Raw genomic sequence first — 115,343 nt, forward strand, 5'->3', positions numbered from 1 at the left:
CGTTCCCATTTTGATGTTTTCATCGTTAACCCATGATGGTGCTCAAGCCACACTTGATGCGCTAGATGCTGGCGCATTAGATTTTTTACCGAAACGCTTTGAAGATATTGCGACCAATAAAGATGAGGGCATACGTCTTTTACAACAAAGAATAAAGACCATAGGGCGTCGAAGAGTGTATCGCTCTGTAACACCTCCGATTGTTAAATCAGTACCAGAATCTCACTCTAAACCCTTAAACACAACTCCTTTACCTCGTGCTAGTACTAATGTTGCGACTAAAGCTAATACGTTTAATCGGGCTTCAGGTAAAAAATATAAAATTTTGTTAATTGGTACGTCTACTGGAGGACCCGTTGCGTTACAAAAAATACTGACTCAATTTCCACAAAATTACCCTCACCCTATTTTGTTGGTCCAGCATATGCCAGCAGCTTTTACACCTGCTTTTGCCGCTCGATTAAATGGGCAGTGCAAAATAGAGGTGAAAGAGGCTGTATCAGGTGATCAACTTAAAGGAGGACATGCGTACCTTGCTCCTGGAGGAATGCAGATGATGTTAGATCGTGCTGGCACTCATGGTCGTTTAAAAGTGGTTGCGGGTAGTGAAGATATGAATTACAAACCTTCTGTTGATATCACCTTTGCTTCTGTGTCAAAAATATTAGGTAAGGATACTTTAGCCGTTATTTTGACGGGAATGGGAGCCGATGGTAGAGAAGGTGCGCGCATGCTAAAAAGCTCAGGTGCGACCATTTGGGCACAAGATGAAGCTTCGTGTACTGTATATGGTATGCCACAGGCTGTCACTACAGCTGGTATTTCAAGTCAGTCTATTGGATTAGAACAGATGGCAGAGGCTATTTTACGAGAATCATCTAATGGCTAAGCCTAAGAGGAAGTTGAATACTTTCTCTATTGTAGTGATTCTTTTACTTTCAGTTGCTGTATTCGTCTTAACGTTATTATATTTAGATGTTTGGCGTAAGAATACTTTATTAGCATTAGATATCGAACGGTTGGAAAGTAGTCAAGTACTGCTTATGGTACCAGATGAACATGCTGAAGCAGTAGCAAAATGGATGTCTGAAAACCCAGAGGCGACAAAAAAACTATTAGTTCAAGCTCAGCCTAAACAAAAAATTAAAGTAAATTTTGGTCCAGATACAGGGCTTGAAAAAGACCATGTTGGATTGTTCAATCAGGCTCAGAATTCGGACCGGTTAGCGACAGAAATAGAGATATTTGATGAACTAAAGTTGAATGCTAATGATGAGCTATTAATGAGCAATAGTGGTAATAAGGATGACATATCGATATTGCTTCAAGGTAGTGAAGCTGTTTCTAAATTATCGATTGTTAATGTTAACAATATTGATAAGAGTGTTGATGCTAAGCAAGTTATAGGGGCACATACCGTTTCAGAAAATGCCGAAGGTGTAAAAATTATCGTTTTGCCTCATGGTGGAATTAGAGTGACAACTCGAGAGAATGACTAGTTGAAAGTACTAATAATAATAGTGTTGAGGTTTTTTTGAAAATTTGGGCAATAGCGAATCAAAAAGGAGGTGTTGGTAAAACAACAACGGTAGCCAGTTTAGCAGGGACACTTGCGAAGCGTGGTTTGAAGGTGTTAATGATAGATACCGATCCTCATGCTTCTTTGGGGTACTATTTGGGTATTGATTCTGAATTGCTCACGTCTTCTCTTTACGATCTTTTTTTAGACCATAAGCAGCTTACAACAGAGCGAATTAAACAACATATTGTGTTAACAGCTGTAGAAGGAATTGATCTGCTTCCATCAACAATGGCGTTAGCAACCTTAGACAGATCATTAGGACATCAAGGAGGCATGGGGCTGATATTAAAAAAATTACTTTTGTTGGTAGAAAATCATTACGATATTGCACTAATCGATTGTCCACCGGTATTAGGTGTATTAATGGTTAATGCTTTGGCTGCGAGCGACCATATTATAGTGCCTGTCCAAACAGAGTTTCTTGCGATTAAAGGTTTAGATAGAATGATTAAAACTATGATTTTAATGGGAAGGACAAAAAAAACTCGATATCGTTTTACCATAGTACCGACGATGTACGATCGTCGTACAAAAGCGTCATCAGCCGCTTTACAGAATTTAAGCCAAAAGTATGAAGAGCAACTATGGCCAGATGTGATCCCTGTTGATACTAAGTTTAGAGATGCGAGTTTAGCTCACCTTCCCGCATCACATTTTGCAGTCAATAGCCGTGGGACTAAAGCATACGAAAGATTATTAGAATATCTACTGACAGGAGCATTACCTCATGTCAAGCTCAGTTGATGATGCTGTTTTAGATTATTTTTCTCTGTTATTAGAAGAGGAAAATAATGAGGTGGGAAATGACGCGTCATTATTTGATGTACCTCGATTTAAAAATCTACAGGGAGCGGTCCAAATCAGGACTGAAAAATCATTCAGTGTTATAGATCGAAAGGCAATATCTCATGATAAATTTGATTTGTCTCTTATTGATAGTCCTAAGCAATGTACTCAGCAACAGAGTGAGCAAAATACTTTGCTTCAGATACTAGCTAAGTCGGAAAATACTAATGTTGAAATAAAAGCACTGAATCCTCATTTAGATAAACAGGCTCTGGAGCAATTACTTGAACCCATACTTAAATCTGAACCTGTGGTCAATACGGCGACGATAAAAAAGAGTGAACGTAGTGGCATCGAGACAAAGCTGACAGAAAAAGTGCAAGTTAAGAGCCTAATTCAAGAAAGTCAGGCATCAAAACAGGCAGAGAAGAGCGATTTTGAGACAAAATTTGGTGAAATTCGACCTAAAGTGACAAAAAATCTACTTGAAACTCTCGATGATGAGTTTCAAGTACTATTCTTTAAGGTGGCAGGGTTAACATTGGCAGTGCCATTGATAAGCTTAGGGGGAATAGTAAAACTTGAGAAGCTCAATCATATTATGGGGCGGCCTTCGTGGTATAAAGGAGTCCAAACTCATAGGGATTCACAATTAAACGTTGTTGATACGTGTGCTTGGGTTATGCCAGAGAAGTATAATGATACATTAGCTGAATCCGTAAACTATCAATATGTTGTATTATTAGAGGATAGTAACTGGGGGTTAACGTGTGAGTCCTTAGTTAATTCGGTAAAAATCATGAAATCGGATGTCAATTGGCGGAATAAAGCGGGTAAACGTCCCTGGTTGGCTGGAGTTGTAAAAGAGCAGATGTGTGGCATATTGCATGTGCATTCACTCATTGAGTTATTAAATTCAGGTTTAGGTAGTCAGGATCCTGTTGGCTGAGGTAAATATGACAGACGCAAAACAAGTGGCGAAAAATAAAGATGACGAAGTGTTGCAGTGGGTAACATTTAGGCTTGATAATGAAACTTATGGCATTAATGTCATGCAAGTTCAAGAGGTATTGAGGTATACCGAAATAGCACCTGTACCTGGAGCACCTGAATATGTGTTGGGGATTATCAATCTTCGAGGCAATGTGGTCACAGTGATAGACACGCGTTCTCGTTTTGGATTAGCATCTTCAGAGTTGGATGATTCAAGTCGTATTGTTATTATAGAAGCTGAAAAGCAAGTGATAGGTATTCTTGTTGACAGCGTTGCTGAAGTTGTTTACTTACGTGGTTCTGAAATTGATAATGCGCCCAACGTAGGTACAGAAGAAAGTGCTAAGTTTATCCAAGGTGTGAGTAACCGAGATAACGAGTTACTTATTCTTGTTGATCTTGATAAGTTATTATCTGATGAAGAGTGGATGGAAGTAACGGAAGTCTAACGGTAGCAGATGCTTGGAATTTTTGCCGACAGTACTTGTTGAGTTGTCTGTAAACCTTAGTCTGTGTCGTTATTTACGTAAAAAATGACACGCTAGGGATAATTACTTGCATGGGTTTGCTTAGTGAGCCTTCGTGGCTGTGTGTTTCGCAGTTAAGTCTATTTTGCGCTGCCTTTGATTAAATGTATTGAGCTTGGGCAAAACCAAGCTCAAAAGAGGCCCGTCTCTGGTAATTCGAGACTGATTACTGTTTTAATGTAGAGTCATAAAAATATGATTGGTAATGAGATATTATTCGCTGTATTTATGTGTGTGATAGCCTATTTGGGTTTATTACTCTACCAGCATAGAGAACTCAAAAAACTAAACATTAAAATAGATGCGCTAACGCTTTTACTAAAAGAAACAGATCACCAAGGTGAAACGATGAAGCGTGAACTACAAGAGTTGAGGAGCGGCACGATTGGGATTGGCCGGCGTATGCAGGAGCTTGAAAAGAAAGCTGCTCAACAAGATGCGAGGTTGGATGAAACTAATCAACAGGATCCCCAAGCTAAGCTTTATACCCGAGCGATGAAAATGGTTGACTTAGGTGCAGGTGTTGAAGAGTTGATACATGAGTGTGAAATACCAAAAGCTGAGGCTGAATTACTCATTAGATTACACTGCAAAAGTTAACGGAATAGGTTTAATTGCATTTATTGTAACGATTAGCGGACAAACTTAAAATAGGTCCTGTCATATCTTTGATGTTAAACCTCCTCTATTATCTTATTATGGATATTGTTCCATTCTTCTGGAAACTTACCATCTAGCATATAAGCAAAAGCGATGAGTTCTGCAATCAGCAAATACAGCTCCTTAGGGATTTCATCCCCAAGTTCTAAGCGTTGAAGAAAGTCACTGAGATGGGGATTTTTGTGTATATGTATCCCCGCTTCTTCAGCTAATGCTATAATTTCATCGGCGACAATTCCAGTTCCTTTTGCTGTGACTTTGGGGGCATTTTTACCGTCAAAACCCAGTGCAATCGCTTGTTTAGTTTTTTTGTTATTCATCTATTTTCCTTAGTTGCTCCCTTATGCTTTTATCTTCACTAAGAAGTGATCACCTGGCAGTAGACTTGCTGGAAGTTTTGAATATTGTGTTGATACTTTTTCCGGTGTGAGTCCTATGTCGCTTAATTTTTTGATAAGAGGGGGAAGTAAGCTGTTTATTTTTTTTAATTGCTCCGTATTTTCAGCATTAATCGTCATATTTAGCCGTGCTTCATTGACTTGCGCTTTGATTAAAATCGGCCCCTGCAGTAAGTTAAATTTCAGTTGTAGTTTCCAGTTAACAGATTTATTGCTATTTGTCTCTTGAGTGAAGTGACCTTCAAGGTTGTCTTGATGTTGATTAAAAGAGTAAGGTAAGGTGAAATACCAGTTTGTTGACCCATTCATTTCACCACTGGCTTGAGCATATAGATTTAAGTTGCTGACTAATTTCCCTACCGCCTCAGTCGTTCCTGCTTTATCGAGCATAGAAAGCAGTGAATGATTCGTTCCTGCTTTCTGCTGAAGCTTTTGAAAATAATTTAAGGTGATCTGACTGATTGTTATCTTATTATTTTCTTGGTAGGTATTTAATGGGCTTTCTTTCACGCCAAGAAGAAGGTGAAATAGCATGGATAGAGAGCTCATATGTGATAATAATGGCTTCGCGAGTACTTTCATATCCAGTGGTGAGCTTAGTTGTAGTTGCCCTATAAGTTCACTTTGTATTTTATTAGGATTGGTTAACGAGACTAAGGTAGAAGGCGTGAGTTGAGGTATGAGTTTATTTAGTAACGTTGCTAGGTTGTGTTGTGATTCTTGCTTGTTACTCACCTCAATAGGTAAACTACCCGCTTTACCAAAAGCTTTGTTTAACGCTGCTAACATTAACGTTTGTTTCGAGTCTTGTTGGGTAGCGTTTTTTTCATTAATCACCAATTTCCTAGGATCCTGCTCTGGTTTTACATTTGATTGAATATGTAAAGAGTCAACTTGAGTTTGTGGTCGTTGCTGGTGAGAATTAGCCTCAGTGTGTAAGTGAGTGTTAATGTTTTGATGAAGGTTGGCATGTTGGTGTGCTGGAGGTGTCATAGGCTTAGATGCGTTTGGTGAGTTCATTGACGTTGATGGGTCTTTCATGGATATTTTTTCTAATGGTTTGACTAATAGAGTATAAAGTCTCGCGATTTCAGGTTTTGCTTGGAGTAATGGTATTTTTTCCAGTGTCTGTGCTGATTTTTTGCTCGATTCAGTGAAGGATAATTTGATATCGGTTTCAGTGATAATCGGCTTTAAGGTTAACTGCCATTTTTTATTGCTGAAGTGTACGCTAGGCAGAACGGATATTTGGCGCGAATTGGCCGATTGTTTACTAGGTAACATGATAGAAGAAGGCAGGTTGATTTTTAAACCGTTTGATAATATGAGATCCCTACCAATGAGTTGAGCATAAGGTAGAGGGTAACCTCCATTTCTTGAACTTAATAATTTCAGTTGATTAAGATTGAGATCACTGGCTTTTACTAACTGCTTAATCTCCAATGGCAATGCAAATGTAATCATGTTGCCTAGCGCCAACAGTTGACTTATCGACGTCGTTAATTGATGCAATGTGGTCGCAGTTGATATAGGGTCAACTGCTATTTTAAGAAGGTAATCTGCAGCGGAAAAAATATTTTTTTGGGTTTGATTTGGTAAAACATGAATATTGAAGTTAATTCCTTTAATGGAAATTTGTTGGATCGTTGATGTCATCTTGATGGTGTCAGGTTTTATCAATTGAGATTGAATAACGGGTAACGGTTTTGAACTTGGTGCGTTTATGGCGTGTGTGGATGGAGCGGATGGGAGTCTAAGGCTTGATGAAGATGCAGTATTAGTAGTATGGGCATTCGTGTTGTTGTCTGTGTTTATCTGTTTGAATTGATCTGACATTTGGTTTTTCTCACTGTTTTGCATTCGTACTTATCATTTTCTTCATTTAACAATTGATCTATTTTTTTTGCCGAGTATCCTTAGCGCACTTACAATATAACCATACTCATTAGTTTAGTTGTTTCTTTCTAGGGATGCTTTCTTATCGTTATAAACGAAGAGAACTCTTAGTTTTGATTGACTGGATGCTAAAAATGACTGAAATGAATTCAGTTGTGTGATCGAAGAGAAAAATATGAAGTTTAATAAAATCATGCTGATTATAGCATCGTTTATCCTCTCTCCTCTTTCTGTGTCAGGACAGGAAGTTTCATCTGAAAGTATGTCGAGTGTAGACAGTCGACAAATTGTCGACCCAAATCCTCAACAAACGAATGATATCGCTAGTCAGGTGGCAGGATCTAGTGTGACCGTTACTTATAACGATCCTAGAGACCCTATCGAAGGATTCAATCGGGCTATGTGGGATTTTAATTATGAATTTATGGACCGTTATTTTTATAGGCCCGTCGCTCATGGTTATAAGGACTATGTCCCTTTACCTGTAAAAACAGGAGTTAATAATTTTATAACCAATCTTGATGAGCCTAGCTCTCTTGTGAATAATACCTTACAAGGTAAATGGGGTTGGGCAGCCAATGCCGGTGGACGATTTACCATCAATACGACGATAGGTTTATTAGGTATCATTGATGTAGCTGATATGATGGGATTACCGCGTAAACAAGATGCTTTTAATGAAGTACTGGGTTATTACGGAGTACCAAATGGTCCTTATTTTATGGCTCCTTTCTTAGGACCTTATGTCACCAGAGAAATCGCATTTGACTGGGTTGACGGTTTATACTTCCCATTTGCTGATTTTACCATTTGGCAGTCTTTACTGAAATGGGGACTTGATAGTCTCCATAAACGTGCAGAAGTGATTGATCAAGAAAGATTGATTGATAATGCACTCGATCCTTATACCTTTGTGAAAGAGGCTTACTTTCAACATATGGATTATAAAGTGTATGATGGAGATGTACCTGTTGATTTAGATGAGGATGAACTTCTCGATGAGTATCTTGACGAGCTAGACTAGTTAAAAGCACTATGTCGAGAAGTGATAGTTTAATGTTGTTAATAGCTTAAGCACTAACGGCATCATCACTTACCACGATGCTCTTCATGAAATAGATGACGTCGTTATCTCATTCACCGCTTTGTTCAGCTATCCTACAGAGACGTAAACTTTCTATAAAAGGATCTTTAATGGCACTAAATGAGTTAGTTGTTTTACTTGTTGAAGATGATCCTGTCTTTCGTCGAATTGTAGCGAGTTTTCTCGATAGCCGTGGAGCGACAGTGCTTGAAGCTGACGACGGAGAACAAGGGTTAGATAAATTTAAGCAATATACTGTTGACATTGTACTGGCAGACTTGAGCATGCCGATTATGGGCGGGTTAGTGATGCTCAAAAAAATGTCTGAAATTAACCCAAGTGTGCCTTCAATTGTGATATCAGGCAACCAAGTGATGGCTGATGTTGTCGAAGCGCTGAGAATTGGTGCCTGTGATTATTTGGTTAAGCCAGTGGCTGATTTATTTCTGATTGAAAATGCCATTAAACAATGTCTCGATGATAGGCACATGAAAGATGTGCAACTTAAAGACATGGAAGAGCTTTCTTATCAGGAGTTACAAGATAATTTAGTTTTGCTAGAGCAAAATGCAGAAGCTGCGAAAAATGTACAACAACAGCTGTTTCCTCCTTCCCAGATAAACTACCCTACAGCTAAAATAGATTACAGCTTATTTAAGAACGATGAGGTGAGTGCTTACTTTATTGATACTGCCAATGTTGGCGATAAACATTTGGTAATGTATATGGCACATTTTCATCCTCAGGATAATCGTGCTGCTTTTGGTAGCGTGCTTTTGAAAAGCTTTGTGAATCAGAAACTGAAACTTTTCCGTGATGGATCAACACAAGCCATTATCGAACCCTACAATATGCTTTGTTACCTAAATGATAGGATGACTAAGTCAGGTTTAGAGATCTTTATTGATATTGTTTATGTGGTTGTTGAGCTGACTCAATATAGGGTATCAATCGCTCAAGCTGGACATGGTTTGAGGAGTTATATTCGTAATAATGAAGGGCTAACTCCCTTGGCACTACCGGATTCTCTGCAGTTAGGCATTTTAGACTGGGGACAACCTAGTGCTCAATTTAGGACCTTAATGCCCGGAGAGCAGCTTTGTATTTCATCTAGTGCGCCTGAACATAAACAGATGCTACTTGATGATCAATTTTTGGGTCTCACCTATGATATTCAGCTCCCAACGGGCGGGTATGTGCAATTGTCTTTTTAACATCTTGAATGAAAAAAACCGACTGTGACGGTTGTTTTAGCTTAGATCATTTGAGGGTATTCTTGTTTTAATCGGTATAAAAAAGCCTTACGATATTAAGTAAGGCTTATATTCATATCAAGATCCGCAAGTATTAACGTCTTATTGCTTCATGCTCTGCTGTGATAGCGATCTCTTCTTCAAGCGCTTGCTCTTCACTGCGAGGTGCTTTGTCTTCAGCGCCATGCATCCAGTCAACTAACTTGTCTGCCATGAAGTAAAGGATGATACCTGAAATGGCTGCCGTAATCGCAATACCAGAAAAAATGGACATCGCGTTGACAAGCTGTTCTTCTTTGCTTGCACCGTGGCTACCAATAAGTGAACCAACCACGCCGCCAACTTTGTTTGCAACTGCCATAAATAGGAACCATGCGCCCATCATTAATGATGCAATGCGCAGTGGAGCCAATTTAGTCACCATAGAAAGGCCAATTGGTGATAAACACAACTCACCCATGGTATGGAAGAAGTATGCGCCGACTAACCACCACATGCTTGACTTTACGCTTGCATCGCCACCCATTTCTAGGACGGCACCAATCATAAATAGGAAACCGATACCTAACAGGATTAAGCCGAGAGCAAATTTAACCGGTGAATTTGGCTCATTCTTACCTAATTTTATCCAGATGGTGGCGACTACAGGTGCGAAGATAACAATGAACATGGCGTTAAGTGATTGGAACCAAGTGGTAGGTACTTCAAATGTGCCAATGGTGCGATCGGTAAAATCATTAGTGAACAAGTTCATCAAGCCACCGGCTTGCTCAAATCCTGCCCAAAATATGACAGTAAAAAGTCCCATGACCATGATCACTTTAATGCGATCACGTTCAATTTGGGTGAGGGGTTCTTTATGTGTGTTGCCTTTAGCTGCAGCTTTTTGTATTTCAAGTTTTGCGGCAGGCACCGTGCCAATGTCACCTAATAGTTTTTGAGCGAACAAAAATTGAATGATGAGTGAGCAAACCATACCCACACCTGCACAGAAGAAGCCTGCTTGCCAGTTGTTGATAAAGACCTCAGTACCATTAATGACTTCGGCATGACCAAATTGAGTATAGGCCCAAGCAACGACAAAACCAGATAAGGCTGCACCTATATTGATGCCCATATAAAAAATGGTAAACGCACCATCACGGCGATTGTCACCTTCTTCATAGAGGTCGCCCACCATGGTTGAAATGTTTGGTTTAAAAAGACCATTTCCTAAAATTAACGTCCCTAGACCGATATAGAATGCGGTTACTTCTAATCCAGGCACCCAACTGTGTGGTGCGGCTAGGATGAACTGGCCTGCTGCCATCAAGGCGCCGCCAATATAGATGGCCTTGCGCTGGCCGAGAATATTATCGGCTAACCAGCCACCAATCAGCGGGGTTAAAAAAACTAACCCCGTGAATGTACCATAAAGAGAAATCGCTTCGGCGCCAGTCCAACCTAATCCATGTCCACCTTCACCCTGCACTTTATCGACTAAATACAGCACCAAAATGGCCCGCATTGCATAATAACTAAATCGTTCCCATAACTCTGTGGTAAACAACAGGAATAATCCCTTTGGATGCCCGAGCATCGTCCCTTGTGGTTTTGTTACGCTCATGTATTAATCCACCTTCAAATTGTGATTGCCTGCGAGACAAGTGTCGTCACAGAAAAATTGTTTTTACCCTATTTTATAGTCTTAATGTCAGATGCATATGTGATTATCTTGTTATGAACACATGGTTAATTGTGTTACTTGTAATTCACTGTAGCGAAAGTGCAATAGACTATTTTTATGTTTTTAATATCTGAAGCAATAAATTCTTCGAAACCCACCTTGTATACCCTTTTCACCTTGCTTATGTCAATTTTGCTTGTGTGAATGGTGAGTATTTAATCAGTGCGAAGAGAAGGGTAAGCAGTAAGGTTTAATGGATATGGTGTATCTAGCTGGTTAAGGTTAGAGGGATTAATCGATGGGTTTAGGTAAGTTATCTTAATGTGTAAAGAGCCAAAGTTAAGTTTTGGCTCTGTTCATTTATATTATTACCTTAAATAGTCAACTTTGCATACGACGTCTCCACGCTAAAGGTAGCAGTAGCAGAGATAACCAGCTTAATGATCCACCTTTAGTCGTGTTGTTTGTATCAGTGGTGGGGTTAGTATTCGTTTCAACTTTAGCCTCGGTGACATTAAAGCTGTAGATTTGCTCTAATTTTTTTGCCGTCGAGTTTTCAACAATATTAGATAAAATTAGACGATTATCTGTACTGGCTTTAAGGGGTAATAAATCAAATGTGACATCTTGGCTTGCCATACCCACTATCATCTCGACATGCCAACTAATGGTGTTGGCATTAAGCTTACCGTCATGGCTGATGTTTATGACCTTATGGTTTTCTGGTATCTCGGCTGTCAGTTTGTAGGAGCGGGTCTCTAGGGTGTTGTTGGCTGCTATCTTGCTGCTCACGGTTTTAGTGACACCGACAACTAAGTTTCCAGAGATTGAGTCATTTAAAGGCATGATCACATCATCGCCTTTACGCTTGAAGATAACAGGCAGAGAAACGTTTGCCACCTTCTTATTGGAGCTCATCAGCGTGACGAGGGCCATGCCTTCATCACCTGCTAGCATCTTGGTTTTGCTGTCCCAGGCTAAGTTTAACGAAAAATCTTTGCTATCTCCGGTCAACTTAAGGGATAAGTTATCTGATGATGAATCATTATCGTACAAGGTTAGCTGTTTCAGAGTAAAACTATCTTCAGCATCAGGAGCAGAAGCTTGATAGTTTTGAATTACAACACGATATATACCTGCGACAGGTTTTGAGAGCTGCACGCTTTCATTAGACCCCCCGTAGGCTGATTCTTTCACCATACTGAGTTCACTGCCGTCTTGCTTATCTAGCAGTACGTACATATCAAGATTGGGTGAATTGCTATCGTTGATCATTACTTTGAAATACAGGGCATGATCATTAACAGTAAAGTTAAATACCTGCGTGCCATCATTGAGATCATCTAGGGCGCTGAAGGGATTAGAATCTTGTTTGACTTTACCTTCAAAACTATCATTTAGCGCTAAGTTGGTGACTTGTGCGCTAAGATTGGGAAGGTCTATTGCTTTAAACCCTGAGAAGTTTTGCTCATCGGCATCACGAGATGCCTCTATGGTAAGTTGACTTGGTAAGTTACGCTTTGCTACTTTAGCCGCTATTGGCATATTTGCATTTGGGTGTGTCGCTGATGTGAGCTCAAGCTGCGCAAAAGCCCAGTTATCGCTAATATCGGCAACGTCAGCAGTCACGATAATGGTTTGACTTTCGCCCGCTTTTAAAGAAAAAGTCGTTGGTGAGACCGTGATATTGACATTTTCTGTGATGCTGTTACCTTGGGCATTCCAGAGACCATCCCCTGTTGCGGTCACCACTCGTGTCCAGCTGCAAATATCAGCGCACTGAGAGTCAGCCATGCTTGGAATGTTGAGTGTGCGGGGATCACCACCCAATAATGGGTTAGCCATTTCATAATTGAGTGCGGTTTCATCCATGATAAGCCCTGTCTGTACGGCGATATCAACACGAATACGGCCCGAGCCAACATCAAATGCATCGGCAAGGGTTTTACCGTCGGCTTTCTTCATTTTTTGAGCTGTGGTTGCCGTTAACATCAGTGCCGAGCGGATGTTATCCGGCGTCCAATGTCGATGCACAGATTTTAGTAATGCTGCAGCGCCTGCCACATGAGGGCTTGCCATCGAAGTGCCTGACATCAAAGTGAAGTCGGCAGGATTAGTGCCTGTTATATCATGACCAAATTGTTGATCAGAATAGGCGGCATAGATATCACTGCCAGGGGCTGCAAGGAAAGGAACCATGACATCATTGGTGGTGTTAGGGCCAATTAATGAGCCCGGAGACAGTACATCTGCTTCTTTTTCAGTGATGTTAAGCGTCTGATTTATGCTGACTTCGAGTGTCAGATTAGCTGTCAAGTCTGCTATCATATCTAATCCATCGAGATTGCTAATAAATACAGCAGGTACAGTACTCGCCTCTAGCCCTCCCATGCTCATTCTAGTATTACCTTCACCGTCTTTATTAAATACGATAACGGCTTTGGCGCCAGCTGCGATGGCGTGATTGACCTTAATGCTAAAGTTGCACCCCCCGCGTTTAATCAGGGCAATGGTGTTGTTGAATGCTTTGCTTGTAAAAGAGTGACAGCCTTCAATATTCGTGGCGTCAATATGGCCAGCGTAGGCTAATACTTCTGATAAAGTGGCTGTTTGAGTGAGGTAAGAGCTTGGGATATAAAAATAGTCTTTATCATTAAAAGTCACCGATTTCACAACGTCACGATTATGGGTTGAGTTGGCGACAGAGGTGTACCAAGGGGCATTTTTGATGGTTGAACCGGGTTCTTGTTTAATGTCTTGATAAGTATTACCTGCTGCAACAGCAACAAATATACCGGCATTACGTGCACTTAAAAATCCTGATTCGATTGAACTGTTCCAAGGGTTTCCGCCACTACCGATAGAAAAGTTAAGCACATCGACCCCGTCTTTAATGGCATCATCCAATGCTTTGAGTATGGCGCTTGGTGGGCAGCCTTGGTATGTGTCTTCAGGGTTTCCTGGACTACAAACTTGATAAGCGATCACATTGGCATGGGGGGCGACCCCTGAGATTTGTGTAAATTCGAGCCCAGTGTTTACGCCATCGCTTTCAAGCTTTCCTACTTCTCCATCAACTAAAGGCACATTAACTAAAATGTTACCCGCTGCGGTACTGGCGACATGAGAGCCGTGACCGGCATAATCTTCTCCGTTTTTAGCTGGAGGAGTGGTACCAAATACGGTTTCATCATCATAGTCGTTGGTGATCTCGGGGTAACTGTGTATACCAATAAGTTTATCGTTACACATGTCGATAAAATCTGTTTGGCAATCTCCAACATAAACACCTTGTCTCCATGGATTGGAGTGATCATAGCCATCTTGGCCAACATCGGCGAATGAGTCATGATCTGAGTTTATGCCAGTATCAATAATGCCGACGATGACACCTTCTCCCATAGCTTGAGTACCCGCCGCCGCTGCTCCATTCCATACCTGTGCAGAGCCTATCAGTGTTTGGCTGACATCGGTTTGCAGACGTTCTCGACGTTCACGTTCAATATGCAGAACTGCAGGCAGCTCGGACAGCTTAATGGCTTGATCTTGGGTCATGCGAGCCGAGATACCATTTATAGCATAACTAAATTGGGTTACTGCTTGAATACTGTTACCCGTTACGGCTTGTGCTTGCATTAAAAAATGACGTTGTTTTGATTTTAGGTAGCTGACATATGCTTTGACTTCAGCCTTGGAGACATTCAATTTACCTCGCTGATTGTTACTGGTGTGTGTGTCCTTTTGAGCCAAAGCTAGACTGGTGGCTGCGAGTCCTGAAATGTGTCCTTGGTAATTTGCCACCGCAGCATCTTTGAGTCGAATAATGTATACATATTCTTTATCACCTAACCCTGCTTCAGGCATCAATTTAGTATTGTTAATTGTGCCTAAAGTATTTCTAAACTGCTGAGTGATTAATGATGCTGGAATATTCAGTTCAACAGTTGCTCCATTGGCGGTTATCACTGTTTGTGCATTAATACTTGCAGACAGCAAAGCCACAGAGATGGCGACTGCGAGTTGGGTTTTCATTTAATCTTCCTTGTTATATTTACGGCGTTAGTTAATATTTTGGTGGTTATGTATTTTTATGAGGTTAAGTTGTTTTTTTACTTTAAAGGTTGCAGTTAAGGTTTTTAGGTTGGGTTTTTAGCATACCAATGTGTTAAATGAAACCTTAGTTGAACTGCATGTTAATTTTAATGTGGCTGTGGTTGTAAGATAAATAGTCTTGTCAACAAAGTTTTGATTCGATACCATACTGATATGAACATATTAATTATCCAACAACTCATTGAGCGGCTCAGTAGCCTATTGCGCAGTGAATCACGTCACCGACTCGCTGAATTTGGTTTACAGCCGATACAGTTTGATGCTCTGTGTTATTTAGTCAGTTGTAATCGATACTCTGACACACCCAAAGCGGTCACTGAGTTTTTAGGGCTTACCAAGGGAACGGTATCGCAATCAATCAAAATTTTAGAATCAAAAGGACTGGTACTGAAAACAGCAGATAAACTAGATAAACGAGTCACGCATTTGTCGGTAAGCGAACAGGGTAAAAAATTAGTAGAGAGTCTTATTCCAGCTGAGTTACTTAAGCTTGTTAGTGAGCATTCATCAAAAGATGACATGCGTGCTACTGCTGATTTATTAGGCTCCTTGTTAAGGCAAGTTCAAGATGTTAACGGCTTTAAAAGTTTCGGTCAGTGTCAAACATGCCATCATAATCACACAAAGGGAGATGGCCATTATTATTGTGGTTTGACCAAAGAGAGATTATCGAATCCTGATATCTTACTTATCTGTGTGGAACATAAAATGCAGTAAAAGCGCAGCCAGTAAGCGGCGCTTTTGCTGTTTTTGATGTTGTCACTTAATGAACAACAGATTTTTCGTCAAGTACGGATTAATTGACTACGAGTAACTGCTGCTCAAGATCAGTATCATATTGCCAGAGTTGAAATTGTGGTGATGTATCATCGTAAAACCAAATGACAGCCAGCAATTCACCATTGTGGTTAGCCACTTTTAAGTTGGTATCTAGTTTGCCATTGACCAAAGGTCCACGGTAAAGACATGACTCAAAGTTAACTGCATAGCTGTTATTATCATTACTATAATCATCGCAAAGTGAAAAATATCCTCGTTTTTGTGAGTGAATATCTAAGGCCACCATGAGTTCAAATGCTGCTTGCATTTTATTATCGGAGTTAACAACAAGATCGTCTAATGAGGTGGGGGAGATCAAGATTTCTAACTCTTGTGTTGGTGGTGTTGTCGTGACAACACTAGGTGTACTGTTATTCTCTGAGCTGTCACTGCCCCCGCCACAGGCTGAAATGATCTGGATTGTGATTGCTACTGCGAATATATGCATGAGTTTGTTAGTTATTAATCTGTTAATAAGCTTAGTTAATGTTTTCATCTCTCACTCCTTCTCTTTCGGTGTTAATCTTGAAAAATAAGTTGTAAATCTGGATTGAGGTACCAAGTTTTATTGGTGTTGCCTGTTTTGTCTGCAGCAAAATCTAGAAACTCACTATAAGCGATATCCAGCCTTTGCTTTTCTGATGGGTGCTTCCAAGTAACGGGTATTTCTAGTGCCCAACTCATGCCATTTTCATTGAGGAAATATTGACCATTATTTGGGTCTGATCTGTCTTCTCTTGCACCAAAATAAGCCGTGTCAAATTTATCTGTCGGTGCTTTATTTTTGAGGTGAATTTCGAGTTTGCGTCCAGGTAGTTCACCGACAACATTTTTTGCAGCTAAACCATGATCAGTGCCTGGAGTAGCAAAGATAAAGGGATCATATGGAAATTCAGGCATATCAGAGATTGGTATTGCGTTCTCAAATGGTACACGCATTTTCCACGTGGTACGGTAACTGGTGCCACAACCTACTTCTGTGCGGAGATAATCACATCCGGTTGCTAGTGTGATGTGATCCCAGAGATCTTGGGTGAATATAAGCACAGCGTTAGTTTGTCCAGACTCTAATGGTGAGTTGGTTTGCACTATCTCATCGATGCTCCATTGAATGGAGGACTCATTAATATTACCTCTGGCTATCCCAGGCAGTTGAACAGCAAACCCGTTGTGGTAAGCGGCTCCCATAGCGGCTAATTGACCTTCTAATTCGACACGTCTGACTTGACCATTTTTGACATATTCGGTAAATCTTAGGTGAAAAATAACATCATTCATGTCGTAATCTTCTTGATCAGGGTAGAGATCTTCATAGGCGATGGACGTAAAAGTTGAAGATGAAGGGTAATAGTTAATCGTTACGCCTGTTTCTGTGATAGTGATTTGATAGTCTTCTACTTCTCCATCACCAACCCCCCCCGTAGGGCCGATATCGGCTAAGGTACTAAAGCGGAAACGGGCCCAAGATAGTCCTTCTGTGCCCCATGTTGGCACATTTAAGTTGATGATATTACTTCCTTGATTGAGTGATTCTGCAGATATGGCATGTTCATCAGCATCGAAAATACCATTACGATTCCAATCAAACCAGCCATTGAGATATCCACCACTGCCAGTCGCTGTCACTAAGATTTGAGCTGATTCGCCAAGCTCGAATCCAGTGGGAAAACGGATCCCATCTTCGTCATCATTGGCATCACTACTGTCATCTGATAATGGTGCAGGGTAGCCACTGGATTCATTATCGACTCCTGATCCTAGGTAGAAATCATCAACAATGGAATGTCTTGCTCCATTAGAACTCATCAATGTTTTATAGCTATCTGGCGCATCACCAAAGTCGACATTGTCACCGATAGGAACCTCAGCTAAGGCGCAGCGAGCACCGTCATTACTTGATGAGGAGGGGCCATAAGCAAATAGTTCACCACTAGGCGCAGCATCACCAACATTCACGCGATAAATTTTACCATCACTATTATTACTGAGGTAGAGAATGCCATTGGGGTCAAAGAATTGCGCTCCGAAAGTAAAATTTGATCCTGATGAGACTAAAACGGCTCCTAGGTTAGTCGACGCAGCCGTCAGCGGATCTATTTGGAGTAAATTACCCGTGTTACCATTACTGACGGCATAGATATAGCCATCCGTTGGGTGAAAGGCAAAGTCAGTAATGTTATAATTGGCATTGGCTTTACTGCCATTGACTAGGCTCATTGTATAATTATCTGGGTTGTTCAACGGTATTTTGAACATGCCTTTATTACGTTTATACCCATACCAAACATTTTCATCAATGGCGATATCACCAACAAAGAAATTCCCGGCAGCAGTTGAATCAGTATCTTTGGTGATATTTAGAGGGGTAATTTGGTAGTCATTCCCTGTTTTACCTAAGGTATTGTTCTGATAATCCCAGCCATAAATGTAATTATCATGATAATTAAAACCAACACCATTATAGCTTTTAAGGATCCCCATATCCTCTGACGCGATAACATAGCTGCCCGTAGAAAGTTCAACGGAATATGTTTTCGGAACAGAAGAAGGAGTTTGAATAATGAAAGCTTCAGTGGGGCAAGTATTAAATTCTGCTGCCCAGCTACTTTGACAAAGCCAAGTTGCATTAAAAACCAGTATCAGCTTACTTATGTTTTTCATTGGTGTTCCCTCATTTATTAACCTAAGTTATTAGTAATAAGCAGAGTTTGTGCCAACTTTTTTTATATTTAAATACAGTTGATTACAGTTGATTACAGTTTTACTTGCCATGTAACGCAGCATTTTTTGCAAACTGCATATCAAGTTGCAAAAGCTCAGAGTCGTATTGAATGAGGGGCTGTGATTTTTGGTTTGAGTTGTGTTTGAAGTACAACAATCACCGCTATCATGTTTCATGTTAATTATTTTTATATTGATTAGGTAAATACTAAGGTGGAAATATGAAAAACATCCAGTCCTCGGCTAAACTCAAATTGAATAATTTGTATACTCAATGGGAATAGAACTTGGTTGTAGCCGATTTAATATAAAAATAGTTGTCATGTTGAAAAATAATAATTTTTTACTAATAAATTTAGGTGTTGAGTTTGTATGGATGAGAGTTCAATTAAGCAAGGAAAGTGTGGTAAAAAAAAATATCAATCACTTAGAATGGATCTCACATTGTGGTTTCTTGCCCTTTCACTTATTCCACTTCTTGGTGTCTCTTGGTTTAGTTACGAGCAAGCTAAACAGAGTTTGGTTAATGCGGCAGAAGACAAATTGACGCAATCATCGCTATTGACCACTCAAGTTATTCAGAATTGGTTTAATTATCGATTGCTTAATTTAAAAGTTGAAGCAAAATCTCGGGAAATTCCACAAATGTTGCTCTCATTGAGAGCTGGTTTAGTCGCCAGTGAGCAACCACTAGCACTGTATGTGAGAAGTGCTGATTGGATTGAAAAAAGGGGAGATTATCATCATCATCTTGTGACCTTAGTCAGTGAATATGATGATGTTAATGATATATACCTAATCGATACAGATGGCAATATTATTTATTCTGTGGCGAGAGAGGCAGATCTTGGGGAAAATATTTTCAGTAAAACACTTATAAGCTCACATTTTTCAGCCAGTATTGAGCACTCCTTAAATACAGGTAAGGCGAGTTTTTCAGGCATAGAGCGTTACCCGCTTTCATCAATACCTATTTCTAGTTTTATCGCATTAAGCCTCCTCGATACAGCAGGTAATATAATTGGGGTATTCGCCATCCAGTTACAGCTCGAAAATTTCCTTAGATCATTGCATTCAACCGTAGACAGCGAAAGTTCATTGACTCACTATTTGGTTGATGAAAGTGGTCTATTGTTATCACCCATTGAAAATAATTGGGATGAGGTTGCTATCAAATCGATAGATACAGCTCAATTTAGGGCATGGCTGAACACTAGAGAAAACACAAATCTTAGTGATGTTTCAGAGCAAAGGCTTTTATCTAAATTAGATGGTTTTGCATTTGAATACATGGGGCCTAATGGACGTGATGTGATCGGTTTACATCATGTTGTGAAATTGACTGGTGTTGAATGGCTATTGGTGAGTGAGGTCGATCGAGATGAAGCACTTGAGGAGATAGGTTGGCTCACAAACATGACCTTAACAATACTCATACTCATCATATTAGCGATTATTCTTTCAGCAGTTTTTGTGGCAAGAAAGATAACAAAACCCGTAAAAAAATTGGTTCAAGCCAGTTTAGATGTTGCTAAAGGCGAGAAGGTTAAACCAATAAAGATAAGCAGCAAGAATGAAATATCACAATTAGTCGATGCTTTTAATGAAATGCTACTGGCTAAAAACTCTTATGAGGAGTCACTTTATCAAGCTAATTTACAGGCTCAAACAGCATTGAATAATTTGGAAGACCAAAAATTTGCTTTAGATCAGCATGCGATTGTAGCCGTGACAGATGTAAAAGGCATGATTACGTATGTTAATCGACGTTTTTCAGAAATTAGTGGTTATCAAGAAGAGGAGTTAATAGGGAAAAATCACCGTGTGCTTAATTCTGGTCGTCATTCACGATCTTTTTTTACACACATGTACAGTGTGATTTCTAAAGGGAAGGTTTGGAATGGGGAAATCTGCAACCGTGCTAAAGATGGCCGCTTTTATTGGGTTGATACAACGGTAGCTCCTTTTAATAATGCACAAGGAAATCCGGAAAGTTACATTGCAATTAGAACTGATATTACTAAGAGAAAATTAGCTGAAATTAAAACCAAAGAAGCCCTGTCTTTGATGCACTCGATGCTTGAATCTACCAATAACGGTGTCTTGGTGACAAGTCTCGATGGTAAGGTATTACAGTATAATGAAAGCTATATGACTTTGTGGGAAAGTGAGGTGGTGAGTGGGCAAGATCATGTTGATTTTATTTTTGAAAATAAACATATATTGATTAATCCTGAGTACTTTATTGAAAAAGTTGAACAGCTTTACTGTGAACCTGAACGTGATGAATTTGATACCTTAGAATTTGTCGATGGTAGGGTGTATGAGCGAGTTTCATTACCCATGAAGTCAGATGATGGGCTCCTCGGTAGGGTATGGAATTTTCATGATATAAGCAAAAGAATGAAGACGCAAAAAGAATTAATTTTAGCCAAAGAACAAGCTGATCTAGCGGTAAAAGTGAAGAGTGAATTTTTAGCTTGCATGAGTCATGAGATCCGCACTCCGATGAATGGGGTCTTAGGAATGCTCGGCTTGTTGAATAATACAAATTTAACGGATTATCAGAAACGTAGAGTGAGTATTGCATTGTCGAGCGCCAAATCACTATTAACGCTTATTAATGACATTCTTGATTATTCGAAAATAGATGCAGGTAAGCTTGAACTGGAAAATTTAGATTTTAATTTAAGAGGGATGTTGGGTGAGTTTGCTGAAGGAATGGCATTTCAGGCGCAAAATAAGCAGCTTGAATTGATCTTAGATCTTAAGGGGATCGAATACTCTACGGTGGCAGGCGATCCAAGTCGTCTTCGCCAAGCAATGACAAATCTTGTTGGCAATGCGATTAAATTTACGACTCAAGGAGAGGTGCTAATTAAGGCTGAGTTAACAGGAAGAGATAATGGTGCAGGTTGGTTATTTAAGTGTACGATTTCTGATACAGGCATAGGTATTGCTGAGGAAAAAATTCCTTTTTTGTTTGACTCTTTTAGTCAAGTTGATGCATCGACGACTCGAAAGTATGGTGGCACTGGGCTCGGGTTGTCAATAGTGCAGAAAGTGTGTCAGCTGATGGGGGGCGAAGTGAGTTTGAGCAGCGAGGTCGGAAAAGGTACTTGTGTTGAATTTCAAGTTAATTTAGGACTAAGTGAACAAGCCCAACTTGTTGTGCCTAGCGTCAATATTGAAAAGTTACACTTGCTGGTAGTCGATGATAATGCAACCAACAGGGAAGTGATCATGGAACAGTTGCTATTCTGGGGGGGGAGTGTCGAAGGTGCGGCGAGTGCAGCTCAAGCGATAGAGATGTGTACTGCTAGGGATCAACATTCTACTTTGCCACAGTTTGATGTCGCATTTCTAGATATGCAGATGGCGGATGTTGATGGTGCAGAGTTAGGTCGTCGCTTAAAATCGGATGACCGATTTGACGCTATAAAATTGGTGATGATGACATCAATGTCTCAAATTGGTGATGCCGTATTTTTTGCAGAACTTGGCTTTAGTGCCTATTTTCCTAAACCGACGACCACGTCTGATTTATTTGATGCGTTAGCGATTATCAGTGAAGGGGGTGAAGCGTTACTTAGTGCAAAACCTCTTATTACTCATCATTATCTGCAAACGTTAAGTCATCATGAAGCTATGGCTCATCAGTTTTCTTCACAAGAGCGAATTTTACTTGTAGAAGACAATTACGTTAATCAACTTGTGGCTATCGGAGTACTGGAGGACTTTAAGATCTCGGTTAATGTTGCTGATAACGGGATACAAGCGATTAAGATGTTATGTGATGCTGATGATGTCCCTTATTCGTTAGTGTTAATGGATTGCCAAATGCCTGAAATGGATGGTTATGAAGCAACCAGACAGATACGTGCAGGTAAAGCAGGCAGTGAGAATAAAGATATTCCCATTATAGCGATGACGGCGAATGCAATGATAGGTGATAAGGAGAAGTGTCTTGAAGCAGGAATGAATGATTACCTCACGAAGCCAATTGATCCTGATAAACTTTATTTCAAATTGAATGAATGGCTTGTTGCTGATAATGCCAAGGACCATTTAGATGTTGATGATAGTGCTAAGCAAGAAAATGAACAAAATCTAAATTTTACTCCTAATATTCAAGCGGCTTCTATAATTGGTAATAAGATGACTGATAAACATAAGTTATGGGATAGAGACAGTTTAATGAAACGTGCTATGGGCAAGGAATCGCTCTTTAATTCGATAATTCATCTGTTTAATGAAGATATGCCTCCAAGAATGGAAGCACTTAAATGTGCACTTAGGGATGAGGATTTAAGTGAGATAAGGCAAGTCTCACATACGATAAAAGGTGTTGCAGCCAATGTCAGCGGAGAATTGCTCATGGAGCAAGCGACTAACATTGAGTTAGCAGCGAAAGAAGAAGACATTTCCAAAGCGCAAAGTTATTTACCGAGATTGTGTGTAGCCTATGAGGAGTTGAAATTGGCAATAGCTGAATTTCAGCAGCTATCAGGAGTGGATCATGATGTAAAAGCCCCTATGTCAAAAGAGGATACTAAGCAAAGCTTACATCGACTCGAAAAACTGCTTGTAGAAGGAAGTTATATCGATCTTGATGAATTCAGCTGTTTGGCTAATGCAACAAAGGATAAGTCACTTCAGGCAATATGTGACCATTTGCTATCTCAACTGGCTGATTATGATTATCAAGAAGCGCTTATAAGCTTAAACGACTTAAACCGTCAGTTAGCCAAAACAGCACTGAATGGGGAGAACTCAGATTTATGACAGATAAAGCGACAATTCTTTTAGTCGATGACACGCGGACTAATATTGAGTTATTGGCCGGATGTTTACAAAAGGATTACAATTTGAAAGTGGCGTTTAATGGCAAACGCTGTTTGGAATTAGCTGAAAACGATCCCATCCCAGACTTGATTTTACTTGACGTTATTATGCCTAATATGGATGGTTATGAGGTATGTAAGCAGCTTAAAGCCAATTCGGTAACGCAAAATATTCCTATCATTTTCGTGACGGGTAAAGACAGTGATGAAGAGGAAGAGTTTGGTTTACAACTCGGGGCTGTTGACTATATAACGAAACCGATCCGGCCTGCGATTGTGATTGCTCGCGTTGACACGCAAATCATATTGAAGCAGCAAAGTGATACTCTTAGAAGCATGGCTTTACATGATCAGCTCACTCATCTGTATAACCGACATTATTTGATTGAAGCTGCGACCAATAAAATTTCACATATTGTTCGTCATGGTGGATGTTTATCATTGATGATGATAGACATTGATCATTTTAAGCAAGTTAATGACAATTTTGGTCATCAGTCAGGTGATATGGTGCTCAAAGCTGTGGCTCAAGTTCTATTTGACCATAATCGCAAGGAAGATGTGGTTGCCAGATTTGGGGGCGAAGAGTTTGTCATATTACTGGATAATTGCTCACTGCTAGACACTAAGGATAAAGCAGAGCAGTTGAGGGTGAGTATCGAGCAATTAATTCCCCAAAACATATCAGTAACGGCCAGTTTTGGTATTGCAGAGCTGAAAAAAGGTGAAGAGTTTGAACAACTCCTTGCGCGTGCTGATGAAGCATTATATTCGGCTAAGGAACAAGGAAGAAATTGTATTGTTGAAGCAAAAAATACTCAGCATTTGAGCTGAAGCGATGTGATTTTTGTTTGATTCTTAAACTCTCAATATTCCATGATCAAATACCGTATGGGTATTAGTGTAGTCAAGATGTCAATTTAGCCTTTGGACACTTTACTGAAGCAGTCAGGCTTATTATCTGAAGTATATTACCATTGTTCATTGTTCATTGTTCATGAAACTACAAGTTTTAAATTAAGGGAATATTAACGATGACACAAGCAACAAAAATTTTGATTGTTGATGATGAACCAGTAAGTCGTTTAGTCATTAGAGGGATGCTTGAAGATAAACATGAGATTAGCGAAGCGGAAAGCGGTGAAGCTTGCCTTGCTATGATTAATGAGTCTATACCCGACCTCCTATTACTTGATGTCGACATGCCAGGGATTTCAGGCTTTGAAGTTTGTGTGACCTTAAAAAAGAATGCCACGACAGCAAATCTGCCTATCATTTTTATATCAGCGTTAGATACAGTGGAGCAAAGGCTTACAGGATTTGAAGCTGGTGCTGATGACTATATAATTAAGCCTGTTGTGCTTAAAGACTTACATGAAAAGGTTAATGATTGTTTAAGTCATTGTAGAGAAATGACTCTTGCAAAGCAGTCGGCTTCAGATGCAATGGCTGTCGCCATGGAGGCGATGACGGTCAGTAGTGAGCTGGGTCAAGTTGTGCAATTTATAAAAGATGTTCAGTCAATTGATCTTGCTGAAAATGTGGGTTTTGCTATTAATAATATTTTACTCAATTTCGGTATGCATGCGGTGTCTCGTGTCGATACTGGTACGGTTGTTTTCGCTGGCTGTGAACAAGGAAGCATTGAATCAGAATTACTGACTCGTTTTGCTGACCACAATGAACGCATTTTAAGCATTGGGATCAGGACCATCATCAGGGACCCTCATATTGTATTATTGATTAAAGATATGCCGCTACATGATGAAAATCGGTGTGGCAGGTTTAGAGACCATTTGGCAGTGTTGATGGACATTGCCAACGTTCAGCTAGCTAATTTGGCTAGTCGGACTAAAATGTTGGCGCAGAAACAGGAGATATTTACACAAGTTATTTCTCTGACAGAAAGACAAATACAGCAGACTTCCGAACGATTAATCGCTCATGAACAACATTCTCAAGAGATAATGAGAAGCATGTTAGCTAAGTTGGAAGGTATGCTATTTGGTTTAGGCTTAGAAGATGATCAGGAGAAAAAGTTGATGGCTTTAGCTGATGAAGCATCGATTAAGTTAGAGGAGGATCAGGCACAAAATGAAATCGTTAATACTGAGTTAGGTGAGATACTCGAGTGTCTCTATCGATTCTTTAATACGCTTAATGAGCCAGCTAAGCACACAGGTTAATCTTAAGCTATTGATTATGAATGTTGGTAGTACATGAGAGAAAGAAGCAGTGGAAAAGTAATACGATTTTACTGGTGTAAGATCCAGAAGCAAAAAACACAAATGAGTGTTTTTTGCTTTATATGATATGGATTAAATTGCAGCCTTGAAAATATGCATAAATGAAGGAGGCTGTTCAATATTAATAGGGACTTTAAGTTTACGAGCTACATCGTTAGCAGCAATTAAGCCCCTAATATGGTGCTGTTGATGATCGATGACTAAAATATGATGTAATCCATTTTCTTGTAATGACCGTACAACATCACTGACTTTTGCTGATGTAAGTTGCTCATAATCTAATGATAACAATGCTTCTCTAGGGATCATCATGTCAGTGACAAGAATTTCATCTAAGTTACTGTTGAATTTGTTGGCCATTTTAACCATTTTACGATGTAATAGCTGGTGTTTGGTTATCACACCTAAAAATTTATTACTACCATCAACCACTAATCGCATGAATGCGTGCGTTTTTTCCATGATTTCTGATGTTTTTACTGCACTGGTAGCAGAATCGATTACCATAGGTTGAGAATGATCAAAGTCGGTAAATATAGATAAAGCGGGTGAATTAAGTTGAGTTATGTCTTCATCTGTTGACCAAAGTAAATGATCGACAGTGGCTGTGCTGAAAAGTTCTAAGTTTCTCATTACTGTTGTTCCTTAAACTGCGAAGATTAAGGCATAGACCTTATAGAAGAGGTCAGTTACTTCTGTGATACGAGTGGCTAAATTGATTGTCAGTAAAATTAGCTGTTAGGTGAAAGTGCCATCGAGTATCGGGTTGCAGAAGTCGCCTGTACACCTATCAAGTTAATGCAGTTAAAGTCAGTGAGTCAATCACATTAATGACAATTAATTTATGTATAATAAAATGGAATCAAATGTTAACCATCTTTAGTGAGATGCTTTTCCCATACAGCTTGCTAATATTTTAGCAAAAAATGAACTGCCCTTTTTCTGTGTAAAAGCAATATTACGCTCAGGGATCGATTCAGGATCATCATAATTAGCTAAGGTTAATTCCATGCTCAATTCGCGAATAATGTGTAAAGTCGGGTAGGGTGAGCGGTTAGTGTAGTTAGAGGGCTCATCCATAGGCTCACCCTCGAAACAATAATCAGGATGGAAACTGGCAAGCTGATAGACCCCTTCGTAATGTTGTTCAACCAGTAAGTCATTGGCTATATCAACAAGGTCTAAATAAGAATAAAAACCTTCAAATCCTCGTGGAATAATCAATAATGTCGTCTCAACATCTTGGTTTTCATCTAAGTACTGGCATTCTTTGATGAATGCTTCGAGTACATTGTGTGTTTTAGATTCATCGGTAACGGCATAGCGAATGCTACGGCGTTCTACTTCACGGCGTGCAAAAGGGCAGATATTGTATTTCATAATTACACGTTCGACCCAGTTTTGGGTGTGAGTTGCAATGATTTGTAGCTCTGTGTTTTGCTCTTTGTGTGTCATGTGTACCAGCCTTATATCGATGCCGTTTTTCTAAATAAGATCGAAAAGTCTTGATGTAAGCAGCGATCATAAGGGGGATGTTTGTAACAAGCAAGAGTATCGTGGCCATGTTAATTGACGTTTTAATTTGACCCTGCAGTAATATTAATCAATACCATAACGTGATTGATTCAGCGTCGTTTTTGACAAACTGTTTTTATCCGTCTAAAGAATGACTGTCTAATGAGTCAGCTTAGGTTAACCTTACTTTAATTAGTATGGGGGAAATAATAAAATGGAGCGTTTGATAGTGATCAAAAAAATGTGTTTCTTACTGCTTGTTGTTACATTAAGTTCCTGTAGTACATCGAAATTGATTGAGCATAGTCAATTTCGAACGGCAATGGTTGTCACAGGTGAACTTCGTTTTATATCGGCTGATACCGCCACTTTTGCTTGGCATCCAACACTGGCTAAAGTAGTCGTAAATGATAGGATCGAGCATGATAAAGTCATTGTTAATATGCAGCAGTCTTTGAAAAAAGCAATGGAACTTAAAGGGTACCAGCTCGTATCTTATGATGACTCGCCAGATTTTATGCTAGGGTTTGGCTTAGCACTGAGCTCTGAAATGAGTGATGACGAGATTTTAAGTAAAACAGGCGTCGTCCCTGGTTTATCTACTGTGGGTATTGATATGAAGCAGTATGAGAAAGGTTCTGTGTTGGTGGCGTTGTTTAATCCTAATGATTCAAAGCCCATTTGGCGTGCATTAGCTCAAGGTTTTACTGATTTTGAAAGAGATGGAGCGGTACGTCAACAACATTTTGATGAGTTTATTTCTGCTATGTTAACTTCGGTGCCAGCGATTTGATTTTGAGCTCTTAGCACCATTAACACCAAGTGTTAACGGTCATCAAATAGAGTGGGGTTATCAATGAATACTTGTAATCGTTTACGTTCATTTTGACTAAAGTGTTGATTGCGATAATGTGTTATAAGATCTTTAATTTGTGTTTTACTCATGTGTTTATTGTTGCTCTCCATTTGAAATTTTTGGAATTTAATTACCCTGTTTCTCCACGTTAATTCATCTTTCCTTAAGTGGGTAATTCGCTCCATGACATCAGGTTTGAAATCATTGATAATACTGTTTTTATCTTCAAAACTATCGAAGATATTAAAGACGTGTAAACTAGGTTCATACACTTGCCTGTCTTGTTCGTTCATTTGACTGATTTGATGTGCAATCAGACTGTTTTTTTGAGCGCGAGAAAGCGTATTATCTTGGAGGATAGACATTCTTTCAATGGCTTGATTATCATATGTATTTTCATTTGAAAAAAAAGCATCTATTTCAATTTCAGAAAAATAATCAAACTGAGTGTGATGGGCAAGTTCTATGAAAGTCAGGACGTCATCAATATCAAGTTGATTAAGCAAGTTAGGTCCTTGTTGTTTTATCGCAACTAAGGCTATTTTGTAATCTTGATATCGATAAAAAAGATCCAATAACTGTTTATGAGAAGCAGAAGTTAATTCAAGCTGCTTAGCGAGAATGTTTAGCAGTGATAATATCGATTGTTGGGTTTCTTGATAGGCATGAATGATTTTATCAAATTGCCACCTTAGTTCGAGGTCGATATTCAGTTGTGTTAACTCAATGTCAATGATATTTTCAGGAGGTATTATGACAATATCGTTCTCGGTAGGTAAAGCAACTAGGTTGTTATTATATGGTTCATCATTTTTAAAAAATGACTGTTGCATATAGAGATCCATGGGTTCTATGACAATAATGAATATTAGGCTTAAAAGCAGTATATTCATTATTGCGAAGCGCAAATGTATTTTATTTTCCCTTTTGGGAAGCATGATTAAAAGCCATTATTTGCGAGAAGATTAATATGTTCTTTAAACAAGATTTTTGGGTTGGTTTCACTCCAGCTGACCAATCCAAACATTTGATTTATTTGATCTAGGTGATTCATATTGTAGTTGTCACTAAGTACTTTCCCTAAGTGTGAGCTACAGCTTGATACGAGACCATCGTTAGGTTCATCAAATAGTCTACTGATAACGTTAAATGCGACATCACTAGGATCCAATACGTGTGTGTTTTGGCTTGTACCTGACCAAGAGTAGTAACTCACCCCGTTGCTGGCTTTTTCCGAACCATAACCACAATAATATTCAGGTATGCCCTCAGGGTATTTTTGATTAAATATAATCGAACCTTGGGTTGTCAATGATGCGGTAGAGGCTAATGTGCCAGTGGGGTATTGGCCACCACCAGATACACGCGTGATGATTTCAGATAACGTATTAAATGCATTGTTGAGTACCCAAGCTAGCGCAGAGTCAACAGGGATCTTTTCCATGAGAAAGTCGGCAAATCGACTTCCCCAGTTAACGCCACCAATGGATGTGACTGATGCGACGATTTCGGGACTAACGCTAGCCACGTAACGTGCTGTTGGTCCTCCATGACTGTGTCCTATTAGGTTAACTTTTTCGGCCCCTGTATAAGCCAGTACAGATTGTACATATAGACGTAGCTGCTCACCCCGTATCTCAGTTGTGTTAACGGGTGACACTCGAGCTACAAAAACTTGTACACCTTGGTTGCTAAGTGCCTCAGGGATCCCATAAAAATAATCGATTCCGAATGCGTCATCAAATCCCATAAATCCATGGATAAGTATGACAGGATATTGAGTTGCTGCAGCATGAGATTGAGTAGGGTAAAATAAGCTGAGTAAAATAAGTGAAATAATATTAAGCCATGTTTTCATAAAACTCCCTAGTTCGGTGTTGTTATAGGTTGTACATCTTATTTTTGTGACATTACTATTTCATTATTGTTAACTTAATATTAATTATATCGCAATGGTTATTTTTTTTAAGCAATAGGCTGTCAATGTTTTTTAAATATGTTTTAAACATAATGCAGAGAAAAAAGTAAACAATATCAGTTATTTTAGGTTTTGTTTAATATAAGCCTTAGTGTGAAAGGTTTATTTTATGTTAATAAAAATAATGTCAGTTTATTCTTGTGTTGATGATTTAATCTCACTAATGAGATGGGATGTTTTGTGGGATTTGATTAGGGTCTGTTTATCTTTCGAGCTTACATTTTGCTCAATCTCAATGGATTTAGTGTAAAAGGGGGTTAATGGGTTAGTAAAAAGCCCGCAATACAGTCATTGAGATGAGCCCTAGGGCAAGATTTACCCTAATGATGTTCTTATGAAACTAGAAGCTGACCTTGATACCTAAATTTACCGTAGTGCCTAGTCCTTTAGTATTATAACCATCGAAAGTATAAGCTTGAGAGCGAGCAGAAAAATAGTCTTCATTGAGCAAGTTCTCAATCCCGAGTGAAAGCTGCCAGTTATTGAGCTGGTAGCTAGCGGATAGATTGATTAAGTTATAGCTATTAACGGGCCCTTGTGTGCCGATATAGTTACCATCGATGGGCTCGAAACGTTTTCTCTTACCGACATGCATATAGTTGATAGCGATATTAGCCTCATCGAGAGGTTGCCAATTGACGAAGGCGGTAAATTTAGGTGCTGATATGATTCTGTTCTCTAAATAAGTGTCTTTATCAGTGTCTTTTCCTTCCATCCAACTGTAGCTAAGTCCTGTCTTTACATTATTAAGTAGTTGATAATTAAGTTGAGCTTCATACCCCCAGATTTTTTGTGGGGCTCTTACTGGTTGATATACACCAGTTACTTCATTGTATTCGTTGCTAGTGCCTAATTCAGATGTACTGCGATAGGCTGCTATTTCGTAACCTAAATCGTTAATTTGGCCAGAGGCACCTATCTCATAATTATCGACAATAGAGGCTTCAGTACGGATTAAAGTAATGTCATTGACTGTTGCTAAACGCAATAAATCGCCTAAGTCAGATATATCTGAACCTTGAGAGAAGCTCACAAATGGGCTAAATGAATCATGTATATTGTATCTTAATCCGATGTTATAAGTGGTTGACTTATCATTGATCTCACCACCTTTCACGTCCATAGGTATCGAACATTTTACGGGGGTGCGGCACACTTTAATTGTCTGATAATCATCGACGTTTACATGGATACTGTCTTGGCGGATCCCAGCTTTGAGTATCCAATCATCATTGATGACTAATTTAGTTTGTAAATATGCCGCTAAATTACGCATATCCATCTCAGGAACCCAAATCCGACCATCAGCTAGCGGCTGTGAACTCACGTCATTAAGTGCATCGGTACCATAGATAAAGGTTGCTTCGATGTTATCCCAGTCGAATTGAGTAGTGAGGTTGGCTCTTAATCCTTTTTTTTCAGACTTGATAAATGATTGCCCACCTTGGTAACCTTCACTTGGATTTGCTAAAGCGGTTGAGAAGAAAAACATATTTTCTATTTTTTGCATATAGCCATCGATAGTGAGTTGAGTGTGACTAAATACCTCATCATCGGTATATTTTAGCATCAGATTATGGTTGCCACGAGGTCCTTGAGGTACACCTTTTTTCTCTATTCCCGTGATGTTCTTGACGGCATAGGTTTTGATACCTGAATTGACGCTGCCAACCACATCGATAAGATCAGTATCTTGTTGAGCTTCATAGTAGTTATAGGTTAATTGCAGATATTTATCATTATCAAATGTATAACCTAATTTGGTGAACAGATTTTGAGATTTCATTTCTGATAACCCATATTTTAGGCCGATAATATCTCCTTCGGCATCTCTCTCTAACCCTGTTTCAGCAGTAATGGAACTGAGCACATAACTAACATTTTTTAAAGTACCGTTTACCGAGCCATTAAATCGGTAACCTGAGCTATTATCGAATTTTACTGCACTGAATTTACTTGATGCATCAATTTGCACTTGCGCTTTATTATTGCTTGCTTGTTTGGTTATGTAGTTAATGATCCCACCAGATGCGCCATTGCCATAGATTGAGGTGGCACCTTTGATCACTTCAATACGTTCAATCACTCCTACATCGATAGAGCTAATGCCTAATTGACCATTTCTTAATGGTGTGGACTGAGGTACACCATCTATCATCACAAGGGCTTTACGGCCCCGAAGTGTCTGACCTGAGTTGCTTGAGGTGCCTGTACTCGGTGCTAAACCTGGTACTCGAAATGCGAGTAGATTCTGCAGTTCAGAAGTCATTAACCTATCTTGTTCGAGCATTTTTTTATTAATCAAGGTAACCGATGAAGGCACCCCTTCAATTCGCTCTACTGAACGACTTCCTGTGACTATCATACGCTCCAGTGATGTGTCATTGCTTGGGGGATTTTTCAAAGGATCGGCGATGGAGTAAAATGAGGGTAAAGTGGCAAAAAACAATGCGCAATGTGTTGCAATAGCAGTCTTATTTAAGTTAAGTAACATGAATGGTCCTAAAGTGTCATTAATTTAATGAGAATGATACCTATTGCCAATTCTTTTCTCAGCTTATTTACTTCTGTTTTATTTTTGTTTGTTTTGTGTTTTGTTCGTGTTAATTGCGTTGTGATTGACGGCTATTGGATTGATTTAAAGGAAGTGTTTTTTGAAGAACCACTTCCTATTGGTTATTTATTTGACAATAAAGCTGTGTTCAATGAAGACTGATTTCATAAGAGGTAAATTTCCGTAAGTTAATTACGCCAGTATCAAAGATTAAATACTGACCTTTAATGCCGAGTAATAGTCCACTCACTACAGGTTCTTTATCGAAATTATGTGAGCTGATTTTGGTTGGAAACTCAGTCACAGGGAAATGAATGTCTTGTATTTCAGCATCTAATTTCTCGATGGCATAGTCACCATGAGCCATGCAAATTTCATGTATCTTACTTTCAACTTCAGGGAGAAGTTCAGCGGCTTTTGCTTTTAGATCGATTCCTTGGGCATTACCTTTAAGCATGGTGCGCCAGTTAGTTTTATCAGCAATCATTTTAGCTAATTCAACTTCGACAAGGCCGGAAATTTGTCTGGTTGATACTTTCAACATTGGCAGACCTTGAGTAGCCCCTTGATCAATCCAACGAGTCGGTAGCTGAGTGTGACGAGTAATGCCTACTTTGAGTCCAGAAGTATTGGAAAGGTAAACATAGTGTGGAACAAAACAGTTTGCTTTTCCCCACTCAGGTTCACGACAGGTACCTTGTGCAAAGTGACAGATTTCAGGCTTCATGATGCACATATCACAGCTTGCAAGTTTCTTCATACACACGAAGCAGTGGCCTTGAGAGTAACTTTTTTTCGTGCGTTTGCCACAGTGACTACAGCAAATTTTACCTGTATGAGTTAAGGTCACCCTTGTGCCAATGAGTGGGTTCATTTCGACAAGATTATCACCAATTGGAAGTTGGTATTGTACCTGCTGGTTATCATCCAGTGTGGCACGCATTTTTTTTATCAATCCTAACATTAGGTATTCCTAGGCTGGGTTGTTAGTCAGTGCGTTTTTGCTCTAAAAGAGGGAGATAGGATCTCGGCATGACAGTGTTTTTTTGTTGTTTTAGGTAGTCTACCAGATTGTTGATGTGATTCTTGATTGATTTTAAATAAGCGATTCTGGTTGTTGATATTAAAGACCGTCACAGAGGATTTTTTTGCATAAAAAGAGAGCCGTCACTCTCTTTTTATCTCCATGTAATCAAATCCTATCTAGGACAATATCATTACCTATGGCATAGAGTGCTTGGCTGAGGAGTTCTTCTTGATCATCACTTTTCATGTCGACATTAAAAGTTGCCCGAAATAATGCGATACCAGAATGCCCTGCACTCTCATATTGAGTGCTAAAGTGTTCAATGTTAATACCCAGCGCGCTAATTTTATTTGAAATATCATGAACTAAACCAGGTCTATCATAAGCCACTAAAGAGTAGCTTTTATGTGCTGGTAGTAGAGGTTTTTTGCTGGTTTTAGCATAAGTTAAACTTAAACCTTCAATACACTCAAAATTTTCGATTAATGCATCCCAATTTGATGTTGGGACCTCAAGTAATAAGATTGCGGCAAAAATGCCATCGATATGGCGAAGCTCTGAGTCTAGCCAGTTTCCTCCATGGCGGCTCACAGTATGTGCGAGTTGTTCGACGAGGCCTTTTTTATCCGGTACTTGAAGGGTAATTAAGTATCGTAGCATGCTAATTTAACTCCTATGATTAATTATTATCTCTGGCTTAAAGCACTGTAACATTAGTGTCATCTTTGCGTCATATAATGCAACGCACCAGAATTAAAGGATTAACTATTGTTAGCATAGCAGTCGTAACAATCCCAGCGAAAAGTCTACCGATAATTAATTAACGAGGTTTTAATGGACATTCAGGCGATAAAACCTGATCCCAAGGCTAAAGATCTATGTTTAGGCAAAGGAGCTAGCCGTAGAGCAATAATGGATAAGGTCACTGAGGTGGGCGTTACTCTAGGGGGAGCGATGGTTTTTGTTGCCCTGTTATTGATCTTTTTTTATCTTTTATATGTGGTTAAACCTATTTTTGATGGTGCTGAAGTTAGTCCTGTCATGAATGTAGATGTGTTTAATGATGCTACACCAGCCTTGATGGTGGGCAGTGATGAACAAAATGAACTCATTTATCGCGTATCAGATACCGGGCAAGTGGATTTTTACAGTGTCAAAACAGGTAAAGTAATTGAGCGAAATCGATTAAGTTTGCCTGCTGGCACTCAGGTTTCAAGTAGTTCAGTGTCAGCACCGAGTGAGCAGAGGTTTGTACTTGGCCTTGATAATGGTCAGCTGTTGTTAGCAGAAATGAATTTTGGACTAACCTACCCAGACGATAAGCGTGTGATCACACCAGACATTCGTTTTCCTGCGGGTAAAAGCGCATTAACTATTGATAAAAATGGTTCTGCACTCCATCACATCGTTTTCGGTTATAGCAGTGACATGATGAGTTTTGTTTATCAAGATGATGATAATGTTTGGCATTTGACTCGCCAAGAAGGCGAGGAGAACATGATGACCGAAGAGGTCGAATGGGTTTTGTCAACGGGGATAATTTCGGAAGCCCCTTTAAATGTGCAGCAGCAATTGATGACGCCGGATCAACGTCAGCTTATTTTAAGAAGTGATGATAAGCTGTTTATTTACGATATTCGAGATGCTGAAAATACTCAGTTAATGCAAGTACTGGAACTTGAACTTGCTAAAACTCAAGTTAAAGAGGTGAATTTACTTGCTGGTGCAAGCTCGATACTGGTGAGTTATGATTCTGGATCCGTTGTGCAATACTTTCAGGTTAATGGTGAGAAGGGACGTCAGTATCAAGAGATAAGGAGCTTTGATAAGCTTGAGTCGCTCGCCAGTGTTGGCAGTGAGTTTTATCGTAAAAGCTTTGTGACAATCAGTGACAAAGGTGAACTTTCTCTATTTTATACAACGAGTCAACGTAAGCTATTTTCTGGGCAATTTAACCTGAGCAATCCCAGTCAAATAGGTTTTAGCCCCCGTGCTAACGCACTGGTTGTCGAGGCTGGGCATAAGTTACATCTTTTCAGTGTAGAAAATCAACATCCCGAGGTTTCGTGGAGTGCGATGTGGAATAAAGTCTGGTATGAAGGGTATCCAGAGCCTAAGTATGTGTGGCAGTCCACCTCGGGGTCGGATGATTTCGAAGCAAAGTTAAGTTTAATGCCATTGGCGTTCGGTACGATGAAAGCGGCCCTCTATGCCATGTTGTTTGCAACGCCTTTGTCGGTTGCAGGTGCAATATACACCGCCTACTTCATGTCACCTAAGGTGCGATCGGTGGTTAAACCAACCATTGAGATTATGGAAGCGCTGCCCACCGTTATTTTAGGCTTCTTGGCCGGATTGTGGCTGGCTCCTCTGATTGAAGACAATCTGCCGGGGATCTTACTTCTGCTGATTTTACTGCCAGTTTCGATTCTGCTGAGTGCCTTTTTATGGCACAACCTACCAGATAGGTGGAAACATTGTTTACCTGACACTTACCAAGAGCTGATGCTCATTCCTATCATTGTTTTTGTCGGTTGGTTTTCTTTTTGGATGAGTCCTGCTATCGAAAGCTTCTTTTTCAATGGTGATTCACGCATGTTTATTACCAATGAACTTGGGATCACATTTGATCAACGCAATGCCCTTGTGGTTGGAATTGCCATGGGTTTTGCTGTTATACCCACCATTTTCTCTATCGCTGAAGATGCGGTGTTCTCTGTTCCACGTCACCTTTCGAATGGCAGTTTGGCATTAGGTGCAACCAACTGGCAAACCTTGATTCGAGTGGTGCTGTTAACCGCAAGTCCAGGTATTTTCTCTGCCGTGATGATGGGATTAGGGCGAGCTGTCGGTGAAACCATGATCGTGCTTATGGCAACAGGCAATACCGCTATTATGGAATGGAGTGTATTCGAAGGTATGAGAACCTTAGCAGCGAATATTGCCGTTGAAATGCCAGAATCTGCCATTGGTAGTTCACATTATCGCGTGCTTTTTCTAGCTGCATTTGTTCTGTTTATCTTTACTTTCTTCTTTAATACTATCGCGGAGATCGTAAGACAGCGTCTTCGTGAACGTTACAGTTCGCTTTAAGATAGCGATGAATATGGGTTTAGTATGTTTTTTTCAGCATTGAGCTTTCAAAGTATAGCGTTAAAGGATAGAAGTCATGGGCATGGATAAATGCGATTTATCTTGGGTATTGAGTATGCTTGAGTGTGCTAATACTTCAGGGAGTAGAAAACATGGGTAAATGGTTTAAATCCGGTTCTCCCTGGATTTGGATGACAGGTGGAGCTGTCAGTATTAGTTTGATTGCCGTTCTTGGTTTACTACTGATGATTGCTTGGCGAGGTTTGAGTTATTTTTGGCCAGCAGAGATATACCAATGGGTGTTAAATGACCAGCATAGCGAACAATACACGCTAATTGGCGAAATTTATGATAGTGAGGAGGTGCCAACAGAACGTCTGCTTGCCGCGGGGCATAAATTTAAACTGCCGCAAGGTGAAACCGTTAAGCGCTATCTTATTAAAACGGGGAATCGAGAGTTTGTTGATTTAGATTTTCGTTGGGTGTTAGCGACAGATATCATTTCTCGCACCAAACCTGACAATATTGCCGTTATAGAACGCAGTAAAAACGGTGATTTTTATGGATATCCGCTTGCTGTTATTGAGCAAGGTGATCGTCTTGTGCTTAATGATTTTGAAACGTCGCTGCAATCCCATATTGACCGTGCAGTTGAATTAAATGATGAAGCCGTTAAGTTACAAAAAAGTGAGATTAATTCAATTAATTATGCGCTTGAAAAATTACGACTGAAAGAGCGTAGGGACGAATTGGATAATACGTTGACCGATGCTCGAAAACATGAATTAGCGTCCCAGAGAAGCAAGCTGGAGAGCGATTATCAAGTGTTAGAAAAACGGTTTTTCTTCTTAAGATCTCAAGCGGGTCGAGATACGGTTATTGTTAAAGATATGCGTGGCATTGAAGTGGCGTTAAAATTGGATTCTATTCTTGACGTTACTTATTCTAATCGCATGGGACTGATGAATAAATTGGCGCATTGGTTCGTCGCAATAGGCCGTTTTGTGAGTGATGATCCACGTGAAGCCAATACAGAAGGTGGTGTGTTCCCTGCTATTTTTGGTACTGTCTTTATGGTGATGTTGATGGCAGTGATTGTGACCCCATTTGGGGTTGTTGCGGCTGTTTATCTTCATGAATATGCAAAAAAGGGAATTGTCACTAAGATGATCCGTATTGCGGTGATCAACTTAGCGGGTGTCCCTTCCATCGTTTACGGTGTGTTTGGGCTAGGTTTCTTCGTCTATATGTTTGGTGGCACGATTGATCAGCTCTTTTACCCTGAAGCGCTCCCTGCACCGACATTTGGCTCACCAGGCGTGATTTGGTCTGCATTAACGTTAGCAATATTAACCTTACCTGTGGTGATCGTATCAACGGAAGAAGGGCTGAGTCGTATCCCAAGTGCCGTCCGTCAAGGTAGCTTGGCTTTAGGTGCAACGAAGGCGGAGACCTTATGGCGTATTGTTATTCCGATGGCAAGCCCTGCTATTATGACTGGACTCATTCTTGCGGTAGCTCGTGCAGCAGGTGAAGTCGCTCCCTTAATGCTTGTCGGTGTGGTGAAGTTAGCCCCGACTCTGCCTATAGACATGAATTTTCCCTTTGTGCATTTAGAACGTAAATTTATGCACTTAGGGTTCCATATTTATGATGTTGGCTTTCAGAGCCCCAATGTTGAGGCGGCAAGGCCCTTAGTTTACGCCACTTCTTTTTTACTGGTTTCAGTTATCGTGTCATTAAACCTGACAGCCATTGGCGTACGAAATTACCTACGTGAAAAATACCGTTCTTTAGAACATTAAACGGACAGTTATCGTGTGTTTGTTTACCTCAAATGGTCAGTATCAAGTGAGCCAATTTGACGAAGTATAGGATATGAAATGATTTCGATAGATAAATCTGCCATGAGAACGAAACAATTAGATATCAATAATTTAAGCCAAGAAGAAGTCGCACTGGAGATCCGTCATTTGGATCTTAAATACGGTGATAAACAGGCTCTCTTTGATGTCTCAATGAAGATACCTAAAAAACAGATCACCGCTTTCATTGGACCAAGTGGTTGTGGTAAATCAACCTTGCTTAGGTGCATTAACCGTATGAACGATCTGGTTGATAATTGTAAGATAAGTGGTGAAATTTTATTAAATGGTCAAAATATTTATGACAAAAAGGTGGATGTTGCAGCACTGAGACGCAATGTCGGTATGGTATTTCAACGCCCTAATCCATTTCCAAAGTCTATCTATGAGAATGTGGTTTACGGTTTGCGCTTGCAAGGTGTGAATAATCGACGAGCGTTGGATGAAGCGGCTGAGTCTTCGTTGCGTGGTGCGGCTATCTGGGATGAAGTAAAAGACAGGTTGCATGATAATGCTTTTGGTCTTTCAGGCGGCCAGCAGCAGCGTTTAGTAATAGCCAGAGCAATTGCGATTGAACCTGAGGTGTTACTACTTGATGAGCCGACCTCTGCGCTTGATCCTATTTCAACCTTAACGATTGAAGAACTCATCACCGAGTTGAAAGCTAAATATACTGTGGTTATCGTGACTCATAACATGCAACAGGCTGCTAGAGTCTCAGATCAAACCGCGTTTATGTACATGGGTGAGTTGGTCGAGTATGCCGATACCAATACTATTTTTACGACCCCGAAAAAACGTCAGACAGAAGATTACATCACCGGACGTTACGGTTAAGTATCATTTTTGCTAAAAATTAGAAAAGGTTAATCGCAATGGAAAATATGAACTTACATAAACATATTTCAGGCCAGTTTAATGCAGAACTCGATGATATTCGTAATCGCGTACTTGCGATGGGGGGACTGGTTGAGCGTCAACTTGAACAATCTCTTGATGCTTTAAGTGGATTAGATATAGAGCTGGCACAGAAGGTGATAGAGGGGGATCATGTCGTTAATGGTATGGAGGTGACTATCGATGAAGAGTGTACTCGCATTATCGCTAAACGCCAGCCTACGGCCAGTGATTTGCGTTTGGTACTTGCCATATCTAAAACGATTACGGATCTGGAAAGAATTGGTGATGCTTGTGTGAGGATCGCTAAATCTGCCATGGATAAGCGTTCTAAAAATCAACAGCCGTTGTTAGTTAGTATCGACAATATGGGCCGCCATGCGACACGTCTGTTGCATGCAACCCTCGATGCATTAGCGCGTATGGATGCGGAGGTCGCGCTAGAACTGCATAAAGAGGATGTCAAAATAGATCAAGAATACGAAGGGATCATTCGTCAGTTGATGACTTATATGATGGCAGATCCTCGCTCTATTCCTGAAGTATTGGATGTGCTTTGGGCTGCACGTGCAGTGGAGCGTGTTGGGGATCGTTGTCAAAATATCTGTGAATACATTATTTATTACGTAAAAGGTAAAGATGTTCGCCATATATCTTATGAAGAGATGGAGAAAAACCTTAATTTGTAATGAAGTATAACTTTCTATCTAATCAATACTTTACCGATGTTAAATCTATCTTTTGCTGATTTTTCATTCAAGTTAGGGAGTAGAATTAAGATCAAATACCTGTATAGTGTGTCTATCTTTGTGTATAGATAGATTGTATTCAATAGCGTCATGCCAAGTATTTTTAGGCTTGGTAATTTGGCCGTTATTTAATGGAATTTGTTGTTTTTGCTTTTTTAATTAACGTATTAGCGTAAGTGTTAGTCTTAAAGAACAAGCAATAACCTTAGTGTAAAATCTGAGTATATAGCCTTATACAGGTGTTCACAAATTATCATGTCCGGCGCAGATATAAGTATAAAAATATATTAATACAGATACTTATATGATGACTCACCGTCCAATGCAGACCGGATTATCTTGTAGTTGAGTGAGTCATACTCAAACGAAGGTCATGGGTGTTTAGCACCTAAACCTTGTTTGGTATATCAGCTATTGGTTAATTTACGAGAGTTGTATGTCGATAAAATCAAGTATAAACCCCCCTGTTTTTTTCCCTTCTGTTTCATTAATTGTGTTAATGGTCATTGTCGGTGCCATATGGCCTACACAGACACAAGACATCTTTCAATCTGCTCAATCCTGGTTTGAGCTCAAAGCGGGGTGGCTATACATTTTAGGTGTAGCAATCTTTTTGATATTTATTGTATTTATTATGATGAGCCGTTTTGGGGACATTAAATTAGGGCCTGATCATGCTGAACCAGACTACAGCTATAAAAGCTGGATAGCCATGTTATTTTCAGCGGGAATGGGCATTGGTTTGATGTTTTTCGGTGTGGCTGAGCCTGTAATGCATTATCTCGCGCCGCCAGATGCGACACCAGAGTCTATTCAAGCGGCTAAAGATGCCATGAAGATAACCTTCTTTCATTGGGGGATCCATGCTTGGGCTATCTATGCGGTGGTGGCTTTAAGTTTGGCCTATTTTTCGTATCGTCATAAGCTGCCACTTCTTCCTCGGAGTTCACTTTACCCGTTAATCGGTGAGCGTATATATGGCCCTATTGGCCATACGGTTGATACTTTTGCTGTATTAGGCACCATGTTTGGTGTTGCGACCTCTTTAGGTTTTGGCGTATTGCAGGTCAATTCTGGTCTTAATTACTTGCTTGAAGTGCCGGTTAATGCTTATGTTCAGGTTGGACTGATCATTGTTATCTCGCTCATTGCCACCTTATCCGTTTTTTCTGGTTTGGATAAAGGGGTCAAAAAATTGAGTGAACTTAATTTAGGCTTAGCGATTTTATTGCTGCTTTGCGTGTTATTTTTTGGTCCGACAGTCGAGCTGTTACAAGCATTCGTGCAAAATACAGGTGGGTATTTAAGTGATATTGTTGGTAAAACATTTAACTTATATGCCTATGAGCAGAAAAATGATTGGATTGGTGGATGGACGTTACTTTATTGGGGGTGGTGGATCTCATGGTCTCCTTTTGTCGGAACCTTTATTGCTAGAGTGTCACGTGGCCGAACAATCAGAGAGTTTCTTATTGGTGTGCTATTTGTACCTACTGCATTTACCTTTTTGTGGATGACAGTATTTGGTAACACAGCGATAGATGCGATAATGAATCATGGTGCAACCTATTTGTCTGATGCGGTATCATCGGATGTGTCAGTTGCCCTATTTGTCTTCTTTGAGCATATGCCTTTTTCAACAGTGCTGTCGACTATTGCGTTGTGTTTAGTGATCACTTTCTTTGTTACATCATCTGATTCAGGTTCTTTGGTGATAGATAACCTAACATCAGGCGGGGATCAAAATGCGCCGGTATGGCAACGTGTTTTCTGGGCATTACTTCAAGGTGTTGTCGCCTCAGTACTGCTTCTTGCTGGTGGGCTACAAGCACTACAAACCGTTGCTATTGCAAGCGCACTGCCATTTCTGTTAGTGATGCTCTTAATGTGTTTAGGTTTATATAGGGCATTAAAAGATGACTGGCTTAAGATAAATAGCGTGCAGCTGCATAATACCAGTGTGCAGTTCACCAAAACAGATGTACATTGGGAGGACCATATTGATGTGCTTGTTTCACATCCTAGTCAAAAAAATGCGCAAGACTTTATTGATAAGGTAGCCACGCCAGCTTTGACTAAATTGTGTAGCAGCTTTATTAGTAAAGGGATCCCTGCAGAGTTAATGCATTTTGAAAACCGTATTCGTTTCGTGATAGCTAACGAAGAGTATGATGACTTTGCTTATGGTTTACGTGTACGTGCCTTTACCATTACCAATCCGATTGAGAGTGAACTTGACGATGGTGACACTGAATATTATCGTGTTGAGGTATTTCTTGAGCATGGTGGGCAACATTATGATGTGATGGGGTTCAATCAAGACCAGATCTTGGCAGATGTCGTGACTCAGTATGAAAAATATTTGCATTACTTGCACCTATCCAACTCAGAATATTTAGGTGAAGAGGGAAGTTAATACCGTCTCTGTCGTATTAATATCAGATATATGAGAGGTCCTAAATCATTTTTAGGACCTTTTTTTGTTTGCCCAGCGAAGCTGGCAAACCCAGCAGGTTGAAAGAAACCTGTATCACCCTGACTAAGGGGAAGATAATCCGAATGGCAAGGGCGTTGCTGGCTAACGGCAGGGTCTGAAGGAAGCCATAGGAAGTGAGGTGTACACAACTAACCGTAACCTGTTTCGGCACTATTGGTGGGTGAGCGTGCAAAATAGCGCGAAGCCCAATACTTAGTCAGACTAATAGTGTGTTTGAGGGTGGAATACCTTATAGGGAGCCAGTGCAGTAACTGGGGAAGCCTGGCATCAGTTCCAGTGATAAGGGCTGGAGGCATTATCCCAAGAGGTGACTCAAGGGAAATGTTGGTGTGAGGTGGCAGATGAATCCGTAGTAGTGAGTAAGGCTCGGCCTGTGAAGCCCAGTAATGGTGTGGAGGATAAAACCAAGCTGACCATCAGCATCAAGTCTGGTGGAGTATTAAGTTGCCAAAAGCGCTTAATATTGCGAAGGGAGGAAGCGTGCTTTAAGTCTGTAATGAGCAGATGTTTTTTTTTCAGAGGTACACAAGTCGATTCGCTATCGAAGTCTTTTTGAACTGGTCACCTTAGGAGTAAGGCTCTGGCTTAAGAAACTGTACAAGGGAGTAGTTTTGTCACTGTTTAGTAGATTGCCATTGCGCTAGAACGCTAAGCAACAAAGTGAAATAGACCGACTTTGAGGAAGTCATATCCGTCCCCATACAGCACACATATCAGTGAGGAATATGCGAGTTTATCACAGTTTATACGGGCAACTTCTGAGTAAAGAGAAGCTGTATAAAGGATTTAGAAGAGTGTGGAAAGCCAAAGGCGCGGCCGGCATAGACAGGCAGAGCCTAAGCGACTTCGCCTCAAATCTGAGTGATAACCTCGATCAACTTCTTCATGAACTCAGCACTAAGCAATATCAAGCTCAGCCAGTCAGGCGGGTTGAGATCCCCAAAGAGGATGGCGGCGTGAGATTGCTTGGTATTCCAACTATTAGGGATAGAGTCGTTCAACAAACCCTAAACGATCTACTTAACCTCAGATCGGTTTAACGGAACACTGAAATCGTATTGAATTCAGCTGATGTAATATTGAGTTGTGGCTTATTCTCTTTGAGTTGATAGGCCACTAAACCACCTATCACATTAAGCATGAAACCATGTACACTGCGGTGTCGTGTATGTTCTATTTGTGAGATGTTTTTTAACTGATCATTGATTGTTTCGATAATAAATCGTCTAGAAAGCATGGCTCTATCCCATAGCGATAAAGCTTTTTCTTTCATATCCTTACGCACGTTATTAATGATAGTCACTCCACTCTCTAATAGGTCGCTTGCTAACGCTTTTCCAATATATCCTTTATCCGCATAAAGTTTATCCATTGATTCAACGACCATCTCTTTTACTGGTTTCGTGTCATGCACATTCGCTGGTGTTATTTTGGCTGCAACGATACCACCTTGATGGTTCACAATAAGATGAAGTTTAAAACCATAGAACCAGCCCATCGTACCTTTTCCTCGGCTAGCGAGAGCTGATAAGGTTTTATGTCTTGGAATTCGTAAATTATGACAGACTTTAATGCTCGTTGAATCAACGAACTCGATGCCTGTAGGTTCGCTTTTTAAAGAAGAAAAATAACTGCACATTGGGATAACGGCACTAGGCATGACCTCGAGAAATCGAGTGTAACTGAGTAAGTTTGGAAAGTCAGATTTGTAGAAACGAGCCAAATATCCAGTATAAAAGTTCTTGAAATCACGATGATTAGAGATATGGAAGAGTATGATAATAGTCATAATTTCACTCATAGCCATTCTGCCAGAGCGCTTACGCTTGCGAGTACCATCGGTTAGACATTGTTGTTCCCATTGAGGAATAAACACAGTACAAAAATCATCGACATCACAAAATATATCCACTAAATTATTCATATGCCCTCTGCGTGATTGATTAATCTTGGTCGAGAGCTCTGATCACAAAGAGGGTTGTTAGTTCAATTTTTTATCCCGAGTTCAGGTTACTTAGCCCCATCTTTGAAGAGCAATTTCACCCGTCAAGCTACGGCTATAGGCCAAGGCGAAGTTGTCACGATGCGATCAACAAAGCGACATTGTTTATGCGTCGGTACGAGCTTAAACATGTAGTGGATATGGACTTGTCAAAGTATTTCGATAAATTAGACCACGGGCTAATCTTATCAAGCATCGAAAAGCGAGTTAGTGATGGTAGCGTGCTAAAGCTGCTCGTTCAGTTTTTGAAAAGTGGTGTGATGGTAGATGGGCACAAGCAAGCGACAGAAGTAGGGAGTCCGCAAGGTGGTGTAATAAGCCCACTGATAGCGAATATCTATCTGGATGCGTTTGATCAAGAGATGAAAAAACGGGGTCACAGAATAGTGCGCTACGCAGACGATATCTTGATTTTATGTCGCAGCCGAGCAGGGGCAGAAAATGCACTCAAGCAGGCGAAGAAGATACTGGAAGTCGAGTTAAAGCTTGAGGTAAACTCGCGTAAAACCCACATAGCAGACAGCAATGAAGGTGTGAAGTTTTTAGGAGTGGAGATAGGTAGTCGATACACACGTATCGAGCCGAAGAAACTAGCAGGGTTTAAATCGAAGCTAAAACAGATGACAAAGCGCAATGGTGGTAAGCCATTAAGCGAAGTGATCAAAGCGGTGAATCCTATTTTAAGAGGGTTCAGTCAGTATTTTCGGATAGCGAATGCGAATAGGGAGTTCGAGAAAATAGCAAGCTGGCTAAGGCGTAGGTTGAGGAGCGTCCAACTGAAGCTGTGGAAAACGCCACAGCGACTTCACAGACGGTTGAAGCAGATGGGGTATAAGCCCCCGTTTAAATCAATCAAGATGAACAGTTGGCGTAACTCACTGATTCCGTTAGCAAACTATGCGCTGCCCAATAAATGGTTTGATAGCTCAGGGTTAGTGAATCTTGGACATGTAAAAACGGGATATGTGTTCAGCGCAAAGCTGAGTTAAGTATGCAGGAGCCGTATACGAGGTCCGTACGTACGGTTCTGTGAGAGGGATGAGGCGGTAACGCCTCACCCTACTCGATATGTGAGCAGGGTTATTTATGCTGTGAATTCTATTGTTAGCGAAGCCCTCAAACCTCTCTTATACTTAGCATATATGGACATCCTAGAATAGAGGGTTGATAGTGAAATATCGTCCGGAAATTGATGGCTTACGAGCCTTGGCCGTTATCCCCGTTATAGCATTCCACGCAGGCTTTCATCACTTTAGTGGTGGCTTTGTCGGTGTCGATGTTTTTTTTGTTATTAGTGGCTATTTAATTACCAGTATTATATTGGTAGAAATGGAGCAGGGCAGATTTAGCTTAGTTAATTTCTATGAGCGTAGGGCAAGACGGATTTTACCAGTACTGTTTTTTGTTATAGCGGCATGCTTTCCCTTCGCCTGGCTTTATCTTATGCCGTCGGACATGGAAGATTTTGTGCAAAGTATTGTAGCCGTTGCGACTTTTTCATCAAATATTTTGTTTTGGCTAGAAAGTGATTATTTTGATACAGCAGCTGAGCTGAAGCCGCTATTGCATACCTGGAGTTTGGCTGTTGAGGAACAATATTATATATTTTTCCCTTTGTTTCTGATGTTTGCGTGGCGAATGGGGAAAACTTGGATGTTAACCGTCCTTGCTTTGGTGTTTGTATTTAGTTTAGCTTTGGGTCATTGGGGGGCATATAATATGCCGACAGCCTCTTTTTATTTATTACCCACAAGAGGATGGGAGTTATTAATCGGTGTGTTTGCCGCTTTTTATCTGAGTCGCCATACACCTAAACTCTCCTACCTTGGCTTAAATAATGTTTTGAGTTTGTCTGGATTGGGTCTCATCTGCTTAGCGATATTGACGTATGATGAAACCATCCCTTTTCCCAGTTTATATGCTTTAGTGCCGACCTTGGGAACAGTGCTTATTATTGTGTTTGCCCAAGAGGGGACTTTCGTTAATCGCATATTGAGTATGAAGTTTTTTGTTGGCATTGGTTTAATCAGTTATAGTGCCTATCTTTGGCATCAACCCATTTTTACCTTCGTAAAATACCGTAGTTTTACGGATCCCTCTACTGGGTTAATGCTGACTTTATGCTTAGTCACAGTGTTACTTGCCTATGTAAGTTGGCGTTATATTGAGAAACCATTACGTAATAAACGCGCGTACAGTCGTCAGTTTATTTTTACTTTTTCTGGAGTGATCACCCTATTCTTTATTACATTTGGCAGCATGTTAAGCTTAAATGATGGCTTTAAATCGCGTGATATTTATGCAAATTTTAATATTGGTGACTATCAGCCAGATAATCGAGAGCTAGGGGCCAATAGCTGGAGTAAATTAAGGGAACTTAGCGGCGATGATAATTACGGCGTAGATCAAAATGTATTCGATAAAACCTTATGGTTTGATGCCGCTGATCCCAAAATGCGTTTGTTGCTTGTCGGTAATTCTCATTCTAAAGATCTGTTTAATGTATTAACCAGTAGTGAGCAGACGATGGCACAGTTTCAAGTTGCGCGCTTTGGCTCTGAGATCTCAAATATAGATAACACCCTTTTTGAATCACCCAATTATCGTTTAGCAGATGTGATAATGTTTGTTTCTCAGTACAAATCGATGGATTTAGATGTCTTTGGTCGGGTGATTGAGCGCGTGGCTGCAGATGGAAAGAAGACAGCTTTGGTTAAAAACATCTATGAATTTGAAGAGTTCGGTCATCGCACTTATGCCGATTTTTTATTTAACTTATTAGTGCAAAATGAGGGTGCTGAAAATATTTCAGTTAATGATATACATAAAATAAACCAAAAACATTTTCAACAGTTTCAGCATCGTGATCCCGATCAATTTAGAAAACAACTGAATAGTCAAATTGACGATATTACCACTAAATATAAAGAGATCCTGGTGCTAGATCGGATGGATTATGTATGTGATAGTACCAAAGAAGTCTGCTATGCGATCACCGAGAGTTATCAAAAGCTTTTTTATGATTATGGACACCATACCCTTGCGGGGGCGAAGTTTTTTGGCTCCCGTATTGAGCAGGTCAATTGGTTAATGGCACTTTAATTGGGGCGAGTGCTGATGCGTAATTAATTTTCTCGCTAAAGGTGAAGCTTGTTATACTATCAATCTAAGCTAAAGCACTTATTTGCGCTTAAAAAGTATTATTTATGAGGTGTTGTTGTGTCGCAGTTAGAGCGGGATATTCATTACATGAAAATGGCAATGGATATGGCAAAAAAAGCAGAAGAGAAAGGTGAAGTGCCTGTTGGCGCTGTGCTAGTTAAGGATAATGAGGTGATTAGCGCGGGATTTAATTTCTGTATTGGGCTGCATGATCCATCTGCACATGCTGAGATGCAGTGTTTACGTCAGGCAGGTAAAATTATAGAGAACTATCGTTTATTAGACACGACTTTGTATGTCACGTTAGAGCCTTGCGCAATGTGTGCAGGGGCGATGGTTCATTCACGTGTCTCTCGGTTAGTTTTTGGTACCCATGATGATAAAACAGGGGCCGCTGGAACCGTGGTGGATCTGGTGAGACACCCAGCTTTTAATCATCAACTCGAGGTCACATCGGGAATATTAGCACTTGAATGTGCAGAGCAGTTGAGTCAGTTCTTCAAACGTCGACGTAAAGAGAAAAAAGCACTCAGGCAGCAGCAAAAGTTAGCATCATTACAGGACTTATCTGAATAGTATATTCAATTTAATTTTTGGGGGATGATGACCGCTAATCTTGCTATGTATTTGATCCCTTTTTAATTAAATTAGCGGCTGAAGGAATACAAAAAACTGTTTTTGCCTATTTAATGTTCTTTGATGTTTTAACTTTAATTGTGATCGACGTCTTGCTGATACCGTGTTTATTGCTCTTCTTTTCATGAGTCATCTCGCTTAGTATTATTGTGGTTGCGCACCAGTGAGTGTGTCGTGGTCTGTGCTTAACTGCTCGGCAAGTTTAGCGTCTTCAATTAAGTCTTGTTCATCTTCTAATAATTGGTTCTGATTATCAATCCATACCAAGGTATCATAGTAACGTCTAATATTGTCGACATAATGTACGGCTTCGTTACCACGGGCATAACCGTAACGTGTTTTTGTATAATATTTTCGTTTGCGTAATAAAGGCAATACTTCTTTAATGTCTCGCCAAGCACTTGGGTTTAAGCCCATTGAACTTGCTAGTTTTCGTGCATCTTCAACATGACCATAACCTATATTATAGGAAGCTAACGCAAACCACATACGTTGATTTTCTGGGATTGATTCCGGTAAACGATTGAGAATATCACTAAGATATTTAGCGCCACCCTTAATACTTTGCTCTGCATCGAGGCGATTTTCAATGCCCATTTGTTTTGCTGTAGGTAATGTCAACATCATTAACCCTCTCACGCCTGTTGGGGAGCGAGCATTGGGATTCCAATGTGATTCTTGGTAGGCGGTAGCGGCTAATTTTCTCCAATCAAGATCACCAGCATAATATTGAAAACGTTCTTTATACTTAGGCAATTTGTTGTCTATGGCTCTTAGAAATGCGCGAGTATCGACATAATCGAAGCGTTTTACATGGGCAAAGTATTTTTCATTAAGTTGGGCTAAGCTGCCATTACGCTTCTCGTCATGCCAGAAGCTGAGCAAGGAACTCATCAGTCTGTCGCTGTTCTTTGCGGGTAGTAACCAGACGATGGCTTGTTTTTCTTTTAGCACCAGACCTGCTCTAAGTTCAGGCATGTAACGTCTGTTTATTTCGAAGGTCGTGGAGTCTGCAATCGTGTAGGGTATCTCTCCTCTGGCAATCATCGCCAACAGTTCTTCGCTGTCCTTATCTTTCTCTTGCTCCCAGGTCAGCTCAGTATAGGTATGCTGTAGTTGTGCTAGGGTTTCGACAAAGGAGGAGTCGGTGATAACCGTGATACTTTCTTTGAGCTGTGAAATGTGTTTCGGTGGATGTGTGCCTTGTTTATAGACCAAGACTTGATTAACTCGATATAAAGGAGGGCCTAATCTGAAGTTTTCTCTGCGAGTTGCTGTATCGGTAAGTCCTGCGGCAATAAGGTCAATCTCACCTTTATCCAGTGCTTGATAAAGATCTTTAATGTTAGAGTACGGTTTCATTGCTAAATCGAGATTTAAGTATTCAGCAAAACGGCTTGCCATCTCAAAATCAAATCCTGCTTCACCTTGTCCCGTTGTGATGTAAATCTGTGAACCATAGACTGTACCGACATTTAATACCGTTTTGTCTATCTCATCAGGAATTAATTTTGTATTTTCCACCGCGACTCTCTGGCAGCTAGCCAGCAATAGTAGAGTCAGAAAAATGATCAAAATTCTATTCATAGTTACCTGATGTCGCCGCCAATGGTCGAGTTGTTTCACGAAGCCAGCAGACAATTATATCATAAATTAAGATAAACCCAATTTTTGGTGAAATGTAGGGCGCTATAGTGAAAAATTAACAGGAGAAATGAAGAGCGTGTTAAATATTTAAATCCATATTTTTTATATCAATCATCTCTATTTTTGATGGCATATTGGTGTTTTTTTGTATTTGTCAGGAAATACTGTTTTCGACAAAACACTAGGCGTGATTTGTCGGCAATATTTCCCTATAATGGCGCTTGATCTGACCCTGCAATTATAATTTATAAGGTGAAATGACGTGATGGAGATCATCCGCGGAGCCCCTGCTTTATCAGCGTTTAGAGTTAAGAAGTTAACGGAAGCATTTGATAATGAATCACTTCCTGTTACTGGGATTTATGCTGAATATGTCCATTTAGCCGATTTGTCTGGTTCTCTTGATAAGAGTGAAACAGAGCAACTTGCCAAACTCCTTACTTACGGTCCCGCTATTGAAGCGCACATACCACAAGGATCACTTCATTTTGTGACTCCACGTTCAGGAACTATCTCACCTTGGTCATCTAAGGCAACCGATATTGCTCATAACTGTGGTCTCAACAAGATAAATCGTCTAGAGCGTGGTATTGCTTATTATGTTGAGTCCGATGTACTCAGTAGTCAACAGCAAAAAGTACTGCATAGCCTTATCCATGATCGTATGGTCGAAGTGATATTAACTGACTTTGATAAAGCCGATATGCTATTTCTTCATACCGAGCCAAAAGAAGTGGCTAGTGTTAATATTTTAGGTGAAGGGCGAAATGCCCTAGTGAAGGCGAATAATGAGTTAGGTCTTGCGTTAGCCAATGATGAAATTGATTATTTAGTTGAGAACTTCATCAAACTGAATCGTAACCCTAATGACATTGAATTGATGATGTTTGCGCAAGCGAACTCAGAACACTGTCGGCATAAAATATTTAATGCTGATTGGACCATCGATGGCGAAGTTCAGTCAAAATCCTTGTTTAAAATGATTAAAAATACCTTCGAAAAGACCCCTGATGGCGTGTTATCCGCTTACAGCGATAATGCGGCGGTCATGGAAGGTTATGAAGCGGGTCGTTTCTTCCCTGAAGACGATGGTGTTTATGGCTATCATACTGAGCCAATGCACATTTTGATGAAAGTTGAGACCCATAACCACCCAACAGCTATCAGCCCATATCCCGGTGCTGCAACAGGCTCAGGTGGAGAGATCCGTGATGAAGGTGCCACCGGACGTGGCTCTAAACCTAAAGCAGGATTAACGGGCTTTAGTGTGTCAAATTTAAAAATTCCAGGGTTTGTTCAACCTTGGGAAGCGGATTATGGTAAGCCTGAGCGTATCGTGACAGCTTTGGATATCATGACTGAAGGCCCATTAGGTGGCGCTGCTTTTAACAATGAATTCGGTCGTCCAGCCTTATTGGGTTATTTCCGCACCTATGAGCAAGAAGTGTGTAGCCATAATGGTGTGGAAGTACGTGGTTACCATAAACCTATCATGCTTGCTGGTGGCCTAGGTAATATACGCGCTGAACATGTTCAAAAAGGTGAGATCACCGTGGGGGCGAAATTAATCGTACTCGGTGGACCTGCAATGAATATCGGTTTAGGCGGCGGTGCTGCTTCTTCGATGGCCTCGGGTGAATCGAGTGAAGATCTTGATTTTGCCTCAGTGCAGCGTGAAAATCCAGAAATGGAACGCCGTTGTCAGGAAGTGATTGACCGTTGTTGGCAAATGGGTGATAGAAATCCGATACAGTTTATTCATGATGTGGGAGCAGGTGGACTATCCAATGCCTTTCCTGAGCTGGTGAATGACGGCGGACGTGGTGCAAACTTCGAGTTAAGAAACGTCCCTTCGGATGAACCAGGCATGAGCCCGCTTGAAATATGGTGTAACGAATCTCAAGAGCGTTATGTGATGTCTGTCGCGCCTGAAAATCTGGATGTATTTACTGCCATCTGTGAGCGTGAACGTGCTCCTTTTGCTGTTGTGGGTGTCGCGACGCAGGAACGTCATCTGACGCTTAGTGATCAACACTTTGGTGATAAGCCCATTGATCTGCCTTTAGAGGTTTTATTAGGTAAAGCGCCTAAAATGAGCCGAGATGCTGTGACGGTGAAAGCGGTTTCTCCTGAATTAGATCAAAATAAGATTGATATAAAAGAAGCTGCTCATCGTCTATTACGTCTGCCTACCATCGCTGAAAAAACATTTTTGATCACCATTGGTGATAGGAGTGTTACCGGTCTTGTGAATCGTGATCAGATGGTCGGTCCTTGGCAGATCCCTGTTGCTGATTGTGCCGTGACTGCTGCGAGCTATGATTCGTATACTGGTGAAGCCATGTCACTGGGTGAACGTACACCGTTAGCCTTATTGGACTTTGGTGCTTCAGCTCGGATGGCTGTCGCTGAATCGATCATGAATATAGCGGGTAGTGACATTGGGTCATTTAAACGGATTAAACTGTCTGCAAACTGGATGTCAGCAGCGGGTCACCCCGGTGAAGATGCTGGTCTTTATGAGGCGGTTAAAGCGATTGGTGAAGAGCTGTGCCCGCAATTGGAACTGACCATTCCAGTGGGGAAAGATTCGATGTCGATGAAGACAGCTTGGGAAGATAAAGGCGTAGATAAAGCAGTGACTTCTCCTATGTCTTTAGTTATTACAGCATTCGGTGCAGTACAAGATATTCGCAATACGGTAACGCCTGAACTGCGTAGTGATAAAGGTCAAACAGATCTTTTATTTGTCGACTTGAGTGCTGGTCACAATCGTCTTGGTGGCTCATGCCTTGCTCAAGTATATGGCCAATTAGGAGACATTGCCCCAGATCTTCAAGATGCTAGCTTACTACGTGGCTTCTTTGAAGTGATGCAGCCTCTTGTCAGTGATCGCACTGTTATTGCTTATCATGATCGCAGTGACGGTGGTTTATTTACTACGTTAGTTGAAATGGCTTTTGCGGGGCATACTGGTTTAGCAATTGATCTATCTTCTGTTTCTGGCAGCGATATTGAACGTTTATATAATGAAGAGCTAGGTGGTGTGTTACAAGTAAGTCGTTCACAAAGTGAAGACATTAAAGCTAAATTTATCGCCGCGGGTGTTGGGTGTCATGTGATTGGTTCGTTAACATCAGAAGACAGCATAACCATCTGTGATGGTCAGCGTGAGTTGTTTGCTGAATCACGTACAGCATTAAGGGCTATTTGGGCTGAAACGACGCATCAGATGCAGTCACTGCGCGATAACCCTGAGTGTGCTAATGAAGAATTTGCACTTAAGCAAGATGTGAGCGATCTTGGTTTAACCGTTGATCTTAAATTTAATCCAAGTGAAGACGTTGCTGCACCCTACATTTTAAAAGGCATCGCGCCTAAAATCGCTATCTTGCGTGAGCAGGGGGTTAATTCACATTTAGAAATGGCAGCGGCATTTAATCGTGCAGGCTTTGAAAGTACTGATGTCCATATGAGTGACATTCTCAGCGGCCGTGTGACCTTAGATAGCTTCCAAGGCTTAGCCGCTTGTGGTGGCTTCTCTTATGGCGATGTACTGGGCGCTGGTGAAGGTTGGGCTAAGTCTATTTTGTTTAACAGTCATGCTCGTGAGCAGTTTAGTCAGTTCTTTGAACGTAATGACAGCCTATCTTTAGGAGTTTGTAACGGTTGTCAGATGTTATCGACGTTAAAAGACATTATTCCGGGCACTGAACATTGGCCTAGGTTCGTACGTAATCGCTCTGAGCGTTTCGAAGCGCGCTTTACTTTGGTTGAAGTACAGAATAATCCATCACTCTTTTTACAAGGGATGCAAGGCTCTCGTATGCCAATTGCTGTTTCTCATGGTGAAGGGCGTGCTGAATTTAGCTCCTCAGCAGCGTTAGCTGTCGCAGAAGCGTCAGGGACTATTGCACTTAGGTACGTTAATGGTAACGGTGAAATAGCGACTCAGTATCCACAAAATCCTAACGGCTCTCCAAATGCTATTTCTGGGCTTTGTAGTTCTGATGGACGTGTGACAATTTTGATGCCGCATCCTGAGCGTGTATTTAGAACGGTAGCAAATTCATGGCACCCTGATGCTTGGGGAGAAGATAGCCCTTGGATGAGAATGTTCAGAAATGCACGTGTTGAAATGGGTTAAATATCCTATACTAGGGTAACGTAATAAAAAAAAGCTTCGATACTTTCGAAGCTTTTTTTATTTAACTGACTAATAAAATGAATATAACTAATCGTTTGCATTGAGTTAAATATGTTGGTGTAAGATGAATTTTAACAAAGAGTCACTTAGGCAGGTTTCATTTTGTGAGCAGTTAAGGTAATGGTATGTACAGGCCACTTCAAGATGCTCGCTTCAGAGTTCCTATTGGATGACTGAATAAGGCTGTGATTGAGACTATGGTAGTTTGATAGCACTAAGGCTGTGCTGATATTCGACGGAGGCTTCCACAGATCCCGTATCTTGAGGTTGTTTGAGTATAGGTAAAAAATAAATAGTGCGGTGAGCTACGAATATGAATTCATCTAGTGCAATTGAAAGTGGAACTATTGACTTTAAGATAACAAAAAACCACCTAGGTTAACCGAAAGGTGGTTACTTTTGCACTTATAAAACTTCAAGTAACATTGGCATGTTAAAAAGTGAAGTTATAGCTCTCTAGCGGTATAAAGTTCAACAAAAACACGCTTGTAGCTATTGACTATACGATCGAATAATTTTTTCATTTTGTCTCTCCACACAGTGGTGTAATAAATAGATGATCGGAGTTTACTTGTGCCGGGTAGCTTCACCGGATTCACGTGCTATCTCCTGAATACCAGTGCATGATATGTTGAAATACGGGGCTCATCAAACTAAAAAAATTGTATTTTATCATTATTAAAACTAATCAATATTTTTTGTGTATTTCAATTTCAAATTTATTTTTTTATGCTTTATTGTTATTTAATAATGGGTTGGGTGTAATTTTTGTCGTTAAGTCAGCATTGATAAAACTGATGATAAAAATAATTTTTTGTTCTTTATGCTGCAAGAGTTATTTGGTCTTCTTAAACTAACTGAAAATATAGGTATACCCATAACCTGTTATTGGCTTCATATTTTCCTTTTAAAGTCAAGGCTGCAGTGTATGGAACTGTGTCCTTAAGCCCAAAATCCACTTTAAACAGAGTGATTGATTGATTTTGAACAATTTTGAATGGTATAAAATAGAGGTGATATGGCGCTTAATTGAGTTAAATTACGGAACATAAGCCTCTAGTAAGTTATTCTTTATTTATGCATTGCGTATGTTTTTATTTTTTGTGAGGAGTCGTTGAACGTGTAGAGCCAGAAATTAGGGCGTAATAGTCTGAAAACATGGTTTATAAATAAAATATGCAGTGTAATCGTCGATATAATTTAACCGCATTGTAGGCGATTACCGCTAAATTCCTCAATAGGCATTAGTGATGAATGATCTGAATTGACTCATGACTAATGGATGTATCACCTAAGGAGTCACCAATGATTTTAGAAGAGGTTGTTGAGTTATCACGTTTTCAATTTGCGATGACCGCCATGTATCACTTCTTGTTTGTTCCCTTAACTTTGGGTCTAGCTTTTTTACTTGCGATAATGGAATCACTCTATGTGATGACCAGTAAGCAAATCTATAAAGACATGACTAAATTTTGGGGTAAGCTGTTCGGCATTAACTTTGCTCTGGGTGTGGCCACAGGTCTTGCTATGGAGTTCCAGTTCGGCACTAATTGGTCTTACTATTCTCATTATGTCGGCGACATATTTGGTGCGCCACTGGCTATCGAAGCCTTAATGGCTTTTTTCCTTGAGTCGACTTTAGTCGGTATGTTTTTCTTCGGTTGGGATAGGTTTAGTAAGGGGCAGCATCTTGCGATAACTTGGTTAGTCGCCTTGGGATCGAACATGTCAGCCTTGTGGATCTTGGTTGCAAATGGGTGGATGCAGCACCCCGCTGGATCAGTATTTAATTATGAAACGATGCGAATGGAGATGACTAGTTTCGCTGATGTGTTGTTTAATCCTGTTGCTCAAGTGAAGTTTGTACATACGGTTGCATCCGGTTATGTTGCTGGTGCTATGTTTGTGCTTGCTATTAGCTCTTATTATATTTTGAAGAAACGCGATCTCCCTTTTGCGCGTCGTTCATTCGCTATTGCAGCCAGTTTTGGGATGGCGTCAATTCTGTCGGTTATCGTATTGGGTGATGAATCTGGTTATAAAGTGGGTGAAGCACAACGTGTTAAGCTTGCTGCTATTGAAGCTGAGTGGCATACAGAGCCAGCACCTGCGGCTTTTACCGCAGTGGGATTCCCTAATCAAGAAACGATGCAGACTGATTATGCGATTAAAATTCCTTATGCGATGGGGATCATTGCAACTCGTTCTCTTGATGAGCAGGTGATAGGTATTCATGATTTGATTGATGAGCATGAAGTGCGGATCCGTAATGGGATGGACGCTTACGCCATGTTAACTGAGCTACGTGCAGGTAACGACACTCCTGAATTACGAGCAAGATTCGATGAGGCTAAGGTTGATTTAGGTTATGGGCTTTTATTGAAGCGCTATACGGATAAAGTCGTTGATGCAAGCGAAGAACAAATTATGGCTGCTGCTAAGGATTCTATCCCAAATGTTGCCCCCATATTTTGGTCGTTTCGTGCCATGGTAGGCTCAGGGATTATTATGCTGGTGGTATTCGCTGCGGCATTTTGGCAGAGTACGCGTCATCAAATTGAAGAAAAACCTTGGGTATTGAAAGCTGCACTGTACAGTTTACCCTTACCTTGGATTGCGATTGAGTGTGGTTGGTTTGTGTCTGAATATGGCCGTCAACCTTGGACTATCTCAGAAGTATTGCCAACATTTATGTCAGCCTCAAGTCTATCAGTAAGTGATCTTTGGTTTAGCATTATATCCATTTCTTTATTTTATATTGTGCTGCTTGTTATCGAAGCCTACTTAATGATTAAGTTTATTCGTAAAGGTCCTAGTAGTTTAAAGACTGGTCGTTATCACTTTGAAAATATAGATGCCTGAGCGAGGAGCGGATTATGTTTGATTATGAAATGTTGAGGTTGATCTGGTGGGTGCTGATTGGCGTACTCTTTATTGGCTTCGCCGTTACCGATGGTTTTGATATGGGCGTGGGTGCACTATTACCGGTGATTGGTAAAGATGATACTGAACGTCGTATTATGATTAATTCGATAGCCCCTCATTGGGATGGTAACCAAGTTTGGTTAGTTGCCTCTGGTGGGGCGTTGTTTGCTGCTTGGCCTATGGTTTATGGCGTGTCTTTTTCTGGATTCTATGTTGCCATGATGTTGGTATTGTTTGCCTTGTTTTTACGTCCTGTCGGTTTTGATTACCGTTCTAAAATAGAAGATCCAAGGTGGCGTAGGTCATGGGACTGGGCACTGTTTGTGGGTGGTTTTGTGCCGCCGTTAGTTATTGGTGTTGCATTTGGTAATTTATTGCAAGGTGTTCCCTTTAATTTTGATGAGTACTTACGTGCAACTTATCATGGTGGTTTCTTCGGTTTGTTAAATCCATTTGGATTACTGGCCGGTGTTGTCTGTGTCAGTATGTTTATGATGCAAGGTGCGACCTGGTTACAAATGAAAACTGAAGGTGAGTTGAGAGTACGGGCTGCAAATGCCTCTCAAATATTTGCCATTGTTTTATTTATCTGTTTTGCCGGCGCGGGTGTTTGGTTAGTGAATGGTATCGATGGCTATGTGATCACATCGACGATTGATACTTATGGCATATCAGATCCAACATTGAAAACGGTAGCGATAGAGGCTGGAGCATGGTTAACAAACTATGATAAATACCCGTTCACTATGTTGTTTCCAATATTGGGGTTAGCGATGCCTATCCTTGTTTTTCTATCAAGTCGTTTGAATTGGTCAGGTTGTGCTTTTTTCTTTAGTTCATTAGCGATAGCTGCTGTGATCCTAACCTGTGGTGCGGCAATGTTTCCTTTTGTTATGCCATCATCACTCGATCCTAACGTGAGCTTGACTATGTGGGATGCAACAGCAAGTGAAATGTCGTTAACAGTAATGACTTGGGCTGCGATTATCTTTATCCCTATTGTACTTAGCTACACAATTTATACTTATATGAAGATGTTTGGTCGTTTGTCTCGTGATTTTATTGATAATAATAAGACATCATTATACTGATAAGGAGCTGATATTATGTGGTACTTTGCTTGGATGTTGGGTGTATTATTGGCGTGTTCATTTGGTATTATTAATGCTTTATGGCTTGAGACAACCGAAAATATGGACAGAGACACTGAAAATAAAGATGAATGACTCGTCGTATTTTAGTGTGAAGCGATAAAAAAATCCCGTAAGAATATTTTTCTTACGGGATTTTTTATGATCCATGTGGCTAGCGGATGATTGAAGCTAAAATTATTATTCTCAGCTCTGGATTCCTGTTTCCTGCATGACTCTTGATGTATGTATACAGTTGTATATCTAAATCATTCAACCCAGTATAGAGGGCTTTGAAACTGGCTTTATAGCAGACCTTGAATTGATCATTTATTTAATGCCATTGGCATTATGAGTGGAGAGCACTGTTTTTGGGTTTCATGATTAAGTGGTACACAGCGGGGACCCAAATGAGCGATAAGAGGGTTGTTAACAGCGTTCCACCTGCAATGGCTATGGCAAAGGGGGGCCAAAAGCCACCTCCAGCGATAATTAAGGGTAAGAAGCCACCTACTGTTGTAATGGTTGTTGATCCTATATGACGGCAACAGCTGGAAACCACAGTAACGGTACTTTGTATATTTCCTTGCCTCGCATCATCTTGAGCTTCGAGTTCAGCTAAAATAACAATGGCAGCATTGATGGCCAATCCCATGAGTCCAAGTAAACCAATAATCACAGTGAACCCAAATGGATAACCAAATACAAAGACCGAAAGTAAACCAAGTCCAACAGATTGTAGAGCGCTAAAAAATATGATTGCTGTTAACCTAAAGGAGTTAAAAGATAGTACGACAGTGGCAAGTAGCAAGGTGATGACAAGGCCAAGATTGGATAATAATTTACCAATAGCTTCATTACGTTTTGCACTTTCACCCCCGACTTCTACACGGTAACCCGCAGGCAAAGTCATTGCATTGATGCGTTCTTTTGCACTATCAAGGACCTCTTGTGGGAGCACGCCACTGACAATATAGGCTTCAATTGTATTCACTCTCTGGCCATCTCTGCGTGGGATCGCGCCTCGGCTCACTTCGATGTGATTGCTTGCAAGAGCAGAAAGAGGGATCCCAGTACCGGAGGCTGACAATAAATTTATCCCTGATAGTGTTGTTTGTTGCCTTCTTGTGCTTTCCTGTAATCTGACTCTGATGGGCAGTGATTCTGTTTGCTCAAGTAAACTTCCTCCATTGATCCCTGTGGTAGCCATTCTGATTTGTTTGGCAATATCAGATAAATTCAAGCCGCTCATTAAGCTAGCATCTTCATTTATTTTAAACCAAACTTTAGGCGCGCCAGCACTTAGCGTCGATCGAGTGTGAATAACATCAGGTGTGTTACTTAAAATTCGCCTTACTTCATCTCCAAGGAGCCTAAGTTGATCTAAATTAGGCCCAAATACTCTTAACTCAACAGGGGCATTAAACGGTGGGCCTTGTTCTAACTTGCGAACCAAGATCTGAGCTTGTGGAAAGTGAGCATCGAGCTGCTGCTGAAGTTGCGGGATTAATGTGTTGGCAGTATTAAAATCTGAGACTTTAATCATGGCTTGGGCATAATGACTTGCACCTTGTTGGCGTTGAGGAAGATTGTAGTAAAAAGAAGGAATGTTACCGCCAATAAGCCAGTCAATTCGGATAATACTTGCGGTTTTGCGTAATTGAAAATCGATGGTTTCGACGTAGGACCTAGTGCTCTCGATACTGGCATGAGAGGGTAGGTAAACCTCAATTTGAAACATATCTCTATCTGACGGTGGGAAGAATTGTTCAGTCATCTGGCTGACGGTCAAGAATCCGATAACGGGAATGGTAGTGATGAGCAATATTGATAATAGGGGCCTTTTCAATGCCCTTGATAATGTAGTGTTGAACAATTGATTGGCGAAGGTAAGTTTTATTCCACGTTGATACCAATGCTGAGTTCCATCGTCACCAAAGCGTCCGGCAAGTCCTGCTATTAGTGTGTGGGAGATTAAGTAGGAACCGATGAGGGCAAACATGACCGAAATGGCGATCCCTCCGACAAACTCTCCGGCTGCACCAGGCATTAACACTATCGGAGTAAAAGCCAGCATTGTGGTAATGGTTGAGCTGGCTAAAGGTAACCAAAAATGATGTAAGGTTTTACGTACTGCTTCAAGTTGAGATAAACCTTGTTGCCGCCTTTGTGCGATAGCATCGACAATAACAATCGCATTATCAACCATGATCCCCAGTGCGACGACGAGACCTGTGATGGACATTTGGTGAATTGGTAGGCCTATCAATTTCATACAGGCTAAGGTAAACAATGCCGTTAATGGTAAAGATAGAGAAACAAGTGCAGCATTACGTAATCCCAGTGTTAACATTAGCACGATTAAAATAATGACAAAACCGAGTAAGAGACTCTGTACTAAGCTGCTGAGTCGATCACTGGTATAACCCTCTTGATCGAATAGCCATTGGATCTCTATATTGGCAGGAACGCTAGTTTGTAACTCGTCAACGACAATTCTGACTTTGTCTAGCCATAAGTCAACGCGAGTATTATCGAGCATACGGGCGGAAACCATCACACCTTGATTTTGTTCTATTAAGGCAATTGAATGAGCGGGCGTTTTAGTTTCTCTTGTTATTGTTGCCACATCTCCTAATCGAATGATCTGCCCGAGTTCATCAATTTTTAACGGGACCTGGCGGATCCGGGTGAGTGAATCCAGTTCTCCAGATATTTCGATTAATGCCCTAAACTTATTATTATTAATTTCACCAGCAGACACTTTAGTGTCGGCATTTTTTAAGATCTGTGCAATTGAAGCTGGAGTTAGGTGCAGTTGATTGACTTTGTTGCCGTCAAGTTGCACTAGAATTTCTTCGGTGGGGTTGCCATAGAGGTTAACGAAGTTAGTGCCGCTTATGAGTCGTAAGCGACTTTGTAATTCTTTAGCATAGCGGTTTAGCATATCGACACGTACTTCTCCACTCCCTTTCCATACTAGGCCTAAAATCGCAGTGCTGGCATAGCCTATTTGATCATCTAAAGTGGGGCTTTGTACGGCTGTTGGGAGCAATGGTTTGGCATCTGCAATTAAATCTCTTGCACGGGACCAAACTGGAGCGGTATCAATAACGTCATCTTTAAGTTCAAGTTGGATCACTGAAATACCTGGCCTAGAGGTAGATTGGACTAGTTTAATCTCTTCGAGTCTACGGAGCTGCTCCTCAAGGACTTCAGTGACTAAAGCTTCCACTCGCTCTGATGACGCTCCTGGATAGTGAGTGATCACTGCTGAGATACGTATTGTAGCATCAGGATCTTCCATTCTAGGCAAGCTGTATACAGCACTTAACCCCGCAACAATTAGTAGAGCAATAAAGAGGCTTGTGAGTCTACCATTTTCGACAAATGCTTTAATCATAAGCTACCTAGCTGCTACGGTAGTATTGCGTTTGACCTGTTGGCCAACAACGAGTTTATGCAATCCTTGACTGACATAATCCTCATTAATGCTTATTGCACCTTGGATATAGGCTAACTCACCTTTGGTGTAAATAATCTCAATATCACGGCGCTCAATATTAAAGGTGTTGTCTAAATCTGAAGGATTCGTGGGGATTATCACATAGAGGTTCCATAGTCCGCGTATACCATCGGTGAGTGCGGAAATGGGTACCCAATAACCGGTTTTCTGGATGTGTGTTTTATAAACTAAATGGGCTAACTCACCGTTTATCACTTGTGCATCAATGGGCAGTGATAATCTTAATGGTACCGTCCGTGTAATAGGATTAACTTCCGCTCCTATGCCAGCTATTTGGGCTAAGTATTTCTTATCCCCCACTTTTAATGACACATTTTGTTTGGCCTTGAGCTGTTGAGCAAATTTTACTGGGACACCGATGAACGCTTGGGGATTTTTATTTTGTACTAAGGTAAATATTGGCATTCCTAATGCTACGACTGCGCCCAGATTATTATGTCTTCGGCTGATAATGCCATCAAAAGGTGCAAAAAGAGAGGATTTTTCAATTCTCAGTGCATTAGCGTGCTTTGATGCAAGGAGCTTATTTTTCGCCGCAAGTAGGCTGTTGAGTTGTCTTTTTAGTTCATCAAGTTGCTGCTCTGAAATGTAACCTTTCAGTTGTAATTCTAGGCTACGATTTAGGGTACTTTTAGCGAGATTCAGATCGGCATTATTTTGTGACAAACTGGCATCTATTTCTTGTCTTTTAGCCTCTAATAGACGAGTGTCTAATTGTGCCAGTAATTTGCCTTTTTCTACTCTATCGCCACTGTCAGCAGTGATGCTTTTAAGTTTTCCGGCTAGTTCAAAGCCAATTCCTGTGGTGTTTCCAGCCCGGATAGTACCTGTAAATTGTAATGTATCTTGATAGGAGAGTGATGGGACTAAGGTGTCAGTCGTAACCGTTTGAAATTTAACTTGCTTACTGTGAGTATTAACTTCCTGCTGACACCCACTCAGAGAAAGAAGCAACAGCATACCTATGAACGTTTTATTCTGGAAAATATGGCTTAAAATTCTCATCCTGATATGTTGCCTTAGTTGATTTCCAGTATTATTATTGTTAATTTTTATAGTATAGTGTATTTCTAAAGAACGAGACTGTCTACACTACTTTAGTGGCTAACTTTGATAGTTTTTTGTTGTATATTATTAAGGGCTATCTTATTTTTAATAGGATAAATCGTGAGTAAAGCCAAGAGTAATAAGCTATCAATTATCGCTAAAGGAGTTAGCATGATCCGTCGTCCTCTATTTACAACATCATTATTATTGGTTACATCTTTCATTTCTCAGTGTTATTCCTCTGCAGCGATCGGGGCAGCTAAGACAGGCTCACTCCCTTTTAGTTTATCTGTTTCAACCATTGGTTCAGAAGAAGCCGATATTGGTGATGGTGAACAGTCACTACAAAGGGATTCATTGCAGTTTGATGCTAAAGCTCGTGTGGTTTTGGCACCGCAATGGTCGTTAGGCTTCAATTTAGGGTATGGTGAGTTGAATTATGATTGGCAACAAAACGATAGCTCACTATTTGGTGGTACGTATAATGGTTGGCAAAAAGTGCATCGCTATAAAGCAGGGATCTCGCTGAGCTATCGCATGGATGAACAGTGGATGTTTATGCTAGCCCCTCAAGTGCAATTTGCTTATGTTGACACAGCTTCATCGAACGATGCCGCTAGCTATGGGATAGTTGTTTCTGGTATGTATCGATTTGAACATGGGAGCTTATTCGGTGTTGGAGTTGCTTACCTTAATGACATTTCCGATGTTAGAATAATGCCATACCCAATTATTAGTTGGCAAATTAGCCCATCGTGGAGACTAGGTAATCCTTTTGATGCAGGTTTTACCGGCTCTGCAGGTTTAGAGCTGAGTTATCGAATGAATTCAAATATTGATTTTGGTTTTGGAGGCGCAAGACGTACTCAAAGATTCTTACTTGAAGGTGATGATACGACAGTTGAAGTGAATGAATTTGTAAGCTTTTTGAGAGCAACGTGGAGCATATCAGAATCGATACGATTAACAGGCTACACTGGGTATTATTCTGATGGTGAACTTGAGCTTAATACGCCGCAAGTACAGATTGAGAGTATAGATGGTCAAGGTGCATTAGCACTAGTGGCAGAATACCGCTTTTAAGAAAAGCAAAAAGAGGGGTAAACACCTGTTTATTCCCCTTTGAATCACTCTTGAATTTATTGTCCTAGCATGCTTCTTTTCAGACTATTTTGAGCAGGTTCATCGCCTAACCAAATTTTTAGCAGTGCTTGTCTGAAATTTTCCCCTTTAATGGTTGCTTGTGCAGTACCATTCTTATAGGCCGTCACCCCTGAAGTTTTGCTTGTGAACAACGTAAATTGATCACTTTCTTTAATTTCTTCATTAAATAGTGCCATAAAGATATTTATTTCAGGTTGGATTAGGGTCATATCACCTTCTGTAGCATCATCAAATCCTTCCCTAATGGCATCTCGCATCTTATCAGCAGTGATCATGCCTGATGTTATGTTTAAGCGGATCACAGATTTTTCAGCATCGATAATGCTTACAGCATCTGAGTTTCTCGTGGTCAGGTATAAGCTACCGATATATAAATCGATAAAAAATTTACTACGAACCCCCGCTCCATTTAATTGAAAATCTTGCTGAGATAAGGTTATTGTTTCGGGGATTTGAACCCCAGAGACTTCGATGGCGTGCACATTAGCAGTAAGTAATAATGAACCCGCTAGTGTTAATGTTGATAGTGTATCAATGAGGGACATCGTATAACCTCTTATTTGTTTATATAAATATATTTAGCCGCGTTGACCTAGCTGAAATTGACCGTTTTGATGTATAAAGGCGGTTTGCTTTTGTTTCGGTGAAATGAGCAATGGACCATCATCGAAAAATAGAAAACATTTCCAATTACGAATAAACACATCCCACTGAGTTTCTATAACTTGATACTTTTCATAGCAAAAGTAAACAGTTAGGTCATTTTTCCAATCAAAAAAATCGGCAAACATGTCTGGTAATGCTGGGTTTTCACTATCCCAAGCTGCTTGCCAATCATGGCTACCGATCCACGCATCGTCTTTAGCAGCCCAATCACCTTTAGTGAATTGTTCCGAATGGCTACTCCGATTACTGATCCACTTATTCCAAATCAGCATGGAACTTTTTTGATCTAACGGTTTTATTAATGCTTTATCTTCTTCGGTAACGGGTAGATCTTTATGGTTAAAGATCCATTTACGTTTATATTGTTCAAGCGGAATATAGGTATGTGACACAGGGCCTCGCTATTGGGATACTGTTGTTATTCGACCATGATTATACGGATTGCCAAGCAACAAAGGAAACGGCATCAGTTAATCATTTTCGCCAGATTAACGCTTATTGTTTATTTATCTGCCTTTTACTGGTGTCATGTACTTAACCAAAGTTGGGAGTGGCTCAACATCATGTGTTTGGCTTGGTGCTAGCGTAACATTTCCCCCTTCTATTGACCCATTTTTTCTCGTTGCTAGGGGATATGTTACCAATATTTGACTGTAGCCTCACTCTTTAGGCGTCCATTATTATTCCTACGCTTTCCAATTTACCGTCGTTAAGTATTTGATAGTAAGGGTTGTTTGTTTAATGTTATAATTGTTGTGATATTGAGTGGTATCGACCGTCATATAATTTACAGGACAAAATAAAATGAATAAAGCAATTTTACTATTTCTAATGATTTTTCAGTTATTGTGTGTCTCACAAGCCAATGAAGCATTAACAAGTGCTGAATTAACAAGCCGAGCATTAACAAGTGAAGAACTTATAGCAGCCTATCCGAGTATTGCAGCAGATAGCGAAAGGACAGAAAATAAAGCGGTATTATGTCCATTCATACGTATGTTAGAAAGGGCTGGTCTGTTTGATTCTGAACATCCTGAAAATAATAGTGATATTATGGTAGGACTGATTGACTTCACCACAAAAGCAAAAGAGTTTGGCTGTGGTATTCTCGGCTGTGGTACTGTTGCCACTTTAGTTTCGGCTGGACAGTTAACGTATCCGTCTGACGTCTATTACGGTAAGGCTCAAATTGGCCATGTTAATATTACCAATTTACATAAAGCCAGAGGTGTTGCTCATGAATGTGGTTTCACATTTAGCTATGGCGATACAGAAGTCAATGATGTGACTCGTAGTAATACCTTAGATAAATTACTGGCTAAAGCCGATCCTCAGGGCCGTTTAGACCAGAATGATATTATGGAAGTTAAATTAGATATTTGTGCTGAGCAAAACGTTGAGATCAGCAGTGCAGGAGGCATTGAAGCTGGACTTATTTTTAAATACTTGGGTGGTGAAGATCGTGGGTATGTAGAATATGACGATGTTGTACGTTTATTGAATGCAACCATGCCGAAGACTAAAGCGATAAACTTATTATAAATTAAAAGATAAATATTCCGGCTCTTTCTATTTTCCTCTAGATATTTAGAGGTATAGTTAATTTGCTTATCTACTTAGGGACTACATAAGGGCATTCTGATCTCATCTAACTGATGAAAAGTCAGATGCCCAGTCGTGCTTGATCAGGAATACTTGTCTACAGGATAGGTCTTTTATTCAAGTAATAATAAAATTTAATATACTCGTTTAGTCTAATAATTTAATTGTGAAGTGATGCTGGAATCTAGTATTTACTTATTATTATATTAGCATGTCGTATTACTTATGTTTGTTTAACGGTTGAATTAAGTGGTGGTCATATGAAATTGTTATATAAATATAAATATAAATATAAATATATTTATTATAATTTATTTACATATAATCATAAACGAATGATCTATACTGCTAGTATGAATTGGCTGAAACTTATTCGGCTAATTAAAGCACTTATTCATATAAATACATGTGAGGTTAATAATGACAATCAATAAAAATGTGATCCCAACCGTTATATTTCTCGTTTTATCTACTTCATCAATTACTTATGATGTTAATGCAAATGTAATTAATGAACCAGTAAAAAAAGTTGTTAAAAAAACAGTTATTAAAGAGACGGTTAAGCACCCCGTAAAGAAAAGTGTTAAGAAAAGCACCAAGAATCCGGTAAAAAAAAGCGTGAAAAAAAGTACTAAAAAACCAATCAAAAAAAGTGTTAAGAAAAAGGTTAATGACTAATTTAGTGCAACTTAAGTCATGTGTTAAGGCTTTTATCGTTAAATGAAGAGCAAAAAATGCAGGGAGTACTGTCACATAATTTAGTATTAACCATCTTAAAGAAACAGAAGGTATGCGAGTCCTGCATTGCTAGCACTCATACCGTCTAAATGATTAACATCATTGTGAAAAGTAAAAGTAATGTTCAGTGTTACTTTTACTTCCACTTCCAATGTTTGTTTGATTATCCACGTTAAAAAAGGAGTCTATTAATGGCTATGGTAAAATTTAAAAACTCAGGTTTTAAGCGTATAAAAAATATGTTTGGACTTATTATTACACTGGTAGTGATCCCTTCATGCAGTACCGAATATACTGAAAGTAAAGGAATTGGAATAAATAAAGGTGCATCTGTAAAGGTTGTCGATGGGAATGTTGAATCGTGTGCTAGTGCTCCCTCTGAATACATTGATGATATCAGTGATCGCCCTGTTGAGACTCGAACGTTAAAAGGACATGGTGTCATTCGCGCTACAGGAGTCATAGCGATAGATGGTTGCTCATCTATTGAAGGGCCGCTTGCAGCAATCAATTGGTGGACGACTAAAGATAAACAGATGCTGTCGACACAGTACGATGCTATCGTTGGTCCATTGGCTTTTAAATACTCTCGTTTGGTTTTTTCTCGCGAAGGTGCGCAGAGTATTAGGATGGGTGAGGCGCCATTACCTGATCACGATACGCTAGCAGTGGTACTATACCATTCGGCTGAATCGTTCATTAAATTAACAGGTTCTGAAACACTTCTTAAAGCTGCCCCTGTTAAGGAAGCAGCTGTGGCCGAGAATTATAGTTTTGGACTCCATCGATGTATTGTTGGCTGTGAAGACACAAATCATCCAATATTTCCTGCCCAGATACAGGGCAAAGTGCTGGTTATTCAATATTCGATGCCAAATACCAAAGTGAGTGAAATTGAGCAAATGTACTATAAAATACGAGATACATTAGCGCTTGATGGACGTGCAACACTGGCCTATGGAGGTCGATTAGTTGGACAATCATTCTATGAACTTGATGATGGGAGTAGAATACGCCAATTTAACAGTGAGGGAGTGGATGGGACGCTTATATTTGAGGTAGAGAACCTTGAGAATGTCGAACAGATTCTTGCCATCAATGAGATTGCGTCGTTTATCGATAAAACCACAGCCGATGTAGTCGTGACCTTCGCTGGTATTAAAGGAGAAAAGTAGTACAAAATATTACTTTATTGAACCTTATATAAAGGGTAGGTCTTTCATTCAAGCAATGACACAATTTAATATACTCGTTTGAGCTGCCTAATAGGGTAGCTTAATAGGGTAGCTTAATAGGGCTGTGATGTTGAGAAAGCTCTTTCTCTGATGGAACGAGTATAGTTAAGGTTTTTGTAAGGGAAGTGTTGGATAAAAGCTGTAGTTAAGCTCATTTTAGTATGGGCTAGTATAATGACTTAATAGATAAAAGTGATTTGAGGCGATTTTATATATTGATTATATTTAATTTATTTTTATATGGTCAGGGATCGTTACTATTCACTAAATCAGCTATTTGTCTATGCGGGGCATTTGACATACGTTATAAAATGGTTTTTACTTTTATTTTTGCACTTCATTTTTTATAAAAACAACATTGAAGTCTAAATAATGAGCAGGAAAAGCCTGCTTTTAGCATTTTTATTGGACAAATTAATATGAATATTCAGGTCACTTATTTATCTCTTCTCCTTGTTACATTGGCGGGGTGTTCGAGTTTAAGGCCCACAGATGAGGAGATTGCTGCGACGGATATGCCAGACAATACATTGTTACATGAAGTTGACTATGACGATGACAGAGTCGGTGTTCAGTGGGTGTCTAACACAATAAAACCTCATGATTATACGGCATTAATGGTGCCTAAGGTTGAACTCAAGCAAGATTTAACTCAGGACAAACAAATTCCCAAATCAGTATTAGATAATCTTGCGAATGTAATCACAGATCAATTACGGAAAAATATATCGATACCTATGACTGTGGTTGATAAAGCAGGGCCTCATGTGGCTAGAATCAATATTAGAATTAGTCGAGCAACAACTGAAGCAAGAGATTTAGCACTCACAGAAATGACGCCTGTAGGGGCTGTTATTGGCTCTATCAAAATGGCGGCAGGGACACGAGATAAAACGGCGCGGATTATAATAGAAGTACACATAGTAGATAGTGTGACCTCAGAGCGACTTGCGGGAAGAGTGTCTGCCATTATCGCACCGGCAGCACTTGAAAATGATGAAAGTCATTTAAATTATGAGCAAATACGTAAAGATGTTGATAACTTCGTGAATGATACAAGAATGTTTATTGAGTCAGCAGCCCATGAAGTGAAGCAAAATAATGCGGAATAATGATTTATATATTTTTACCGCCTAGTAAATGAACTTTGGTTGTAATGTATTCATACGGGGGAATATACCTTAAATTATTTTAAGATGAGGGGTTAACATGTTGAACAGTGGTATTAACGGTGAATGTGATCTGAAAAATTAATATCTTGTATTTAATTATTATTTACTAAGCTGTATTAAAGAGGAAGTATTTTTGATAAAAGGCATTGTGAATGAATCACAGCCTCTGATTTCATGTGAAGAATGCGGTTTAGTTGTTGCAATTCCTGATGTTGTTGGAGGTCAGAAAGCATGTTGTCCTCGATGTGGTCATCAATTAACTAGCGTTGTTAATCAGCCGTACCAGAGGCCCGTGGCTTATGCAATTGCTTGCCTTTTAGCGCTTATGCTCAGTGTGTCTTTTCCTTTTATGTCTTTCAGTATTGGCGAACTGTCACAGGAGATCACTCTGCTTCAAGTAGCAGGAATGTTGAAATACTTTGAAAATGCTTCGCTAGCGTTACTTCTTCTTGGTACAGTAATTGTACTACCCACTATATATGTTTCCGCTATTTTATACTTACATATAAAAGCAGGAAAGTATCAGAATCATGTGCTGACCAGTCAACAGAATACTAGGGTGAAATTACTATGCCGGATCATTTTCGCTGTTGAGCCATGGCTAATGGTCGATGTGTTTTTGATTGGTGTTCTTGTGAGCTTAATTAAAATTGCTTCGTTGGCTGATATTAATATGGGCAGTTCGTTTTGGGCGTTTTGTGTGTACACTGTTTTAGTTGTTAAATGTATTTCTATGGTAGATAAGCGTTGGCTGTGGGATCAGTTTATCCCAATAAGGCAAATTGAAGGTGTGAAAGCTGGAGATACGCATCATTCTCGTAATCATCTTAGCTGCCATGTTTGTCACCAGATTAATCCTATGTCAGCACGAAACCATAGTTATTGCATACGTTGCAACAGTCAACTTAACAATTATGTTCCACATAAAAATATTCAACATTCGTGGGCGTTACTCATCGCCTCAGCGACTTTTTATATTCCAGCTAACCTGTGTCCTATTATGTACACAGTTAGCTTAGGAGAGAGTGAAGGTTCGACCATCATTGAAGGAGTGTTGTTGCTATGGAGTATGGGATCTTATCCTATTGCAGCGATCATATTTTTCGCTAGTGTATTTATTCCTATCGCCAAAATGTTTACCTTAGGTTGGCTTTATTACAACGTGAGAAAAATGCCTGAGCTTCCTCTTGAAGAAAGTATGTTACGACTCAAGGTTTATCGTGTTGCAGAATTTATTGGACGCTGGTCTATGATTGATATTTTTGTTATCGCCATACTGGTCGCACTGGTACAGCTGAATAACCTAATGGAAATTTATCCTGGTCCTGCGGCTCTATATTTTGCCGCTGTCGTTATCTTAACTATGTTTTCAGCAGTGAGTTTCGATCCGAGATTACTTTGGAATAGTAGAGAAAACAAATGATAAGAGATGAGAAAAATATTCAAGCGGAAGTATATAACCAGCAACAGATTTCTGTCATCTGGATTATTCCTATCCTCGCTTTTGTGATCGGAGGCTGGATGCTCTATCAGCAGATAAGTGCTACAGGACCAGAAATAACCCTTAAGGTGTCAACCGCAGAGGGAATTGAGGTGGGTAAAACCGAGATAAAATCATTAAACGTTAAAGTGGGCGTCATTACAGATATTAAGTTGAGTCAAGACTATGATTACATAATCATCAAAGCTCGCATGAATAACGATGCCGAACGTATGCTGAAGGATGATTCTCAGTTCTGGATCGTTAAGCCTCGTATTGGCAAAGGTGGGGTATCTGGTCTCGAAACATTATTATCTGGCTCATATATTGAATTACAACCGGGGAAGTCTAATGTACTGAAGCTCGACTTTGACATATTAGATGTCCCTCCTGTGGCACCACCAGATACTAAAGGTCTACGTATTTTACTTACTCATGAAGAGGCTGGAAAGCTTGGTGTTGGCGATCCAATTATCTATAAAGGTTTCACTGTTGGTCGTGTCGAAAAAACCAACTTTGATATTGGAAAACAAAAAACGACTTATCAGCTGTTCATTTTCGAACCATACGATAACCTTGTTCGAAATAGCACTTATTTCTGGTTATTGTCAGGTGTGAATGTACGACTCAACGCCGAAGGATTCGATGTTGAATTAGGCTCAATAGAAAGTCTCATTAGTGGTGGAGTGACATTTGGAGTACAAAGAAATTCAGATGATGGTCGTCGTGTCACAGAAGATATGCGTAGCTTCCCACTGTTTGATTCTCAAAGAGAGGTGCGCGAAAGCATGCATGATGATTATATTGAGTTTGTTATGTTATTTGATGAATCAGTAAGGGGGCTAAAGGCCAAAGCACCAGTTGAATACCGTGGTCTTCGAATAGGTACCGTAATGAAAGTGCCACTGCAGATGCCCTCCAATAATGATACTAGTCTTACCGCTAAACAGATCCCAGTGCTTATACGGGTTGAACTTGATCGCCTGTACGAAAATTTAGAGCCATCTTCTGTAAGAGAGATTAAAAATAAACTGCATAATGATTTTGCCAGCGGTTTACGTGGAACACTTAAAACGGGTAACTTGTTGACTGGTGCATTATATATTGACACTGACTATTATGCAGATGAACCGCAATACAAAGGGTCGAATAAGTTTGAAGGTTATGACGTATATCCGACTAAAAAAGGAGGTTTCTCAGCTATTCAGATGCAAATAACTGACTTTCTTAAAAAGCTTAATAAGCTTCCTTTGGATGACACTATCAGCTCACTTAATACGACCTTAAAGACTTCAGAACGTGTAGCTGAAACTATCGACGAATTGCTTGCACATAAAGATACGAAAGAGCTACCTGCGGATATCCGTAAAAGCTTAATTCAGATCCAACAGATACTTGGAGGCTATGGTCCTGATTCTAAAATCTATCAGGAATTGGAAATTGCTTTGGGGCAATTTGAACAGGTGATGATGGAGTTTAAACCTGTACTTCGCCAAATCAACGAGAAACCCAATTCACTACTATTTGGTGAAGATAAAACCAATGATCCTGTTCCAGTGAAAGGGAAATAATAATGAAAAAGTATCTGTTTTTTGTCATTGTATTTATGATTGGCTGCAGTAGCGGAAGTCACGAGAGCCAGAGATACTTACTGCTTGCACCTTTAACTAAGTCTATTGTTAGTCAAGATGCTCCTCATATCATCGTTGCTCCGGTTAAGCTAGCCAAATATCTAGAGCAATCAGGACTTGTTTACAGAACCAGTCCTATGCAGGTTGAACTGGCAAAATATAATTTGTGGGCTCAGGATATCTCAGCACAATTGACGCAACGTCTGATTCTTGGCCTCAGAGCTAAACAGGCAGATTACTGGCCAGTACAATTGAGTTCTATTGTCGATCTTAACTCCCAGCCACTGCTTGAAGTACAATTACAAAAGTTTAATGGTTCCTATGAAGGGAATGCTGAGGTAGCTGGCGAGTGGATAATGGTAGATAAACAACGTGAAATATCGATGATACATTCTTTTAACCTATCAGTGCCGCTTAAGGAAGAAGGCTACCCAGCTTTAGTTGACGCACTTTCAAAGGGAGTTGAGCAACTTACAGACGAAATAGCTAAAGAATTATTATTAGTAACAGCTCAATAAAATTGCTTTGGGTGAGTAGGTGGTTACATATTGAGTTTATGTGTTTAAATTTAGGTAAGATGGAGGCTAGATTTAGGCATCACTAATTTATCTTCTTATCCTTGTTACATGAAGTGGTAAATATTACTTGACCACTTCAACTATACCTTTGTACTAGTTGTAATTATTAGTGGTCTTCATAGGTGCTAATAAATATGTTGCTTATAACTTATGCGTGTATAGTTACCTTTGTATGAGAAAATTTATTTCTGCTATAACATTTGTCGTTTATTTATTCATATCAATGGATGTATTTTCAGCTGATACGTTGAAGCCGTCAACAAGCTGGGGAGAATTTACGTTTGAAAATGATGCTTTTGGCGTCATTGAACCTAGTGATGATGGTTATACTAATGGTATTGCTTATGCTTGGGGTAATGCTCCTGTTGAACGTTTTGCAGACATCAGCATCCCAGATTGGTTGCGTTATGTTAGTGACTGGACTTATATCAATCATGGTGTCGAGGGACGCTACATGGCAAGTTACTCTCTCCAGCAAGCGATGTTTACCCCAACAGATATAGAAGAAGAATCATTGATTATTGATGATAGACCTTATGTTGGGGCTTTATTGTGGCAAGTTAAATTACGCCAGTTCAATGAGGGTGTAGCAACGAGTTTAACGTTTGATTTTGGGGTTGTGGGGCCAATAGCCCTTGCTGAGGAAATTCAAGCTGCTACCCATGATATTATTTCAGCGACAGAAGCCAATGGCTGGGATAATCAGATTAACAATGAACCTGTATTGCGCATTGGTTCTGAATATTTACAGCGTTTAATTGTATTGCCCTTGTCTGATAACATCACAGTTGATACCAGTATTTATATGCAAGCAGGTATTGGTAATCTTAGTAGTGATCTTGGGGCCGCATTGATATTTAGATTGGGCACTAGCTTAGGGGACACTTTTGCTATGGTCAACTCAACGGCTTCTTATAGTGCTAATCCCTATACGTTAATATCAAGTCAAATTTTCAACTGGCAAGTATTTTTGTCCTTCAATGGCCGTTATGTTTTTAACGATATTACCTTAGATGGCAATACTTTCAAATCGAGTCATTCCGTCGATATAATTCATGAACAAGGTTTGTTCAGTGTCGGTTTTGCTATGCGTTGGAGAAGTTGGGGATTACTGTTTTCAACATTACACGGCAGTCAACAATTTGAAGAGCAAAAGGATGACACAAACTTCGCGGCAGCCAGTATTAGTTATTTTTATTAAATATTTATGTGCCACGAAAATAAGATTGTTAAAAGAGGTTAAGGTAAAAAACTCAAAGAGTGTGTTGGTAGCCTAAATGAAATGTGGCGTTTATCCTGTTAGCCTTGATATGATTTGTTATTAGTCGAATAATAAAAATGATCATTCAAGGGTAATAAATATGACGCAGTCAGATGTATATTCCATTGGTATTCAAGGTCAAAAATGGGGAGAACAAGAGAAACTTGCATGGCGTGGCATGCAGACCATTAAACGTTCATATCTTAATGATGTGGTCAGTAAAATCGTGCCGCTTAACACTCATTTTGATATAGAACAGTACGGTGCCCTTTCTTATGATGTCGAAAAATATCCTCTTTTAGTGGTGAAAAGTTGTGATTGGGACAAGAGTAAGCCCACCATATTAATCACTGGTGGAGTGCACGGCTATGAGACCAGTGGTGTCCATGGAGCATTGCGCTTTTTAGAAACCAAGATATTAGACTATAACGATAAATTTAATTTCGTGGTGGTTCCTTGTGTCAGTCCTTGGGGCTATGAAACGATTAACCGCTGGAATGTTAATGCCGTTGATCCTAACCGCTCATTTTATGCCGATTCTCCTTCTGAAGAGTCCGCAGGGCTGATGGCTGTTGTTGCATCGCTTAATCTTGATTTGATGGCTCATATTGATCTTCATGAAACGACAGATACCGATAACTCAGAGTTCAGACCAGCGTTAGCAGCTAGGGATGCAGTGATCCATCAAAACTGGAATATTCCTGATGGCTTCTACTTAGTCGGTGACAGTGATAACCCAGCTGATGCTTTTCAAAGTGCAATTATTAAGGCGGTAGAAAAAATCACTCATATTGCCCCAGCTGATAAGGATGGCAAATTGATCGGCGTGCCTTTGTCACAAAAAGGGGTGATCAACTATGCGACTAAGGCTTTGGGTCTGTGTACTGGCTTTACTGATGCTTGTTATAATACCACCACTGAAGTGTACCCTGATAGCATGCAAGTTGATGATGAAAATTGTGTGCTTGCTCAAGTCGAGGCGATCATCAGTAGTCTGGATTTTATTATTCAAGATAAAAGACTATAGTGACATTGAAAACCGCCGTTGCTTTGCTGCGGTTTTTGACTGCACTTTAGCGATTTATTGCAGTTGCTTATACAAGATCACACGTTCGCCGCGGTAGTTACCTGACAGTTTTACTTGTTGAACTTCTGCAGCGGTAGTGGCATCAGTAGGTAACCATTCAATATCAATATTGTCAAATTGAATACTAACAGTATCGCTTTCGCCGTTGGCACCTAACACATGAGCAAGTGTTGTTGATTGTAGGGTTTGATTAGCGTTATTTAACCAAAGAGTCACAAGATCCCTAGAGATCATTTGATAACCGACTTTTAGCGATGATCCCACCAAATTAGTAAATTGAATGCGATCAATCGCTCCATAGCGAGAGATAATGATTTTATCTGTGAGCATGCTCATTCCATATGGATAGGACTTATCATAACGCATAGATTTAACGATTTTTCGCTGCGTGTTATTGAGTAAATAGAGTTGACTCGTGGTGAGTACTGCACTGTATTCTCCTGCGGGATCTGAAACCACACGCTTGACAATGCTATCTAAGGTCAAGCTGGCGAGTGGCTGGTATGGAGCGCTGATATCGAACCAAGATATTGTTTTAGTTCCATCACTTATCAAGAGCTCGCTATCATTATTGACGAAGCTGGCATCATTAATATCTGATTTTGGTATAGTGTGTTTAGGGAGCAGAGTCTTAGCGTCTAAGATCATGCTTTGACCATCATGCCCTTGAGTGACAAGCAATGCCGATCCTTGCTTGTTGAGAACCAGACCAGGAGTAGAGGTACTTAGGGTGTATACTTGCTGGGTTGGGATTAACGTTTTGCTGTCCAATAGCTGCAGCTCTGCCATTTTTTCTGGGCCATTAGTGAATACAGCGGCGACACGATTGTGATGATGAATAGGCGTTAACCAATTAATATGATTATTATGACATTCTGCCTCAGATGCAGGAAGAATCGGCTTTTCTATCACGACTGGCCCACCTCCAGATGCGCTGCTGTAGGTGTCAATCGTCCGATTGTCATTTGCGTTTTCAGCGGGAACGATTTTAGTGTTTTTGCCTATTTCAGACAAGTAAATACCATTATCTCCAGAGGCATTACAGGTATTGGTTATTGAGTTATCGCCATAGGTTGTTGGTTGGTAAATGAGATAGGCCTGTGTGTTATCAAGCCCCTGAGCGGCAAAAGTAAGATTGGAGGTAACTTGAGTGTTGCCCGTATCATCGCAGAGACCATATCGACACAAATCGTTATCATCATCATGATCATCGTCATGATCATCGTCATGATCATCATCTAAGTACCGGAACCGTTCTGCTTGTTGAGTTGATGGTTGTGTTGCCGAGGCCGGAAATGATGAGTATGCGCCTGTAGCCGTATTAACCTGAAGGAGTTTGTCATCAGAGGTCAATGCTAACAACAGGCCTGTATGTTCATTCATGGTGATTGACTTGGGCAATATCAGCGAGCTAAGGGGGTAGGAACCCGATAGGAGATAGCGGTTATTTAAATTAACGAAACTATTGTCAAGATCTGTTTGGCTGAGTTGCTCTCGTATATCGAAGGTTGTGTGTGTCACCATTTTATCTATGGCTGCGGCAATTTTTAAATAGTTTGAATCACCCGTTAATGAAATGGCATATTGAAATGAGGATATTAATTGTGCTGTTGCATCTTCTGGACCGTGAATAGTATCGAGTTCTGCAAAATTAAGATGATACTTTTCTCCGAAAACCTTCTGTAAATAGGCTTTTGCTTGATCTGAATTTCCCGACACTAGAGGGTTAAATAACACCTCATTTTGGATTAACGTGGTAAATGGGCTAACAAGTTTAGCTTCACTGTTGGCTGTCAAAAAAAAGCCATTTGAATTGATCAAATAAGGCCCACTTTTGCTTGCAGACACATTTTCTAATGTTGTTATTTTTTGTTCGAAACTACCACATTTCCCATCAAGATCAATATCCTGACAAACTGGAAGTGCTTTGTAGGCGTAGTGATCTTTATTTTGGACACTGATGTCGTCATCTCCGCCACCACAGGCCGTTATGAAGTGACAACTGGCGACCAACATTGCTAACTTTGATATTTTTGAACATTTAATCATATTAATTCACATTGCTATTTATTGAAATAAAAGATCGTCAACTGCTTAGGAAGTAGTCGATATCGTCATGGTTACGTAAATTAACAGAATAAAAGTCCAAATGATATTGATAATAGATCTCATTCCCATTATTATTTGTGAAAATGTAAAGTTAATGTTTATTTGGTTAATTAAAACTTGGTTCAAGGAATGTATTTAATGGTGTTCAGAAGTCAGCCATCATTTTTAATGATTATATTTGTTCTAACATCTTTTCTAGCCGCCTGTGGTGGTTCGGAGCCTGACAATAAGCTGGGATCGGTGAGTTATCCTGTGAGTGCGGCTCATTCTTTGAGCGGAGTTGCATTAGATGGTTACTTAAAAGATGCCAAAGTATGTATTGATCTCAATCAAAATTTGTATTGTGACAATGATGATGGAGTCAACGTACTGACAGGATCGAGCGGTGAATATACCTTGCCGGTTATAAGTAAAAACTTGGCGCGTTATTCTATTATCGTTGAGGCTATTCCTCACCAGACAATAGACATGGATAACCCGAATACTAAGCTTGATAGGGCATTTGTCTTATCAGCGCCTGCGAGTGATGGTGCATTGGTAACCCCCTTTACTAGTCTGATAATGACCATTGCAGATCAAAGAGGAACAGATTTTGAGACTGCTAAACAGGTTTTAGCTAACCTATTGGGGATTGATGCAGATAGCTTGATGAAAGATTATGTTGCAGGTCAACAAATATTAGATAAAGAGTTGCATCTTTTAGCTCAAGGGTTAACCAAAATTATGCAGGCAGCTGAGCAAACTTCGATTAAGGACGGAGTAAGCACAATGATTGCTCGTCAAGGCACCAGAGCCAAATTGAGTTTGTTGGATCTTGGTGGGCTGAAACATAGAACGGATAAATTGGTCGGGGTGAGTAATGCTGAGGCGATGAATGATATCGTTCGAGATTATGTATCCGCGATGAAATTGTCACGTACTGAAATATTAGCAAATCGAGTGTTCATTATCCCCAGCTCACCTAAACAAGGTGTGGTTAACGACAATGCAGATACATTTACTTGGAGTTGGGTTGGTCATTTCACTGACATAAAAGATTATGAATATTCTCTCGATACCGGTCAAAGCTGGCAAAATGTTGTTGCTATGCCCCTTTATGTTGGCACTGGTGCCTTTAGTCTCGGTTCGGTGCAAGTGCGGATCCGTGCAGATGAAAGCAGAAAGCGCCAAGCGGGCTTACCTCTTGTGTCACATAAGGCATTTACTCAGGTCCCTATCCCTTCAGCCCCTGCGAATTTAACGGTCAATGATCGAGCGAATAATTTCGATTGGCAGTTTGTGCCTGAATATATAGATTTTACTGCTTATGAATACTCTTTGAATGCGGGGCTGAGTTGGTTAACGGTCACTGCTAAACCTCAACCTATTGAGGATATTGCCATTGATTCAGGGGCTTTACAACTTAGGTTAGTTGAGCAAATAGAGAATAATACCCCTGCTGGAAACCCGATATCTTCAACTGCTCCATTTACTGTGACGCCAGCTAGTCCAGTGGCGCCAATGATCCTGTCAGTGAATGACGAGTATGACAGCTTTAGCTGGGAGCCATTAGCCGGGTTTCCCCAAGTATCAGATTATGAAGTCTATTTGGATGGCATTTGGCGTCAGGCTAAGACGAATCCGGAGTTTGTGGGGAATAGGTCTTACCCCGCAAATAGTATCAAAATTCGTGTACCGTTTAATGAAAGCAATGGCATGGAAGCGGGGATTACGGCTGTGATTTCACCAGCATTCACTCAAGATGAATCTAAACCAGCAGCAGCGAACAATGGGCTGGTTGATGACATTAATGATACGTTTGACTGGGACTATGCCGCAGGTTTTGTAGCAGTAGAGCATTATGAAATATCCACAAATGCAGGACAAACATGGGGCAATGCGATAACTAAGCCTGCTGTGGTGGGCGATGGTGATTTTGCTGTAGGTGAAGTGTATGTACGCGTTACGAAAAATACGATAGGCGTTCATGGTGCTGGAGAAATACTGCGATCACTTGCTGCGTTTACGTCAAAACCTGTTGTTCCAGATGCGCCTAGCTCGCCTATTACTGACGACACTCTTGATACATTTGCTTGGCAATGGAGTACCGGATTTGAGTTTGCTCAAGATTATGAAATCAAGACTCCTGATCACGATTGGATCACGGTAACAACAAACCCTCATCAGTTGCCAGTTGATAATACCTATCAAGTTGGTGAGGTGCAGGTACGTGTTAAGGGAGAGGTATTAACCGATCGTTTACCCAGTTTAGCACTCGTTAATGTGCAAGCTTATACCGTTATGCCGCCTCAGCCTGAGGCTCCCACTACCTCAGTCATAGTCAATGCCAGTGGTGTTGAGATCACCAATGGCCTTAAGTGGGGCTGGGTATCTGGTTTTACCGAGGCGGTGCATTATGAATATAGCCATGATGGCGGAGTGAGTTGGGCTGCTGCAAACAGTAACCCACAACACATAGGCCCGCAGGTTTATGATAAAGATCAGGTGCTGATCCGTGTGCGTGCTAATGCTAAGGAGGGAGAAACAAATTTAGCCGGTAAAACCTTAGATGCAAGTGGTGCCAATGGTGATTTTGTGGTTATGGAATTTGTGCCTATGCAAGCGATAGGACTCGTGGCGGAGATTACTGAGACCTCTTATAACAGTAATAAATATGGTTTTGACAATAAAGAGTGCTGGGCCCAGTTTGATGAAAAAGGGGAAGGGGAGCCTATTTATTGGGGAGAAAAGAGAGGTTTTAGCGATAAAGTAGAGCTTGCTAATCATGTAGTGTCAATTAACCAAAATGCTTTATGTGGCTTACAAGGTTGGGATGCGCCTCCCGATTCATTAGTGATGGCAATGACAGCTGAGGCTGGAAAGAAAGAACCTATTCTTATGTATTTAGGACATGGATCCTTCTGGGCTAAGTCAGCAACAGATTATGTCGTTTATAACAGTGGTGCTATCTGGATGACGAACGGTCAGAAAGTAAATTATTACCCTTACTGGACATTAGATAAAACCGATAAGGTGACGGCGCAATTACTGCGCATCAAAGATAAGGCTATGACTCGGGTTAATGCGTTATTGAGTCAGGAAAGCCGCTTGAATGCCCATTTGCTTGTGGAGATGAAAAAGCCTGAACCGCGATTGAATAAGATTAATAAGATAAATCAGGATATGAAGACGTTACATGCTCAAGTGTCATTACTGGTTGAGCAATTAAATACAACTTATATTAATTATCGACTTTATGTGGATTTGATTAACAAAAATCGGCCTGCTACTGACAGTTCGATTTTAGCAAATTTAGACTTATTATTAACTGAACTGCAGACCCAGAAAATGGCAATGAATAATACTGTCATAAGTTTACAGGCTTCGATTAATAGCTTAAAGCCTTTTGAGTATATGTTGATATTGAGCCAACACAGCAGTGATGTGAGTCATAAACTAGCCGCGTTATCGAGTGTAAATGGCCAAGGATTACACAGTGCAACATTAGCCTTGTATCAGGCTATTTATACGTTTGAACAGACCCTTAACGGTTTTGATAGCATTGATAGCATATTAACCGAGGCGATGGATTCCGGCGCACTCAGTGATGCTTTGCTCATTGAGTTAGATGGCTTGGCGGCGCGGTTAAGCGCACTTAAGCGTAGCGCAGGTATCATATCGGCTAAAAATACTGCGCAGCAAGCTCTAGTACGGGCTAAGAATGATGGCTACGATGTTAAAGAGAACGAATCTGAGGTAGGTACTCATTTTCGTAAGTTAGATATTAATGGTGATTATCTGCCGAGCAATACTTCTTACGCTCAAGGTTGGCGCTGTGTATCGGACATTAGGCCTGCAAGATTAGCTCGGATCTGGCGCTTACTGACAGACGGTTTACCCGAAGGAAAAGATAACTTGCCCTTTAATGATGGCACCAATACTGAAGAAAATGTGATGGGCACCACTGGGTTAGTGAAACGGCTCAATGAGGCAAACTATTGTGGTCGCGATAATTGGCAAGTGCCGAGCCTTAACCAAATAAAGACCTTAAACACTGATAATAACCATATTAATACCCGTGTTTTCCCTCATCATTTGGCATTACAAGATGAGTATAATCAATCTTCTGATCAACAATATTTCTACTATTGGCTGAATAAAGAGAATCATGATACGGCTCAGCAGCAGGCTTATAGTTTTAAAACATCTCATCTTAATGCTAGGGAGAAGTGGTTTGATAAAGCGGTTAAAAACCAAGAGAACAATGTCTTGCTTAGCCGTTTGGTGAGTGAACATTCCCCCTATGAGTTGATGGACATCAATGGTGCACGAGTGACTTCAGTGGACGAGGCTAAGTGTGCCAGAGACAAGGAAACGGGCAGTGTTTGGCAGCTATTTTCTCTCAACGATCGGTCTAGATTTCAGCGGTTTTCACAGATTGATGCAATCGTAAATGGCTTTAACGTTAATTCAAGGTGTGGTTTGACGACATGGAAAATACCCGATCTTAACCTATTGGGTAGTCTGATCCCTTTAGACGAGTCAGTATTTCCAGATAATACAGTGGATGACAACGGTGATTATTATTCTAAAAAGTGTTATGTGTCATCTGAATTAAGTCATAACAACAATATGAAATGTTTTGATTTTGATTCAAGCCTTAAAAATGTCGATGCTAGAAATCTATCCCTATATCGATTACACGCAATTAACGAGCTGCAAGTTGAACATTAATTTAACTGGATTAATACCATAGGAATACAATGATGATTAATACGATGAAAAAAAAGCAGCGCGGCGCTGCTGCCATTGAATATGCCATATTAGCCGCGGCCATGTCGCTTATCATGTTCCAATTTTTGGGCGATGAGGGCACTTTGACTAAGGCGATTAATGATGTCTATGGCAATATAGTGACCAAGCTGGAAACCATGAATAAAGAAAAATAACGTTTATCTTTAAATAGGTGGATTTGTTCCGTCTTCTCTAAATAGAAATACACATAATGACAGTAAAACGTTTAATGTATTTCTCCGTTTTTATTTCTCTGACAGGTCTTGTTGGTCTGTACTTGAGTGTTTTTGCGTCGCAAGAACAGGTAAATATAAAAATGGAGAAGGTAATACAAGAAGTGCTTGTGGCCAAGCAGGTTATTAAATCAGGTCAACCATTCGGTGCATCTTTATTTGAATGGAAAGTGATGAATGAACATGAAATGAGTAAGCTGGTGGATCATATCAGTAAACATAATTTCAATATTACTCAACTTAATGATTCGGTACTTGCACGCTCATTTATGGCGGGTCATATTATGAGTCAGTCTGATTTTCTTAAACCTGAAGAAGGTGGTTTCTTGTCAGTGTCTCTTCGGTCTGGATATCGTGCAGTGTCAGTACCTGTTGATCAAGTGACCGCAAATTCAGGGCTCGTGGGCCCAGGGGATGTTGTTGATGTGCTGCTATTAGCATCGAAGGAGCAGGAGTTGCGTACTCGAGGTAATGAAACTCAGAGTTTATATGTGAAAACCATTGCCAAAAATGTCCGAATACTGGCATTTAATGACGCCGTTAAAGTCGAGCAATATATGGAGGCGCAGAAGATGCATAAAGGTTTTATTCCTGATGATAGTGCAGTGACATTAGAAGTTCTCCCAGAGCAAGCCAATAGAATAATACTGGCCAATCAACTAGGAATATTAACCTTGATATTACGCAGTCGAGATAGTCAGGTTGATAAAAGCGCTAATCATGACCAAATCAATATCACCGATATATTTCCAGATATTAAACGTGTTCAACCCAATATAGGTTTGGTTGAATTCAGAGCCGACGAAAAACGAATACTTAATAAAACTGGGGATAAGAGTGATTAACGTAATTATTTATTTCGTGTTTGTGTTGTTATTTTGTTGGTCATCACAAGCTCAGTCATTGGATATTCAGTTAGACGTGACATTAGATAAAGCCAAATTGGTACAATTACCTACGACGGCTAAATCTATTTTTATATCTAGCAATATCATTGCTGATTATCAGGCATTGACCAATACAAAAATAATGGTATTTGGTAAACAAGCTGGCACCACATCTCTCTATGTATTAGATACGGATGAAAATGTGATTTATTCGGCCACGGTGAAGGTGAGTCATAATGTTGATGAGTTAAATGGATTGATCAAAAATGAATTTCCCGATGCCTTAGTCAGTGCCGAATCTATCGCAGGTAAGTTGTTTTTAAAAGGACAAGTACCGACACCTAGTATGGCGGAGAAGATCATTCGACTTGCTGAAGGTTATGTCTCGCAACCCATGCAAAAAGGTAAACAAGGGGGAGCAGCTTCAGGCCAGACTAAAGGAGGGAAAAAGGCCACGACAAGTAGAGCAGGAAAACAAACTTCATCTGGCACAGAACAAAAAAATGAATTGATAAATCAACTCAATATTACCATGTCAACTCAGGTCAACTTGAGGGTTAGGATCGCAGAAGTATCTCGTAATGTATCGAATAAACTCGGTATCAAATGGGGCTCTCAAGGATTCGGTACCGGTAAGCTTAGGTTCGTCGATAGTTTGGGCTGGGGCAATGTGGCGGTTATGGTCGATGCATTGTCGACCAACGGCATGATATCGGTATTGGCCGAGCCCAACCTGACAGCGATAAGTGGCGAAAGAGCATCGTTTCTTGTTGGTGGTGAAGTGCCCATTCCGCTGATTTATGGTGACACGGCTAGCATTCAGTATAAGCCCTTTGGTGTACGACTGGATTTTAAGCCTACTGTACTGAGTCCGAACCGGATAAGTTTACAAATAGAACCAGAAGTCAGCACATTATCGCAAAGTACCAATGTGATGATGGGAGACTCATCCTTTCCGATATTCACCACACGTAAGGCATCGACCACTATCGAGCTTGCCAGTGGTCAGAGTTTCGCGCTTGGTGGCTTATTACAATCTAATGACATAGAACAGCTGCAAAAGGTGCCTTGGATTGGCGACATTCCAATACTTGGCACTTTATTTCGCTCCAATGAGTTTAAGCGAGAGGAGACTGAGCTAATCATTATTGCCACCGTCTATCTGGTTGATCCAACACGTGGAGATTCATTGCCATTGCCCACCGATGGGCTCATTCCCTTAAGTGATGTTGAGCGACTGTTAGCTTGGCCTCATCAAGGGGAAATGGGGTCATCAGAGTCACAAACTACCCCTAACGATAACCGTCAGCTGCGCCTGCTCGGTGACAATGGATTTTATTACTGAGGTGACCCATGCGCTTAATTGTTTTATTGCTGCTGAGCTATTCGCTTTTAGCTTGTTCTAGCGAACCCATTAAACGTCAGCCTGAGATTGCTATTCAGTCTGTCACAGATATATTTTCTTTACAGTTACAGAGTGATGAGCTTGATATTCAAGACAGGGAAGCACTGGAAGGTTTCCTATTAGAACGCGGCGATCCTGCGACGCTCAGAGTGCGTATTGAGACATATTCTGCACGTGCAGAGAACGTATTAGCGGCAGTAAAGGCGTTGATGCATCTTAGGTTTATTTATCCCTCACAGCTTGATATTGAGGTGAAAAAGTCGGTGGATAGCTCGGTTGATTTGATTCTGGTGGTGGAGTCATATCGTCCTTTAGTGCCGCGCTGTGATGCAGGAAAAGAGCCTAAAACAGTGCTTAATGACTTTAAACGCTCGGCTAATTTTGGTTGTGCGAATGCTAATGCATTGGCACAAATGGTTTCAAATCCACGGGATTTGGTGGTGGGGCAAACGCTATCAGCAACAGAGGGGCGCAAGGCCATCTCAACATTGGAGTCTTACTATGAACAGCCGAATGTGCCATTGAGTCAGTCATCACCGATATCGGGTGCTTTATCTGGGGGCGCTGGTAATTAGCATGAATTCACATATTCACTCACTCATGGGTCGAAGGGCATATTTTAGATGACTTCAAATATTTACAACATTCAGGACACCGAGTCTCAGGCTGGCTATTCACAATATCGAGTCGCATCGAGTGGGCAGGGGAAACGCATCGTCATTGCCAGTGCCAAGGGCGGCGCAGGCTGCACCACCATTGCCGCTAACCTAGGGTGGTTGTTATCACATCAGTTTGAGGCGCGAGTTGCCTGTGCTGATTTAGATTTTGTCAGTGGCGATTTAGACCTCCATTTTAACATTACTGCCAGTAATCGGCTCACCGAAATGTTGGAATACCCTGAGCGTCTTGAGCCGATAGTGTTTGAGCGTAGCGGAGTGAAGGCAGCGGATAAATTGCATGTTTTTACCGGCTACAGTCAGCAGCTAGCCCAAGAGTTTTGGCCCGATTCAGTGTCTTTTGAAGCAACATCATTATTTTGTCAGCAACAGACTGATTACCTGATTTGGGATCTGCCTTCTTTTTGTTTACGTGACAGCGTGGGGTTTGAGGCCATGCGCAGTGCTGATATTCGTCTTGTTGTGGTAGAGCCCACATTGGCATCCATCCGCCATACCAATCAATTACTGACGCAGTTGCAGACGGATCATGATCAGCAGACGATTTTGATCCTTAACCACACAAAACCTGAGAAAGTGTCGTTGATTTCGTTAACCGATGTTAATCATGCATTGGGTAAGGCCGTGGATTTTGTGATGCCATTTAGCCCTGAAAAAATGCTATCCAGCGCAACATTAGGTTGTCAGGTTACTGATGATAAAGGGCGACTTGGCAAGGTATTTAAACAACTTGCAGCCAAGATTGCAGGACAGCCCGTAGACCGGGGTCGTGGCCTACAGCATTGGTTTAGGAGACGCTAATGTTTGGACGGAAAACACTGACTCAGCAGAGCCTGACATCTCACGTCAATACAGTACGGGGAAATAGTTCAGTAAAGGATTCAGAGCGACAACAGAGTCGATTCGAGCTTATTCACACAGAGGTGATGCTGACGATCGAGCCTGCGGTGGTGGTGCAATTATCCCGGGAAGAACTCGAGACCCGCACTTTTGAGGCCGTGGGGGACATTGCGCTGCGCCATCAACTGCCTATGGGAGGACAAGAACAAAAACAAATGATGCTTCGTTTGGTGGATGAGATGCTAGGGCTGGGGCCATTACAAGTATTGATCGATGATCCTAATATCACCGATATCATGGTCAATGGTCATAAAGAAGTGTTTATTGAACATAACGGTAAGCTCAAATCTGCCCAGATAAGCTTTCGTGATGAGGAGCATGTACTTAACTTAGCACGCCGTATTGTGAGTCGGATAGGACGAAGGATTGATGAAACCAATCCGATGGTTGATGCTCGCTTACCCGATGGGAGTCGGGTCAATGTGCTTATTCCGCCGCTTGCGCTGGATGGCACCTGTATTTCAATTCGTAAGTTTAGCCATAATAAACGGAGCTTAAGCCAGTTAGCTGAACTGGGTGCTATGTCAAGTGACATGGTTACCTTGCTTGATATCATTGCACGTTGTCGAGTCAATGTATTGATATCTGGTGGCACAGGTGCAGGTAAGACCACATTATTAAATGCCATGTCATTTGGTTTCTCACCCGATGAGCGGATCATTACCATCGAAGATGCGGCTGAATTGAAATTGGCACAACCTCATGTGATACGCATTGAAACGCGTCCCGCGAATACGGAAGGTTTGGAAGCTGTCGATCAGCGCCATTTACTAAAGAATGCTCTTCGTATGCGACCTGATCGTATTATTCTTGGTGAGGTTCGTGGTGCAGAGGCACTGGATATGATGCAAGCGATGAATACAGGCCATGATGGCTCCATGTGTACGTTGCATGCGAATTCACCGCCAGATGCGTTGATAAGATTAGAAAATATGTTATTGATGGCTGAAGTTCACTTACCTGCCACCGCATTACGCCGTCAGATCGCGGGCACTATCGACATTATTGTGCAGATAGAGCGGATGCGAGATGGTTTACGTCGAGTGACGCATATTACTGAAGTGGTTGGATTGGAAGGGGAGCAGTATCTTACTCGTGATCTCTTTAGTTTTGATTATCAAATGCAGTCTAGTCAGGGGAATGTGGTTGGGCAGTTTGTGTCCGGTAACATAGTTCCTCACTTTATCGAAAAAGCGAGATATTATCAGTTAGATACCCGTCTAAAACAAGTGATGGGAGTGAATTGATGCTGGCTCTACTTGTCATGCTTCTGGGAGGGAGTCTCATTGTGAGTGTGATGTCATGCTGGCATTACTATGGTCAATATCGCTTGAAGTGCGCTCGTTTGTTAATCGTGTCTGTGGCGAAGACTCGAGATAAATCAGTGTCTAAATCTCTCTTTGGCTTGGAGCAAGAGACCAGTCCTTGGCTACGCTGGCTAAAAAGGCTAGAGTCCCGCATTGATAATTTGTTTGGGGTTAAGGGGAAAGTATTTTTGTACGTAGGGCTCATTGTCGCAGGTGTTAGCAGTTGGCTAATGAGCGGTTTTTTACCCTATTATGTTCGCTTTATACTGGTATTGATTGTTCCTGCTGTTGCTTTTTTAGGTTTTTTTTGGTTTATGCGCACGGCACAACTGAAACAATTTGATCACGCTTTTCCTCAGGTATTAGGCCAATTGTCTCGTGCTGTTGCTGCGGGGATTTCTGTACCTCAAGCGATTGCTCAGGTGTCAGAATATCAACAGGGTTTTCTCTGCCGAGAGTTTGAGTTGATCAGTGACAGCTTGACCATTGGCATCAGCCTTAAACAAGCTTTGCAGCAGGCTTCTCATCGTTTGCCTTATGCCAGTTTTCATTTTTTTACCGTCGCATTGATTTTAAACCAAGAGAACGGTGGTCAATTACGCGAAGTGCTCTACAGACTGGGGCGAACCTTACACGATAACAGTGCCATTAAGATGAAGATAAAGAGTCTGACCGCTGAGCCTAGAATAACGGCATTGATTTTAGCCAGTTTGCCATTGGTATTAATTGGGATCATGTGTTTTAAGAATCCAAGCTCTTTCGCTATTTTAATTGATACGCCAGTGGGTCAGTATGTGTTGCTCTATGTGTTGTCTAGCATAGTCTTAGGCCTAAGTATTATTAATGTGCTGACGAAGGTGAGGCCATGATGACATTATCCTTGTGGGTGTCGTTTCTGTTATTGCTGTCTGGGGGAATATTAGCCTTGGTTTGCAATGTTAAGGCGAGTCAGAGAGATAGAGTTGTCATACGCTTGCAGGCAGTGAATAGAGGCACCATTGCTTTTGCCTCACCGCTCACTTCGATTCAGTCTCATCTCAGAGTGAGCAATGATATTAAGGCGTTGTTACTCAAAGCGGGGTTTTATTCAGATCGGGCAGCCAGTGTTTTTGTGATGGCTAAATGGCTAATGACGATAAGTTGTTTTATTGGCTGGATGAGTTATTCGGGATTTAGCTTCGATAGCATCATCATCGCCAAAGGAGTGATGTTTGCTGTTATCGGCGGAATGTCGGTGGAACATTGGCTCAAGTTTAGGGCCAGACTCGTCTCTTCACGTATCGCCGCTGCCACACCAGATGCGCTTGATCTAATGGTGATATGCATTGAATCAGGTTTGACCTTAGAAGCTGTGTTTGGCCGAGTAGGACAAGAGATGGGGAGTTTTTCTCCTGAGCTGGCCAGAGAATGGTTGATCACCGAAGCTGAGTTACGTCTGCTTGATTCTCGTGCCCAAGCGTTGAAAAACTTAGCAAGACGGACAGGTATCATAGAGGTCGAAAATATGGTTATTGCCTTGTCTCAGGCAGAAAAGTACGGCAGTTCTATGGCGAAAAGTATGCGCCTTATCGCATCCGACAGCCGCCAGCATCAATTTTTGTCGTTGGAAGAAAAGGTCGGCAAGATCCCCGCAAAAATGTCCATGCCACTGGTTGTGTTAGTGATGATCCCTGTGGTAGTACTGATTGTTGCCCCTACAATCATTGCCCTTATGACGTCGATAGGTGAATTATGAAACCGTTAATATCGTTACTTTTGATTCTTCTTATTGGCTGCAGTGCTTCCCCCATATCAGTCAGTGTTAATGATAGGCATTTGGCTGAGGTGGCGATGGTTAATGGTCGCCCACAGAGTGCTGTGGCTATCTATCAATCTTTGCTCCAAAGTGCACCGCAAGATGTAGAGCTGCTTTATTTGTTAGGCAGCGCCTATAACTTGAGTGGAGAGTATGAAATGGCATTGCATCATTTAACAGATGCCAGTCGTATTAACCATGAGGCTGGCTACGCCAGTCGAGGAGAAATTTTACGAGAAATCGGTCGTGCTAGACTCGCTTCTGGCGATATACCTGAGGCAATGAAGGCATTAAAGCAAGCCAGTTCATTATTACCTGATGATGCCATTACTTACAATACACTTGGTGTGTGTTATGCCTTGAACCAAACATACCAACAGGCTCGTGAGGCTTTTAATGCTGCGCTTGTTATCGAACCTAGTAGTCTTGAATATCGCAATAATTTAGCGCTGGCTTGGATACTTGATGATAAACCACAACAAGGTATCAATGTTATTTACCCCAGTTACCTACGGGGTAAGAGCACGGCTAAATTACGCCAAAACCTTGCACTGGCTTTTGCGATGAAAGGGGATATGGAGGCAGCCAAAACGATTGCCAAACAAGATTTAACGAAGGCGGAGTTGGCGCGCAATTTAGATTTTTACGGTCAGTGGCAGGTGAGGGCGCTGTGAAATCGAAACAAGCGGGCAGTCAAACCCTAGAATTTGCGTTGACCTTTATTCCTTTTTTCGTGCTGTTATTGTTGGTGGTTGAGCTGTGCCGATTTATGTTAACGGCAAATTTACTGGATGCGGCATTATCAACAGCGGCGAGGCAAGTGGTTAGGGTTGATGATAAGCAAGATATTTTGCAATTGTTGAGGCAAGAGATCGATGAGCAGAATTGGCCACTGTTTGACAATGGCAGAATGGAACTTGAAGGTCGCTATTATGTTGATTTTAACGCCTTAGTATTAAATCATTTTACGTCAGACTATCAGGGGCAAATGTACGGAGAGTATCAGCTTACTTATGCTTATCAGATGTTGTCCATAGAAGGTTTTGGCAATAATAGTAGTGCTATCAAGCAGTTTGAGAGGACAGTGTTGGTGGCCCATGAGAGACGTTAATGTGATGGGACAGTACCAGCAAGGCCTCAGTATTATCGCCTTACCTATTATTGTTCTCGTCATGGTCGCTTTGGGTTTATTGGTGTTTAAAATTAACCATGCATTACTCATTAAAGCCAAGTTAGATCGTTTGTCTTATTCGCTTGCGACAGTGATAAGTGTTGAAGCATTAGCGCTCCCTCTGGTCACAGAAAAGCAGGTCGTTACCCAAGTTTTAGCAGATGATTTACTTTCTTTAGTTAAGCGGCACTTAGCACTCAGGATTAAAGATAGAAATACCGAGATTGGTATTGAATTAGAGCAGCTCAAATTTATAGGCGACAAAAATCGTCAACAATGGCATGGATTTCAGTCAGGAGCTGAATGTCAGGCAAAGACGGGGTTGTCACTGCTTAGCGACTTGTCTCCTTTAGGAACTGTGGAAGGATTTAATGTAGATCGGCGTGCGGATTTATTTCAAGTAACCCTTTGTTTAGTTGGTGTTAAGTCGGTCGGTAGTGCGCTGGGGACGATGGAGCTGAGAGATTTTTTCGATGACTATTATAAGAGTTCTTCACTTTTGAATGGCAGGTATTATGACTAAATACCTCAACCGTCAGCGAGGGGACATCTCCTTGATGTTTGTGATCTGTTTGCCTTTTATGTTAAGCATCATCGCAGTTAGCATCTTATTGGCGATGTACTTGCTCACCGTGACGAGAGCAGGGCAGGCGGCTGATGCAGCATCGCTTGCATGCGGGTATGCACAGCGTGCTGATCAGGATTTAACGGTGGATTTTTTGAATTATTATCGCCCTGGATTTGTGGCTCATGATGGTGAAGTGCTGGTATCGATTGATGCAAAAAAGCGTTGTAGTATTTCGGCGAGTTACCGCTTCAATCCTGTGATGATGGCATTTCTTCCTGAATCTGTCAGTAGCGATGTGGCTCTTTCTTCTGCTAGCCATTCAATCTCACATCTCGTGGTTAATTCAAGAATTTTACCCATCGATCTTGCTTTGGTTTTAGATATCTCTGGCTCTATGTCCGGCCAGTTACCTCAATTGAAACGTATCATTACTAGTGCCATAGAAGATATTCATCAGCAAGATACGGATGAAACAGGTGCTGTGAGATTTTCATTGGTACCTTTTCAGAGTGGCGTTGGGGTGATTAATGCCCCCTGGATGCCAGAGTCAGCAGGGAAGATCACGTGTGTTGATGGCTTAAGTTATGGTCAACATTCGGTTGATTATGCTGCAACAGTAGATGATCTTGGCAAGTCTGCGGCCAGTTTGGAGATTAAAACGGTATCGCCCAGTGAATGGTTGGATGCCTGCAGTTCGGATGTGACTATTTTGCCGTTGACGGACGATCTTAAAAGAGTCACCAAAAGCGTTAATGCCTTGACCACCGATGGATCAACGTCTTCTTATCAAGGTTTGATATGGGGAGTGAGAACCTTGTTACCCCAATGGCAGGAAGAATGGCAGATCAACCCGGTTGAATCTACTGATTTAGTACAGCGGTTAATTTTGTTTACCGATGGTGCAGATCAAGGTACCTATTTGGATGATTTAATTGAACAAGGATTGTGTCGGGTTATTCAAAGCCAATTCAATATAGAGATGAGCTTTATTGGTTTTGATGTTGATGAGCGTCGTCTACAGCAGTTTAGAGAATGTGCCGGTGAGATGGGTAAGGTGTATGACGCGAAAAATACGCAAGAATTAGCCGTTTTTTTTCAGGAGGCTTTGCAGACGGAAACCAAAGCTAGCTTAGTGCTACGGGAAGAGAGTGACAATTGAGGAAATGGTGATCAGGTAAATGTCAGTCATCACTCAGGGGTACGTGGGTCGTGATGTTTTATTATTTTATAGTTGAATACAAATCATTTGTTTTATTAGAGGTGTTTATGTTTAAGAAATATATGTTCATCGTGTCTTTGCTGTTTGTTGGGCAAATGTTTTCGACACCGGCGTTGGGTTATCAGCAAGGAGAATTGCTGTCATCTAAGGCTCTGCAGAAGCTGGATCTTAACCCAAATGAGTTAACCATTATCGATTTCTTTGCTCAGTGGTGTGTGTCATGCCGTGTCGAGCTACCTGAGGTCGAGATATTATCTCGTCAGTTAATCGGTCGGGGAGTCAATATTGTTGGTGTGGATGTTGATGAGGATGTCGATGTTGGTTTGGCATTTCAGCAGGAGTTGGGACTCACTTTTCGTGTGGTAGCCGATCCGGATCAGGAATTGGTCACGGACTTTGAACCTACAGGAATGCCAGCCTTGTATTACGTCTATCAAGGCAAGGTACTTAAGGTGAGATACGGTGCCATCGATCACATCAGACAGGTGATGATTACTGACATAAAGTCTTTGGATCTTTCGGGAACAAAGGATGACAAATGAACAGGATGAATAAACTAAGCCTAATAACGGTGCTTTTTTGCATGCCATTCAGTATGACTGCGATTGCTGGATTAGATATCGATCTGAGTGATTTGGATGAGGTGCATAAATCAGTTGAGCTTGAGAATAAGCGTCAAAATCTCACTCAGGATCCACAAGAAGTACAAGATAAGGTCAGTGATAATGGACGTTATCGGGCATCCACACGAGTCTCTTCTTCGGTGTATTTAAGCCAAGGCTCAGCGACTAGCCAGAGACGTAATGTCGAGTTGGTTGTGCCTAAAAAAACAAGTTTAGGGCTGTCTGAGCCTGAATCCTTACTCAGTGGCAGTGTTTTTACTACTGAACTGTCCTCTGATCTCACACCATCAATAGACCTTGAAGAGCGAAAAGATGAGTCGATGTTGTCATTTATTGATGAGTGGTTAGGGATTGATCCTGTCAAACCGTGGGAAAAAGGCACTTTGGCTGATAAAGCAATGAAGCCTGGTGGAGTCGTGCCCGAGTTTGATCGCTTCTCCGAGAAGGTTTTTTCTTATAAACAGGGGTCGGTCGGTGGCAGTGGTGTGGGTGGGGGTGGCTGCGGTTGTAATTAACGGTTTTACATTGGTTATCTAAGTCCAGAATAACTCGCATTAATGACGAAAATAAGATGATAAAATAAATGAGTAAAAAATTAACATTAACCATGCTAAGCGGCGTAGCAGTTTCAAGTTTAGGTGCATTATCGTTACCTGTAGATGTTGAGGCGGCAGATCATATTTCAATTCATCACATGAACTTTGAGGAGTACGGCGATAAGGTTAAGGCTGGTGACAATATTATGTCTATCGAGAAAAACTTCGGCTTGGATTGGACCCTGACAGCAGAGCTCGGCTATGACACGGTATCCGGCGCCTCCCCAGCTTGGGGACCAACCACTCCCGTGTCCGGTAATCAAGATGCATTAAATCGAGCTGAAAAAACTCAATTAGCACAAGACAATACAGCAGAAGTGATCCGTGCAGGTTATGACCCATATCGAGATGGGTATGTGGTGCAGGCTTATGAACTTGAAGACACTCGCTATTCTAGCAGTGCAAATCTGACATACAGAGACGAGCAACGCGATGAATGGAGTCTTGGGCTTAATTACGGCCAAGAGGAAGATTATAAAAGCATGGGGATTAATGGTCAGGTATTGATCTATGCTGATAGTCGTAAAAATCGTTCTTACACCATAGGAACCGCCTTATTGTTTGATAAAACTTTAGCATTTCAGGAATATAAGGACTTTGGTAATGCTCAAGAGTGGCAAAATATTGTTAATGGTGATGTCGAACTTGGATTATCACAGATTTTCACGTCAAATTTCTATGCGACATTGACACTATTTGCCGGATACAAGTCGGGTTACTTGAGTAATCATTATCTGACGGTACAGCGTGAAATCGACCTAGATGATAATGGCACGATAGCAGATGATGAAGTGTTTCTGGCTCAAGATACTCGACCAGATAAACGTGTATCCGGCGGGATTAATATTCAGACTTTTTATAGTGTTAGCTCTGCAGTTGTGGTGAGGCCTAGATATAAGTATTTTAGTGATGATTGGGGGGTAAGTTCCCATCAAATTGGTGGTAAGTTAGGTATTGAACTTCTAGATTGGCTAACCTTAACGCCAGGTTATTTTTGGTACACTCAAACCGCAGCTGATTTTTTTATCGATCCTAGTGCGACAGATCCCTCATTTGCAGCAACAGGCTATGCTACGTCTGATTTACGTTTGGGTAACTTTAATACTAATGCCTATGAGCTTGGGATCAGTGTGCAGGCGAGTCAGCGACTGCGTTTCAATGCATTGGCGGCCTATTATGATAGAAGCAATGGTTATGAAAGTCAGTGGTGGGTCGTTGGGGCAACCTATGAGTTCTGATGCTGGTTATCATTATCGCTTTACTGCCATGACGGTGCCTTGTGAAATCATATTGTTCGCTGATGCTGCTCAATTGCTGGCTGTGACAATTGAAAATAATACCCGGCGTCTTGAAGCTAAATACAATTTTCACGATAAGCGTTCTTGGCTCACTCAGCAGGTTAACGATCGCCAAGTGAATAAAGTGAAGTTAGATGATGAGACCGCTGCCATTCTTGCCTGTGTGCGTCAATACTGTATCGCAACTGAAGGGGTTTTCGACATGACTATTGGTAGCCTTAAATATCAGCAGATCAGTCAGTCAACGCAGAGTCGAGAGCAGCTTTATCTCGACCTAGCACCTTATATGGGACTCGCTAACTGGTCGATTGACGGCAATTGGCTTAACTTTTGCCATTATCAGACGCGTTTTGATCTTGGTGGGGTGATTAAGGAATGCGCTGTCGATCAAGCGGTTGACTTGGCTAAGTCTGCTGGGGCGACAGGAGTATTAATTAATTTTGGTGGGGATATTCGCACCTTTGGTCACAAGCCAGATGGCAGTGCGTTTATTGTGGCAGTGGTTAATCCTAAAGATAACCAACAAGCTTTTTTTTCGTTGCCGCTGAATAACCAAGCATTGACGACCTCGGCTCATTATCAACGACGTTATCAGTTTAACGATGAGCAAACGTCACACATATTGTCTAAAGACGGTGTACATCCTCAGATCCTTTCTTCTACAGTGGTGGCCGATACGGCATTAGAGGCAGGAATATACAGCACAGCGTTAACGATAAAACCGACATTAGATGTGCCAGAGACGGTGGGCTTTGCCTTTATCGATGACACATTAACCCTTCATCAAGACGTGGAGTTTATTCAATTATGAGACGATTACTTATCTTATCTTGTTTTATGATCAGCGTGTTCAGTCAGGCACAAACTCAAAAAGAGTTTTTACCTGTGCAGCAGGCTTTTCCTTACAGTCAAACTACAGCCGACAATGTGTTGACCGTAACGTTTGATACCGCCCCAGGGTATTACCTTTATCAGCAGCGTCTGTCGTTTAAGTCTATTTCTTCCGAGCTTAGCTTGGGTGATCCTGTTTTTTCTATTGTGGCGCAGGAGAAACATGATCCCCATTTTGGTAAGGTGAGGGTTTATCGCCAGCCGCTGACGGTGCGCATTCCCTTTAAGGGGCAGGGCAAGGCGAAAGTGCGCTTTCAGGGTTGCGCTGATGAAGGGTTATGTTATATGCCTCAGAATAAACTGATAGCGTTACAGTCTAAGTAATATTGACAAGAGAGTTGGTGGGCTTTGGTGTAAGATAGCCGATTTTTCGCCTGTGCGGTGAGTTCACCCATAGTTTCTCTTCTATTTATCATTGGACTTTAGATTTTGCACACTCTTGAACAACTTAAATCAGGTCAGCTAAGCGGGGTAGCACGTTTACACTTGGCTGAAAACTTATCGGTATTCCCGACAGAAATTTTTGAACTGGCAGATACATTAGAAGTGCTGGATCTTTCTAATAATCAGCTTGATAGTTTACCGGATGATTTTGGACGTCTACATAAGCTTAATATTTTATTCCTCTCTAATAATTGTTTTACCGAGCTTCCTTCTGTCATTGCTGATTGCCCTAAGCTTGAAATGATTGGCTTTAAGGCCAATCAAATAGTATCAATTGCTGAAGATGCGCTGCCAAAGCAAACTCGTTGGTTAATACTGACTGACAACAAAATAGAACGCCTGCCTGATTCTATGGGCGATTTGTATCGTTTACAGAAATTAGCCTTAGCGGGAAATAGGCTAACCCACCTGCCAGCTTCTATGGCAAATTGTCAACGTGTAGAGTTAGCTCGTTTATCAGCAAATCGATTGACCTCACTGCCTGATTGGTTATTTCAGTTACCCAATCTTGCCTGGTTGGCCATTGCGGGTAATGGCTTAATTGACGGTAATCCCATTAAGCCAAAAAACAAGCCGACTATAGTGCATGTGAAGCTCAGTGATATTGAGTTAGGTGAGCAAATAGGTGAGGGCGCATCAGGGGTTATTTATCGGGCTAAATGGTTAGCTCAACCCACATGTCTACAAGGTCAATCACTCGACATTGCGGTTAAATTATTTAAAGGTGAGGTGACCAGTGATGGCTATCCAGATGATGAATTATCCACCTGTTTACAGGCAGGTGATCATCATAACCTTATTAAGGTCATTGCCCAAATAGACGATGAAGGACAACTTGGCTTAGTCATGGCACTGATCCCAACAAGTTTTAGTAATTTAGGCTTGCCACCTAATTTATTGACTTGTACGCGTGATACGTTTGCGGAACAGACGGAGTTTAGGTTAACGACCATGATGAATATCACTAGACAAATGGCACTCGTGATGGCACACCTACATGCTCATGGTGTTAGTCATGGAGATCTCTACGCGCACAATACCATGTTAGATAATGCGGACTCGATATTATTGGGGGATTTTGGTGCGGCGTCTGATTTATTATTATTGCCAAGACACCAAAGGGAGGCAATGGAAAGCATAGAGGTTCGTGCGTTGGGGTGTTTGTTAGATGATATGCTAAAACAGACCAAGCAAGTTAATGTGCAGCATGGCATTGTGACTGCTGAAGGCTTTGAAAAGCTAAGAAGCTTGAGCCAAGCGTGTATGCAAGGATTGCTTTCCATGCGGCCCAAGTTTACTGATATCGCTTCACAGCTCGATGCTTTATGCAGTGAAATATAAAATGGCTTGATTTTGACTTATTCTAATATGTTACAATTTGGAATAATTAATTATTAACTTTTGATAGATAAGACTGAGATGACGAAAGAATTATTAAGCCGTTGTGGCGGTAAGTGTGAATTATGCGGCGGTGAATCTACATTGGCCGCCTTTGAGTTACCAGAGTCTACAGGCTATGGTGATGCACGTATCATGATTTGTGACACTTGTACTGGTCAAATCAAAGACATATCGACTGTTGACATGAATCACTGGCGTTGTCTCAATGAGAGTATGTGGACGCCAGTGCCTGCGGTGCAGGTGATGGCATGGCGCATGCTAAAACAAATAAGTTCAGAAGCCTGGGCACGAGATCTGCTTGATATCTTGTATCTTGATGAGGATACACAAGCGTGGGCTGAAGCGGGTATTGAAGAAGTCGATGAAGATTTTGTGCCTCATAAAGACAGCAATGGTGCCTTATTAGAGGCGGGTGATAATGTGGTGATTATTAAAGATCTGAATGTTAAAGGCACCACCTTTACCGCTAAGCGTGGCACCACTGTCCGTGGGATATCGTTAACAAACAATCCTGAGCACATCGAAGGTCGTGTTAATGGTACGCGTATCGTTATTTTGACTTGCTTCGTTAAAAAAGTGCCAGTAGGTGAAGAGTAATCGTCATTATTTGTTGTGGTGATATACCGCTGCCATCTTGTCGATGGTAGCGGTTTTTTTTATGGTGTTAAATACTAGAATGACAAAAAGGAAAATAGATGAAAATTTGGGTTGATGCTGATGCTTGCCCTGGGGTGATAAAAGAGATGTTATTCAGAGTGGCCGATAGAGCAAAAGTGGACGTTGTTTTAGTGGCCAATCATTCGATACGTATACCACCATCGCGGTTTATTACTATGGTAACGGTAGCATCGGGGTTTGATGTGGCCGATGACGAAATTGTTGCGCGTTTGTCTGCAGGAGATTTAGTCATCACTGCTGATATTCCCTTAGCATCAGAGGTGATAGATAAAGGCGGGGTGGCACTCAATCCTCGTGGTGAGCTTTACACTGAGCAAAATATTAAGTCGATACTCAATATGCGTGATTTTATGGATACCATGCGCGCCAGTGGGGTACATACCGGTGGTCCTGCGGCGATTGGACCGAGTGAAAAGCAGGCGTTTGGTAATCAATTAGATCGGTTTGTGACTAAACATCACAAACCGATTGACTGCAAGCCTAGTTAACTCCCCCTACCAAAGAGGAACACTGCGACAACAATGTGATAAATGTTACTTGAATTATCTTCCTATTTGTAGGTCATTTTCATTATTTGTATATGGTTATCTACTGTTTTACTTGAATTTTATTATTCTTCAGCCTATTTTCAGGACTTTATTATACCAATGGATATTAAGCTTACTGCTAAATACTGTTTTGATGGGTAAATTGGATAATTAAGATGACGGAATATGAAAATCAGATAGTGGCGATACTTAACAAGTCCCCCCTGATAGCGGAACAAGATTTGGCAAATCGGTTAGGGCTCAGCGGCGCTAGTGTGGCTGAATATATTATCAGTCTTACCGATCGTGGTTTCATCGAGGGGAAGGACGATGTTCCCAGAGAAAATCGCTATGCAGTTGTGGTGGGGGGGGCGAACATGGATATTTTAGGCAGTCCATTATCAAGGTTACTCATAGGCGATTCTAATCCGGGTAGAGTGACTTGTTCGCCAGGAGGTGTGGGTCGAAATATCGCTGAAAATTTAGCACGCTTAGGTTCTAAGACTTGTTTGCTTAGTGCCGTTGGAAAAGACACTTATGGTCAGGCTATTGTAGAGCAGTGTGTGCAATCGGGGGTAGACATGCGAGCTTGCTTACAACTTGACGATCCAACATCGATTTATTTATCGGTACTTAACGGTGATAATGATATGCATGTAGGGATCAATGATATGGCGATACTTAACTGTCTAAATGTCGAGGTGCTACAGACCCATAAAGCGATGTTAAGTCGAGCAGATTTGATAATATTAGATACAAATCTTGCAGACTCTGCGCTTGAGTATTTATTGAGTTATTTCTCTGACAGGCCCATTTTTGTCGACACGGTATCGTGTGTCAAAGCTAAAAAGCTAATGCATTTTCTTAGTGCGATTCACACATTAAAGTCAAACCTTAAGGAAGCTGAACAATTGTCGGGGATCACTATTGCCGATTATAGTGAACTCCCCAAGTTAAGTGATTGGTTTCATGGGCAGGGGGTCCACCGTATTTTTTTAAGCTTAGGCGTTGATGGTGTTTTTTATAGTGATGGCAAAAACCAAGCGTTAATTCCAGCTGTTGAGGTTCCCATGGTGAATGCCAATGGCGCTGGCGATGCTTTTCTTGCCGGTCTTGCCCACGGCTGGTTGCAGAATTGGGAAATCGGACAGGCGACCAAGTTTGCTATGGCGGCAGCCATTGTGGCCCTTTCACATCTAGCTACGATCAATCCGAATATGTCTGAAATATCAGTTAATCGTGTTATCAAGGAGTCAATATGTTAGCGCAGTACCTGGACATAAAACCTGAAGTTGCAGCTGCTTTGACGGCAGGCGAGCCTGTTGTTGCATTAGAGTCGACCATCATTACCCATGGCATGCCTTACCCACCAAATGTTGAAACGGCATTACGTGTTGAGCAAATCATCAGAGATCATGGTGCAATACCGGCTACTATCGCCATCTTAAAGGGGAAATTAAAGGTTGGAATGACTCCTTTAGAAGTCGAGTATTTAGGCAAGGCAGGCTTAGATGTGATTAAAACCAGTCGCCGTGATATTCCTTTTATTGTTGCTAAACAAGCTGATGGTGCGACGACGGTAGCATCGACCATGATTTTAGCGTCGATGGCGGGGATTAAAGTGTTCGCTACTGGGGGAATTGGTGGAGTGCATCGAGATGCTCAGCAGACATTTGATATTTCTGCTGATTTACAGGAATTGGCGAATACTGATGTGGCTGTGGTGTGTGCTGGTGCTAAGTCTATTTTAGATATTGGTTTGACTCTTGAATATTTAGAGACTCAAGGTGTGCCTGTCATTGGTTATCAAACGGATACTTTACCAGCATTTTATACTCGAGAAAGTGATTTCAGCGTCGATTATAGGCTTGATAGTGCTGAGCAGATCGCAGCAGCATTAACGGCTAAATGGCAGATGGGTCTCAAAGGAGGCGTTGTCATTGCTAATCCTATTCCGGCAATGCATCAACTCGATCGCGGCATGATTGATGATGTTATTGTAGATGCGTTGGCTCAAATGAAACAACAAGGTATATCAGGTAAGGCTTCGACTCCTTTTTTGTTAACTAAAGTGGCTGAAAAGACACACGGTAAGAGCCTTAAGGCAAATATTGAATTGGTATTGAACAATGCTAAACTCGCAGCTGAAATCGCGATAGAATATGCGAAATAACCAGTATTAGGTTAACCCACTAATGTGGTATAAAAAAGCGTCTCATGACGCTTTTTTATTGGTGTGTTTCTTTATATGGATGAAGATGTTTTATCATCGAGTTTAATGAACATAAGGTCGCATGGTATATGACGAAGTATGGGTTCGCTGGGAGAAAGTAGCATTTGTTTGATAAAATTCGACTTGTGGTGCCCCATTATGACAAGGTCTATATTGTATTTTTCGACGCTGTCGATAATTTCATCGTCAATGTAACCACTGTGAAATATATGCTCTTTAATTTCAATATTATGTGAACTGATAAGCGTGTCCATTAAAGTCATCGATCTCTGTCTTATTTCGCGATCTCTTTGTTCAAAATCAACTACAAGCATGCCTTCGAAGGTATGAGGTATATCCAAATCGACGTGGATCACACTTAGATAAGCCTGATTTTGTTTAGCGACCATTGCAGCTTTTTTTAAAATGATATGGCTATCTTTATTTAATGCTACTGACAAAAGAATGTGTTTGTAGTTCATGATTATTCACTTATATTGGCTGAGTCAGGATTGATAACGACGATAATGTCGTGTCTTTAGCATCAGATTAAGCGATATTGGCAAAGGATAATATTGAGTAAAGTTAAGGCGAAGATTAAGAAAAATTGACTTACTGTTTGAAGAAATAGTTGGTATTACTGATGTTGAGTTAAAGTAAGGGTGTGAAATGTGAAATTAAACGATTAATTCCAGTTCTAACTCTATATTTGTGCAGTGTTTTTTGCAGAATACGCCGTATTTTTTGCCTGTGTCTTTTTCCATTGGAACGATTAACTTAAGTGGTTGTTTGCATGTTTCACACAATACACTATTGCCTTTAAAGAGACGTTTAATCAGATTTTTTTGTTCATTAAATGACTTTGCTGTGGTTTTGTTTATCATGGAAAAGTCGATTTTGTGAGTCTCTGTAGTCATGAGTATTCTTGTTTAGTTTAATAATGATAGCATTATACACTCAAATGACTTCAAGGTGCAGTATTGTGCATGTCTGAGTTGTTTGAATAAAGTCTTAAAATAGGGAAAATTTTCATGTCCGAAGAAACAGACACGAGTTCAATTGAAGGGGCTAGCGATGAGATTAAACTTGCCGTTGAGCTCATTTATTTTTTTGAGAGTCATAACATAGATTCACAAGTTGCTTTGTCTGCACTTGAAATCGTTGCGTCAGATTTGAAAAGTAAATTGTCTAACACTTAAATCTTCACAAAGTAAATATTGTTGAAAGTAAGCCGCATTTTTATGATGTACGAACACTTCTCACGATGACTCAATAACTTGGCTTTGTCAGTATCGATTTTAAGGGCTAAATGATAGTGATTGTTTATCACTGCATAAGCACAGATATCAATACAAAAAAGAGCAGATAGCGCCTTAACGTTATCGACAATCCAGCCGCGTCGATGCTGATAGCTTTTACCTGTGAGTTTATCCTCTCCGCACAAAAAAACCTTCTAACACAACGATTTATAATGTGGTAACGCGGAGTCGATTCTGCATCGATAAGGGGTCTTCGAGCTGAAGTCATCACCACCAACCTGCGCAAAACTAAGTTGAGGTAACTTAAAGGCTAGTAGGGGATGTGCTAAAGCACAAAAGATATGGCTGTCCCGACTTTATCCCGTTGGTTTGGTTAATGCTAGCAAGCAAAATAATTATGGCTGATGAGATGGACGCTCCCTAATTCGGCGTCAATGCGCCAAACTGATATTGACTATTCAGTTACATTAAGGAGCGTCCACTATGAAAGTTACCACTATTGCTATCGATCTTGCAAAGAATGTATTCCAAGTACTTGGAATGACTGCAGATGCTAAGAAAGTCTATAACAAACGGCTGAACAGAAATCAGCTTAAAGAGCTGTTATGCAACACGCCTGCTTGTACTGTGGTTATGGAGGCCTGTTATTCATCCCACTATTGGGGCCGTGTCGGTTTACAATTTGGCCATAACGTTAAGTTGATACCCGCTCAACATGTTACCCCATTTGTTCGCGGGAATAAAAATGACAGTAACGATGCATTAGCTATCTTTGAAGCAAGTTCAAGACCTAATATTCGTTTTGTGCCAATTAAGTCAGAGGCTCAGCAAGAGGTCTTGATGATGCATAGAATAAGAGACCGGTTAATCAAACAGCGTATCGCTTGCACCAATCAAATTCGAGGATTATTGGTTGATTTTGGCTTTGTTTTTCCACAAGGTTTTACCGCTTTTGAACAAAACATCTGGGATATTATCAATGACAGTGAGCAGAGACCTTTACTCAGATATCTCCTCAACCAAGTTTATGATGAATACTTGCAAATAACTAAGCAACTCAAAGACCTCAATAAGTTGATAAAACAGAAGGTAGAGCAAACCGAAACAGGACAGATACTGCTCAGCATACCGGGTATTGGTCATGTAATAGCCTCCGCTTTTGAAGCTTGTATCGACAAAGGCCAGGCTTTTAATACCCCTAAAGAACTCGCTGTCTGGCTTGGGCTAACACCGAGGCAATATGCCTCAGGAAATAAAAGCCAGATTTATGGTATTACTAAGCGTGGTGACAGCTATTTACGGAAACAACTCATCCATGGGGCGAGAACTGTTGTCAGTCATGCACACAAAAAAGATGATGCACTCAACCAATGGATAACCCAATTAAAAGCGCGAATAGGCTTTAATAAGACCGCAGTAGCGACAGCACATAAACTGGCAAGGTTGATGTGGATATTATTGAAAAAACAAACACGTTATCAAGCACAAATCGGCCAAACGGCAGAGATAATATTGTGCGTCCGATAATGTTAACGGTATCGACTATCAAGCAAAGCTCGTTCAAGACAAGGGCCTGTACTGAGCCCGAGTGGCTGTTGTGAGCGCTTGATAGTCACCTTTTAGGTAAGTGTTAAATTGATGAGAAAAGACTCAGTTCATCCTACATAAACCCGTTAGAGACAAGGGTTAATAACCCGACTGGCTGTTCAAATACTTTTAGGTGTGTAGGTACGGAATTCATCAGGCGCGCATTTTCTCTAAAAAGAGAACGTGTTAAGCCCGTATATATGTCAGCACTATCGCTTAAAGCGAAAAGAGTCAGTCAATAAACACGTAACGAGAGGTCATAGTTAACAAAGAAACTAAGGTCAAAAATACCTTGGTTAGATGAGTATTACCTTGACTAACCGGGAGCGTCCATATATGTATTGTTATTTTTTTAGCCGTTTTGTTGTTATTCTAGAATCCAGTTGTTCCATGGTTTAATTTTAGTTAAATAGCGGTCGCCAAAACCAGCTAGCTGCCCTGATTCAGGTTGCTGATAGTTGGGTAATCTTTCTTCAGGAAAGATACGATCCCATATTTGCTTTTTAACTAATAGCATTAACATTTCTACATGATGACAATCTTCGCCTCTAATTGAACACAGGTTAAATTCATCGCTAAAGTACATTTCCCAGTTTATAGCTGCAAGACCACTGTAACCTTCGCTGGAGTGATAAGGAACGCCATCTTCCATATCAAGCTCACGCCAAAAAATATTATCTTGATCAAACGCCCAGATAATATCCTGTTTTAACTGCGCTTTATCGACACTATTACAATTAGTTAAAGTGAGCAGTTCAAGCATTTCTTCTACTTGCTCGGTTAAAACCCCAAATTCTGCATCTCTATCACTTAGATCTGGATTACTCTTTCCGAAGAAACAATTTAGTACACTATGGAAATTTTTCATATGATATTATTCGCTCGGGTCATCAGGTGCTTTTTGTTGAATAAAGTAGCTGTGTGTCAGATAGAGATAAAAACCATCTTTACTCTCACATCTTAAATACTTCCTAGAAGCGAGCTGCGTCGACCGTAAATCTAAGAGTATTGTTATAGACACATCCGAACAGCAACGCTTTGATATATGAATAACATGTTACCAACTTAGCTCTGTAAAGCAAGTGACTCGCTACTATCGGTGCCTATTCTCGTGCAGTACATCAAGGTTGAATCTGCTAGAGTTACAACACCACCAATTTTAACAAAGCAACGTGACCACCCACAATTGCGTTACATTATATCTTTATAATTGTTGCTGGAGTTTATGTCATTAAATCATGGTACTAAACTTAACAATAATTAAGCTTTGATAAAGTAAGTTGGTTATATTTAATTGATTCTTCGTCAATTTTAGTTAGGCATATTTATCAGTGTTAGAAAGAGAAATAATAATCTTTGTTATCTATTAGAAAATGCTCATTATTGATGAGGTTGGAGTCCCATTCAGATAAAGGTAATTCAATAAATTTATTTACTAACTTCCTCATTGTTTCTTGTACTTTTAATTTTGTTTTCATTCCTTCCTCTTACTCCCCTAAGAAGGGGAAGATAGCGATATGGCTTTTAATAGTCGCGTATAACATTAAACTAGCTAGAAGCTAATACTTCAACAATACCATCCAGTTTTATTCGAAACTGAAAAAACGTCACGGTTAAGTGACGTTTTGATGGGTGTTTAGCTATTGAACAACTCAGATACTGATTTGAGCTTAAAACTGCTCAACATCAAAGTTAACTTCTGGGTTCACATCGGCGTCGTAATTCACACTGTCGATGCCAAAGCCAAAGAGTTTCAAAAACTCATCCTTATACTCGCGATAATCGGTGAGGTCGCTTAAGTTTTCAGTGGTGATTGACGGCCATAGGTCGCGGCTAGAGATAGGACAGGCATAACTTTATAGATTACACAAAAACCCTTCACATCTTAGCTTTTCTAAAGCAAAATATTTATTCAGCTTGATGGTCTTTTAGCCTGCAAAGCTGATAAAGGGGGCAAAAATGGGTCAGGATGTAGTGGCGACAAAATAAGCACATAGCAATCACATAGACTGCGATCGTTAATTGGCCTTTACTTGTATGCTCAACACCACACAAACGCAACCGTAAAAGTGACGTTTGTGTGGTGTTGATGTCAGTCATTTACTTAGACACTGATTAACTTAAATACCGATCCTGGCTTAAAACTGTTCGGCATCTACAATCTTCAATAGAGACAAGGTTAGTTAAAGGCATAGCCATTATTGTTATTTTTTTCCAAATCCATGCCAGTAGACAGGCCAGCTATCTTTCGCACCATAGTTGTTTATAAAATATGCGATAACAACCAGCAGCACGCTACCAACAAGAACTGGAGTAACTAAGAAGCCCAAACTGACCGCTGACTTGCCCGCAAGAATGATAAGGATTGGGTTTGCCCCAGCCGGTGGGTGCAACGCACGAAAAAATTGCATTGCCATGATTGCGACGCCGACTGCTAGTGACATGATGATATATGAATTACCCAACCCGTAGAGTGCCGCTAGACCCACAGATGCTGCAATCAAGTGACCACCGATAACATTTCTTGGTTGGGCAAGAGGTGATGTTGGTGCAGCAAACAGGATAACGCATGTGGCGCCGAATGGTGCCATTAGCCAGGGAACCCCTGAATACTGGCCAAGAAGACACAAACAAAGAATACCAAGTGTACCACCAATTAAGCCTTTTAAAAGTTGGAGTAGTGTAGGGCGTGGAGGGGGAGAGCCAGCGCCTTTTAGTTTATTCATCATTCTTTCCTTAAAAATAACGGTATACCTTAAATTGATGACATGTTACATTTTGGTACAGACCTGTACATGTTTGATGATACCGATCTGTACATGCGATGCAACCGTTTTATGTTAAAAAATAGGAAAGTTGGAGATGGGCACAAAAGAACAGATATTAGACACTGCCGAATCTTTGTTTAATGCGAATGGCTATACAGCCGTTGGAGTTGACCTTATTCGCGATACGGCTGGTGTATCGAAAACCTCTATGTATCGTCATTTCGGGTCAAAAAATAAATTGATACTGGCCGTTCTTATTCGAAGGCATTTACGTTTCAAAAATAATATCGGTGGCGTGATCTATCCTGACATGACCATGGAAGAAAAATTGGATGCGCTTATTGATTGGCACTTTAATTGGTTTAATGCAGAGGATTTTCATGGATGCATGTTTATGCATGCTATGTCCGAATTTAACGTGTCCGATGTAGTCATTGCAGATTCTGCATTTATGCATAAGAAGTGGCTTAAGGGACTGATCAAGGAGATTATTTCAAGTAACCTAGATGACGATGAGCGCCGAATGGAGTCAAAGGCCGAATCCATTATGACGTTCATTGAAGGCATGATTGTACGAGCCGAATTCGATGATATCACTTTGTTTAGATCAATATATCGATTTTCAATGCAAACGTTATCTAAAACAGATTGTTAACGGAGACAAATAATAGTGATTAACAGTTGTTGCGTGCTTCCCTATGTAATATGGTAAACTAGTTTACTATATTACGGTTTATTTCAAACACAGCAGGGAACAAGAATGATATTTGAAGAACGCATTGTTATTAAAGCCCCAGCTAATGACATTTATGCTTTATATGTTGATGTTGATAATTGGAACCAATGGGATGAAGAGGTTAAAGACTCTTATTTAACCGGGGTCTTTGAAATGGGGGCAAGTGGTACTATTACGCCAAAAAATGGACCTAAATCAAGGATCCAACTTACACAGGTGGTGCCAAACCAATCTTTCATTGTAACAAGTAAACTTCCATTTTGTTTGTTGTCATTTGAACATGAATTGATAGTGAAAGGGGATATTACCGAAGTGATTCATAAAGTTACATTTTCGGGATTAACTAGCTTTTTATTTGGAAAGCTAGTCGGTAGTCAAATTCATAAGGGACTCCCATTAACTCTCCAAGGATTAAAAATAAGGGCAGAGGGTAATGTTTAAAGATGCACTTCCGTCTGATAGTGTGGGTTTACAGTTTTGGACTGTTTATACTCGGTGGCATTCGGAAGTCTTAAAGATACTTAAGCCTTTGAATATAAACCATACTCAGTTCGTGATACTAGCGTCAATACTATGGTGTAAAGAAAACCAAAAACGATCAACACAAGCAGAAATTGTGTGTATTACAGGTTTAGACAAAATGGCATTATCTAAGTCTTTGAAAAGCCTAGTTTCAAGAGCGTTAATCATGAAGGACAAAAACATTCTGGATTCTCGTAGTTTTTTACTCAAGCTCTCTCCAAATGGTGAGGTTTTGACAAAAACAGCATTAATGCTAATTGAACAACTCGATCAGCAATATTTTAGTCGTTTAAAACATAGGAAGACTCTTTTCATTTCTCTTCTTCAAGAGATTAGAGATGAATGACATTGACATCATCGTGGCTGTGAGCTTGGATTTCAAGGCGAAGTTCCGCACAGTGGAACTCTTTGAGCGAGAGATAACTCTGAAAGTACGACTTTTAACAATCCCACTGGTGCAATCTTAGCTAGAAGTTAATACTTCAACAATATCATTTAGTTTAATTCGTAACACCACACAAACGCAACCGTAAAAGTGACGTTTGTGTGGTGTTGATGTCAGTCATTTACTTAGACACTGATTAACTTTAATACCGATCCTGGCTTAAAACTGCTCAACATCAAAACTAATGTCAGGATTAACATCAGCATCGTTACAGAGATAGGACAGGCATAACTTTATAGATTACACAAAAAACCTTCACATTAGCTTTTCTAAAGCAAAATATTTATTCAGCTTGATGGTCTTTTAGCCTGCAAAGCTGATAAAGGGGGCAAAAATGGGTCAGGATGTAGTCGCGACAAAATAAGCACATAGCAAGCACATAGACTGCGATCGTTAATTGGCCTTTACTTGTATGCTCAACACCACACAAACGCAACCGTAAAAGTGACGTTTGTGTGGTGTTGATGTCAGTCATTTACTTAGACACTGATTAACTTAAATACCGATCCTGGCTTAAAACTGCTCAACATCAAAACTAATGTCAGGATTAACATCAGCATCGTAATCAACGCCATCGATGCCAAAACCAAAGAGTTTCAAAAACTCTTCCTTGTATTCGCGGTAATCGGTTAATTCACTTAAGTTTTCCGTGGTGACCGATGGCCATAAGTCGCGGCAATGCTGTTGGATCTCTTCACGTAGTTCCCAGTCATCTAAACGTAGACGATTGGCATCATCAACCTGGGGGGCTTGACCATCTTCACGGTATAAGCGCTCGGTAAACATGCGGTTAATCTGCTCCATGCAGCCTTCGTGTAAGCCTGCTTCACGCATCTTTTTAAAGACCATCGCGATGTACAAAGGCATCACAGGAATGGCAGAGCTGGCTTGGGTTACCACGCTTTTAAGCACGGCTACATTGGCACTGCCACCTGCGGTTGAAAGCTTATCATCGAGCGATTTTGCGGCGCGATCTAAGTCCATTTTGGCTTTGCCAAGCGCGCCATGCCAGTAAATAGGCCAAGTGAGCTCAGTGCCAATATAACTGTATGCTACCGTCTTACAGCCGTCACTAAGAACACCTGCTTCAGCAAGGGCAGCTATCCAAAGCTCCCAATCTTCGCCGCCCATGACCGTGACGGTATCTTGGATCTCTTGCTCTGTTGCTGGTTCAACACTGGTTTCAATGATGAGATCTTTATTGGTGTCAACTGCGGTGGCGGTATAGGTATCACCGATAGGCTTAAGCGATGAGCGAATAAGTTCCCCTGAGTCAGGCAGTTTTCGCACGGGAGAAGCCAGCGAATAAACCACCATGTCTATTTGACCCAGATCGGCTTTGATAATCTCAATGGCTTTTTGTTTAGCTTCATGGCTAAAGGCATCACCATTAATACTTTTAGAGTAAAGACCTTCGGCTTTAGCAAATTTATCGAATGCGGCAGAATTATACCAGCCTGCTGTGCCAGGTTTTTTTTCTGTGCCAGGTTTTTCAAAAAAGACACCTAGCGTGGCAGCGCCACTACCAAATGCGGCAGCAATACGTGAAGATAGACCATATCCACTAGAAGAACCGATAACTAATACTTTTTTAGGGCCGTTTGCGATGGCACCGTTAGCTTTCGTGGTATTGATGTGTTCGAGTACATTAGCTTCACAACCAACAGGGTGAGTGGTGGTGCAAATAAAGCCACGTGTTTTAGGTTTGATTATCATTTTTCTGCTTCTCTTAAAAAAGTGACGATAGGATAATTAATCAAAGGGTAAAAGGCACTTTTTTTTGATTAAAAATTATAAAATCGCAAGTGGTTGGAGCAGTTATCCCCGCTTATGACTTCGTAAGTCTTGCTGTTGGAGTAACCTTTGGGTGTATTCATGTTGAGGTGAATTAAACAGGTTTTCTGTGGTGGCTTTTTCAACCATTTTTCCCTTGTGTAATACCATGATTTTGTCGCTGAAATGGCGAATAATATTGAGGTTATGCGATACAAATATGTAGGAGAGTCCCATTTCTTTTTGCAGTTTAAGCAATAAATTTAAAATCTGCGAGCGAACCGAGAGATCCAGTGCTGTTAGGGCTTCATCGGCAATAATGATTTTTGGGTTAAGCATTAACGCACGGGCAACCGCGACGCGCTGTTTCATGCCTGCAGAGATCATATGGGGGTAAAACTCGGCATGCTCAGGCAATAATCCGACTTTTCTTAATTTATCTGTGACTTCTGCTTTTCGTTCTTTGACGCCGAGATCTGTACTGAACTTAAGTGGCTCATCAAGCAGGGCACCAATGGTTAATTTTGGATTAAGTGAGGTGTTAGGGTCTTGGAATATCATCCTAATTAATTTGCATCTTTGTTTGAGATTGCGTAATTCCAAGGCTTCACCTTCGAAAAGTATCTCTCCCGTTGTTCTCACGTCCGCACCGACAAGAATACGAGCAAGGGTACTTTTACCTGAGCCTGCTTCTCCGACTATTGCTAAGGTTTCACCTCTATTTAAGACAAATGAGACCGGATGTAACGCTTGATTATAGGTCCGTTTAACTCCCTTATAACCAGTGTCGAAGCGCTTACTTAACTCATTAACTTGTAGGAGTGGGATCGTCATTACATTGCTCTTTAGTGTAAGGAAAATGACATGCAAAATAGCGATTTTTTTTATGGCAAAGATTAGGTTTATTGACGCATTTCTTTTGTGCTTCTGGGCATCGCGGTCCTAAACGGCAACCTATAGGAAGGTGCTGTAAGGCTGGGGCTGATCCCGGTAAAGTGGGCATGATGCTTTTGTGCGCGACAGAGCCAGCATAACTTGGAATATTCCCCAGTAAGGCTTTGGTGTAGGGGTGGTAGGGTTGAGCGATGATTTCTAATGTCGGCCCTGATTCCATGATCTGACCACAGTACATGACTGATAATTGATCACACCACCGTGATAAGGTTTCTAACTCATGACTAATGAGCAGTATCGACAATCCTTGCAATTGGTTGAGTTTACTCAATAGCCTGAAAATTTGTGCTTGAGTTTGCACTTCCATGGAATTCGTTGGTTCATCGGCAATCAATAAACGGGGCTGATTGGCAACGGCCATGGCTATCATGACTTTCTGGCATTCTCCTTCTGATAGCTCCCAAGGATAACTCGACATGACTTTTTCGGTGTTTTTTATGCCGACTTTATGTAGCCACTTTTCGGCGGTCTGTTTTCGCTTTTTTGCTCTGTGCCAGAATGGTTTTTTTTTGTGGGCAGGCATCGCTTCTATTAGCTGAATGCCCACACGTATAACAGGATCTAAGCTACTCGATGGATCTTGAAATATCATTGATATTTCGCTACCCATTAAATTACGACGCTGTTTTGAACTCATTTCCAATAAGTTATGCCCGTCCCACATCATGCGATCTGCGGTAATTTTCCAATTATGTCCCGGGATCCCTAAAATAGCCCGAGCAAGAAGGCTTCGTCCCGAGCCTGACTCTCCCACTAGGCCATGAATTTCGGCAGCGTTGACGGTTAAACTGACTCGCTCAAGGGCTTTTACGCGCCCATGAGGAGTGTCGAGTTCTATGGTTAAATGACGAATATCAAGTAATGGCATATAAAATTAGACTTAGTTATTGATCGGCGATAATGCCGATCTTAAGCCGTCACCGACTAAATTAATGGCAAGGACACTACATAAAATAGCGCCTCCAGGAATGGTCACAGTCCAAGGTGCAGTTAAAATATTGTCCATCCCCTGTGAAACCATGGCTCCCCACTCAGGGCTGGGAGCCTGTGCACCTATGTTAAGGAAGCCCAATGCAGCAATATCCAAAATGGCCGCTGAGATCCCTAAGGTTGTTTGTATGATAATCGTATCCCACACATTTGGCATCACAACATACCAAAATATCTGTATTCGATTCGCACCATCAAGTTTGGCAGCTTTAACATACTCTTTTTGCAATTCTTCCTGTATGGCTTGATGTGTTGCACGAACAAATTGTGGTGTGAGAGCAATTCCCACAGCCCAAAACACATTATCAAGTCCAGGTCCCATTACTGCGACGACCAATATGGCCATTAATAGCGATGGAATTGACAGCAGAGCATCGAGTAAATGGCTTAAAATACTGGCCTTTAATCCTTTCATCATGCCTGAAATCGATCCGATAATAAAACCAAGCATAAGCGACGTTAACACGATAGCTAAGGCAACGCCAAAAGTGAGGTGTGCGCCATGAAGTAATCGGCTGAAGATATCTCTGCCTAAGTCATCAGTGCCTAGAAAGTGCTCGACGGTCCCCGCTGCATTCCAAGAGGGAGCTAATAGTAGGGCGCGAGGATCTTGATATTCAGCGGAATAAGGCGCGATCAAAGGGCCAAATACTGCCAGTAATAGTAAGCCAATGACAGCCCATAAACCGGCAAATGCAAATGGGTTTTCAGCAAAGGTATGCCAGATCCTACGCGTGGGAGAGGGGATCTCGCCTTCTTGGTAGATTTTAATTTGAGTCATAGAGCGCTTTCCTGCTGAGAGGGTTCATGGCCGTGTGCAGCACTTCAATCATGATACTGAGGGTGATGATGCTTAAGGCAACGGCAAGTACACCGCCTTGAATAACCGTGTAGTCACGTTGATAGATACCTGAAACAAGCCAATTACCGACCCCCGGCCAGGAAAAAATGACCTCAACTATCATGGCATAACTTGCAAAAGCCCCTAACATCAAGCCTAAATTTTTAATAACAGGGATCACAGCATTCGGCAGTGCATGACGTAATACAATACGGTAAGTGTGCAGACCTCTGGCTTCAGCCGCTTTAATATAGGTTTGATCCATAATGGTTATCATGGCTGAGCGAGTGATCCTGACAACAACAGTGAAAGGCAATACCGCGAGCGTGATAGCGGGCAAGATAATGTGTAAAATCGCATCGACAAAGGCCGAAGTACTGTAGGGCGAGTTAGAGATTAACGTGTCTATTAATACTAGGCCAGTGACGGGTTCTATTTCATACAGTAAATTCAGCCTGCCAGAGATGGGCAGCCAACCCAGCTGGACACCAAACCACAGCGATAAGGTCAATCCCAGCCAGAATACAGGAATAGAATAACCTGTGAGTGTGATAGCCATGATGGTATGTTGCGTGATTTTATGTCGGCTCAGTGATGCGAGGACGCCCAAAGGCAGTCCTAACATGAGGGCTAAGGTGGCAGCGACACTGGCCAATTCGAATGAGGCGGGAAGTACCGAGGCAAGTTCATCTGCGACGGGGCGTTGCGAAGTTGCCGATATCCCTAGGTCGCCGCTAAGCCTTTGATATAAATAAGCGGTGAATTGATTAAAGGCGCTACTGCTTAATTTAAAATCAGCATCTATTTGTGCCATTTGTTGAACACTAGGAGACAAGATACCAGTGAGTGCGAACTCTTGTTCAACTGGGAAGTGTTTAGTGACCATAAATAAAACAGCAAATAATACTAAAGAGGTGGCTAAAAATAAATTAAGCCTGCGCATAAGATAACGTGCCATTATCGCTCTCCCTCTAGCTTGTCAACTTGATTGGTGTCGGTGCCAGTAAATGAAATGCCGCCAAAGGGGTTCAATTTAACTTCGGTCACTCCTTTGTGCTTAAAAGCAAGCTTGGTGGCATGAGCCAATGGTAACATCGGGAGTTGTGAGGCAAAAATGGCCTCAGCTGCTTGATAGAATTTTTTACGTTCGTCGGTATTGGTGGTTGATCGTGCTTGAGCCAAAATCAAATCTAAATCAGGGTGGCACCAATGAGCACGATTACTGATAGTACTCATGGATGAACAACTGAGTATTGGGGTAAAGAAATTATCTGGATCGCTATTATCAGCCGTCCAGCCGATGAGCACTGAATCGTAGTCGTGTTGGGTGAGTTTCTGGTTAAAGACACTCCAGTCATAACTGATAATGTTAGCGTTAACCCCAATGTTGGCCAGATCGGCTTGAATGAGTTCTGCTGTTTTTAACGCATTAGGGTTGTAAATTCGAGCAACCGGCATTGCCCATATGTCCAAGTTTAAGTCGACGACTTTAGCTTCTTTCAGTAACCGCTTCGCTTCTTGAGGATCATAACGGATGATGGGTTTGTTTGCTGAATATGCCCACGACATTGGCGGTAATAGACCTGTCGCCTTAACGGCTGTTTTTTGGTATACCGCCCGCAAGATATTATCTCTATCGACGGCATGGGCTAAGGCTCTTCTGACTCTGACATCATCAAAGGGGGGCTTTTGCGTATTAAATACCCAAAAGGCGACATTAAAACCAGGTTGTGAATCTATGACTAACTCATCGTGGGCTAACACCACCTCTAATTCTCCGGCCTTTGGCAGCGCTGATACAGTACAATCTCCCGTGATCAGTTTTTCTAGTCGCGAAGTACTTTTAGGGGTGATATCGAAAACCAACATTTCTGACTTAGGTAATGTCCGCCAATATTGATCATTACGATGGTAACGAATATAGCCATTTTTAACATATTTAACCAGTTTAAAGGGGCCTGTGCCAATCGGTGATCTGTCTATTTTTTCTTTCTCATCACGCTGGCTGAGCACTTGTGCATATTCTTCAGATAAAATAACTGCAAAACCCGATGCGAGATTTGACAGAAAAGAAGCATCTTTACTCGTTAGGTGAAAAGCGACTTTATTCTCTGATATTTTTTCGATCAGGGTTATTTGTTTGTCGAAACCAATACTTTGAAAGAAAGGATAACCCGTTTTAGACACTTGATGATAAGGGTGATCAGTATCGATGATGCGATTAAAAGAAAATAACACA

94 protein-coding genes and 2 pseudogenes (2 of these 96 cut by a window edge) are annotated in these 115,343 nt (G+C 40.8%); 64 read left to right on the plus strand and 32 right to left on the minus strand.

Annotated features, from left to right (window positions below):
- From HQQ94_RS08930 to HQQ94_RS08955, 6 genes are all read left to right on the plus strand, one after another.
- A protein-coding gene (locus HQQ94_RS08930) for a chemotaxis response regulator protein-glutamate methylesterase (RefSeq protein ID WP_173294087.1) crosses the window boundary here: on the plus strand, positions 1-889 show its 3' portion. Its footprint begins 224 nt before the window's first position; 889 of the gene's 1,113 nt are visible here — the last part of the coding sequence; the start codon falls outside the window, past its left edge; the stop codon is at positions 887-889.
- Positions 882-1,499, plus strand: coding sequence for a hypothetical protein (locus HQQ94_RS22325; protein WP_217274017.1), 618 nt, complete (start codon positions 882-884; stop codon positions 1,497-1,499). Before HQQ94_RS08930 ends, HQQ94_RS22325 begins: the two co-directional genes overlap by 8 nt.
- Before the next feature lie 35 nt (positions 1,500-1,534).
- The gene (locus tag HQQ94_RS08940) at positions 1,535-2,326 is read left to right on the plus strand and encodes a ParA family protein (protein WP_173294088.1); all 792 of its coding nucleotides are present in this window, start codon (positions 1,535-1,537) and stop codon (positions 2,324-2,326) included.
- A complete protein-coding gene (locus tag HQQ94_RS08945) occupies positions 2,310-3,317 on the plus strand; it encodes a chemotaxis protein CheW (RefSeq protein WP_173294089.1) in 1,008 nt (335 codons plus the stop codon). Before HQQ94_RS08940 ends, HQQ94_RS08945 begins: the two co-directional genes overlap by 17 nt.
- A gap of 7 nt (positions 3,318-3,324) precedes the next feature.
- A complete protein-coding gene (locus HQQ94_RS08950; protein WP_173294090.1) occupies positions 3,325-3,810 on the plus strand; it encodes a chemotaxis protein CheW in 486 nt (161 codons plus the stop codon).
- 276 nt (positions 3,811-4,086) lie between these two features.
- A complete protein-coding gene (locus tag HQQ94_RS08955) occupies positions 4,087-4,488 on the plus strand; it encodes a DUF2802 domain-containing protein (RefSeq protein WP_375335716.1) in 402 nt (133 codons plus the stop codon).
- Between the two features lie 74 nt (positions 4,489-4,562).
- On the opposite strand, the gene HQQ94_RS08960 is transcribed toward HQQ94_RS08955, so the two are convergent.
- Both HQQ94_RS08960 and HQQ94_RS08965 read right to left on the minus strand, forming a co-directional pair.
- Positions 4,563-4,868: an EscU/YscU/HrcU family type III secretion system export apparatus switch protein gene (locus HQQ94_RS08960; RefSeq protein ID WP_173294092.1), complete on the minus strand. Its 306-nt coding sequence runs from the start codon at positions 4,866-4,868 to the stop codon at positions 4,563-4,565.
- Between the two features lie 21 nt (positions 4,869-4,889).
- Positions 4,890-6,806, minus strand: coding sequence for a hypothetical protein (locus HQQ94_RS08965; RefSeq protein ID WP_173294093.1), 1,917 nt, complete (start codon positions 6,804-6,806; stop codon positions 4,890-4,892).
- A 211-nt stretch (positions 6,807-7,017) separates the two neighbouring features.
- On the opposite strand from HQQ94_RS08965, the gene HQQ94_RS08970 reads away from it, so the two are divergent.
- Together HQQ94_RS08970 and HQQ94_RS08975 are read left to right on the plus strand one after the other, a co-directional pair.
- Positions 7,018-7,866, plus strand: a complete 849-nt coding sequence (locus HQQ94_RS08970; protein ID WP_173294094.1) for a VacJ family lipoprotein — start codon at positions 7,018-7,020, stop codon at positions 7,864-7,866.
- A gap of 170 nt (positions 7,867-8,036) precedes the next feature.
- On the plus strand, positions 8,037-9,140 hold the full coding sequence (locus tag HQQ94_RS08975; RefSeq protein ID WP_173294095.1) for a response regulator: 1,104 nt from the start codon (positions 8,037-8,039) through the stop codon (positions 9,138-9,140).
- 133 nt (positions 9,141-9,273) lie between these two features.
- Here HQQ94_RS08975 and HQQ94_RS08980 read toward each other — a convergent pair whose 3' ends face one another.
- Together HQQ94_RS08980 and HQQ94_RS22850 are read right to left on the minus strand one after the other, a co-directional pair.
- On the minus strand, positions 9,274-10,785 hold the full coding sequence (locus tag HQQ94_RS08980; RefSeq protein ID WP_173294096.1) for a peptide MFS transporter: 1,512 nt from the start codon (positions 10,783-10,785) through the stop codon (positions 9,274-9,276).
- 441 nt (positions 10,786-11,226) lie between these two features.
- Entirely contained in the window at positions 11,227-14,877 is a 3,651-nt protein-coding gene (locus HQQ94_RS22850) for a S8 family serine peptidase (protein ID WP_173294097.1), read from the minus strand.
- A gap of 234 nt (positions 14,878-15,111) precedes the next feature.
- Between HQQ94_RS22850 and HQQ94_RS08990 the strand changes: the two genes are divergently transcribed.
- Positions 15,112-15,675 carry a MarR family winged helix-turn-helix transcriptional regulator gene (locus tag HQQ94_RS08990; RefSeq protein ID WP_173294098.1) on the plus strand — a complete coding sequence of 188 codons (564 nt, stop codon included), beginning with the start codon at positions 15,112-15,114 and terminating at the stop codon, positions 15,673-15,675.
- A 79-nt stretch (positions 15,676-15,754) separates the two neighbouring features.
- Here HQQ94_RS08990 and HQQ94_RS08995 read toward each other — a convergent pair whose 3' ends face one another.
- Positions 15,755-16,273: a hypothetical protein gene (locus tag HQQ94_RS08995; protein WP_173294099.1), complete on the minus strand. Its 519-nt coding sequence runs from the start codon at positions 16,271-16,273 to the stop codon at positions 15,755-15,757.
- Positions 16,274-16,296: 23 nt separating this feature from the next.
- Complete coding sequence (locus HQQ94_RS09000; RefSeq protein WP_173294100.1) at positions 16,297-18,438, minus strand: LruC domain-containing protein; 2,142 nt, start codon at positions 18,436-18,438, stop codon at positions 16,297-16,299.
- A 432-nt stretch (positions 18,439-18,870) separates the two neighbouring features.
- Here HQQ94_RS09000 and HQQ94_RS09005 point away from each other — a divergent pair, with 432 nt between their 5' ends.
- The 3 genes from HQQ94_RS09005 to HQQ94_RS09015 all read left to right on the plus strand — a co-directional run bounded on the left by HQQ94_RS09005 (position 18,871) and on the right by HQQ94_RS09015 (position 25,528).
- Positions 18,871-23,283: a response regulator gene (locus tag HQQ94_RS09005; RefSeq protein ID WP_173294101.1), complete on the plus strand. Its 4,413-nt coding sequence runs from the start codon at positions 18,871-18,873 to the stop codon at positions 23,281-23,283.
- Positions 23,280-24,176 carry a diguanylate cyclase gene (locus HQQ94_RS09010; protein WP_173294102.1) on the plus strand — a complete coding sequence of 299 codons (897 nt, stop codon included), beginning with the start codon at positions 23,280-23,282 and terminating at the stop codon, positions 24,174-24,176. The genes HQQ94_RS09005 and HQQ94_RS09010 overlap by 4 nt, the downstream gene beginning before the upstream one ends.
- Before the next feature lie 200 nt (positions 24,177-24,376).
- Complete coding sequence (locus HQQ94_RS09015) at positions 24,377-25,528, plus strand: response regulator (RefSeq protein WP_173294103.1); 1,152 nt, start codon at positions 24,377-24,379, stop codon at positions 25,526-25,528.
- A gap of 132 nt (positions 25,529-25,660) precedes the next feature.
- Here the strand turns inward: HQQ94_RS09015 and HQQ94_RS09020 are convergent, their stop codons facing one another.
- Both HQQ94_RS09020 and HQQ94_RS09025 read right to left on the minus strand, forming a co-directional pair.
- Complete coding sequence (locus HQQ94_RS09020; protein WP_173294104.1) at positions 25,661-26,221, minus strand: CBS domain-containing protein; 561 nt, start codon at positions 26,219-26,221, stop codon at positions 25,661-25,663.
- Between the two features lie 246 nt (positions 26,222-26,467).
- Positions 26,468-27,043, minus strand: coding sequence for a DUF1415 domain-containing protein (locus HQQ94_RS09025; RefSeq protein WP_173294105.1), 576 nt, complete (start codon positions 27,041-27,043; stop codon positions 26,468-26,470).
- 274 nt (positions 27,044-27,317) lie between these two features.
- Between HQQ94_RS09025 and HQQ94_RS09030 the strand changes: the two genes are divergently transcribed.
- The gene (locus HQQ94_RS09030) at positions 27,318-27,896 is read left to right on the plus strand and encodes a DUF4136 domain-containing protein (RefSeq protein WP_217274018.1); all 579 of its coding nucleotides are present in this window, start codon (positions 27,318-27,320) and stop codon (positions 27,894-27,896) included.
- Between the two features lie 32 nt (positions 27,897-27,928).
- Here HQQ94_RS09030 and HQQ94_RS09035 read toward each other — a convergent pair whose 3' ends face one another.
- The 5 genes from HQQ94_RS09035 to HQQ94_RS09055 all read right to left on the minus strand — a co-directional run bounded on the left by HQQ94_RS09035 (position 27,929) and on the right by HQQ94_RS09055 (position 34,178).
- The gene (locus HQQ94_RS09035) at positions 27,929-28,792 is read right to left on the minus strand and encodes a lipase secretion chaperone (protein ID WP_173294106.1); all 864 of its coding nucleotides are present in this window, start codon (positions 28,790-28,792) and stop codon (positions 27,929-27,931) included.
- Between the two features lie 107 nt (positions 28,793-28,899).
- The gene (locus tag HQQ94_RS09040; RefSeq protein WP_173294107.1) at positions 28,900-29,817 is read right to left on the minus strand and encodes a triacylglycerol lipase; all 918 of its coding nucleotides are present in this window, start codon (positions 29,815-29,817) and stop codon (positions 28,900-28,902) included.
- 460 nt (positions 29,818-30,277) lie between these two features.
- Positions 30,278-32,431, minus strand: coding sequence for a TonB-dependent receptor (locus HQQ94_RS09045; RefSeq protein ID WP_173294108.1), 2,154 nt, complete (start codon positions 32,429-32,431; stop codon positions 30,278-30,280).
- A gap of 208 nt (positions 32,432-32,639) precedes the next feature.
- Positions 32,640-33,455 (minus strand): DUF2797 domain-containing protein, encoded by an 816-nt coding sequence (locus tag HQQ94_RS09050; RefSeq protein ID WP_173294109.1) that lies wholly within the window; start codon positions 33,453-33,455, stop codon positions 32,640-32,642.
- Positions 33,456-33,683: 228 nt separating this feature from the next.
- Positions 33,684-34,178: a glycine cleavage system protein R gene (locus HQQ94_RS09055; protein WP_173294110.1), complete on the minus strand. Its 495-nt coding sequence runs from the start codon at positions 34,176-34,178 to the stop codon at positions 33,684-33,686.
- Positions 34,179-34,352: 174 nt separating this feature from the next.
- Here HQQ94_RS09055 and HQQ94_RS09060 point away from each other — a divergent pair, with 174 nt between their 5' ends.
- The 6 genes from HQQ94_RS09060 (at position 34,353) to HQQ94_RS09085 (ending at position 43,659) form a co-directional block, all read left to right on the plus strand.
- Entirely contained in the window at positions 34,353-36,611 is a 2,259-nt protein-coding gene (locus HQQ94_RS09060) for an ABC transporter permease subunit (RefSeq protein ID WP_173294111.1), read from the plus strand.
- A 152-nt stretch (positions 36,612-36,763) separates the two neighbouring features.
- Positions 36,764-38,416 (plus strand): phosphate ABC transporter permease PstA, encoded by a 1,653-nt coding sequence (pstA, locus tag HQQ94_RS09065; protein ID WP_173294112.1) that lies wholly within the window; start codon positions 36,764-36,766, stop codon positions 38,414-38,416.
- A 78-nt stretch (positions 38,417-38,494) separates the two neighbouring features.
- Positions 38,495-39,313, plus strand: a complete 819-nt coding sequence (gene pstB / locus HQQ94_RS09070; protein ID WP_173294113.1) for a phosphate ABC transporter ATP-binding protein PstB — start codon at positions 38,495-38,497, stop codon at positions 39,311-39,313.
- 38 nt (positions 39,314-39,351) lie between these two features.
- Positions 39,352-40,062, plus strand: a complete 711-nt coding sequence (phoU, locus tag HQQ94_RS09075; RefSeq protein WP_173294114.1) for a phosphate signaling complex protein PhoU — start codon at positions 39,352-39,354, stop codon at positions 40,060-40,062.
- A gap of 496 nt (positions 40,063-40,558) precedes the next feature.
- Positions 40,559-42,538 carry a BCCT family transporter gene (locus HQQ94_RS09080; RefSeq protein WP_173294115.1) on the plus strand — a complete coding sequence of 660 codons (1,980 nt, stop codon included), beginning with the start codon at positions 40,559-40,561 and terminating at the stop codon, positions 42,536-42,538.
- Between the two features lie 806 nt (positions 42,539-43,344).
- Positions 43,345-43,659, plus strand: a complete 315-nt coding sequence (locus HQQ94_RS09085) for a hypothetical protein (protein ID WP_254304030.1) — start codon at positions 43,345-43,347, stop codon at positions 43,657-43,659.
- Here HQQ94_RS09085 and HQQ94_RS09090 read toward each other — a convergent pair.
- Complete coding sequence (locus HQQ94_RS09090) at positions 43,656-44,543, minus strand: IS982 family transposase (RefSeq protein WP_173294116.1); 888 nt, start codon at positions 44,541-44,543, stop codon at positions 43,656-43,658. The two genes, HQQ94_RS09085 and HQQ94_RS09090, sit on opposite strands and share 4 nt — an antisense overlap.
- A 98-nt stretch (positions 44,544-44,641) precedes the next feature.
- Here HQQ94_RS09090 and HQQ94_RS09095 point away from each other — a divergent pair, with 98 nt between their 5' ends.
- The 3 genes from HQQ94_RS09095 (at position 44,642) to tadA (ending at position 48,359) form a co-directional block, all read left to right on the plus strand.
- Positions 44,642-45,610, plus strand: coding sequence for a reverse transcriptase domain-containing protein (locus HQQ94_RS09095; RefSeq protein WP_309247280.1), 969 nt, complete (start codon positions 44,642-44,644; stop codon positions 45,608-45,610).
- Between the two features lie 181 nt (positions 45,611-45,791).
- Positions 45,792-47,723 (plus strand): acyltransferase family protein, encoded by a 1,932-nt coding sequence (locus HQQ94_RS09100; RefSeq protein ID WP_173294117.1) that lies wholly within the window; start codon positions 45,792-45,794, stop codon positions 47,721-47,723.
- A gap of 117 nt (positions 47,724-47,840) precedes the next feature.
- Positions 47,841-48,359: a tRNA adenosine(34) deaminase TadA gene (gene tadA / locus HQQ94_RS09105; RefSeq protein WP_309247242.1), complete on the plus strand. Its 519-nt coding sequence runs from the start codon at positions 47,841-47,843 to the stop codon at positions 48,357-48,359.
- 204 nt (positions 48,360-48,563) lie between these two features.
- On the opposite strand, the gene mltF is transcribed toward tadA, so the two are convergent.
- On the minus strand, positions 48,564-50,006 hold the full coding sequence (mltF, locus tag HQQ94_RS09110; RefSeq protein WP_173294118.1) for a membrane-bound lytic murein transglycosylase MltF: 1,443 nt from the start codon (positions 50,004-50,006) through the stop codon (positions 48,564-48,566).
- Positions 50,007-50,331: 325 nt separating this feature from the next.
- Here mltF and purL point away from each other — a divergent pair, with 325 nt between their 5' ends.
- The 4 genes from purL (at position 50,332) to cydX (ending at position 58,424) form a co-directional block, all read left to right on the plus strand.
- The gene (gene purL, locus HQQ94_RS09115) at positions 50,332-54,213 is read left to right on the plus strand and encodes a phosphoribosylformylglycinamidine synthase (RefSeq protein ID WP_173296585.1); all 3,882 of its coding nucleotides are present in this window, start codon (positions 50,332-50,334) and stop codon (positions 54,211-54,213) included.
- A gap of 1,365 nt (positions 54,214-55,578) precedes the next feature.
- The gene (locus HQQ94_RS09120) at positions 55,579-57,135 is read left to right on the plus strand and encodes a cytochrome ubiquinol oxidase subunit I (protein ID WP_173294119.1); all 1,557 of its coding nucleotides are present in this window, start codon (positions 55,579-55,581) and stop codon (positions 57,133-57,135) included.
- A 14-nt stretch (positions 57,136-57,149) separates the two neighbouring features.
- Positions 57,150-58,289, plus strand: coding sequence for a cytochrome d ubiquinol oxidase subunit II (cydB, locus tag HQQ94_RS09125; protein ID WP_173294120.1), 1,140 nt, complete (start codon positions 57,150-57,152; stop codon positions 58,287-58,289).
- A gap of 15 nt (positions 58,290-58,304) precedes the next feature.
- Positions 58,305-58,424, plus strand: coding sequence for a cytochrome bd-I oxidase subunit CydX (cydX, locus tag HQQ94_RS09130; RefSeq protein ID WP_173294121.1), 120 nt, complete (start codon positions 58,305-58,307; stop codon positions 58,422-58,424).
- Positions 58,425-58,677: 253 nt separating this feature from the next.
- On the opposite strand, the gene HQQ94_RS09135 is transcribed toward cydX, so the two are convergent.
- Both HQQ94_RS09135 and HQQ94_RS09140 read right to left on the minus strand, forming a co-directional pair.
- Positions 58,678-61,731: an efflux RND transporter permease subunit gene (locus HQQ94_RS09135; protein ID WP_173294122.1), complete on the minus strand. Its 3,054-nt coding sequence runs from the start codon at positions 61,729-61,731 to the stop codon at positions 58,678-58,680.
- 3 nt (positions 61,732-61,734) lie between these two features.
- A complete protein-coding gene (locus HQQ94_RS09140) occupies positions 61,735-62,814 on the minus strand; it encodes an efflux RND transporter periplasmic adaptor subunit (protein ID WP_254304178.1) in 1,080 nt (359 codons plus the stop codon).
- 207 nt (positions 62,815-63,021) lie between these two features.
- Between HQQ94_RS09140 and HQQ94_RS09145 the strand changes: the two genes are divergently transcribed.
- On the plus strand, positions 63,022-63,984 hold the full coding sequence (locus HQQ94_RS09145; RefSeq protein WP_173294124.1) for a DUF6268 family outer membrane beta-barrel protein: 963 nt from the start codon (positions 63,022-63,024) through the stop codon (positions 63,982-63,984).
- A 56-nt stretch (positions 63,985-64,040) separates the two neighbouring features.
- Here the strand turns inward: HQQ94_RS09145 and HQQ94_RS09150 are convergent, their stop codons facing one another.
- Both HQQ94_RS09150 and HQQ94_RS09155 read right to left on the minus strand, forming a co-directional pair.
- Positions 64,041-64,601, minus strand: a complete 561-nt coding sequence (locus tag HQQ94_RS09150) for a chalcone isomerase family protein (protein ID WP_173296586.1) — start codon at positions 64,599-64,601, stop codon at positions 64,041-64,043.
- A gap of 42 nt (positions 64,602-64,643) precedes the next feature.
- Positions 64,644-65,123: a DUF2947 domain-containing protein gene (locus HQQ94_RS09155; protein WP_173294125.1), complete on the minus strand. Its 480-nt coding sequence runs from the start codon at positions 65,121-65,123 to the stop codon at positions 64,644-64,646.
- A 412-nt stretch (positions 65,124-65,535) separates the two neighbouring features.
- Between HQQ94_RS09155 and HQQ94_RS09160 the strand changes: the two genes are divergently transcribed.
- The 9 genes from HQQ94_RS09160 to HQQ94_RS09200 all read left to right on the plus strand — a co-directional run bounded on the left by HQQ94_RS09160 (position 65,536) and on the right by HQQ94_RS09200 (position 75,455).
- Positions 65,536-66,273, plus strand: coding sequence for a hypothetical protein (locus HQQ94_RS09160; RefSeq protein WP_173294126.1), 738 nt, complete (start codon positions 65,536-65,538; stop codon positions 66,271-66,273).
- A 480-nt stretch (positions 66,274-66,753) separates the two neighbouring features.
- Positions 66,754-67,011, plus strand: a complete 258-nt coding sequence (locus tag HQQ94_RS09165; RefSeq protein WP_173294127.1) for a hypothetical protein — start codon at positions 66,754-66,756, stop codon at positions 67,009-67,011.
- Between the two features lie 251 nt (positions 67,012-67,262).
- A complete protein-coding gene (locus tag HQQ94_RS09170; protein ID WP_173294128.1) occupies positions 67,263-68,246 on the plus strand; it encodes a hypothetical protein in 984 nt (327 codons plus the stop codon).
- A 479-nt stretch (positions 68,247-68,725) separates the two neighbouring features.
- Complete coding sequence (locus HQQ94_RS09175; protein WP_173294129.1) at positions 68,726-69,418, plus strand: DUF3313 family protein; 693 nt, start codon at positions 68,726-68,728, stop codon at positions 69,416-69,418.
- Between the two features lie 193 nt (positions 69,419-69,611).
- Positions 69,612-70,901, plus strand: coding sequence for a paraquat-inducible protein A (locus HQQ94_RS09180; RefSeq protein ID WP_217274020.1), 1,290 nt, complete (start codon positions 69,612-69,614; stop codon positions 70,899-70,901).
- The gene (pqiB, locus tag HQQ94_RS09185) at positions 70,898-72,529 is read left to right on the plus strand and encodes an intermembrane transport protein PqiB (RefSeq protein WP_217274021.1); all 1,632 of its coding nucleotides are present in this window, start codon (positions 70,898-70,900) and stop codon (positions 72,527-72,529) included. The genes HQQ94_RS09180 and pqiB overlap by 4 nt, the downstream gene beginning before the upstream one ends.
- 2 nt (positions 72,530-72,531) lie before the next feature.
- A complete protein-coding gene (locus HQQ94_RS09190) occupies positions 72,532-73,107 on the plus strand; it encodes a membrane integrity-associated transporter subunit PqiC (protein ID WP_173294130.1) in 576 nt (191 codons plus the stop codon).
- A 232-nt stretch (positions 73,108-73,339) separates the two neighbouring features.
- Complete coding sequence (locus tag HQQ94_RS09195) at positions 73,340-74,368, plus strand: lipid A deacylase LpxR family protein (RefSeq protein ID WP_173294131.1); 1,029 nt, start codon at positions 73,340-73,342, stop codon at positions 74,366-74,368.
- Positions 74,369-74,528: 160 nt separating this feature from the next.
- The gene (locus tag HQQ94_RS09200; protein WP_173294132.1) at positions 74,529-75,455 is read left to right on the plus strand and encodes a M14 family metallocarboxypeptidase; all 927 of its coding nucleotides are present in this window, start codon (positions 74,529-74,531) and stop codon (positions 75,453-75,455) included.
- A gap of 54 nt (positions 75,456-75,509) precedes the next feature.
- Here the strand turns inward: HQQ94_RS09200 and HQQ94_RS09205 are convergent, their stop codons facing one another.
- The gene (locus HQQ94_RS09205) at positions 75,510-77,564 is read right to left on the minus strand and encodes a hypothetical protein (RefSeq protein WP_173294133.1); all 2,055 of its coding nucleotides are present in this window, start codon (positions 77,562-77,564) and stop codon (positions 75,510-75,512) included.
- Between the two features lie 198 nt (positions 77,565-77,762).
- On the opposite strand from HQQ94_RS09205, the gene HQQ94_RS09210 reads away from it, so the two are divergent.
- The 23 genes from HQQ94_RS09210 to HQQ94_RS09320 all read left to right on the plus strand — a co-directional run bounded on the left by HQQ94_RS09210 (position 77,763) and on the right by HQQ94_RS09320 (position 101,190).
- Entirely contained in the window at positions 77,763-82,337 is a 4,575-nt protein-coding gene (locus tag HQQ94_RS09210; protein WP_173294134.1) for a hypothetical protein, read from the plus strand.
- 29 nt (positions 82,338-82,366) lie between these two features.
- Positions 82,367-82,552 carry a Flp family type IVb pilin gene (locus HQQ94_RS09215; RefSeq protein ID WP_254304031.1) on the plus strand — a complete coding sequence of 62 codons (186 nt, stop codon included), beginning with the start codon at positions 82,367-82,369 and terminating at the stop codon, positions 82,550-82,552.
- 56 nt (positions 82,553-82,608) lie between these two features.
- A complete protein-coding gene (gene cpaB, locus HQQ94_RS09220) occupies positions 82,609-83,475 on the plus strand; it encodes a Flp pilus assembly protein CpaB (RefSeq protein ID WP_173294135.1) in 867 nt (288 codons plus the stop codon).
- On the plus strand, positions 83,468-84,862 hold the full coding sequence (locus tag HQQ94_RS09225; protein WP_173294136.1) for a type II and III secretion system protein family protein: 1,395 nt from the start codon (positions 83,468-83,470) through the stop codon (positions 84,860-84,862). The genes cpaB and HQQ94_RS09225 overlap by 8 nt, the downstream gene beginning before the upstream one ends.
- 8 nt (positions 84,863-84,870) lie before the next feature.
- A complete protein-coding gene (locus HQQ94_RS09230; RefSeq protein WP_173294137.1) occupies positions 84,871-85,497 on the plus strand; it encodes a CpaD family pilus assembly lipoprotein in 627 nt (208 codons plus the stop codon).
- Positions 85,498-85,545: 48 nt separating this feature from the next.
- Positions 85,546-86,400 (plus strand): cellulose synthase operon protein YhjQ/BcsQ, encoded by an 855-nt coding sequence (locus tag HQQ94_RS09235; protein ID WP_173294138.1) that lies wholly within the window; start codon positions 85,546-85,548, stop codon positions 86,398-86,400.
- Entirely contained in the window at positions 86,400-87,746 is a 1,347-nt protein-coding gene (locus HQQ94_RS09240; protein WP_173294139.1) for a CpaF family protein, read from the plus strand. The genes HQQ94_RS09235 and HQQ94_RS09240 overlap by 1 nt, the downstream gene beginning before the upstream one ends.
- Positions 87,746-88,675, plus strand: coding sequence for a type II secretion system F family protein (locus tag HQQ94_RS09245; protein WP_254304032.1), 930 nt, complete (start codon positions 87,746-87,748; stop codon positions 88,673-88,675). The genes HQQ94_RS09240 and HQQ94_RS09245 overlap by 1 nt, the downstream gene beginning before the upstream one ends.
- A complete protein-coding gene (locus tag HQQ94_RS09250; RefSeq protein WP_254304033.1) occupies positions 88,672-89,541 on the plus strand; it encodes a type II secretion system F family protein in 870 nt (289 codons plus the stop codon). Before HQQ94_RS09245 ends, HQQ94_RS09250 begins: the two co-directional genes overlap by 4 nt.
- The gene (locus HQQ94_RS09255; RefSeq protein ID WP_173294141.1) at positions 89,538-90,275 is read left to right on the plus strand and encodes a lipopolysaccharide assembly protein LapB; all 738 of its coding nucleotides are present in this window, start codon (positions 89,538-89,540) and stop codon (positions 90,273-90,275) included. Before HQQ94_RS09250 ends, HQQ94_RS09255 begins: the two co-directional genes overlap by 4 nt.
- Positions 90,272-90,712: a TadE/TadG family type IV pilus assembly protein gene (locus HQQ94_RS09260; RefSeq protein ID WP_173294142.1), complete on the plus strand. Its 441-nt coding sequence runs from the start codon at positions 90,272-90,274 to the stop codon at positions 90,710-90,712. Before HQQ94_RS09255 ends, HQQ94_RS09260 begins: the two co-directional genes overlap by 4 nt.
- Positions 90,699-91,295, plus strand: coding sequence for a tight adherence pilus pseudopilin TadF (gene tadF / locus HQQ94_RS09265; RefSeq protein WP_173294143.1), 597 nt, complete (start codon positions 90,699-90,701; stop codon positions 91,293-91,295). The genes HQQ94_RS09260 and tadF overlap by 14 nt, the downstream gene beginning before the upstream one ends.
- On the plus strand, positions 91,288-92,499 hold the full coding sequence (locus tag HQQ94_RS09270; protein WP_173294144.1) for a VWA domain-containing protein: 1,212 nt from the start codon (positions 91,288-91,290) through the stop codon (positions 92,497-92,499). The genes tadF and HQQ94_RS09270 overlap by 8 nt, the downstream gene beginning before the upstream one ends.
- A gap of 107 nt (positions 92,500-92,606) precedes the next feature.
- Positions 92,607-93,101 carry a TlpA disulfide reductase family protein gene (locus HQQ94_RS09275; protein ID WP_173294145.1) on the plus strand — a complete coding sequence of 165 codons (495 nt, stop codon included), beginning with the start codon at positions 92,607-92,609 and terminating at the stop codon, positions 93,099-93,101.
- Positions 93,098-93,697, plus strand: a complete 600-nt coding sequence (locus HQQ94_RS09280) for a DUF4266 domain-containing protein (RefSeq protein ID WP_173294146.1) — start codon at positions 93,098-93,100, stop codon at positions 93,695-93,697. The genes HQQ94_RS09275 and HQQ94_RS09280 overlap by 4 nt, the downstream gene beginning before the upstream one ends.
- 68 nt (positions 93,698-93,765) lie before the next feature.
- On the plus strand, positions 93,766-95,016 hold the full coding sequence (locus HQQ94_RS09285; protein WP_173294147.1) for a DUF3570 domain-containing protein: 1,251 nt from the start codon (positions 93,766-93,768) through the stop codon (positions 95,014-95,016).
- Complete coding sequence (locus tag HQQ94_RS09290; protein WP_173294148.1) at positions 95,006-95,887, plus strand: FAD:protein FMN transferase; 882 nt, start codon at positions 95,006-95,008, stop codon at positions 95,885-95,887. Before HQQ94_RS09285 ends, HQQ94_RS09290 begins: the two co-directional genes overlap by 11 nt.
- Positions 95,884-96,291 carry a protein-disulfide reductase DsbD domain-containing protein gene (locus HQQ94_RS09295; protein ID WP_173294149.1) on the plus strand — a complete coding sequence of 136 codons (408 nt, stop codon included), beginning with the start codon at positions 95,884-95,886 and terminating at the stop codon, positions 96,289-96,291. Before HQQ94_RS09290 ends, HQQ94_RS09295 begins: the two co-directional genes overlap by 4 nt.
- A 105-nt stretch (positions 96,292-96,396) precedes the next feature.
- Positions 96,397-97,752, plus strand: a complete 1,356-nt coding sequence (locus HQQ94_RS09300; protein ID WP_173294150.1) for a leucine-rich repeat-containing protein kinase family protein — start codon at positions 96,397-96,399, stop codon at positions 97,750-97,752.
- Positions 97,753-97,830: 78 nt separating this feature from the next.
- A complete protein-coding gene (locus tag HQQ94_RS09305) occupies positions 97,831-98,409 on the plus strand; it encodes an alkylphosphonate utilization protein (RefSeq protein WP_173294151.1) in 579 nt (192 codons plus the stop codon).
- Between the two features lie 98 nt (positions 98,410-98,507).
- The gene (locus HQQ94_RS09310) at positions 98,508-98,978 is read left to right on the plus strand and encodes a YaiI/YqxD family protein (protein WP_173294152.1); all 471 of its coding nucleotides are present in this window, start codon (positions 98,508-98,510) and stop codon (positions 98,976-98,978) included.
- A 215-nt stretch (positions 98,979-99,193) separates the two neighbouring features.
- Positions 99,194-100,282, plus strand: coding sequence for a PfkB family carbohydrate kinase (locus tag HQQ94_RS09315; protein ID WP_173294153.1), 1,089 nt, complete (start codon positions 99,194-99,196; stop codon positions 100,280-100,282).
- A complete protein-coding gene (locus HQQ94_RS09320; RefSeq protein ID WP_173294154.1) occupies positions 100,276-101,190 on the plus strand; it encodes a pseudouridine-5'-phosphate glycosidase in 915 nt (304 codons plus the stop codon). The genes HQQ94_RS09315 and HQQ94_RS09320 overlap by 7 nt, the downstream gene beginning before the upstream one ends.
- Before the next feature lie 71 nt (positions 101,191-101,261).
- On the opposite strand, the gene HQQ94_RS09325 is transcribed toward HQQ94_RS09320, so the two are convergent.
- Together HQQ94_RS09325 and HQQ94_RS09330 are read right to left on the minus strand one after the other, a co-directional pair.
- Positions 101,262-101,711: a universal stress protein gene (locus tag HQQ94_RS09325; protein WP_173294155.1), complete on the minus strand. Its 450-nt coding sequence runs from the start codon at positions 101,709-101,711 to the stop codon at positions 101,262-101,264.
- Between the two features lie 195 nt (positions 101,712-101,906).
- The gene (locus tag HQQ94_RS09330) at positions 101,907-102,146 is read right to left on the minus strand and encodes a hypothetical protein (protein WP_173294156.1); all 240 of its coding nucleotides are present in this window, start codon (positions 102,144-102,146) and stop codon (positions 101,907-101,909) included.
- Positions 102,147-102,260: 114 nt separating this feature from the next.
- Here HQQ94_RS09330 and HQQ94_RS09335 point away from each other — a divergent pair, with 114 nt between their 5' ends.
- The gene (locus HQQ94_RS09335) at positions 102,261-102,428 is read left to right on the plus strand and encodes a DUF2496 domain-containing protein (protein ID WP_173294157.1); all 168 of its coding nucleotides are present in this window, start codon (positions 102,261-102,263) and stop codon (positions 102,426-102,428) included.
- 59 nt (positions 102,429-102,487) lie between these two features.
- On the opposite strand, the pseudogene HQQ94_RS09340 reads toward HQQ94_RS09335, so the two are convergent.
- Positions 102,488-102,756, minus strand: a pseudogene (locus HQQ94_RS09340) (alpha-amylase family glycosyl hydrolase); the annotation flags it as partial.
- A 215-nt stretch (positions 102,757-102,971) separates the two neighbouring features.
- Here HQQ94_RS09340 and HQQ94_RS09345 point away from each other — a divergent pair.
- The gene (locus tag HQQ94_RS09345; protein ID WP_173294158.1) at positions 102,972-104,015 is read left to right on the plus strand and encodes an IS110 family transposase; all 1,044 of its coding nucleotides are present in this window, start codon (positions 102,972-102,974) and stop codon (positions 104,013-104,015) included.
- 427 nt (positions 104,016-104,442) lie between these two features.
- Here the strand turns inward: HQQ94_RS09345 and HQQ94_RS09350 are convergent, their stop codons facing one another.
- The 3 genes and pseudogenes from HQQ94_RS09350 to HQQ94_RS09360 form a co-directional block, all read right to left on the minus strand.
- A complete protein-coding gene (locus HQQ94_RS09350) occupies positions 104,443-104,943 on the minus strand; it encodes a hypothetical protein (protein WP_173294159.1) in 501 nt (166 codons plus the stop codon).
- 802 nt (positions 104,944-105,745) lie between these two features.
- Positions 105,746-105,907, minus strand: a pseudogene (locus HQQ94_RS09355) (bifunctional NADH-specific enoyl-ACP reductase/trans-2-enoyl-CoA reductase); the annotation flags it as partial.
- Positions 105,908-106,279: 372 nt separating this feature from the next.
- Positions 106,280-106,804 (minus strand): HPP family protein, encoded by a 525-nt coding sequence (locus tag HQQ94_RS09360; RefSeq protein WP_173294160.1) that lies wholly within the window; start codon positions 106,802-106,804, stop codon positions 106,280-106,282.
- A gap of 133 nt (positions 106,805-106,937) precedes the next feature.
- Here HQQ94_RS09360 and HQQ94_RS09365 point away from each other — a divergent pair, with 133 nt between their 5' ends.
- From HQQ94_RS09365 to HQQ94_RS09375, 3 genes are all read left to right on the plus strand, one after another.
- On the plus strand, positions 106,938-107,498 hold the full coding sequence (locus tag HQQ94_RS09365; protein ID WP_173294161.1) for a TetR/AcrR family transcriptional regulator: 561 nt from the start codon (positions 106,938-106,940) through the stop codon (positions 107,496-107,498).
- 105 nt (positions 107,499-107,603) lie between these two features.
- Positions 107,604-108,020, plus strand: coding sequence for an SRPBCC family protein (locus tag HQQ94_RS09370; RefSeq protein ID WP_173294162.1), 417 nt, complete (start codon positions 107,604-107,606; stop codon positions 108,018-108,020).
- Entirely contained in the window at positions 108,013-108,447 is a 435-nt protein-coding gene (locus HQQ94_RS09375; RefSeq protein ID WP_173294163.1) for a MarR family winged helix-turn-helix transcriptional regulator, read from the plus strand. Before HQQ94_RS09370 ends, HQQ94_RS09375 begins: the two co-directional genes overlap by 8 nt.
- A 612-nt stretch (positions 108,448-109,059) precedes the next feature.
- Here the strand turns inward: HQQ94_RS09375 and fabV are convergent.
- The 6 genes from fabV to HQQ94_RS09405 form a co-directional block, all read right to left on the minus strand.
- Positions 109,060-110,262 carry an enoyl-ACP reductase FabV gene (fabV, locus tag HQQ94_RS09380; RefSeq protein WP_173294164.1) on the minus strand — a complete coding sequence of 401 codons (1,203 nt, stop codon included), beginning with the start codon at positions 110,260-110,262 and terminating at the stop codon, positions 109,060-109,062.
- Between the two features lie 102 nt (positions 110,263-110,364).
- The gene (locus tag HQQ94_RS09385; protein WP_173294165.1) at positions 110,365-111,153 is read right to left on the minus strand and encodes an ATP-binding cassette domain-containing protein; all 789 of its coding nucleotides are present in this window, start codon (positions 111,151-111,153) and stop codon (positions 110,365-110,367) included.
- A complete protein-coding gene (locus tag HQQ94_RS09390; RefSeq protein WP_173294166.1) occupies positions 111,128-112,141 on the minus strand; it encodes an oligopeptide/dipeptide ABC transporter ATP-binding protein in 1,014 nt (337 codons plus the stop codon). Before HQQ94_RS09390 ends, HQQ94_RS09385 begins: the two co-directional genes overlap by 26 nt.
- A 12-nt stretch (positions 112,142-112,153) precedes the next feature.
- Positions 112,154-113,044, minus strand: a complete 891-nt coding sequence (locus tag HQQ94_RS09395) for an ABC transporter permease subunit (protein ID WP_173294167.1) — start codon at positions 113,042-113,044, stop codon at positions 112,154-112,156.
- The gene (locus HQQ94_RS09400) at positions 113,031-114,062 is read right to left on the minus strand and encodes an ABC transporter permease subunit (RefSeq protein WP_173294168.1); all 1,032 of its coding nucleotides are present in this window, start codon (positions 114,060-114,062) and stop codon (positions 113,031-113,033) included. The genes HQQ94_RS09395 and HQQ94_RS09400 overlap by 14 nt, the downstream gene beginning before the upstream one ends.
- Positions 114,062-115,343, minus strand: the 3' portion of a protein-coding gene (locus tag HQQ94_RS09405) for an ABC transporter substrate-binding protein (protein ID WP_173294169.1). It continues 356 nt past the right edge of the window; only the last 1,282 of its 1,638 coding nucleotides appear in the window; its start codon lies beyond the right edge, outside the window; the stop codon is at positions 114,062-114,064. Before HQQ94_RS09405 ends, HQQ94_RS09400 begins: the two co-directional genes overlap by 1 nt.

The organism is Shewanella sp. VB17 (genome assembly GCF_013248905.1).
Taxonomy (GTDB): domain Bacteria; phylum Pseudomonadota; class Gammaproteobacteria; order Enterobacterales; family Shewanellaceae; genus Shewanella.

Bases quoted from the DNA above. Each gene is read 5' to 3' on its own strand.
- HQQ94_RS22325 (WP_217274017.1), top strand. From the start codon at position 882: ATGGCTAAGCCTAAGAGGAAGTTGAATACTTTCTCTATTGTAGTGATT.
- HQQ94_RS08945 (WP_173294089.1), top strand. From the start codon at position 2,310: ATGTCAAGCTCAGTTGATGATGCTGTTTTAGATTATTTTTCTCTGTTA.
- HQQ94_RS08950 (WP_173294090.1), top strand. From the start codon at position 3,325: ATGACAGACGCAAAACAAGTGGCGAAAAATAAAGATGACGAAGTGTTG.
- HQQ94_RS08960 (WP_173294092.1), bottom strand. From the start codon at position 4,868: ATGAATAACAAAAAAACTAAACAAGCGATTGCACTGGGTTTTGACGGT.
- HQQ94_RS08965 (WP_173294093.1), bottom strand. From the start codon at position 6,806: ATGCAAAACAGTGAGAAAAACCAAATGTCAGATCAATTCAAACAGATA.
- HQQ94_RS08970 (WP_173294094.1), top strand. From the start codon at position 7,018: ATGAAGTTTAATAAAATCATGCTGATTATAGCATCGTTTATCCTCTCT.
- HQQ94_RS08975 (WP_173294095.1), top strand. From the start codon at position 8,037: ATGGCACTAAATGAGTTAGTTGTTTTACTTGTTGAAGATGATCCTGTC.
- HQQ94_RS08980 (WP_173294096.1), bottom strand. From the start codon at position 10,785: ATGAGCGTAACAAAACCACAAGGGACGATGCTCGGGCATCCAAAGGGA.
- HQQ94_RS22850 (WP_173294097.1), bottom strand. From the start codon at position 14,877: ATGAAAACCCAACTCGCAGTCGCCATCTCTGTGGCTTTGCTGTCTGCA.
- HQQ94_RS08990 (WP_173294098.1), top strand. From the start codon at position 15,112: ATGAACATATTAATTATCCAACAACTCATTGAGCGGCTCAGTAGCCTA.
- HQQ94_RS08995 (WP_173294099.1), bottom strand. From the start codon at position 16,273: ATGAAAACATTAACTAAGCTTATTAACAGATTAATAACTAACAAACTC.
- HQQ94_RS09000 (WP_173294100.1), bottom strand. From the start codon at position 18,438: ATGAAAAACATAAGTAAGCTGATACTGGTTTTTAATGCAACTTGGCTT.
- HQQ94_RS09005 (WP_173294101.1), top strand. From the start codon at position 18,871: ATGGATGAGAGTTCAATTAAGCAAGGAAAGTGTGGTAAAAAAAAATAT.
- HQQ94_RS09010 (WP_173294102.1), top strand. From the start codon at position 23,280: ATGACAGATAAAGCGACAATTCTTTTAGTCGATGACACGCGGACTAAT.
- HQQ94_RS09015 (WP_173294103.1), top strand. From the start codon at position 24,377: ATGACACAAGCAACAAAAATTTTGATTGTTGATGATGAACCAGTAAGT.
- HQQ94_RS09020 (WP_173294104.1), bottom strand. From the start codon at position 26,221: ATGAGAAACTTAGAACTTTTCAGCACAGCCACTGTCGATCATTTACTT.
- HQQ94_RS09025 (WP_173294105.1), bottom strand. From the start codon at position 27,043: ATGACACACAAAGAGCAAAACACAGAGCTACAAATCATTGCAACTCAC.
- HQQ94_RS09030 (WP_217274018.1), top strand. From the start codon at position 27,318: ATGGAGCGTTTGATAGTGATCAAAAAAATGTGTTTCTTACTGCTTGTT.
- HQQ94_RS09035 (WP_173294106.1), bottom strand. From the start codon at position 28,792: ATGCAACAGTCATTTTTTAAAAATGATGAACCATATAATAACAACCTA.
- HQQ94_RS09040 (WP_173294107.1), bottom strand. From the start codon at position 29,817: ATGAAAACATGGCTTAATATTATTTCACTTATTTTACTCAGCTTATTT.
- HQQ94_RS09045 (WP_173294108.1), bottom strand. From the start codon at position 32,431: ATGTTACTTAACTTAAATAAGACTGCTATTGCAACACATTGCGCATTG.
- HQQ94_RS09050 (WP_173294109.1), bottom strand. From the start codon at position 33,455: ATGTTAGGATTGATAAAAAAAATGCGTGCCACACTGGATGATAACCAG.
- HQQ94_RS09055 (WP_173294110.1), bottom strand. From the start codon at position 34,178: ATGCTACGATACTTAATTACCCTTCAAGTACCGGATAAAAAAGGCCTC.
- HQQ94_RS09060 (WP_173294111.1), top strand. From the start codon at position 34,353: ATGGACATTCAGGCGATAAAACCTGATCCCAAGGCTAAAGATCTATGT.
- pstA (WP_173294112.1), top strand. From the start codon at position 36,764: ATGGGTAAATGGTTTAAATCCGGTTCTCCCTGGATTTGGATGACAGGT.
- pstB (WP_173294113.1), top strand. From the start codon at position 38,495: ATGATTTCGATAGATAAATCTGCCATGAGAACGAAACAATTAGATATC.
- phoU (WP_173294114.1), top strand. From the start codon at position 39,352: ATGGAAAATATGAACTTACATAAACATATTTCAGGCCAGTTTAATGCA.
- HQQ94_RS09080 (WP_173294115.1), top strand. From the start codon at position 40,559: ATGTCGATAAAATCAAGTATAAACCCCCCTGTTTTTTTCCCTTCTGTT.
- HQQ94_RS09085 (WP_254304030.1), top strand. From the start codon at position 43,345: ATGCGAGTTTATCACAGTTTATACGGGCAACTTCTGAGTAAAGAGAAG.
- HQQ94_RS09090 (WP_173294116.1), bottom strand. From the start codon at position 44,543: ATGAATAATTTAGTGGATATATTTTGTGATGTCGATGATTTTTGTACT.
- mltF (WP_173294118.1), bottom strand. From the start codon at position 50,006: ATGAATAGAATTTTGATCATTTTTCTGACTCTACTATTGCTGGCTAGC.
- purL (WP_173296585.1), top strand. From the start codon at position 50,332: ATGGAGATCATCCGCGGAGCCCCTGCTTTATCAGCGTTTAGAGTTAAG.
- HQQ94_RS09120 (WP_173294119.1), top strand. From the start codon at position 55,579: ATGATTTTAGAAGAGGTTGTTGAGTTATCACGTTTTCAATTTGCGATG.
- cydB (WP_173294120.1), top strand. From the start codon at position 57,150: ATGTTTGATTATGAAATGTTGAGGTTGATCTGGTGGGTGCTGATTGGC.
- cydX (WP_173294121.1), top strand. From the start codon at position 58,305: ATGTGGTACTTTGCTTGGATGTTGGGTGTATTATTGGCGTGTTCATTT.
- HQQ94_RS09135 (WP_173294122.1), bottom strand. From the start codon at position 61,731: ATGATTAAAGCATTTGTCGAAAATGGTAGACTCACAAGCCTCTTTATT.
- HQQ94_RS09140 (WP_254304178.1), bottom strand. From the start codon at position 62,814: ATGCTGTTGCTTCTTTCTCTGAGTGGGTGTCAGCAGGAAGTTAATACT.
- HQQ94_RS09160 (WP_173294126.1), top strand. From the start codon at position 65,536: ATGAATAAAGCAATTTTACTATTTCTAATGATTTTTCAGTTATTGTGT.
- HQQ94_RS09165 (WP_173294127.1), top strand. From the start codon at position 66,754: ATGACAATCAATAAAAATGTGATCCCAACCGTTATATTTCTCGTTTTA.
- HQQ94_RS09170 (WP_173294128.1), top strand. From the start codon at position 67,263: ATGGCTATGGTAAAATTTAAAAACTCAGGTTTTAAGCGTATAAAAAAT.
- HQQ94_RS09175 (WP_173294129.1), top strand. From the start codon at position 68,726: ATGAATATTCAGGTCACTTATTTATCTCTTCTCCTTGTTACATTGGCG.
- pqiB (WP_217274021.1), top strand. From the start codon at position 70,898: ATGATAAGAGATGAGAAAAATATTCAAGCGGAAGTATATAACCAGCAA.
- HQQ94_RS09190 (WP_173294130.1), top strand. From the start codon at position 72,532: ATGAAAAAGTATCTGTTTTTTGTCATTGTATTTATGATTGGCTGCAGT.
- HQQ94_RS09195 (WP_173294131.1), top strand. From the start codon at position 73,340: ATGAGAAAATTTATTTCTGCTATAACATTTGTCGTTTATTTATTCATA.
- HQQ94_RS09200 (WP_173294132.1), top strand. From the start codon at position 74,529: ATGACGCAGTCAGATGTATATTCCATTGGTATTCAAGGTCAAAAATGG.
- HQQ94_RS09205 (WP_173294133.1), bottom strand. From the start codon at position 77,564: ATGATTAAATGTTCAAAAATATCAAAGTTAGCAATGTTGGTCGCCAGT.
- HQQ94_RS09210 (WP_173294134.1), top strand. From the start codon at position 77,763: ATGGTGTTCAGAAGTCAGCCATCATTTTTAATGATTATATTTGTTCTA.
- HQQ94_RS09215 (WP_254304031.1), top strand. From the start codon at position 82,367: ATGATGATTAATACGATGAAAAAAAAGCAGCGCGGCGCTGCTGCCATT.
- cpaB (WP_173294135.1), top strand. From the start codon at position 82,609: ATGACAGTAAAACGTTTAATGTATTTCTCCGTTTTTATTTCTCTGACA.
- HQQ94_RS09230 (WP_173294137.1), top strand. From the start codon at position 84,871: ATGCGCTTAATTGTTTTATTGCTGCTGAGCTATTCGCTTTTAGCTTGT.
- HQQ94_RS09235 (WP_173294138.1), top strand. From the start codon at position 85,546: ATGACTTCAAATATTTACAACATTCAGGACACCGAGTCTCAGGCTGGC.
- HQQ94_RS09240 (WP_173294139.1), top strand. From the start codon at position 86,400: ATGTTTGGACGGAAAACACTGACTCAGCAGAGCCTGACATCTCACGTC.
- HQQ94_RS09245 (WP_254304032.1), top strand. From the start codon at position 87,746: ATGCTGGCTCTACTTGTCATGCTTCTGGGAGGGAGTCTCATTGTGAGT.
- HQQ94_RS09250 (WP_254304033.1), top strand. From the start codon at position 88,672: ATGATGACATTATCCTTGTGGGTGTCGTTTCTGTTATTGCTGTCTGGG.
- HQQ94_RS09255 (WP_173294141.1), top strand. From the start codon at position 89,538: ATGAAACCGTTAATATCGTTACTTTTGATTCTTCTTATTGGCTGCAGT.
- tadF (WP_173294143.1), top strand. From the start codon at position 90,699: ATGAGAGACGTTAATGTGATGGGACAGTACCAGCAAGGCCTCAGTATT.
- HQQ94_RS09270 (WP_173294144.1), top strand. From the start codon at position 91,288: ATGACTAAATACCTCAACCGTCAGCGAGGGGACATCTCCTTGATGTTT.
- HQQ94_RS09275 (WP_173294145.1), top strand. From the start codon at position 92,607: ATGTTTAAGAAATATATGTTCATCGTGTCTTTGCTGTTTGTTGGGCAA.
- HQQ94_RS09280 (WP_173294146.1), top strand. From the start codon at position 93,098: ATGAACAGGATGAATAAACTAAGCCTAATAACGGTGCTTTTTTGCATG.
- HQQ94_RS09285 (WP_173294147.1), top strand. From the start codon at position 93,766: ATGAGTAAAAAATTAACATTAACCATGCTAAGCGGCGTAGCAGTTTCA.
- HQQ94_RS09290 (WP_173294148.1), top strand. From the start codon at position 95,006: ATGAGTTCTGATGCTGGTTATCATTATCGCTTTACTGCCATGACGGTG.
- HQQ94_RS09295 (WP_173294149.1), top strand. From the start codon at position 95,884: ATGAGACGATTACTTATCTTATCTTGTTTTATGATCAGCGTGTTCAGT.
- HQQ94_RS09305 (WP_173294151.1), top strand. From the start codon at position 97,831: ATGACGAAAGAATTATTAAGCCGTTGTGGCGGTAAGTGTGAATTATGC.
- HQQ94_RS09310 (WP_173294152.1), top strand. From the start codon at position 98,508: ATGAAAATTTGGGTTGATGCTGATGCTTGCCCTGGGGTGATAAAAGAG.
- HQQ94_RS09315 (WP_173294153.1), top strand. From the start codon at position 99,194: ATGACGGAATATGAAAATCAGATAGTGGCGATACTTAACAAGTCCCCC.
- HQQ94_RS09320 (WP_173294154.1), top strand. From the start codon at position 100,276: ATGTTAGCGCAGTACCTGGACATAAAACCTGAAGTTGCAGCTGCTTTG.
- HQQ94_RS09325 (WP_173294155.1), bottom strand. From the start codon at position 101,711: ATGAACTACAAACACATTCTTTTGTCAGTAGCATTAAATAAAGATAGC.
- HQQ94_RS09330 (WP_173294156.1), bottom strand. From the start codon at position 102,146: ATGACTACAGAGACTCACAAAATCGACTTTTCCATGATAAACAAAACC.
- HQQ94_RS09335 (WP_173294157.1), top strand. From the start codon at position 102,261: ATGTCCGAAGAAACAGACACGAGTTCAATTGAAGGGGCTAGCGATGAG.
- HQQ94_RS09345 (WP_173294158.1), top strand. From the start codon at position 102,972: ATGAAAGTTACCACTATTGCTATCGATCTTGCAAAGAATGTATTCCAA.
- HQQ94_RS09350 (WP_173294159.1), bottom strand. From the start codon at position 104,943: ATGAAAAATTTCCATAGTGTACTAAATTGTTTCTTCGGAAAGAGTAAT.
- HQQ94_RS09360 (WP_173294160.1), bottom strand. From the start codon at position 106,804: ATGATGAATAAACTAAAAGGCGCTGGCTCTCCCCCTCCACGCCCTACA.
- HQQ94_RS09365 (WP_173294161.1), top strand. From the start codon at position 106,938: ATGGGCACAAAAGAACAGATATTAGACACTGCCGAATCTTTGTTTAAT.
- HQQ94_RS09370 (WP_173294162.1), top strand. From the start codon at position 107,604: ATGATATTTGAAGAACGCATTGTTATTAAAGCCCCAGCTAATGACATT.
- HQQ94_RS09375 (WP_173294163.1), top strand. From the start codon at position 108,013: ATGTTTAAAGATGCACTTCCGTCTGATAGTGTGGGTTTACAGTTTTGG.
- fabV (WP_173294164.1), bottom strand. From the start codon at position 110,262: ATGATAATCAAACCTAAAACACGTGGCTTTATTTGCACCACCACTCAC.
- HQQ94_RS09385 (WP_173294165.1), bottom strand. From the start codon at position 111,153: ATGACGATCCCACTCCTACAAGTTAATGAGTTAAGTAAGCGCTTCGAC.
- HQQ94_RS09390 (WP_173294166.1), bottom strand. From the start codon at position 112,141: ATGCCATTACTTGATATTCGTCATTTAACCATAGAACTCGACACTCCT.
- HQQ94_RS09395 (WP_173294167.1), bottom strand. From the start codon at position 113,044: ATGACTCAAATTAAAATCTACCAAGAAGGCGAGATCCCCTCTCCCACG.
- HQQ94_RS09400 (WP_173294168.1), bottom strand. From the start codon at position 114,062: ATGGCACGTTATCTTATGCGCAGGCTTAATTTATTTTTAGCCACCTCT.